This is a genomic window from Frigoribacterium sp. PhB107 (assembly GCF_003751515.1).
In the GTDB taxonomy this organism is placed as follows: Bacteria; Actinomycetota; Actinomycetes; order Actinomycetales; family Microbacteriaceae; genus Frigoribacterium.
The window spans coordinates 679,903-791,568 of record NZ_RJKU01000002.1; the positions used below are offsets into that span (position 1 = coordinate 679,903).

The 111,666-nt window shown below is 72.5% G+C and carries 111 protein-coding genes and 2 tRNA genes (2 of these 113 cut by a window edge); 68 read left to right on the forward strand and 45 right to left on the reverse strand.

The features are described from left to right. The 5 genes from EDF18_RS11425 to EDF18_RS11445 form a co-directional block, all read left to right on the forward strand. Positions 1–120, forward strand: partial view of a C40 family peptidase gene (locus tag EDF18_RS11425; protein WP_148050091.1) — the 3' end only. 891 nt of this gene lie to the left of the window's left edge; the window shows 120 of its 1,011 coding nt (coding positions 892–1,011); its start codon lies off the left edge, out of view; it ends in the stop codon at positions 118–120. Between the two features lie 329 nt (positions 121–449). Continuing rightward, complete coding sequence (locus tag EDF18_RS11430) at positions 450–944, forward strand: HNH endonuclease (protein ID WP_123547910.1); 495 nt, start codon at positions 450–452, stop codon at positions 942–944. Between the two features lie 153 nt (positions 945–1,097). After that, a tRNA-Arg gene (locus EDF18_RS11435) sits at positions 1,098–1,169 on the forward strand. Positions 1,170–1,334: 165 nt separating this feature from the next. Then, the gene (locus EDF18_RS11440) at positions 1,335–2,171 is read left to right on the forward strand and encodes a CPBP family intramembrane glutamic endopeptidase (RefSeq protein WP_123547911.1); all 837 of its coding nucleotides are present in this window, start codon (positions 1,335–1,337) and stop codon (positions 2,169–2,171) included. Between the two features lie 37 nt (positions 2,172–2,208). Then, positions 2,209–2,844: a hypothetical protein gene (locus EDF18_RS11445; RefSeq protein ID WP_123547912.1), complete on the forward strand. Its 636-nt coding sequence runs from the start codon at positions 2,209–2,211 to the stop codon at positions 2,842–2,844. 142 nt (positions 2,845–2,986) lie between these two features. On the opposite strand, the gene EDF18_RS16710 is transcribed toward EDF18_RS11445, so the two are convergent. Further along, entirely contained in the window at positions 2,987–3,115 is a 129-nt protein-coding gene (locus EDF18_RS16710; RefSeq protein ID WP_255416187.1) for a hypothetical protein, read from the reverse strand. On the opposite strand from EDF18_RS16710, the gene EDF18_RS11450 reads away from it, so the two are divergent. Continuing rightward, positions 3,099–4,073, forward strand: a complete 975-nt coding sequence (locus EDF18_RS11450; RefSeq protein WP_148050092.1) for a PrsW family intramembrane metalloprotease — start codon at positions 3,099–3,101, stop codon at positions 4,071–4,073. The genes EDF18_RS16710 and EDF18_RS11450 overlap by 17 nt on opposite strands. A 167-nt stretch (positions 4,074–4,240) precedes the next feature. Beyond that, positions 4,241–5,734, forward strand: coding sequence for an alkaline phosphatase family protein (locus EDF18_RS11455; protein ID WP_199732425.1), 1,494 nt, complete (start codon positions 4,241–4,243; stop codon positions 5,732–5,734). A gap of 914 nt (positions 5,735–6,648) precedes the next feature. Here the strand turns inward: EDF18_RS11455 and EDF18_RS11460 are convergent. Continuing rightward, a complete protein-coding gene (locus tag EDF18_RS11460; protein ID WP_123547915.1) occupies positions 6,649–7,182 on the reverse strand; it encodes a GNAT family N-acetyltransferase in 534 nt (177 codons plus the stop codon). A gap of 67 nt (positions 7,183–7,249) precedes the next feature. Next, the gene (locus EDF18_RS11465) at positions 7,250–8,113 is read right to left on the reverse strand and encodes an alpha/beta fold hydrolase (RefSeq protein ID WP_123547916.1); all 864 of its coding nucleotides are present in this window, start codon (positions 8,111–8,113) and stop codon (positions 7,250–7,252) included. Between the two features lie 86 nt (positions 8,114–8,199). Here EDF18_RS11465 and EDF18_RS11470 point away from each other — a divergent pair, with 86 nt between their 5' ends. From EDF18_RS11470 to EDF18_RS11485, 5 genes are all read left to right on the forward strand, one after another. Continuing rightward, positions 8,200–8,697: a CGNR zinc finger domain-containing protein gene (locus EDF18_RS11470; protein WP_123547917.1), complete on the forward strand. Its 498-nt coding sequence runs from the start codon at positions 8,200–8,202 to the stop codon at positions 8,695–8,697. Positions 8,698–8,836: 139 nt separating this feature from the next. Continuing rightward, positions 8,837–8,971, forward strand: a complete 135-nt coding sequence (locus tag EDF18_RS16715) for a hypothetical protein (RefSeq protein ID WP_255416189.1) — start codon at positions 8,837–8,839, stop codon at positions 8,969–8,971. 135 nt (positions 8,972–9,106) lie between these two features. Continuing rightward, complete coding sequence (locus EDF18_RS11475; RefSeq protein ID WP_123547918.1) at positions 9,107–10,273, forward strand: RtcB family protein; 1,167 nt, start codon at positions 9,107–9,109, stop codon at positions 10,271–10,273. Between the two features lie 206 nt (positions 10,274–10,479). Continuing rightward, positions 10,480–11,409 carry a hypothetical protein gene (locus tag EDF18_RS11480; RefSeq protein WP_123547919.1) on the forward strand — a complete coding sequence of 310 codons (930 nt, stop codon included), beginning with the start codon at positions 10,480–10,482 and terminating at the stop codon, positions 11,407–11,409. A 32-nt stretch (positions 11,410–11,441) separates the two neighbouring features. Beyond that, on the forward strand, positions 11,442–12,290 hold the full coding sequence (locus EDF18_RS11485; protein WP_123547920.1) for a phosphatase PAP2 family protein: 849 nt from the start codon (positions 11,442–11,444) through the stop codon (positions 12,288–12,290). 62 nt (positions 12,291–12,352) lie between these two features. Here EDF18_RS11485 and EDF18_RS11490 read toward each other — a convergent pair whose 3' ends face one another. After that, on the reverse strand, positions 12,353–12,763 hold the full coding sequence (locus EDF18_RS11490) for a RidA family protein (protein ID WP_123547921.1): 411 nt from the start codon (positions 12,761–12,763) through the stop codon (positions 12,353–12,355). A 113-nt stretch (positions 12,764–12,876) separates the two neighbouring features. On the opposite strand from EDF18_RS11490, the gene EDF18_RS11495 reads away from it, so the two are divergent. Beyond that, positions 12,877–13,260, forward strand: a complete 384-nt coding sequence (locus EDF18_RS11495; RefSeq protein WP_123547922.1) for a helix-turn-helix domain-containing protein — start codon at positions 12,877–12,879, stop codon at positions 13,258–13,260. Positions 13,261–13,305: 45 nt separating this feature from the next. Here EDF18_RS11495 and EDF18_RS11500 read toward each other — a convergent pair whose 3' ends face one another. After that, the gene (locus EDF18_RS11500) at positions 13,306–13,737 is read right to left on the reverse strand and encodes a hypothetical protein (RefSeq protein WP_123547923.1); all 432 of its coding nucleotides are present in this window, start codon (positions 13,735–13,737) and stop codon (positions 13,306–13,308) included. Positions 13,738–13,953: 216 nt separating this feature from the next. On the opposite strand from EDF18_RS11500, the gene EDF18_RS11505 reads away from it, so the two are divergent. The 4 genes from EDF18_RS11505 (at position 13,954) to EDF18_RS11520 (ending at position 15,905) form a co-directional block, all read left to right on the forward strand. Further along, entirely contained in the window at positions 13,954–14,451 is a 498-nt protein-coding gene (locus tag EDF18_RS11505; protein ID WP_123547924.1) for a pyridoxamine 5'-phosphate oxidase family protein, read from the forward strand. Between the two features lie 109 nt (positions 14,452–14,560). Continuing rightward, on the forward strand, positions 14,561–15,076 hold the full coding sequence (locus EDF18_RS11510; RefSeq protein ID WP_233569102.1) for a CrcB family protein: 516 nt from the start codon (positions 14,561–14,563) through the stop codon (positions 15,074–15,076). Next, positions 15,076–15,450: a CrcB family protein gene (locus EDF18_RS11515; protein ID WP_123548309.1), complete on the forward strand. Its 375-nt coding sequence runs from the start codon at positions 15,076–15,078 to the stop codon at positions 15,448–15,450. The genes EDF18_RS11510 and EDF18_RS11515 overlap by 1 nt, the downstream gene beginning before the upstream one ends. Positions 15,451–15,503: 53 nt before the next feature. Next, positions 15,504–15,905 carry an arsenate reductase ArsC gene (locus EDF18_RS11520; RefSeq protein ID WP_123547925.1) on the forward strand — a complete coding sequence of 134 codons (402 nt, stop codon included), beginning with the start codon at positions 15,504–15,506 and terminating at the stop codon, positions 15,903–15,905. Between the two features lie 28 nt (positions 15,906–15,933). On the opposite strand, the gene EDF18_RS11525 is transcribed toward EDF18_RS11520, so the two are convergent. The 8 genes from EDF18_RS11525 to EDF18_RS11560 form a co-directional block, all read right to left on the reverse strand. Beyond that, on the reverse strand, positions 15,934–16,335 hold the full coding sequence (locus tag EDF18_RS11525; protein WP_123547926.1) for a hypothetical protein: 402 nt from the start codon (positions 16,333–16,335) through the stop codon (positions 15,934–15,936). Positions 16,336–16,376: 41 nt separating this feature from the next. Next, positions 16,377–17,417, reverse strand: coding sequence for an Asp23/Gls24 family envelope stress response protein (locus EDF18_RS11530; RefSeq protein WP_123547927.1), 1,041 nt, complete (start codon positions 17,415–17,417; stop codon positions 16,377–16,379). Between the two features lie 208 nt (positions 17,418–17,625). Then, positions 17,626–18,231, reverse strand: coding sequence for a hypothetical protein (locus tag EDF18_RS11535; protein WP_123547928.1), 606 nt, complete (start codon positions 18,229–18,231; stop codon positions 17,626–17,628). Continuing rightward, on the reverse strand, positions 18,228–18,809 hold the full coding sequence (locus tag EDF18_RS11540; protein ID WP_123547929.1) for a DUF6286 domain-containing protein: 582 nt from the start codon (positions 18,807–18,809) through the stop codon (positions 18,228–18,230). The genes EDF18_RS11535 and EDF18_RS11540 overlap by 4 nt, the downstream gene beginning before the upstream one ends. Next, on the reverse strand, positions 18,806–19,159 hold the full coding sequence (locus EDF18_RS11545; RefSeq protein WP_123547930.1) for a hypothetical protein: 354 nt from the start codon (positions 19,157–19,159) through the stop codon (positions 18,806–18,808). The genes EDF18_RS11540 and EDF18_RS11545 overlap by 4 nt, the downstream gene beginning before the upstream one ends. Continuing rightward, positions 19,156–19,323, reverse strand: coding sequence for a DUF2273 domain-containing protein (locus EDF18_RS11550; protein ID WP_369878311.1), 168 nt, complete (start codon positions 19,321–19,323; stop codon positions 19,156–19,158). Before EDF18_RS11550 ends, EDF18_RS11545 begins: the two co-directional genes overlap by 4 nt. A 20-nt stretch (positions 19,324–19,343) precedes the next feature. Beyond that, positions 19,344–19,772: an Asp23/Gls24 family envelope stress response protein gene (locus EDF18_RS11555; protein WP_123547932.1), complete on the reverse strand. Its 429-nt coding sequence runs from the start codon at positions 19,770–19,772 to the stop codon at positions 19,344–19,346. 198 nt (positions 19,773–19,970) lie between these two features. Then, complete coding sequence (locus tag EDF18_RS11560) at positions 19,971–21,020, reverse strand: helix-turn-helix domain-containing protein (protein WP_123547933.1); 1,050 nt, start codon at positions 21,018–21,020, stop codon at positions 19,971–19,973. A gap of 243 nt (positions 21,021–21,263) precedes the next feature. Here EDF18_RS11560 and EDF18_RS16635 point away from each other — a divergent pair, with 243 nt between their 5' ends. From EDF18_RS16635 to EDF18_RS11590, 6 genes are all read left to right on the forward strand, one after another. Continuing rightward, positions 21,264–21,929, forward strand: coding sequence for an RNA polymerase sigma factor (locus EDF18_RS16635; RefSeq protein WP_314102081.1), 666 nt, complete (start codon positions 21,264–21,266; stop codon positions 21,927–21,929). Then, positions 21,926–22,552 (forward strand): hypothetical protein, encoded by a 627-nt coding sequence (locus EDF18_RS11570; protein ID WP_123547935.1) that lies wholly within the window; start codon positions 21,926–21,928, stop codon positions 22,550–22,552. The genes EDF18_RS16635 and EDF18_RS11570 overlap by 4 nt, the downstream gene beginning before the upstream one ends. Further along, positions 22,549–22,944, forward strand: coding sequence for a hypothetical protein (locus EDF18_RS11575; RefSeq protein ID WP_123547936.1), 396 nt, complete (start codon positions 22,549–22,551; stop codon positions 22,942–22,944). The genes EDF18_RS11570 and EDF18_RS11575 overlap by 4 nt, the downstream gene beginning before the upstream one ends. A gap of 174 nt (positions 22,945–23,118) precedes the next feature. Further along, on the forward strand, positions 23,119–25,329 hold the full coding sequence (locus tag EDF18_RS11580; RefSeq protein ID WP_123547937.1) for an NADP-dependent isocitrate dehydrogenase: 2,211 nt from the start codon (positions 23,119–23,121) through the stop codon (positions 25,327–25,329). A gap of 213 nt (positions 25,330–25,542) precedes the next feature. Next, positions 25,543–26,760, forward strand: coding sequence for a Gfo/Idh/MocA family protein (locus EDF18_RS11585; protein ID WP_123547938.1), 1,218 nt, complete (start codon positions 25,543–25,545; stop codon positions 26,758–26,760). Further along, positions 26,757–27,530, forward strand: coding sequence for a ThuA domain-containing protein (locus EDF18_RS11590; protein ID WP_123547939.1), 774 nt, complete (start codon positions 26,757–26,759; stop codon positions 27,528–27,530). Before EDF18_RS11585 ends, EDF18_RS11590 begins: the two co-directional genes overlap by 4 nt. Positions 27,531–27,561: 31 nt before the next feature. On the opposite strand, the gene EDF18_RS11595 is transcribed toward EDF18_RS11590, so the two are convergent. Further along, the gene (locus EDF18_RS11595) at positions 27,562–28,080 is read right to left on the reverse strand and encodes a GNAT family N-acetyltransferase (RefSeq protein WP_123547940.1); all 519 of its coding nucleotides are present in this window, start codon (positions 28,078–28,080) and stop codon (positions 27,562–27,564) included. 64 nt (positions 28,081–28,144) lie between these two features. Here EDF18_RS11595 and glsA point away from each other — a divergent pair, with 64 nt between their 5' ends. From glsA to EDF18_RS11610, 3 genes are all read left to right on the forward strand, one after another. Next, positions 28,145–29,140: a glutaminase A gene (gene glsA / locus EDF18_RS11600; protein WP_233569103.1), complete on the forward strand. Its 996-nt coding sequence runs from the start codon at positions 28,145–28,147 to the stop codon at positions 29,138–29,140. A gap of 81 nt (positions 29,141–29,221) precedes the next feature. Further along, entirely contained in the window at positions 29,222–29,794 is a 573-nt protein-coding gene (locus EDF18_RS11605; RefSeq protein WP_123547941.1) for a YdeI family protein, read from the forward strand. A 276-nt stretch (positions 29,795–30,070) separates the two neighbouring features. After that, positions 30,071–31,654, forward strand: coding sequence for an Ig-like domain-containing protein (locus EDF18_RS11610; protein ID WP_123547942.1), 1,584 nt, complete (start codon positions 30,071–30,073; stop codon positions 31,652–31,654). A gap of 217 nt (positions 31,655–31,871) precedes the next feature. Here EDF18_RS11610 and EDF18_RS16640 read toward each other — a convergent pair whose 3' ends face one another. Beyond that, complete coding sequence (locus EDF18_RS16640) at positions 31,872–32,324, reverse strand: class F sortase (protein ID WP_233569104.1); 453 nt, start codon at positions 32,322–32,324, stop codon at positions 31,872–31,874. Positions 32,325–32,581: 257 nt separating this feature from the next. Further along, entirely contained in the window at positions 32,582–33,325 is a 744-nt protein-coding gene (locus EDF18_RS11620; protein ID WP_233569105.1) for a CHRD domain-containing protein, read from the reverse strand. Positions 33,326–33,609: 284 nt separating this feature from the next. Between EDF18_RS11620 and EDF18_RS11625 the strand changes: the two genes are divergently transcribed. The 3 genes from EDF18_RS11625 (at position 33,610) to EDF18_RS11635 (ending at position 36,309) form a co-directional block, all read left to right on the forward strand. Continuing rightward, entirely contained in the window at positions 33,610–34,203 is a 594-nt protein-coding gene (locus tag EDF18_RS11625; protein WP_233569106.1) for an RNA polymerase sigma factor, read from the forward strand. Further along, positions 34,200–35,084: a hypothetical protein gene (locus EDF18_RS11630; RefSeq protein WP_123547945.1), complete on the forward strand. Its 885-nt coding sequence runs from the start codon at positions 34,200–34,202 to the stop codon at positions 35,082–35,084. Before EDF18_RS11625 ends, EDF18_RS11630 begins: the two co-directional genes overlap by 4 nt. A gap of 169 nt (positions 35,085–35,253) precedes the next feature. Then, positions 35,254–36,309: a diacylglycerol kinase family protein gene (locus EDF18_RS11635; RefSeq protein WP_123547946.1), complete on the forward strand. Its 1,056-nt coding sequence runs from the start codon at positions 35,254–35,256 to the stop codon at positions 36,307–36,309. 141 nt (positions 36,310–36,450) lie between these two features. On the opposite strand, the gene EDF18_RS11640 is transcribed toward EDF18_RS11635, so the two are convergent. Together EDF18_RS11640 and EDF18_RS11645 are read right to left on the reverse strand one after the other, a co-directional pair. After that, a complete protein-coding gene (locus EDF18_RS11640; RefSeq protein WP_123547947.1) occupies positions 36,451–37,500 on the reverse strand; it encodes a Gfo/Idh/MocA family protein in 1,050 nt (349 codons plus the stop codon). Continuing rightward, positions 37,497–38,813 (reverse strand): ROK family transcriptional regulator, encoded by a 1,317-nt coding sequence (locus tag EDF18_RS11645; RefSeq protein ID WP_123547948.1) that lies wholly within the window; start codon positions 38,811–38,813, stop codon positions 37,497–37,499. The genes EDF18_RS11640 and EDF18_RS11645 overlap by 4 nt, the downstream gene beginning before the upstream one ends. A gap of 91 nt (positions 38,814–38,904) precedes the next feature. Between EDF18_RS11645 and EDF18_RS11650 the strand changes: the two genes are divergently transcribed. The 9 genes from EDF18_RS11650 (at position 38,905) to EDF18_RS11690 (ending at position 52,563) form a co-directional block, all read left to right on the forward strand. Next, a complete protein-coding gene (locus EDF18_RS11650; protein WP_123547949.1) occupies positions 38,905–41,430 on the forward strand; it encodes a glycoside hydrolase family 2 protein in 2,526 nt (841 codons plus the stop codon). An 89-nt stretch (positions 41,431–41,519) separates the two neighbouring features. Beyond that, positions 41,520–42,398 carry a LacI family DNA-binding transcriptional regulator gene (locus EDF18_RS11655; protein WP_123547950.1) on the forward strand — a complete coding sequence of 293 codons (879 nt, stop codon included), beginning with the start codon at positions 41,520–41,522 and terminating at the stop codon, positions 42,396–42,398. A gap of 295 nt (positions 42,399–42,693) precedes the next feature. Next, positions 42,694–44,397, forward strand: coding sequence for an ABC transporter substrate-binding protein (locus tag EDF18_RS11660; RefSeq protein ID WP_123547951.1), 1,704 nt, complete (start codon positions 42,694–42,696; stop codon positions 44,395–44,397). 46 nt (positions 44,398–44,443) lie between these two features. Further along, positions 44,444–45,433: an ABC transporter permease gene (locus EDF18_RS11665; protein WP_123547952.1), complete on the forward strand. Its 990-nt coding sequence runs from the start codon at positions 44,444–44,446 to the stop codon at positions 45,431–45,433. Positions 45,434–45,467: 34 nt separating this feature from the next. Beyond that, positions 45,468–46,448, forward strand: a complete 981-nt coding sequence (locus EDF18_RS11670) for an ABC transporter permease (RefSeq protein WP_123547953.1) — start codon at positions 45,468–45,470, stop codon at positions 46,446–46,448. Beyond that, positions 46,445–47,398, forward strand: a complete 954-nt coding sequence (locus EDF18_RS11675) for an ABC transporter ATP-binding protein (protein WP_123547954.1) — start codon at positions 46,445–46,447, stop codon at positions 47,396–47,398. The genes EDF18_RS11670 and EDF18_RS11675 overlap by 4 nt, the downstream gene beginning before the upstream one ends. Continuing rightward, positions 47,395–48,318 carry an ABC transporter ATP-binding protein gene (locus EDF18_RS11680; protein ID WP_123547955.1) on the forward strand — a complete coding sequence of 308 codons (924 nt, stop codon included), beginning with the start codon at positions 47,395–47,397 and terminating at the stop codon, positions 48,316–48,318. The genes EDF18_RS11675 and EDF18_RS11680 overlap by 4 nt, the downstream gene beginning before the upstream one ends. Before the next feature lies 1 nt (position 48,319). Next, positions 48,320–50,563, forward strand: coding sequence for a glycoside hydrolase family 36 protein (locus EDF18_RS11685; RefSeq protein ID WP_123547956.1), 2,244 nt, complete (start codon positions 48,320–48,322; stop codon positions 50,561–50,563). After that, positions 50,560–52,563: a beta-galactosidase gene (locus tag EDF18_RS11690; RefSeq protein WP_233569107.1), complete on the forward strand. Its 2,004-nt coding sequence runs from the start codon at positions 50,560–50,562 to the stop codon at positions 52,561–52,563. Before EDF18_RS11685 ends, EDF18_RS11690 begins: the two co-directional genes overlap by 4 nt. A 30-nt stretch (positions 52,564–52,593) precedes the next feature. On the opposite strand, the gene EDF18_RS11695 is transcribed toward EDF18_RS11690, so the two are convergent. Genes EDF18_RS11695 through EDF18_RS11705 form a run of 3 tightly spaced genes read right to left on the reverse strand, consistent with a single transcriptional unit; the run spans position 52,594 to position 55,502 of the window. Next, a complete protein-coding gene (locus EDF18_RS11695; protein WP_233569108.1) occupies positions 52,594–53,367 on the reverse strand; it encodes a response regulator in 774 nt (257 codons plus the stop codon). Then, entirely contained in the window at positions 53,364–55,157 is a 1,794-nt protein-coding gene (locus EDF18_RS11700; protein WP_123547957.1) for an ATP-binding protein, read from the reverse strand. The genes EDF18_RS11695 and EDF18_RS11700 overlap by 4 nt, the downstream gene beginning before the upstream one ends. A gap of 24 nt (positions 55,158–55,181) precedes the next feature. Beyond that, positions 55,182–55,502, reverse strand: a complete 321-nt coding sequence (locus EDF18_RS11705) for a hypothetical protein (RefSeq protein ID WP_123547958.1) — start codon at positions 55,500–55,502, stop codon at positions 55,182–55,184. 153 nt (positions 55,503–55,655) lie between these two features. On the opposite strand from EDF18_RS11705, the gene EDF18_RS11710 reads away from it, so the two are divergent. Beyond that, entirely contained in the window at positions 55,656–57,134 is a 1,479-nt protein-coding gene (locus EDF18_RS11710; RefSeq protein WP_123547959.1) for a cation:dicarboxylate symporter family transporter, read from the forward strand. Between the two features lie 220 nt (positions 57,135–57,354). On the opposite strand, the gene EDF18_RS11715 is transcribed toward EDF18_RS11710, so the two are convergent. Beyond that, positions 57,355–57,849, reverse strand: a complete 495-nt coding sequence (locus tag EDF18_RS11715) for an Hsp20/alpha crystallin family protein (protein WP_233569109.1) — start codon at positions 57,847–57,849, stop codon at positions 57,355–57,357. A 166-nt stretch (positions 57,850–58,015) separates the two neighbouring features. Next, positions 58,016–58,615, reverse strand: a complete 600-nt coding sequence (locus tag EDF18_RS11720; protein WP_123547961.1) for an NAD(P)H-dependent oxidoreductase — start codon at positions 58,613–58,615, stop codon at positions 58,016–58,018. 65 nt (positions 58,616–58,680) lie between these two features. On the opposite strand from EDF18_RS11720, the gene EDF18_RS16485 reads away from it, so the two are divergent. Beyond that, positions 58,681–58,833, forward strand: coding sequence for a hypothetical protein (locus EDF18_RS16485; RefSeq protein WP_199732426.1), 153 nt, complete (start codon positions 58,681–58,683; stop codon positions 58,831–58,833). Positions 58,834–58,851: 18 nt separating this feature from the next. Here the strand turns inward: EDF18_RS16485 and EDF18_RS11725 are convergent, their stop codons facing one another. Together EDF18_RS11725 and EDF18_RS11730 are read right to left on the reverse strand one after the other, a co-directional pair. Beyond that, on the reverse strand, positions 58,852–59,205 hold the full coding sequence (locus EDF18_RS11725) for a DUF2200 domain-containing protein (protein WP_123547962.1): 354 nt from the start codon (positions 59,203–59,205) through the stop codon (positions 58,852–58,854). A 31-nt stretch (positions 59,206–59,236) separates the two neighbouring features. Continuing rightward, the gene (locus EDF18_RS11730; RefSeq protein WP_123547963.1) at positions 59,237–59,824 is read right to left on the reverse strand and encodes a GrpB family protein; all 588 of its coding nucleotides are present in this window, start codon (positions 59,822–59,824) and stop codon (positions 59,237–59,239) included. Between the two features lie 84 nt (positions 59,825–59,908). Between EDF18_RS11730 and EDF18_RS11735 the strand changes: the two genes are divergently transcribed. The 4 genes from EDF18_RS11735 (at position 59,909) to EDF18_RS11750 (ending at position 66,095) form a co-directional block, all read left to right on the forward strand. Beyond that, positions 59,909–62,584, forward strand: a complete 2,676-nt coding sequence (locus EDF18_RS11735) for a phosphoenolpyruvate carboxylase (RefSeq protein ID WP_123547964.1) — start codon at positions 59,909–59,911, stop codon at positions 62,582–62,584. Between the two features lie 191 nt (positions 62,585–62,775). Then, positions 62,776–64,146, forward strand: coding sequence for a histidine kinase (locus EDF18_RS11740; RefSeq protein ID WP_123547965.1), 1,371 nt, complete (start codon positions 62,776–62,778; stop codon positions 64,144–64,146). Next, positions 64,143–64,862 carry a response regulator transcription factor gene (locus tag EDF18_RS11745; protein ID WP_166644785.1) on the forward strand — a complete coding sequence of 240 codons (720 nt, stop codon included), beginning with the start codon at positions 64,143–64,145 and terminating at the stop codon, positions 64,860–64,862. Before EDF18_RS11740 ends, EDF18_RS11745 begins: the two co-directional genes overlap by 4 nt. 132 nt (positions 64,863–64,994) lie before the next feature. Continuing rightward, entirely contained in the window at positions 64,995–66,095 is a 1,101-nt protein-coding gene (locus EDF18_RS11750; protein WP_347876497.1) for a BMP family protein, read from the forward strand. A 64-nt stretch (positions 66,096–66,159) separates the two neighbouring features. Here the strand turns inward: EDF18_RS11750 and EDF18_RS11755 are convergent, their stop codons facing one another. Next, a complete protein-coding gene (locus EDF18_RS11755; RefSeq protein ID WP_123547967.1) occupies positions 66,160–67,464 on the reverse strand; it encodes an amidohydrolase in 1,305 nt (434 codons plus the stop codon). A gap of 47 nt (positions 67,465–67,511) precedes the next feature. Next, a complete protein-coding gene (locus EDF18_RS11760; protein ID WP_123547968.1) occupies positions 67,512–68,414 on the reverse strand; it encodes a carbon-nitrogen hydrolase family protein in 903 nt (300 codons plus the stop codon). Positions 68,415–68,514: 100 nt separating this feature from the next. Between EDF18_RS11760 and EDF18_RS11765 the strand changes: the two genes are divergently transcribed. Beyond that, the gene (locus EDF18_RS11765) at positions 68,515–69,054 is read left to right on the forward strand and encodes a 2-oxo-4-hydroxy-4-carboxy-5-ureidoimidazoline decarboxylase (RefSeq protein WP_123547969.1); all 540 of its coding nucleotides are present in this window, start codon (positions 68,515–68,517) and stop codon (positions 69,052–69,054) included. A gap of 87 nt (positions 69,055–69,141) precedes the next feature. Then, entirely contained in the window at positions 69,142–69,396 is a 255-nt protein-coding gene (locus EDF18_RS11770; protein ID WP_123547970.1) for a glutaredoxin domain-containing protein, read from the forward strand. A 106-nt stretch (positions 69,397–69,502) separates the two neighbouring features. Here the strand turns inward: EDF18_RS11770 and EDF18_RS11775 are convergent, their stop codons facing one another. Together EDF18_RS11775 and EDF18_RS11780 are read right to left on the reverse strand one after the other, a co-directional pair. After that, positions 69,503–70,468: an epimerase gene (locus EDF18_RS11775; RefSeq protein WP_123547971.1), complete on the reverse strand. Its 966-nt coding sequence runs from the start codon at positions 70,466–70,468 to the stop codon at positions 69,503–69,505. Next, positions 70,465–71,118, reverse strand: a complete 654-nt coding sequence (locus EDF18_RS11780; RefSeq protein ID WP_123547972.1) for a DUF4166 domain-containing protein — start codon at positions 71,116–71,118, stop codon at positions 70,465–70,467. Before EDF18_RS11780 ends, EDF18_RS11775 begins: the two co-directional genes overlap by 4 nt. Before the next feature lie 34 nt (positions 71,119–71,152). Between EDF18_RS11780 and EDF18_RS11785 the strand changes: the two genes are divergently transcribed. Then, positions 71,153–72,031 carry a sulfurtransferase gene (locus tag EDF18_RS11785; protein ID WP_123547973.1) on the forward strand — a complete coding sequence of 293 codons (879 nt, stop codon included), beginning with the start codon at positions 71,153–71,155 and terminating at the stop codon, positions 72,029–72,031. A 116-nt stretch (positions 72,032–72,147) separates the two neighbouring features. Here the strand turns inward: EDF18_RS11785 and EDF18_RS11790 are convergent, their stop codons facing one another. Together EDF18_RS11790 and EDF18_RS11795 are read right to left on the reverse strand one after the other, a co-directional pair. Then, complete coding sequence (locus EDF18_RS11790) at positions 72,148–72,354, reverse strand: DUF1508 domain-containing protein (RefSeq protein WP_123547974.1); 207 nt, start codon at positions 72,352–72,354, stop codon at positions 72,148–72,150. Between the two features lie 214 nt (positions 72,355–72,568). Beyond that, positions 72,569–73,015, reverse strand: coding sequence for a hypothetical protein (locus EDF18_RS11795; protein ID WP_123547975.1), 447 nt, complete (start codon positions 73,013–73,015; stop codon positions 72,569–72,571). 414 nt (positions 73,016–73,429) lie between these two features. On the opposite strand from EDF18_RS11795, the gene EDF18_RS11800 reads away from it, so the two are divergent. Both EDF18_RS11800 and EDF18_RS16165 read left to right on the forward strand, forming a co-directional pair. Beyond that, complete coding sequence (locus EDF18_RS11800; protein WP_123547976.1) at positions 73,430–77,197, forward strand: ATP-binding protein; 3,768 nt, start codon at positions 73,430–73,432, stop codon at positions 77,195–77,197. Between the two features lie 14 nt (positions 77,198–77,211). Then, positions 77,212–77,457, forward strand: coding sequence for a hypothetical protein (locus EDF18_RS16165; RefSeq protein ID WP_148050093.1), 246 nt, complete (start codon positions 77,212–77,214; stop codon positions 77,455–77,457). 84 nt (positions 77,458–77,541) lie between these two features. On the opposite strand, the gene mscL is transcribed toward EDF18_RS16165, so the two are convergent. The 3 genes from mscL to EDF18_RS11820 form a co-directional block, all read right to left on the reverse strand. Further along, on the reverse strand, positions 77,542–78,048 hold the full coding sequence (mscL, locus tag EDF18_RS11810; protein WP_123547978.1) for a large conductance mechanosensitive channel protein MscL: 507 nt from the start codon (positions 78,046–78,048) through the stop codon (positions 77,542–77,544). 79 nt (positions 78,049–78,127) lie between these two features. Continuing rightward, entirely contained in the window at positions 78,128–78,481 is a 354-nt protein-coding gene (locus tag EDF18_RS11815) for an FmdB family zinc ribbon protein (protein ID WP_123547979.1), read from the reverse strand. 39 nt (positions 78,482–78,520) lie between these two features. After that, positions 78,521–79,099, reverse strand: coding sequence for a 5-formyltetrahydrofolate cyclo-ligase (locus EDF18_RS11820; protein ID WP_123547980.1), 579 nt, complete (start codon positions 79,097–79,099; stop codon positions 78,521–78,523). A gap of 66 nt (positions 79,100–79,165) precedes the next feature. Between EDF18_RS11820 and galU the strand changes: the two genes are divergently transcribed. From galU to EDF18_RS16650, 6 genes are all read left to right on the forward strand, one after another. Then, positions 79,166–80,059: a UTP--glucose-1-phosphate uridylyltransferase GalU gene (galU, locus tag EDF18_RS11825; protein ID WP_123547981.1), complete on the forward strand. Its 894-nt coding sequence runs from the start codon at positions 79,166–79,168 to the stop codon at positions 80,057–80,059. A gap of 11 nt (positions 80,060–80,070) precedes the next feature. After that, positions 80,071–80,718: a GNAT family N-acetyltransferase gene (locus EDF18_RS11830; protein ID WP_123547982.1), complete on the forward strand. Its 648-nt coding sequence runs from the start codon at positions 80,071–80,073 to the stop codon at positions 80,716–80,718. A gap of 111 nt (positions 80,719–80,829) precedes the next feature. Further along, on the forward strand, positions 80,830–81,873 hold the full coding sequence (locus EDF18_RS11835; protein WP_123547983.1) for a DUF3040 domain-containing protein: 1,044 nt from the start codon (positions 80,830–80,832) through the stop codon (positions 81,871–81,873). A 75-nt stretch (positions 81,874–81,948) separates the two neighbouring features. Beyond that, positions 81,949–82,024 (forward strand) — tRNA-Ala (locus EDF18_RS11840). A gap of 118 nt (positions 82,025–82,142) precedes the next feature. Further along, positions 82,143–82,988 carry a DUF4190 domain-containing protein gene (locus EDF18_RS16645; RefSeq protein WP_123547984.1) on the forward strand — a complete coding sequence of 282 codons (846 nt, stop codon included), beginning with the start codon at positions 82,143–82,145 and terminating at the stop codon, positions 82,986–82,988. Positions 82,989–83,101: 113 nt separating this feature from the next. Continuing rightward, a complete protein-coding gene (locus EDF18_RS16650) occupies positions 83,102–84,670 on the forward strand; it encodes a methyltransferase (RefSeq protein ID WP_123547985.1) in 1,569 nt (522 codons plus the stop codon). Between the two features lie 44 nt (positions 84,671–84,714). Here EDF18_RS16650 and EDF18_RS11855 read toward each other — a convergent pair whose 3' ends face one another. Continuing rightward, the gene (locus tag EDF18_RS11855; protein WP_123548314.1) at positions 84,715–85,656 is read right to left on the reverse strand and encodes an NAD(P)-dependent oxidoreductase; all 942 of its coding nucleotides are present in this window, start codon (positions 85,654–85,656) and stop codon (positions 84,715–84,717) included. A gap of 163 nt (positions 85,657–85,819) precedes the next feature. On the opposite strand from EDF18_RS11855, the gene EDF18_RS11860 reads away from it, so the two are divergent. The 3 genes from EDF18_RS11860 (at position 85,820) to EDF18_RS11870 (ending at position 89,827) form a co-directional block, all read left to right on the forward strand. Continuing rightward, positions 85,820–86,008: a hypothetical protein gene (locus EDF18_RS11860; protein WP_123547986.1), complete on the forward strand. Its 189-nt coding sequence runs from the start codon at positions 85,820–85,822 to the stop codon at positions 86,006–86,008. A gap of 374 nt (positions 86,009–86,382) precedes the next feature. Then, entirely contained in the window at positions 86,383–88,962 is a 2,580-nt protein-coding gene (locus EDF18_RS11865; protein WP_123547987.1) for an RNA helicase, read from the forward strand. 103 nt (positions 88,963–89,065) lie between these two features. Beyond that, positions 89,066–89,827, forward strand: a complete 762-nt coding sequence (locus EDF18_RS11870) for an SDR family oxidoreductase (protein WP_123547988.1) — start codon at positions 89,066–89,068, stop codon at positions 89,825–89,827. An 86-nt stretch (positions 89,828–89,913) separates the two neighbouring features. Here the strand turns inward: EDF18_RS11870 and EDF18_RS11875 are convergent, their stop codons facing one another. The 3 genes from EDF18_RS11875 to EDF18_RS11885 form a co-directional block, all read right to left on the reverse strand. Beyond that, positions 89,914–90,438, reverse strand: coding sequence for a ribonuclease H (locus EDF18_RS11875; protein WP_123547989.1), 525 nt, complete (start codon positions 90,436–90,438; stop codon positions 89,914–89,916). Between the two features lie 259 nt (positions 90,439–90,697). Beyond that, positions 90,698–91,528 (reverse strand): aldo/keto reductase, encoded by an 831-nt coding sequence (locus EDF18_RS11880; RefSeq protein WP_123547990.1) that lies wholly within the window; start codon positions 91,526–91,528, stop codon positions 90,698–90,700. A gap of 95 nt (positions 91,529–91,623) precedes the next feature. After that, entirely contained in the window at positions 91,624–92,832 is a 1,209-nt protein-coding gene (locus EDF18_RS11885; protein WP_123547991.1) for an MFS transporter, read from the reverse strand. 363 nt (positions 92,833–93,195) lie between these two features. Here EDF18_RS11885 and nrdH point away from each other — a divergent pair, with 363 nt between their 5' ends. The 5 genes from nrdH (at position 93,196) to EDF18_RS11910 (ending at position 98,591) form a co-directional block, all read left to right on the forward strand. Beyond that, on the forward strand, positions 93,196–93,429 hold the full coding sequence (nrdH, locus tag EDF18_RS11890) for a glutaredoxin-like protein NrdH (protein WP_123547992.1): 234 nt from the start codon (positions 93,196–93,198) through the stop codon (positions 93,427–93,429). An 87-nt stretch (positions 93,430–93,516) separates the two neighbouring features. After that, positions 93,517–93,933 (forward strand): class Ib ribonucleoside-diphosphate reductase assembly flavoprotein NrdI, encoded by a 417-nt coding sequence (gene nrdI / locus EDF18_RS11895; protein WP_123547993.1) that lies wholly within the window; start codon positions 93,517–93,519, stop codon positions 93,931–93,933. A gap of 26 nt (positions 93,934–93,959) precedes the next feature. Further along, positions 93,960–96,065 (forward strand): class 1b ribonucleoside-diphosphate reductase subunit alpha, encoded by a 2,106-nt coding sequence (gene nrdE / locus EDF18_RS11900; protein ID WP_199732444.1) that lies wholly within the window; start codon positions 93,960–93,962, stop codon positions 96,063–96,065. A 106-nt stretch (positions 96,066–96,171) separates the two neighbouring features. Beyond that, entirely contained in the window at positions 96,172–97,197 is a 1,026-nt protein-coding gene (nrdF, locus tag EDF18_RS11905; RefSeq protein ID WP_228506869.1) for a class 1b ribonucleoside-diphosphate reductase subunit beta, read from the forward strand. 215 nt (positions 97,198–97,412) lie between these two features. After that, the gene (locus tag EDF18_RS11910) at positions 97,413–98,591 is read left to right on the forward strand and encodes a CPBP family intramembrane glutamic endopeptidase (protein ID WP_233569110.1); all 1,179 of its coding nucleotides are present in this window, start codon (positions 97,413–97,415) and stop codon (positions 98,589–98,591) included. Between the two features lie 112 nt (positions 98,592–98,703). Here EDF18_RS11910 and EDF18_RS11915 read toward each other — a convergent pair whose 3' ends face one another. The 4 genes from EDF18_RS11915 to EDF18_RS11930 all read right to left on the reverse strand — a co-directional run bounded on the left by EDF18_RS11915 (position 98,704) and on the right by EDF18_RS11930 (position 104,112). After that, positions 98,704–100,605: a beta-galactosidase family protein gene (locus EDF18_RS11915; protein ID WP_233569111.1), complete on the reverse strand. Its 1,902-nt coding sequence runs from the start codon at positions 100,603–100,605 to the stop codon at positions 98,704–98,706. A gap of 166 nt (positions 100,606–100,771) precedes the next feature. Then, positions 100,772–102,127 carry an ABC transporter substrate-binding protein gene (locus EDF18_RS11920; RefSeq protein ID WP_123547996.1) on the reverse strand — a complete coding sequence of 452 codons (1,356 nt, stop codon included), beginning with the start codon at positions 102,125–102,127 and terminating at the stop codon, positions 100,772–100,774. Positions 102,128–102,223: 96 nt separating this feature from the next. Then, positions 102,224–103,171 carry a carbohydrate ABC transporter permease gene (locus EDF18_RS11925; protein ID WP_123547997.1) on the reverse strand — a complete coding sequence of 316 codons (948 nt, stop codon included), beginning with the start codon at positions 103,169–103,171 and terminating at the stop codon, positions 102,224–102,226. After that, a complete protein-coding gene (locus EDF18_RS11930; protein WP_123548317.1) occupies positions 103,171–104,112 on the reverse strand; it encodes a carbohydrate ABC transporter permease in 942 nt (313 codons plus the stop codon). Before EDF18_RS11930 ends, EDF18_RS11925 begins: the two co-directional genes overlap by 1 nt. An 87-nt stretch (positions 104,113–104,199) precedes the next feature. On the opposite strand from EDF18_RS11930, the gene EDF18_RS11935 reads away from it, so the two are divergent. Then, entirely contained in the window at positions 104,200–105,252 is a 1,053-nt protein-coding gene (locus tag EDF18_RS11935) for a LacI family DNA-binding transcriptional regulator (protein ID WP_123548318.1), read from the forward strand. Positions 105,253–105,282: 30 nt separating this feature from the next. Here the strand turns inward: EDF18_RS11935 and EDF18_RS11940 are convergent, their stop codons facing one another. The 3 genes from EDF18_RS11940 to EDF18_RS11950 all read right to left on the reverse strand — a co-directional run bounded on the left by EDF18_RS11940 (position 105,283) and on the right by EDF18_RS11950 (position 108,466). Next, complete coding sequence (locus tag EDF18_RS11940; RefSeq protein WP_123548319.1) at positions 105,283–106,530, reverse strand: aminotransferase class V-fold PLP-dependent enzyme; 1,248 nt, start codon at positions 106,528–106,530, stop codon at positions 105,283–105,285. 68 nt (positions 106,531–106,598) lie between these two features. Then, positions 106,599–107,669 (reverse strand): amidohydrolase, encoded by a 1,071-nt coding sequence (locus EDF18_RS11945; RefSeq protein ID WP_123547998.1) that lies wholly within the window; start codon positions 107,667–107,669, stop codon positions 106,599–106,601. Positions 107,670–107,692: 23 nt separating this feature from the next. Further along, a complete protein-coding gene (locus EDF18_RS11950) occupies positions 107,693–108,466 on the reverse strand; it encodes a class I SAM-dependent methyltransferase (protein ID WP_123547999.1) in 774 nt (257 codons plus the stop codon). 71 nt (positions 108,467–108,537) lie between these two features. On the opposite strand from EDF18_RS11950, the gene msuE reads away from it, so the two are divergent. The 4 genes from msuE to EDF18_RS11970 all read left to right on the forward strand — a co-directional run. After that, on the forward strand, positions 108,538–109,197 hold the full coding sequence (msuE, locus tag EDF18_RS11955) for an FMN reductase (protein WP_123548000.1): 660 nt from the start codon (positions 108,538–108,540) through the stop codon (positions 109,195–109,197). Between the two features lie 51 nt (positions 109,198–109,248). After that, the gene (locus EDF18_RS11960) at positions 109,249–109,671 is read left to right on the forward strand and encodes a hypothetical protein (protein WP_123548001.1); all 423 of its coding nucleotides are present in this window, start codon (positions 109,249–109,251) and stop codon (positions 109,669–109,671) included. 158 nt (positions 109,672–109,829) lie between these two features. After that, entirely contained in the window at positions 109,830–110,222 is a 393-nt protein-coding gene (locus tag EDF18_RS11965; protein WP_123548002.1) for a lactococcin 972 family bacteriocin, read from the forward strand. 69 nt (positions 110,223–110,291) lie between these two features. Beyond that, a protein-coding gene (locus EDF18_RS11970; RefSeq protein WP_123548003.1) for a hypothetical protein crosses the window boundary here: on the forward strand, positions 110,292–111,666 show its 5' portion. Its footprint extends 626 nt past the window's final position; 1,375 of the gene's 2,001 nt are visible here — the first part of the coding sequence; it begins with the start codon at positions 110,292–110,294; the stop codon falls past the right edge of the window.

The window sequence follows — 111,666 nt, forward strand, 5'->3', positions numbered from 1 at the left end:
TCGCACGACGGCTTCTACGCGGGGAACGGGATGATCCTCGACGCGCCGAAGCCCGGCGGGTACGTGAGCGTGCGCCCGCTCTGGAGCAGCGCGGTGCACTACGTGCGCTACGCCGTCTAGGGGACGGCCGCCCGCCTCCTCGGCTCGGCTGCCGGTCGGGCAGCAGTGAACGAGCAGTGAAGAGCCGCCCCGCCCCTAGGCAGGGCGGCTCTCGCGGGTTAACCTGGCGATCTCGGAGTTCCGCTGAGACCAGGAGCGTCACATGAGCCGTACGACAGCCACCCGCACCATGGGTGCGCTGTCGCACGAGCACATACGACACACCGCCGTTCGATAGAGCACCGTCATCCGTGACGGTGCTTTTTTCGTCCCGTCGGCCTGCTGGCCCCCGCTGCCCCGAGAGCAGTCGAATCCCTGGAAGCCGTCCAGGGTGCTTCGAAAGGGAAAGCATGCGCACTCTCGTCCTCAACGCCGGCTTCGAGCCCCTCGCCGTCGTGTCGTTCCGTCGGGCCCTCGTGCTCGTCATGACCCAGAAGGCGACGGTCGTCTCGGCCGACGCCGACCATCCCGTGCTCGGCGCCGGGTTCGCCTTCGACCGGCCGTCGGTGATCGTGCTGACGCGCTACGTCCGCATCCCGCACGGTCGCACCGTGCCCGTCTCGCGCCGCGGGGTGCTGCGCCGCGACGCGCACCACTGCGCCTACTGCGGCCGGTCGGCGTCGACGATCGACCACGTGCAGCCGCGGTCGCGAGGAGGCGCCGACAGCTGGGAGAACCTGGTCGCGTGCTGCCTCCGCTGCAACAACGTCAAGAGCGACCGGACGCCGGCCGAGATGGGCTGGACCCTGCGCTGGCAGCCGAAGGCGCCGCACGGCGTCGGCTGGGTCGTGCGCGGCACCGACCGGCCGCAGGCGGAGTGGGACGAGTACCTCGCGGCGGCGTGAGCCGCGCTCCGCTGCTGCGGGGTTGCCCTTGCGAACCTCGTTCCGTTCAAAGAACCGCGTTGCAACGCGGTTCCTTGAACGGAACGCGGTTCTTCGGCGTCCCGAGGAGAGGCGGGCAGCAGGAGGTGCGGGTTCGGTAGACTCGTCCGGTCAGCCTCTGTAGCTCAATGGAAGAGCAGTTCCGTCCTAAGGAAAGGGTTGGGGGTTCGAGTCCCTCCAGGGGCACTGGAACACGGTGATCCGTACGCTGATCGGACGTGATGCGCCTGCGTCGTCCGACCATGATCGGCACGCAGGGGAGCGCCGCGGGGACGGATTCTCGCCCGACGACCACACCTTTGATCTCCCTCGACACTGATGGTTGACTGAGCCTCAACCAAGGGGAAGATCATGGAAACTGCTGCACGATCAGGGTGGGCGCGGTTCTGGGAACAGGGTCGATGGTGGAAGGCGCTGATCCTCGCCGTCGGCTACCTCGCGATCTACGAACCCGCGTCGTTCCTCATGGCACCCTTCGTGCCCTTCATCGGCGACGCCGGCTCAGTCAGCTACGTCCTCGTCCTCATCGTCGTCCCGGTCCTCATCGGCAGCCTGATCCTGGTCGGCTTCGGTGCGAGTCTCGGCTGGCTGCGAGGCCTCTTCGCACGGCAGGACGTCCCGGGCCGAGGCTGGATGTGGATCGCTGTCGCCGTCGTGCTGCTCTTCAACGTGCTGCGCTTCGCCAGCATCGACTACGAGGCAGCAGGCTTCGACTGGGTCGCCGCGTGGCTGCTGGCGGGACTCGTCATCGGCTTCTCGGAGGAAGTGCTGACTCGCGGGTACGTCGTCCGCATCATGCGCTCGGCCGGCCGCTCCGAGATCGCCGTCGGGCTCGTCTCCGCCGCGTTGTTCTCGCTGCTGCACGCGACCAACCTCTTGACCGGTCAGGCGCTCGTCCCCACCGTGCTGCAGATGCTCTACACGTTCTTCTTCGGCCTCTGCATGTACCTCGCCCTCCGGGTGACCGGAACGATCATCGCTCCGATCCTGCTGCACGCGAGCACCGACCCGAGCGTCTTCATGCAGGGCACCTACCCCGTGGAGGGCAGCGTGGGTTCCCTAGCGCAGCTCGGCAACATCGTCCTCGTCCTCGTCGGCGTGGTCCTGCTCGTCGTCTTCCTCCTGACCGAGCGCCGTGCGGCACATCATCGGCAGCCTGTGCCGGTCGATCGTGGTCACCTCGCCTGACCCGATGCGAGCGAGACCCACCACGAAGGGATCGGACATGTCGATGACGAACTCGGCCACTGACGGGAGCGTCGACCGCTGGGTGCCGGCCGACCGGCGCTTCGCCGGCATGGACCGGAAGACCCTGCTGCCCGCCGGCATCGTCCTGGCCTCCGCGGCCGTCATGCACTGGGGCATCCCCTGGGTCGACTCCCTGGTGTCCTACGAGGAGACCGTCCCCGCAGGGCAGACGATGACCCTCGGCGCCGGCGTGCAGTTCACGCCCCCGGCTGGCTGGGGCATCAGCCAGGGCGTCCTGACCGACGCGCTGCCCGCCGGAGGCAGCTACCCCGACACGGCGGCGGTGTTCACCGGGTCCACCTCGATCTCGGTCACCGCCGACGACTTCTCGGGCACACCCGAGCAGCTGCTCGAACAGATCCGCAGCATCGACCGGGGCGACAGCGCCATGGCCATCAGCGGCGCGGCGAGCTCGCTGACGACCGCGTCGGGCATCCCGGGCGTGATCAGCGAGTTCCAGGACGTCGGCGCGGACGGCGCGATCGGGGCGTTCACCGTCGACGGGGTCGGCATCGAGGTCGTCGTCCGCACGCCGGCGGACACCCCGACGACTCGAGCAGACCTGATCGGGGCGGCACTGTCGAGCATCCAGGCCGTGGAGGTGCCCACGTGATCCGACTGAACTTCCGGCCACGCCGACGTGCGAACGACGGGTCTCCGGTCGCTGCCGCCGTGTCGAGTGCCGAGCTCAGGCTCCTCCATGACGCACGATCAGACGTCGTCGCACGATCCGGCTGGGGCGAGCGCCTCACGGTCTACCAGCCTCGCAACGCGGCCTTCTGGGTCTTCTGGGTGCTCGCGCTGGGCGGAGCGTGGCACGCGGCCACCGTGTTCGGCAGTGCCGCGCGTCCCTTCGCCTCCACGGTCGTGATCGACGGCTTCATGCTGGCTCTCTACGGCGCGCTCTGCTGGTGGATCACCCACACGATGGACCGTTACTCCACCTTGCCTGCCGCCCTCGCCGTACACGCCGTGGTGTGGGGAGGCCTCGCGGCCACGTTCTTCTTCGCCATCCAGGCCAACGACGCAGTCTTGACGTTGTGGGGCAAGAACTTCGGCCAGACCTTCGCCGCCGACTGGGGCGCCGGGCTGACCGCCCCCGTGACCGAGGAGTTCTCCAAGGGCATCGGGCTCGTCCTCCTGGTCACGCTCGCGTCACGCGTCATCCGCACGACTTTCGACGCGTTCATCCTGGGGGCGTTCATCGGGCTCGGCTTCGAGGTCGTCGAGGATCTGCTCTACGTCACCCAGAGTGCCGGTGCCCAGTTCGGAACGGACCCCTTCCGGTCCGCCTTCTTCGTCCTCGTCCTTCGCCTCGTGACCGGCGTCGCGGGGCACCTCGCCTATTCGGCGATCTTCGCCACCGGTCTGTTCCTCCTGATCGGCAGCCCCGCCCAGCGGCGACGGGTCCTGCCCGGTGTCGGTCTGATGCTGCTCGCGATGCTCTTCCACAGCGCGTGGGACAGCGTCAGCGGGATTCTCGGACCCTTCGTGGACTGGAGCATCGTCCTGGAGCTGGGCATCATGGCTGCCGTCGGTGTCGCCGTCGTCCTGGTCTTCCGTTTCGCGGTGCGGCCGGAGAAGGACGACATGCGGACCGTCCTCGCCCCTGAGGTGGCCACGGGCGTCATCACCCGAGAGGAATCCGACGCCGCGTGCAGCACGCGCCACGCCAGGCGGAGGTTCGTCCGACGCGGTGCCACCCGGCAGGAGAGGCGCGCTCGGGGCGCCCTGCTCCGTGCTGTCGGCGACCTTGCACATGCCGTGCCCGATGCGGACGGGACCCGCGCCGACCGCGTCCGGCGCGACCTGGAGCGCATCCGAGGGGGAGCGGCGAGCTGAGCGCTCCGGGACCGACAGCCCGCTGAGACGGGCGCCGACGTCGGCGGCTCCGATGTTCACGCACTCTTCACCGGTCCTGGCGCCTCCTTCGCTTGAGTTGTGTACCTATGTGGGTCACGGTGGTCTAGCTGTCTACCTCGCTTGATCACCGACTGAGAAGGACCCCCATGAGAACACCCCGCAAGACGACCGTGCTCGCCGCAGGGATCGTCGCTGCCACGCTCGCCGCGACCGCGGTGCCGACCGCGGCCTCCGCCGCCGTCGACACCTCCCGCCACGTCGTCGTCATCGGCGTCGACGGACTCCTGTTCGACAAGATCGCCCCCGTCGCGGCGCCGAACCTCGACGCGATGATCGCCTCCGGGTACTCGAGCAAGACCAGCCTCTACGGCTCGCCCATGTCGAGCACGTTCTCGGGGCCCGGCTGGGCGACGAGCCTCAGCGGCGTGTGGCCCGACAAGCACAAGGTCACCAGCAACAGCTGGTCGGGCAGCAGCATCGCCTCCTACCCCGATTTCCTCTCACGCCTCGAGGCCGCGGACCGTGGGGTGAGCACCTACGCCGCCGTGACCTGGGCGCCGATCGTGGACGGCTCCGCCGGGCCCGCGCTCGTCGGCTCGGCAGTCGACCGGCGCTACGCCTCGACGGGCGACGCCGACACGGCCGCCACTGCCGCCTCCTACCTCGGCAGCACGGGCCCGAACGCGTCGTTCATCCACTTCGACGACGTCGACCACGCCGGCCACGACCACGGAGCCGCGTCGCAGCAGTACCTCGACGCGGTCACCGAGGTCGACGGCCTGATCGGGAAGCTCCGCGCCGCGGTCGCCGCTCGACCGGGAGCCGCCTCCGAGTCGTGGTCGTTCATCGTCACGTCCGACCACGGCCACACCGACTCCGGCGGACACGGCGGGAACAGCGCAGCCGAGCGGGCCTCGTTCATCATCAAGACCGGTCCCGGCATCACCAAGACGACCCCCACGATCGCGCCGAAGAACGTCGACATCGCCGCGGACGTGCTCTCGACCTTCGGCGTGGCCGTGCCGTCCGTCCTCGACGGCCGACCGCTCGCGACCGCGTCGACCGACCCCTTCGACACGCGGGCGGGCAGCCTCCAGGGCAGGGTCGACGAGACGGGCATCCCGGCCGGCACCCTCGGCTGGACGAAGACGTTCCCCTCTGGCTGGACTGTCGACAACTCCGGCATGGGCACGGGAGGCGTCACCGAGTGGCGGGGCTGGTCGCTGACCACCGACCCCTTCTGGACCGCCACCGAGACAGGCCAGCAGCGCGAGACCAACGTCCGTGCCCGTGGCGTCTTCGCCGTCGCCGACAGCGACGAGTGGGCCGACAAGAGCAGGTCGGGCACGTTCACCAGCCTCATGACGTCGCAGGCGTACTCGGTCGCGGGCAAGACGAGCACGACCGTCTCCTTCGGCTCGCACTACCGCAAGGAGGGCGCGGAGACGGCGTCCGTGCTCGTCTCGTTCGACGGTGGCACCTGGCGCAACGTCACGACGTACACGGCCGACCGCATCGCTGCCGTCGATCGTCACGTAGTGAGCGTTCCCGCCGGCGCCTCCTCGATGCGGGTGCGGTTCTCGCTGACGAACGGGGACAACAACTGGTTCTGGGCGGTCGACGACCTGCAGGTCCGCTGACGCCGACGACGAGACGGCGGGGTGCGGCGATGCTGCGCCCCGCTGCGGTGAGCGCGCGCGACCTAGGTCGTCGTCACGCCCGGGCTGCTCTACCCAGCGTTGATCTGCTGACGGCCTGGCGGTCCGCCTCGGGGTCGCTCCTTGCGGCAAGCGCGGCTTCGGCCTCGCTGCGCGCTTCTGGACGACACGACTGCGGTCAGAGGAACTTGCTGTCTGGTCGGCGGTGACACCATGTTGAAGCGAAGCCCACGCTTACCCCACGCAATGCGTGGGACGAGGTGGGACACCAGGGGTCAAGGTGGGTGATGCCCGTGCGGACTCTTCGGCCCCAGACCGGCTCGGTGCCAGGGAATCGGCTGTCTGGCAAGGATCTCGGCTTGGGCCATCCCTAAGGAAAGGGTTGGGGGTTCGAGTCCCTCCAGGGGCACTCCCTCGCTGACGCTCGCGGCGCCCCTTCCGGGACTCGAACCCCCGCGGCCCGATGACGCTGCGCGTCATCCCCGTCCAGGGGCACTCCCTCGCTGACGCTCGCGGCGCCCCTTCCGGGACTCGAACCCCCGCGGCCCGATGACGCTGCGCGTCATCCCCGTCCAGGGGCACTCCCTCGCTGACGCTCGCGGTGNNNNTGAACGCTCGCGGCGCCCCTTCCGGGACTCGAACCCCCGCGGCCCGATGACGCTGCGCGTCATCCCCGTCCAGGGGCACTCCCTCGCTGACGCTCGCGGTGCCCCTTCCGGGACTCGAACCCCCGCGGCCCGATGACCCTGCGCGTCATCCCCGTCCAGGGGCACTCCCTCGCTGACGCTCGCGGTGCCCCTTCCGGGACTCGAACCCCCGCGGCCCGATGACCCTGCGCGTCATCCCCGTCCAGGGGCACTCCCTCGCGGGTGCGTGAACCTGCGGTCGACGGGCGGCTACCGGCTCGGCGAGTCCGGCAGCGTCACGGCGTACTTGAAGCCGACGTGCGAGTCGACGAAGCCGAGCCTCAGGTAGAAGCGGTGAGCATCGGTGCGCGCGGCGTCCGACGTCAGCTGCACCAGGGGCGTGCGGAGCTCGACGGCGGCCCCGTCGACCACCCATCGCATCAGCGCGCTGCCGATGCCGGACGAGCGCTCCGTGCTCGCGACACGGACCGCCTCGACGAGCAACCGGGTGCTGCCCCGTCGGGCCATGCCGGGGACGACCGTCAGCTGCAGCGTCCCGACGACCGCCCCGTCCCGATCCTGGGCGACGACGAGGTCGTTGCTCGGGTCGTCGACGATGCGACCGAGCGCCGACGCGTACGCGTCCACGTCCTCGTCGCCGGCGACGTCGCCTCGGCCTGCGCTGACCGGGTCGTCGGCCAGCAGCCGGATGACGGCGTGGAGGTCGTCCGGCACCGCTCGTCGGACGAGCACGTCGGCGCCACGGGCCGAGACGACGACGGGGAGGCTCAGGCCGCTGATCATGGTCCATTCTCTCTGCACGCGTCCACGGCGGAAGGGAGTCGGTGCGGAGCGCTCAGGTCAGGTGCGCTCAGGCCCGGTCCGCGAGCCAGTCCCTGATCGTGCCGGCGACCTCGTCCAGGTGCGACTCGAGGAGGAAGTGCCCGCCGTCGACGAGCTCCACCCGAGCCTCGGGGGAGTCCTCGAGGAACGCGCTCGCGCCCGCAGCGGCGAAGATCTCGTCGTTGCGTCCCCAGATGGCCAGGACGGGGACGCCGGAGGTGCGGAGCCAGTCGTGGACCGCCGGGTACAGGGCGCGGTTGGTCGCGTAGTCGCGGAAGAGGTCGAGCTGGACGTCGTCCTGTCCGGGGCGGGCGAGGAGCGCGAGGTCGTGCTCCCAGGCGTCGGGGTCGACGGTCGTGGGGTCGGACACGCCGTGGGTGTACTGCCACTCGACGGCCTCCCGCCCGAGCGCGGGGCGGAGCGCGTCCCGGGTCTCGCCGGTCCGCTCGGCGCCGTCGGCCCAGATCCCGTCCCAGAAGCTCGGCACGAAGCCGTCCTCGTAGGCGTTGCCGTTCTGGGTGATGACGCCCGTGACGGCCGCGGGGTCTGCGAGGGCGAGACGCCAGCCGATCGGGGCGCCATAGTCCTGGACGTAGACCGTGTACCGCTCGATCCCGAGCGTGGAGAGGAACCGTCCAGTCACGGCGGCGAGGGCCTCGAAGGTGTAGTCGAACTCGTCGGTCGACGGGGCCGACGAGCGACCGAAGCCGAGGTGGTCGGGTGCCACCACGCGGTACCGGTCGGCCAGCGCCGGGATGAGGTGCCGGAACATGTGGGAGCTCGACGGGTACCCGTGCAGGAGGAGCAGCACGGGGGCGTCGGCGGGCCCGGCCTCCCGGTAGAACACGTCGTGCCCGTCGACGGAGACGGTGCGGTGGTGGACGGCGACCATGAGTAACCTCTTTGAATTGTTTTACCGGTTAGGCGACGGTAGCATGGGTCAGGTCGCGCCGGACGGGTGCGAGGAGACGAGGACCGATGCTGACGGACGAAGAGCTGCTGCTGGCCGTGCTCAACAGCGCCCCGGTGGTGGACGGGCACGCGACGGACGACCTCGAGGGCGACCACGGTCGCGAACTGGCCCGGAGCTGGGGAGGCGTCGGCTCGGTCGACGAGGTCGCTCAGCTCCGCCGGGCTCGCGCGGCCCTCCAGGCCGTGATCCGCGGGGCAGGGCCCGAGGCGGTCGACGAGCTCGCGCGCGTGGTCGAGGGGGCGGTGCGCACGCCTCGCGTCACGCCCGAGGGCGTGGTCTGGGACCTCGCCGCGGCGGACGACGACCGCCTCGCGACCACGGCCGTCCTGGCGTGGTCACACGTCGCCGAGCAGTTCCCGGGTCGCGTCCGCGCCTGCGCGAACGACGAGTGCAACCTGTTCCTCGTCGACCACAGTCGCCCCGGCACCGCGAAGTGGTGCTCCATGGCGACCTGCGGCAACAGGATGAAGGCCCGAGCGCACGCCGGTCGTCTCCGGGCCTGACAGGGGCGCTCGTCTGGTCCGCGACACGCCCGGGATGTAGACAGCGACACGCCCGGGCTGTACTGTCGCCTCTCGTGCCGACAGTCGGCACGCCCGTCGCCTCGTCGACGTCGAGCACCCCGAGAGGGAGGACCGCACCGTGTCGAACCGCACCATGACCGACAGCCGTGCACCGCGCCTCCTCGACGGCCGTGGCCCTGCCTGGTATCTCGCGCAGCACGCACTGCCCGAGCAGCAGCAGACCACCCTGCTCGAACTCGACACCCTCTCGTAGGCCGCCCGCGTCACCCGACGCCCCGCGCCCACGAGGGCCGGGGCGCATCTCTCGCATCCACCGACACTGCAGGGTCGGCGTGCGTCCGTCCGCCCCGGACGACGACACCCCACCCCACAGAGGACCGAGAGGACCATGGAGAAGATCACTGCCCGGCTGTTCAGCTGGGCCAGCCTGCTCGAGGAGAAGACCGAGCAGCAGGCCAGGACGACGTCGACGATGCCGTTCATCTACCCGCACCTCGCGCTGATGCCCGACGCCCACCTGGGCCTCGGCGCCACCGTCGGGTCGGTGATCCCGACGCTCGGCGCCGTGATGCCGGCCGCCGTCGGCGTCGACATCGGCTGCGGCATGATCGCCGTGCGCACGCAGTTCACGGCGGCCGACCTGCCGACCGACCGCAAGCCGCTGCGCGAGCAGATCGAGCGGGCTGTGCCGACCTCGGCCGGCGCCTACAACCGCAAGGTCGTCGCGACCGCCGAGCCGCGCATAGCCGAGCTCGAGGCGCTGGCGGCCGAGGCCGCCTTCGACCCGGCCTCGTACGCCCGCACCTGGCAGCTGCAGCTCGGCACGCTGGGCAGCGGCAACCACTTCATCGAGGTCAGCCTCGACGAGACGGACGCCGTCTGGCTGTTCCTGCACTCGGGCAGCCGGGGCGTCGGCAACAAGATCGCCCAGGCGCACATCAAGGTCGCCCAGGCGGCCATGAAGCGCTGGTGGATCACGCTGCCCGACCCTGACCTCGCCTACCTCGTCGAGGGCACGGCCGAGTTCGACCGGTACATCGCCGAGCTCGGCTGGGCACAGCGCTTCGCCCTGCTCAACCGCGAGGAGATGATGGACAGGGTGGTGCGCCAGTTCGCCGACTGGGTCGGCGCGCCCGTGGAGGAGCAGGAGCGGATCAACTGCCACCACAACTTCACTCAGCGCGAGCGGCACTTCGGCAAGGACGTGTGGCTCAGCCGCAAGGGCGCCATCTCGGCGAGGGCGGGGCAGGCCGGGCTGGTCCCCGGCAGCATGGGCACCGCCTCCTACGTGGTCGAGGGCAAGGGGAACCCCGTCGCCCTCGAGTCGTCGCCGCACGGCGCCGGCCGGGCGTACTCGCGGAGCGCGGCCCGCAAGGCGTTCACGCACGACGAGCTCCGCGCCGCGATGGAGGGGATCGAGTACCGCGACACCGACGCGTTCCTCGACGAGATCCCCGCGGCGTACAAGCCGATCGACCAGGTGATGGCCGACGCGGCGGAGCTCGTCACGATCCGGCACACGCTGCGCCAGATCGTCAACGTGAAGGGCGACTAGCGGGGCACCGAGGAGGTGCGGGCCGGGTCACCGGGACCCGGTCGGCACCTCCCGGGGCCAAGACAGCGACGGTGCTGCGGGGGACCCCTCCCCAGGGCTGACTTCCCTGCCCGTGATCCCCACTGCCCGGTCGGGGGCCTGCGCCGGCGGCGTCGCGCGTGACAGGGTCGTGGTGACCCCGGCCCCGATCTCGAGGAGACCCGCCCATGCCGACCACGTTCCCGTTCGGCCGCGTCAGGCCGATCATGCTCCGGGTGGTGATCGCCTCCCTCGTGGTGGCGGCGGTCGTGGCCATCGTCTCGATCGCCACGGCGAACTTCGGCGACACCTCGTGGCGCCTGATCGGCACAGCCGTGCTCTTCACGGCCTTCGCCCTCTTCTCCTGGTACGACGCAGACGTGTCGTCCCGGCGCAGCTCGGCCTTCGCCGTCGTCAGCTTCAGCGTCTCGATCTACCTGTTCGTCGCGGGCATGGCGAAGATCTGGGCTCCGGCACGGACGCTCGCCGACCCGGACGGCTACGCCCCGTGGTCGCCGTTCGACGGGTTCCTCGGCTGGGTGCTCCTCGCCGTGATCGCGCGGGTGGCGCTGTTGCACGTGCACCTCGTGCTGGCCATCGGGGCTCGCCTCCGGTACCGCGTCATGTCCGTGGTCACGACGGTGACGCTCGTGCTCGTGGGCACGTTGGCCGCGCTGCTCACCCTGCCGGTGCTGTTCACGTGGTTCGACGTCCACGAGACGTACTGGCGCGCGGTCGGCGTCGTGGCCGTGCTCGACGCCCTCGGCACGGTGCTCGTGCCGCTCGGGTACCAGCTGTTCGCCGGGGTGTCGCCGCGGGGTGGGTCCGAGCTTGGCACAGCCCGGGCCGGTGTGACGTCGGTGCCGTCCGAGCAGCAGGCAGGTGCGTGGACGACGGGCGCACCTGGTCCCGAGGCCGAGTCTGCCGCCTCCTCGTCGGGGTTCCGGCCGCCCGCGACGGCGTACGCGCGCCCGGGGCAGCGGTCGCTCCAGTGGCCGCGCTACGACGACGGCACGCTGCTGCCGGTGGGGGCCGACGGCGGCCCGGACTTCCGAGGGGTCGTCGGGTACGACGACTGGGCACAGCAGCAGCAGGGCTCCGGGAGCCGCCCGCTGTGAGGCGAGGACGACCGGGGAGGCAGACTGGTCCCATGACGCGCACCTCTGATGTTGCCGGCACGACGACCCCCAGGACCGGCCCCTTCCGCGGCGGCGGCCCGTCAGCTCGGGCGGACCGGCGGATCGGGCAGCGCGACCTCACCGAGTGGCGCAGCCCGGCGGGGCGGCGGCTCGCGTCGCAGCACCGCGAGATCGCCAAGCGCGTCGGCGCCCGCCGGGCGCTCGTCGGCACGCTCGCCGTGGGCGGGAGCGTCCTCGCCGCGGCGACCGTGGGGGCCGCCTACATCTACGACGGAGTCACCGACCGCGACGGCATCGGCCGCCTCGACCGGCCGGCGCTGGAGAAGGCGAAGGCGCTGCGCTCGCCCGTCGTCAACGGCGCGGCCGCGACCATCGCCCACGTCTTCGGCCCGATCGCCATGCCGCTGCTCACCGTCAGCGCGGCGGTGGCCTTCGGCGTGCGCGACCGGCGGGCCAACCCCGTGACGCTGATCGTGGCCGCGGGAGCCGGGTCGCTCGCCATGACGCTGATCGGCAAGAAGCTGATCGCCCGCAACCGGCCGCCGCAGCACGAGGCCATCCCGCCCTTCGAGAAGTCGCCGTCGTTCCCGTCGGGGCACACGCTCAACACGACGACGATCCTCGGCGTTCTCGCCTACCTCGTGGCCCTGCGGCAGGAGAAGAACGGTCCCCAGGTGGCCGTCATCGGCGGGGCGGCCGCCGCTGCGGTCACCGTCGGCCTCTCGCGGGTGCTGCTCGGAGCGCACTGGTTCACCGACGTCGCCGTCGGCTGGGTGACCGGCACCGGCTGGCTCTCGCTGATCATCACGAGCCACCGGCTCTACCTCAGCGCCCAGGACGACGCGGAGATCGCCGAGTAGCCGAGCCGAGCCGAGCCGAGCCCGGCCCGGCCTCGGCCCGCTGTGGGCGGGTCTCCCTCGTCTCAGTCGAGTATCGCGTACGCCTCGAGCTCGACCAGGACGTCGGGCTCGAAGAGGAAGTCGACGCCGATCGCCGACACCGGGGGCAGGGGAGTCGGCAGGTCGAGCTCGTCGGCGACCAGCGCGATGCCGGCCGTGAAGTCGGCGAACATCTCGGGCGTCGAGCCGGTGAGGAAGAAGCGGAGCCGGACGACGTCCGAGAAATCGGCCCCGGCGGCGGCGAGCCCGCGGTGCGCGTTGCGGAGCACCTGGGCCACCTGCTGCGCGAGGTCGCCGGGGAACAGGCGGCGGCCCTCGCCGTCGCGCGCGATCTGGCCCGCGACGTGCACGTGCCGGGAGCCGGTCGCGATCGAGACGTGGTCGTAGGGGACGGGTTGGAACATGCCCTCGGGGCTCAGGGTCTGGACGGTCATCTCAGGGCTTCCTCTCGTGGCACGACGCGAGGGGCGACGCCGTTCGTCGCGGGTCGTCGTGGTTCCCTCTGTCTACCTGGTGCACGAGAGGCACCTCAACGAGACTAGGTGGCATGGACGACACCGCCTCCCCTGCCGGCCCCGAGCTGCTGCACGTCGACGCCCCGCACCGCGAGCTGCTCGACGAGCTGCTCGACAAGTGGTCGCTGCAGGTGCTCGACCAGCTCTGCGAGCGTCCGCTCCGCTTCAACGAGCTGCGCCGAGTCGTGCCCGCGGTCGGCCAGAAGTCGCTGACGGCCACGCTCCGTCGGCTCGAGCGCAACGGGATGGTCGAGCGCGTCGTGCTGCAGACCAGGCCGATCGCCGTCGAGTACCGCATCGCCCCGATCGGCGACTCGCTCAACGAGCTCGTCGACGCCCTGCTGACCTGGACGAGCCGGAACCTGCCCGAGGTCGAGCGCGCACGCGCCCGCTACGACGCCGAGACGGACGCCTAGGCGCCGGCTGCAGGGGCACCAGGGCTCTCGGGGACGTCGAGTCGCCTAGAAGACAGCAGTCACGGCCAGGGCCAGCACCGCCACCAGGGCGATCGCCGCGACGACCCGCGACGTGCCCATGACGAGTCGGCGCCGGCGCCCGGGGACCCAGTCGTCGTCGTCCGCGTCACGCAGTTCGGGCGGCAGCTCGGCCTCGCGAAGCCGGGCGGCGCGCTCCCGGCGCTGCCGCTCGGCGGCCTCGCGCTCCCGCTGCCGCAGCGCCTCGACCTCGCGGTCGTGCTCGAGGTAGAGCTCGAGCTCGCGGTGCCGCTCCTCCGACCAGGCGTCCAGGTCGGACGCAGGAGGCGCCTCCTGGGCGACCGCGTCGGTCACCGGGCGTTCCCGCCCCGCCTCGCGCGCCTCCTCGGCCGGTCCCGTCGCGGGACCGCCCTCGGGCAGGTCGGCAGGCAGGTCGTCGGGGTGACCGTCGTGTCGCATGGGGGTCCTTCGCGCCGGGGACGTGCGGGGAGCAGCGTGCACGGACAGCGTACGTCGCGGCTGCTCCACACGGGAGACACGCACCCGGCTGGGAACGGTCTCCGAGGTCCTGCGTCGGGAGCCGTGCATCCGGGGTGCCCGGGGGAGCAGTGTGGGCGGAGCACCACCCCCGCTCGACTCGTGTCGGCCCAGGCCGACGGACGGAAGGAGCCACTCGTGGCCGACAGCACCAGCACCACCCATCACGACGACGTCGCCAAGCTCGCGAAGCTGCTCGGCGACTTCGACTTCGCGATGCTCACCACCATCGACGAGAAGGGGGCCCTCGTGGGGCACCCGATGACCCTGCAGGAGACGGAGTTCGACGGCGACCTCTGGTTCATCGTCGGCCTCGGCTCGACGGCCGTCGCGCACCTCCAGCGCAAGGACACCGTCGGCGTCACCCTCAGCGCCCGCGACTCGTGGGTCTCGCTCGCCGGCACCGCAGCCGTCGTCGACGACCACGCGAAGCTCGAGCAGCTCTGGAACAGCCGCGTCGAGGCGTGGTTCCCCGAGGGCCCGTCCGACCCGACCGTGGGACTCGTCAAGTTCTCCGCCGACAGCGCCGAGTACTGGGACAGCCCCGGCGGCAAGGTCGCCTCGGCCCTCTCGTTCGTCAAGTCGAAGGTGACCGGCGACGCGCTGGACGCCGACAACCAGAAGATCGAGCTCTAGGCGCACCGCTCGCTCGTGCAGGGCCCCGGGTCGTCGCCGACCCGGGGCCCTCGTGCGTGGTTGACTGCCGAGGTGCCGCGCCCATCGGCACGGGACCGGGGAGGCGCACGTGACTGCACCGCCGCCGGCCGACCCGGGGGACGCCGACCTGCGAGTCGAGGAGGTGACGGCCCGGCCGGTGCACCTGCGCTGGCGGCCGCTCGGCCTCGTCGTCGTCGGGGGGACCCTCGGCACCGGGGCCCGGGAGGCGCTGGCCCTGACCTTCCCTGCGGCGCCCGGCACGCTGCCCGTCACCATCGCCGTGATCAACGTCGTGGGCTCGTTCGCGCTCGGCCTGCTGCTCGAGTCGCTGCTGCGTCGCGGGCCCGACCGCGGACGCCGCCGGGACCTCCGCCTGTTCGTCGGCACGGGGGTGCTCGGCGGCTTCACGACGTACAGCGCGCTCGCCGTCGACACGGGGCTGCTGCTCGACGGTCACGCCGGCGTCGCCCTCGCGTACGCGCTCGGGTCGGTCGTCGCCGGGGCGCTCGCCGTGGCCGGCGGCATCGTGTCGGGGGCGGCGCTCGCCCGCGGTCCCGGTCGAGACCGCTCCCGTGCGCGCCCGGACCGGCGGCACGACTCGTGATCGCCCCCTGGCTGTTCGTGGCCGTGGCACTCGCCGGCGGCGTCGGCGCCGCGCTGCGGCTCGTCGTCGACGGGGTCGTCCGCGCGGCCGTGTCGACTCGCCTGCCGCTCGCCACACCGGTGATCAACGTGGGGGGCTCGTTCGTGCTCGGCCTGCTCACCGGTCTCGCCGCCTCCTCGGCTCTCGCACCCGGGTGGCTGCTCGTGCTCGGGGGCGGCCTGATGGGCGGCTACACGACCTTCAGCACGGCCAGCGTCGAGACCGTGCGGCTGCTCGCCGAGCGCCGCTGGGGGCCGGGTGTCGTGTACGGGCTCGGCGTGCTCGTGCTGGCCGTCGCGGCCGGCGTGCTCGGCGTCCTGCTCCGCTCGGCCTGAGCGCCGAGACCCGCCCACAGCTTCGGGACCGACGCCTCCGGCAGGATGACCGCATGAGCCCGAAGCCCGTCGTCCTGTTCGTCTGCGTCCACAACGCGGGGAGGTCGCAGATGGCCGCCGGCTTCATGCGGTCGCTCTCGGACGGCACCGTCGAGGTGCGGTCGGGCGGCAGCGAGCCCGGCGAGAGCATCAACCCGGTCGCCGTGCAGGCGATGGCCGAGGTCGGCATCGACATCTCGACGGCGGTGCCGCAGCTGATGACGACCGAGCAGGTCCACGCCTCCGACGCCGTCGTGACGATGGGCTGCGGCGACGTCTGCCCGATCTTCCCCGGCAAGCGCTATGAGGACTGGGAGCTCGCCGACCCGGCCGGCCAGGGCATCGACGCCGTCCGGCCGATCCGTGACGACATCCGCGGCCGCGTGGAGCGGCTGCTCGCCGAGCTGCGGAGCTGACTCCCGCCCGGACGACGTCGAGAGCGGATCAGCTGAAGCGCTGGAGGAGCTCCTGGATGAACGGGCCGACGTCACGTGCCTGGTCGACGCCCGCCAGCGCGGTCGCGAGCAGGGGCCAGAGCGACACGAGCAGCGTCGAGATCACGGCGGCGACGCCGAGCACCCACGCGAGCACCCCGTTGCGGACCACGAGGACCAGCGCCAGCAGCACGACAGCGAGCAGGTAGCCGACCACGGCGGCCGCGGCGATCGAGCCGACCGGCACGTCGAGTGCCCCGGCGGTGCCGCCGTCGGCCGCCCCGATGAGACCGAGGACGGGCACGAAGACGCCCACCACGACCAGGAAGCAGAGCACCGCGGAGGTGACGAGCGCTGCCCAGACGGCACGGGGCCGAGCCCGTCGGGTGGACATGGTGGTGCGTCCGAACATGGTCGTCGCCTCTCGCGGTCAGGTGGTGGAGGTGCTGCGGGTCAGCGGGCGGAGGCGCCCTGGTCGTCCGTGTCGCCGTCGCGGAGAGCGTCGTCCACCGTGTCGACGACGACGGTGGTGTCGCCGTCCTCGACGGTGACCGTCACGGTCGTGCCGTCGGGCACGTCGGTGACGACGTCGTCCGAGGTCGACGAGGAGGCGTCGCCCGCGTTCTCGACACGGTCGCGGTCCTGCTCGTCGCCAGCCCGGTCGGACGCGTCCGACAGGGAGTCGAGGGCGTCGGCGGCGCGGGTGCGGGCGGCGTCCAGCAGGTCGCCGGCGGCGTCCTTCGCGTCGGAGGCAGCGCCTCCTGCGCTCGCTGCGGCGTCGTCGCCGCGACGGCTCGCCTCGTCGCGGAGGTCGCGGGCCTGGTCGCCGAGCTCGTCGGCCTTGCGGCTCGCCTGCTGACCGAGCTCGTCGGCCTTGTCGGACGCGGCCTCGCGGACCTCGTCGGCCTTGTCGGCGACCTGCGCGGCCTTCTCCTGGATCGTGTCCGAGGCCTTGTCGGCCCCCTCCTTCAGGGCGTCGCCCACCTGACCAGCACGGTCGGCGACGGTGTCGCGGACCTGCCCGGCCTTGGCCTTCGCCGAGTCGCGGGCGTCGGCGAGGGCGGCCTTGCGCTTCTCGGCGGCCGCCTGGCGACGCGCCTCGTCGGCCTCGTCGAACGGGCCGTGCACGTCGGTGACGGCCACGTCGACCGTGACGGCCTCGTCGCCGACCTGTCCGACGGCGTGCTGCACGGCGGTGCGGACGTGGTCGGCGACGTCGGTCACCTTCGCGGGGTACTCGGCCACGACCGACACCTCGACCAGCAGGCCGGCGTCGGTGGTGCTCGTGCGGATGCCGGGGGTGGAGGTGGCGCCGACGGCGGTTCGGAGGGCGCCGGCGACGCGGGTGGCCGTGGTGCCCAGCGCGTGGACGCCGGTGGTGCCGAGGGCGGTCACGGCGATCATGCGGTGCAGGGCCTGCTCGGGCGTCTCCGCCTCGGCGGGGCCTGCGTCGTCGAGGTCGATGGGGGTCACGTGGTGCGCGGAGTCGGTCACGAGGGGCCGTCCTTCCTGGAGGGTGCGGATCGGGGGGTCCGGAGTCTGGGGGGAGCGCCGGTGGCGTCTCCCGGGCGTCGAGGTCGACGTGGTGGCCGAGGTCGGCCTGGCGGTCGAGGTCGACGCGGTCGTCCCGGGCGGGACGCGGACGGCCCCCGCCCTCGTGTGAGAGCGAGGGCCGTCCGGGGTGGTGCGGGGTGGTGCGGCGTCAGTCGAGGCGGGTGGCCGACGACATCTGCGTGCGGAGGCCGCCGTTGATCTGCACGACCACCGGCGTGACCGTGCCGAGCAGCTCGTCCCAGCGGACGACGGCCTCGTCGACGGCGCGACGGAGGTCGACTGGCGAGGCGCCGCGGCGGGCGTCCACGGTCACGCGGAGGACGTTCTCGCCCTTGACGCGGAACGCGACGACGTCGGCGGCGAGGACGCCCGGCGTGTTCGACAGGGCCTCCTCGAGCACGTTCGCGGCGACCTTCGCGTCGACGACCACGTGGCCGCCGGTCGGCGAGTGGCTGCCGTCCGACTCGGAGAGGTCGAGCAGCGTGCTCGTGCGGCCGCCGCCCTGACGGACGATGAACGCGACGAGCAGGACGATCAGCACGGCGCAGACCGCGGCCGTGACCCAGAGGATCCAGACCTGGCCGCCCGAGAGGGCGTCGGTCACCGGGCCGGTCGCGTCGGACGCGCCGTCCGAGACCGTCTGCTGGACGTCGGGCCAGAGTGCGCCCACCGCGACGGCAGCGCCGGCGAAGAGGAGCACGAGGCCCACGAGGAACACGACGAAGCGGTTGAGACCGCGGTTGGTGTCGTTCATCGACCGACCTTGCCCTTCTTCTTGGACAGCTTCACGCGGGGGCGGAGCGCCGGGGTGTAGTCGTAGCCGGAGATCTCGTCGCGGACCGCCTCCTCGATGCTGCGGAGGTCGGCGGTGCGTCCCGTGACGGGGTCGATCTCGACCAGCGCGACCCTCTTGCCGACGCTGACGTTCACCCGGTCGGGGTGGACGTCGCCGGCGAAGCTGGCGGTGCGGGCGAGCGAGCGGGCGATGACCCGGTCGTCGACGACGGCTGCGGTGCGGTCGGCACCGGCGGCACGGCGTCCACGGCGACCGGGGGCGAGCGACACGACGATCAGCACGAGGCCGATGATCGCGACGACGACGCCGATCGCGGTGAGGGCGCCGACGGGGGCGCCGGCTGCTCCGAGCACGGCCGAGGCGGCGTCGGCGGGAGCGACCAGGAGGGGCGCGGTGCCGACGGCGGCCAGGACGGACTCGGTGCCGATCCAGGCGAACACCAGGATGAGCAGCACGGCGAGGGTGACGGCGATGCCGGACCTCGACGAGTGCGTCTCCCGGCGGAGGATGCGGCGGTAGGTGGTGCTGGTGCTCATGAGACCCGCCTCCTCTGGCTGAGCTCGGCGCCGGTGATCTGCAGGTCGACGCGTTCTACCTCGGTGCCGGTGAGCTGGCGGACCCGCTCCCGGATGGTGGTCTGGGCCGACGTGAGCCGGTCCAGCAGGGTGCCCGACGCGCGGTTCGGCAGGCCGAGCGGCGTGATGCGCACGGGTGCCTTGGCGACGAGGGTGAGCCCGCCGTCTCGGTCGGTCAGCTCCACGGACACGTCGGACGACTTGGCGTCCAGTGCCTCCGCGGTGACGGCCGACACCACACGGCGCACGGCGCGCGACGTGATCACGGTGCGGCCGTGGGAGGCCTGGTCGGCCGTCACCGCCGCGGTCACGAGGACCGCCGCCCGCGGAGGGCGTCCGCGACACCGCGGACGTCCAGCTTGCCCTCGGTGAAGCGACCGACGAAGTAGCCGATCACGATCGCCAGGGCGACCAGGAGGAGGCCTCCGAAGCCGAACTGCAGGGCCGCCAGCGCGAGGACCGCGCCGACGAGCATGCCTCTATTCGTCGCAGTCATTACTGGACGCGGCTGTCGTCGGAGTCGTTGTCGTCCTCGGAGGGGATGTACACGTCGGAGACGGTGACGTTGACCTCGGTGACCTCCATGCCGACGACCTGCGAGATGGCGTCGGTGACGGACGAGCGGACCTCGTCGGCGACCTGCTGCAGGTCGACGGGGTACTCGGCGACGATGACGATGTCGGCAGCGACCTGCTTCTCGCCGACCTCGACCGAGACGCCCTGGCCGCGGTCCTGCTGGTTGATGGCGTTGCGGATCGCGCCGATGGCACGGGCAGCGCCGTTGCCCAGGTCGTGCACGCCGGGGACCTGGCGGGCGGCGATGCCGGCGACCTTCGAGACGACGCCGTCGGCGATCGTGTTCTTGCCCGCAGCGTCGGAGGTGTGCTTCGCGACGGAGTTGGTGGCGGGGGCGACGTTGGTCATGTGGTGCTCCTCAGTTCGTGGTGTGCGTGGGTTGTTCGTGTGGACGACCTGGTGGTCGTCCGGGGCCCCGGTGTGGGACTCATCATTCAGACGCATCGAGAGCTGGCGGTGTCACGGTCGGTCAGCTTGCTCTCAGCATCCGGGGAGGCGGGGCTCGTTTTCTGGACGAGGGCCGTCGCCTCCTGGCTGGGGGAGGCCCTAGCGGGCCAGGGTGTCGCGGGGGTACTCGCCGAAGCGGGCCAGGTAGGCGGCCGAGAAGCGGCCCAGGTTGCCGAAGCCCCACCGCCGCGCCACCTCGGAGACGAGCGCCTCGCGGGGCGACGCGTCGAGCAGCTCCCGGTGGGCGCGGTCGAGCCGCACCTGCCGGAGGTAGCTGGTCGGCGACATCCCGAGGTGCGTGCTCATGGCCTGCTGCAGCGTCCGCGTGTGCATGCCGACGGCGTTCGCCACGTCCGCCGGCGTGATGGCCTGGTCGGCGTACGCGTGGACGTACTCGGCCGCCTCGCGGAGCCGGGCCGTGCGCGGCGTGCGGATGCTGCGCGGCACGTCGACGGCGCGCCACGGGAACAGGTCGAGCATCGCCCGCGCGAACGTGAGCTGCCCCTCGAGGCGGGTCAGCGGGGGGACGTCCTCGTCGACGACGGCCGCCGTGGCCCCCGAGACGCTGATCCGCCAGGCCGTGAGGGCCTCGGCCGACAGCGTCGGCCCGGGCTGGAAGAGGACGCGCTGCGGCGGACCGCCGTGCCGCTCGGTCGCGACCTGCTCGAGGAACTCCGCCGAGGCGTGCACCAGCGAGTTGCGGTGCGGCGTCAGGGTGAACGAGAACGACGTCTCGGCCGGCAGCAGGAACGGCTCGCCGCCGATGCTCGCGAACGAGCCGCCACGGCTGGCGAGGGTGCCGCTGCCGTGGCGGAACCACGACATGACGTACTCGGTCGACCAGGGCACCTCGCCCTGGAGGTGGCCCGTGATCGTCGAGGTGCGCAGGCTCAGCCGGTCGTCGCCGGCCGACGCGTAGCGCCAGCGGAACGGCTCGGTGCTGGTGCGGACCCGGAACCGGCGACCGCCGTAGAGCTCCTCGAGCCGGGCGGCGGCCTCGCCGAGCTCGTCGCCGCCGTCCTCGGAGCGGACGTGGCGGCGGGGGGAGTCGTCGTGGGCGGCGGTGATCGCCCGGTCGGCGGTCGTGGGGGCGTCGGCGTCGGTGGTGGGTCGCGCCGTGGTGACGGGTCCTGTGCTCGTCGTGGTCATGCGTGGTCCTCTCGGTGCTCTGCCCTGCTGCGCGCGCCTCCTGGTGAGGGGCTCGTGCACCTCTGAGACGTCCGCCGAGGCGAGAACGTCACAGATCCACAGGACATGAAGGATCTTCGGTACTCGTGGCGGGATGGACGGGTCGAGGAGGTGCCCCAGAACGGGGGCAGGACGGCCGCGTCGACAGCGCCTCGCGGCTGTCTGCCGACTCGGTCAGCGGCCAGTGCCGGACAGCTTCTCCTCGTGCGGTGGCATCCTCGGAGGCGCGACGGCCGTGACCTCGGCCGCAGGGCCGAGCCGGAGGAGGACGACATCTCCGGCACCGTGACGCCCGACGAGGCCCCCGGCCCCGAGTCCGTCGTCGACCCGCTCTCGTCCGCGACGGACGCGACCCTCGCGGTCCGCGCCCGCGACGGGGACGTGCACGCGTTCGAGGTCGTCGCCCGCCGGCACGGCCCGCTGATGCGCGTCTACGCCGGCCGTCTGCTCGGCACCGACCTCGAGTCGGACGACGTGGTGCAGGACGCGTTCCTCACCGCCTGGAGGCGCCTGTCCGACCTCGAGGACCCGTCCCGCCTGCGGCCCTGGCTGATGCGCATCGTGAGCAACAAGAGCATCGACCGGCTCCGGGTGCGCCGCGACCACGACGACATCGACGCGCACGACGCTCCCGCGTCCCGCGCCGCCGCCCCGGACCGCGTCGTCGAGTCGCGACTGCAGCTCGACGCGATGTGGACGGCCCTCGACAAGCTGCCGCTCGACCAGCGACGGTGTTGGCTGTTGCGGGAGACCGGCGGCTGGTCGTACGCGGAGATCGCCGAGGCCCTGCAGCTGCCCGTCTCGACCGTCCGCGGGCAGATCGCCCGTGCCCGCAAGTTCCTGCTCCACGAGATGGAGGCCTGGCGATGAGCGACCACGACGACGACGCGCGCGTGCCGGGCGCGCCCCCGCAGCCTGCGGACCAGGACGAGCTCGTGGACGGGCGCACCCTGGACGAGCTCGAGGACTACCTCGACCGCGGTCGCACGCCTCGTGACCCCGGCATCGAGGCGAGCGCCGAGTGCCGCCTGACGCTGCGGGCGCTGGAGCGGGTCCGCGGCCTCTCGCTGTCGGCGCTCGAGGACGAGGCGTCGCGCCTGCCGTCGCGCGACGACACCTGGATCGCCGGGCTGATCGAATCGATCAAGGCCGAGGTGGTGGGCGGACGCGACATCCCCCTCCGGCACCCCGACCCCGGCGTGCGCCTCGGCGTGACCGAGGCCGCGGTGCGCGGGCTGCTGCGGCAGGTCGGCGACGCCGTCGACGGGGTCGTCGTGCGGTCGAGCGAGCTCGACGGCGACGTCACGGAGGCGGACGTCCCGATCGAGGTGACCCTCACGATGACCGCGCGGTACGGCGTGCCGCTGCGCGAGGCGGCCGGCGCCCTGCGCGCGGCGGCGGTCTCCGCGCTCGCGCTGCACACCGAGCTGCGGATCGCTGCCGTGCACGTCGTCGTCGACGACGTGTGGCTGGACGGGGGAGGCGCGTCATGAGCACCGAGGACCGAGCGGGCGACCAGCACCACGCCGCCCACGACGGCGGGGCCGAGGCCGAGCTGCACGACCTCTCGCTCGACCTGACCGACGCCCTGCGCGGCGTCGAGGGCGTCGTCGAGGTGCTCGACGCGCGGCCTGTCGTCGTCGCCGCGATCACCGCCGTGGCGGACGGCATCGACGGCGGCGGCCCCCGCGGCCTCGTGGACGTCATGCGGACCGGGGGAGTGCTGACCGTCGCCGCCTCGGTCGCCACCGACGTCGGCCAGGCCACGCCGGAGACCCTGGCCCGCGTCGCCGCGGTGCTGCGCGACCGGGCCGGGGGCGGCTCGGGCGCCGAGGTGGTCGTGTCGGTGACCTCGCGCGTGATCGAGCCGCCGCTGCCTCGCTGAGCCGGCCCGCGCCTCCTGCGGTCGTCCTCTGCGCCTCCTCGAGGGTCTCGCGTCCCCGTCGCCCGCCCCTCAGCGGACCGTCGGAGAGGGCATGTATCTTGATGTCGAGAGACCCCCGCCGAGTACCGTGGGGGCGACCGCACGCACGCGCGACACCAGAGGAGCACCTGCCGCATGGCCACGATCATCTACACGCTCACCGACGAGGCGCCGATGCTGGCGACCTACTCGTTCCTGCCCATCGTCCAGGCGTACGCCCGCACCGCGGGGGTCGACGTCGAGACCCGCGACATCTCGCTGGCCGGACGCATCATCAGCCAGTTCCCGGAGCGGCTCACCGACGAGCAGCGACAGGGCGACGCGCTCGCCGAGCTGGGGGCCCTGGCGAAGACGCCCGAGGCCAACATCATCAAGCTGCCGAACATCTCGGCGTCGATGCCGCAGCTGAAGGCCGCCGTCCACGAGCTGCAGGGCCAGGGCTACGACCTTCCCGAGTACCCGGACTCGCCCTCGACCGACGAGGAGCGCGACGTCAAGGCCCGCTACGACAAGGTCAAGGGCAGCGCCGTGAACCCGGTGCTCCGCGAGGGCAACAGCGACCGCCGTGCGCCCCTCTCGGTCAAGAACTACGCGCGCAAGCACCCGCACCGCATGGGCGCCTGGACCGCCGAGAGCAAGACGAACGTCGCGACCATGGGCGTCGACGACTTCCGCTCGAACGAGAAGACCGTCGTGCTGCCCGCCGACGACGTGCTGCGCATCGAGCACGTCGGCGCCGACGGGTCGACCACCGTGCTGCGCGAGTCGATCCCCGTGCTCGCCGGCGAGGTCGTCGACGGCACGGTGCTGCACGTCGCCGCGCTGCACGAGTTCCTCGCCGCGCAGATCGCCCGGGCCGAGGCCGAGGGCGTCCTGTTCTCGGTGCACCTCAAGGCCACGATGATGAAGATCAGCGACCCGATCCTCTTCGGCCACGTCATCCGCGCCTTCTTCCCCCAGGTCTTCGAGAAGTACGGCGACGACCTGCGCGCCGCCGGTCTCGACCCCGCCAACGGCCTCAACGGGATCCTGCAGGGCCTCGCGTCGCTGCCGAACGGCGACGAGATCCGCGCGGCCTTCGACCAGGGCATCGCCGACGGGCCCGACCTCGCGATGGTCGACTCCGACAAGGGCACGACCAACCTGCACGTGCCGTCCGACGTGATCGTCGACGCCTCGATGCCCGCGATGATCCGCACCTCGGGCCACATGTGGGGCCCCGACGGCGAGGAGCACGACACGCTCGCGGTCATCCCCGACTCGAGCTACGCCGGCATCTACCAGGCCGTGCTCGACGACTGCCGCGCGAACGGCGCCTTCGACCCCGCGACGATGGGCTCCGTGCCGAACGTCGGCCTCATGGCGCAGGCCGCCGAAGAGTACGGGTCGCACGACAAGACCTTCGAGATCCCCGCCGACGGCACCGTCCGCGTGCTGAACGAGGCCGGCGACGTGCTGATCGAGCACGAGGTCGCCACCGGCGACATCTGGCGCGCCTGTCAGACGAAGGACGTCCCGATCCGCGACTGGGTCAAGCTCGCCGTCACCCGCGCCCGTGCCAGCGGCACGCCCGCCGTCTTCTGGCTCGACGAGACCCGCGCCCACGACGCGACCCTGATCGGGCTCGTGCGCGGCTACCTCGCCGAGCACGACACCGAGGGCCTGCAGATCGAGATCCTGTCGCCCGTCGACGCGATGGCCTTCTCGCTCGAGCGGATCCGCCGCGGCGAGGACACGATCTCCGTCACCGGCAACGTGCTGCGCGACTACCTGACCGACCTGTTCCCGATCATGGAGCTCGGCACCTCGGCCAAGATGCTGTCCGTCGTGCCGCTGATCAACGGCGGCGGCCTCTTCGAGACCGGAGCCGGCGGCTCGGCGCCGAAGCACGTGCAGCAGCTCGTCGACCAGGACTACCTGCGCTGGGACAGCCTCGGCGAGTTCCTCGCCCTCGCGGTCAGCTTCGAGCACCTCGCCACCTCGACCGGCAACGCCCGCGCCCAGGTGCTGGCCGACACCCTCGACCGCGCGACCGGCACGTTCCTCGACGAGAACAAGTCGCCCGGCCGCAAGCTCGGCTCGATCGACAACCGCGGCAGCCACTTCTTCCTCGCGAAGTACTGGGCCGACGAGCTCGCGACGCAGACCGACGACGCCGAGCTGGCGTCGGCGTTCGCGTCGCTCGCGGCGACCCTCGGCGGGCAGGAGGAGACGATCGTCTCCGAGCTGATCGCCCCGCAGGGCACCGCGGTCGAGATCGGCGGGTACTACCACCCGGACGCCGCCGCGACCGAGGCCGTGATGCGGCCGTCGGCGACGCTGAACGCGGCGCTCGCGACGCTGTAGCAGCGCGCGGCCGCGGCTCCTTCCGCACATGCCGACCGTGAGGGTCCGACACGCCACGTGACGAAGAACGTGAGCGGCGTGTCGGCCCCCGCCGGTCGGTATTTGCGGTCCCCGCGGCTGTGTACGGTGGAGGGGATGGCGCTGCGTCGCGTCCGTCGGACGGCCGCCGGACCAGCACGCACCGCGAGCAGCGCCGCACGACGAGAGGGAACGATGACGTCCGACCAGACCAGCCCGACCGACACCGCAGAGCTGCGAGTGGGGGTGATCGGCCTCGGCTTCGCCGGATCGACCCACCTGGAAGCGTTCTCGTCCCTGCCGGGCGCCCGGGTCGTCGCGCTCGCGGGCCAGGAGGAGGCGCGCCTGCACGAGCTCGGCAGCGCCTACGGCGTCGAGCGCCTCGTCGCCGACTGGGAGGACGTCGTCGCCATGGACGACCTGGACGTCATCTCGATCGGCGTCCCCAACGCCCTGCACCACCCGATCGCGATGGCGGCCCTGCGCTCGGGCAAGCACGTCTTCTGCGAGAAGCCCCTCGCGACCACCGGCGACCTCGCCGCCGAGATGGTGCGTGCGGCACGCGACGCCGACCGCGTGCTCGAGGTCGCCTACAACCACCGGCGCCGGGCCGACGTGGCCTTCCTCGCCGACTGGCTGGCCGACGGCCCGATCGGCGACGTCTACCACGCCCGCGCGAGCTGGATGCGGCGGGCCGGCGTGCCCGGCATGGGCTCGTGGTTCACGAACAAGGAGGCGTCCGGCGGCGGCCCGATGATCGACCTCGGATCGCACGTGCTCGACATCGCCCTGCACCTGCTCGGCGAGCCGCGGGTGACGAGCGTGTCCGCCGTCGCCTACGGGGTGCTCGGCGCCGCCGGCCGCGGCGGCCGGGTCTACGGCGTCTCGTCGGCGCCCACCGGGTCCGCCTTCGACGTCGAGGACTTCTCCAGCGCCCTGCTCCGTCTCGACGACGGCGGCAGCCTGCAGCTGCAGGCGTCGTGGGCCTCGTACTCCAAGGTGCACGAGGACATCGAGGTCGAGCTGCTCGGCGCCACCGGCGGCGCGCGCCTGCACGTGGACGACTACGCGACCGACGGCACGCTCACCCTCTACTCCGACGTGCTCGGGCAGCCCGCCGAGACCCGGCCCGCCGTCCACGTGCCGGCCGGGCACCACCGCACCGTGATCGAGGGCTTCATCGCCTCGGTGCGGTCGGGGGCGTCGGCGCAGCCGGGCAGGCAGTCCGCAGGAGGCGCGGCGCCCGCGGGCGGCGAGGCCCAGTACCAGGGCCGGTACGGCGAGTACGCGCTGCACCGCAGTCGTGTCGTCGACGCGATCTACGCCTCGGCCGAGCAGGGCCGCGAGGTCGAGGTGCCGCAGGACGACGTCGACGCGGGCGTGCGCACCGGCTCCGAGGGAGGCGTCCGATGAGCGACGTCACGACCGGCACGACCGGCACGACCGCCCGGACGCGGGTCGTCGTCTGGAACGAGAACGTCCACGAGACCCGGGGTGACGAGACGGTCGCCCGGAACTACCCGCACGGCATCCACGGTGCCGTCGCCGACGGCCTAGTCGAGCTGCTCGGCGACGAGGTCGACGTCTCGACGGCCACCCTCGCCGATCCCGAGCACGGCCTCACGGAGGAGCGTCTCGCCGCCACCGACGTCCTGCTCTGGTGGGGGCACATCGCCCACGACCAGGTCGCCGACGGGGTGGTCGAGCGCGTCGTGCGGCACGTGCAGGCGGGCATGGGGCTGATCGTCCTGCACAGCGGGCACTACTCGAAGCCGTTCACGCGCCTCCTCGGCACCACCTGCTCGCTGCGCTGGCGGAACGAGGCCGAGCGCGAGCTCGTCTGGACGGTGGCGCCGACGCACCCGATCGCCGAGGGCGTGCCCGACCCGCTCGTCATCCCCGAGCAGGAGACCTACGGCGAGTTCTTCGACATCCCGACGCCGGACGAGCTGATCTTCCTGTCGACGTTCACGGGCGGCGAGGTGTTCCGCTCGGGAGCGACCTGGCGGCGCGGGCTCGGCAAGCTGTTCTACTTCTCGCCCGGCGACCAGGAGTACCCGGTGTACCACCAGCCCGAGATCCGGCGGGTGCTGGCGAACGGGGTGCGCTGGGCGCGGCCGACGCAGGCGCGACGCGACCTGACCGCCGACATGCACCCGCGCGGCTGGTTCGAGCAGGGCTGAGGAGGCGCGGGCCGGGGCGGCCGGTACCGGCTCAGTCGCGCTCGGCGAGCGACCGGCCGAGCGACACCGTCTCCGGCTCGTCCGCGTAGTGCCCGTAGGCGGGGATCGGCGCGTAGCCGACCGACTCGTAGAGCCGGATCGCCTCGGCGTGCACCGTGTTCGTCTCGATCACCATGTCGACGACCCCGGCTTTGAGGGCCGACTGCTCGAGCCAGCGCAGCACGAGCCGGGAGAGCCCGCGCCCCCGCTGGTCGGGTCGCACGAACATGCGCTTGAGCTCGGCGCGACCGTCGGGCAGGAGGCGCCAGGCACCCATCGCGACCGGTGTCGGTACGTCGTCGGCCGGGCTCGCGGCAGTGTCGCCCGCCGGGTCGTAGGCGACGGCGAACGTGCCGCGCGGCAGCTCGAACTCGGACCGGTCGATGGGGCTGTCGTCGCGTCCGCCGTACAGCTCGACGTAGAGCTGCTGCAGCCCCTCGACGAGCTGCTGCACGTCGGGGTGGTCGTACGGCAGGGCGCGGATCTCGACGGCGTCGTGCGGGGTGCTCACCTGCCCAGTCTGGCCGATCGCGCTTGGCCGGGCCCGGAGGAGGGCGACGCGGGAGGATGGGCGGGTGACCGATCCCGACCCTTCGACCCGCGCCTCCTCGGCCGCTTCCCCGCGACGAGCCGGCGGAGCGCGCGACGACGACCTGCACGAGAGGCTGGCCGCGCTGCTCGACGGCGTCCGCGACGTGGGCGGCGGCGAGGTCGACGACAGCGTGCCGCAGCTCGCCGAGGCGGACCCGGGCTGGCTGGGCGTCGCGCTGGCGCGGCCCGACGGCTCCGTGACGGCGGCGGGCGACGCGCGGCAGGCGTTCTCGATCCAGTCGGCGGTCAAGCCGTTCCTGTTCGCCCTGGCGCTCGCCGACACCGACGGCGCGGCGATCGACGCGGTCGGCATCGAGCCGACGGGCGAGGCCTTCGACGCGATCAAGCTCGAGGGCGGCACCGGCCGTCCGCCGAACCCCATGGTCAACGCCGGCGCCCTGCTGACCGCCGCGCTCGTCGACGGCGGCGACGCCGACGGCCGTGCCGAGCGGATCCTCCGCGGCCTCGTCGCCTTCGCGGGCCGTGAGCTCGAGGTCGACGACGACGTCGCCGGCTCGGAGATGCTGCTCGGCGACCGCAACCACGCCCTGGCGCACCTGATGCGCTCGGAGGGCACCCTGCACGTCGGGGCCGACGACGCCGTCTCGGCCTACGCCCGGGCCTGCGCGGTGCTCGTCGACGCCGAGGCGCTCGCGGTCATGGGCGCGACGCTCGCCCTCGGCGGACGCAACCCGGTGACGGGCGAGCAGGTCGTCTCGGCCGCGATCGCCCGCGACGTCGTGTCGGTGATGGCCACCTGCGGGGTCTACGACGGCTCCGGCCGGTGGATGCGGGAGGTCGGGGTGCCCGCCAAGTCGAGCGTCTCGGGCGCCCTCGTCCTCTCGGTGCCGGGACGCCTAGGGGCTGCGTCGTACAGCCCGCCGCTCGACCCGCTCGGCACCAGCGTCCGCGGGGCCGCGCTGATGGAGGGGCTCAGCCGCGAGCTCGGGCTGCACTCGTTCGACACCGAGCGTGGCTGAGCCGCTGAGCCGCTGAGCCGCTGAGCCATCGAGCTGCGGCGACCGTCGCGCCCTGTCGGCGGTCGCCGCTACCCTCGCTCCATGGTCCGCGTCTCCGACAAGCCCGTGCTCGACCTCACCGTCGAGCAGTGGCGCGAGTGGCTGGCCGCCACCGACGACGTCGTCGGCGTGCGCCTGAAGCTCCGCAAGAAGACGAGCAGCGCCCCCGGCATGACCTGGTCCGAGGCGCTCGACGTCGCCCTCTGCCACGGCTGGATCGACGGGCAGGGCGCGCGGCTCGACGACGACTACATGCTGACCGCGTTCCAGCCGCGACGACGGAACAGCCCGTGGTCGCAGATCAACCGCGAACACGTCGCGCGCCTGGTCGAGGAGGGGCGGATGCAGCCGGCGGGGCTCGCCGAGGTCGAGCGCGCGAAGGCCGACGGCCGGTGGGACGCCGCGTACCGGCAACGCGACGCGGTCGCGCCCGACGACCTGCAGGCCGCGCTCGCCGCCGACCCGGCCGCGGCCGCGTTCTTCGCCGGCCTGACGAAGACCGAGCGGTTCCGGGTGTTCTTCCGGCTCGCGTCGATCAAGACGCCGGCGGTGCGGGCGGCCCGCGTCCGCGACGTCGTCGAGAAGGCGGCCCGCGGGGAGCAGCACTACCGCTGACGGCGGGGCACGTGCGGGTCGGAGCCGAGCACCCGTGCACCCGGGCACTCATCCGCGCCTCGGCGGCCACCCGCCGCGGGTGGATTCCACGTCGATACGGGTGAGCATCGGACGACAGACGAGCCCGTCCCCCCGTCCGGGGGGTTAGATTTCATCGTCCCGCGGCAGCAGCTGCGCCGAGCCCCACCCGAACGTCTCGTCGGCCACCCACCGGCGTGTCCACGGGCTCGTCGCGCCGCCGCCACACCCGAGCGGGCCCCGACAGAGAGCACCCGAATGCCCAGAACCCGTGGGATCGTCGCCGATCCGCGTCTCCTCCCGAACCCGACCCTCCTGCAGGAGGCGCCCGTCGCCTCCTCGTCCCCGCACCGGCCTCGTCGCCGTGCGGGCCTCGCCGCCGCGATCGCCCTGACGCTCGCCACCGGGGGACTCGCCCTCGGCGTCGTCGCTCCGGCCTCCGCCGCCGAGCCCGTCGCCGCCGCTGCGGCCGTCGCCCCGACGCCGGGCACGAACCTGCCCGGCGCCGTGACCGACATCGCCGTCACGCCGACCGCGCCCGAGCAGGGCGCCCAGGTCACGACGACGCTCGACTTCACCGTGCCGGCCGACGCCGTCGCCGGCGACTCGTTCACGGTGCAGCTCAGCCCTCGCCTCAAGGACCTGCCCGAGACGTTCCCCGTGATCGACCTCGAGAGCGGCGCGGTCGTCGCGGACGCCGTCGTCGTGAAGACGGCGGCCTCGAACGGCGCACCCGCCGGCATCCGTCTCGTGGTGACCTTCACGGACTTCGTGCAGACGCACATGAACGTGAGCGGCTCGGCCTTCATCGAGTCGTCCTTCGACTCGACGACGACGCCCTCGGGAGTCACGTCGCCCTTCACCTCCGTCGTCGACGGCGGCGCGACCTTCACCACCCAGGTCACGCCCGTCGGGCCGGTCGGCAGCCACCTGAACGCCTCGAAGTACGGCGTCTTCACCCGGGCCGACCAGGGGCGCACGAACCCGCTGGGCGCCCTCGAGTACCGCATCGACACGCCCGTCGGCCCGTTCGCCACGGCGACGACGACCGACACCCGTCCGGCCGGCCAGACCTGGACCTTCGCCTGCGGCTCGCTGAGCTTCCAGGACCGCCAGGCCGACGCCCGCGGGCTCTACGTGGCGGGCTCGTCGAAGCCGCTCGCCGTCCCCGCCGCCTCCGTGACGTGCACCCCCGGCCAGGTCACGGTGACGTGGCCCTCGGCGCCGGCCGGGCACTTCTACCGCCTCGTCGCCCCGGTCGACTTCGCCGCCGCCACGGGGACGGGCGCGGCGCAGAGCTTCTCGAACAGCGCCGTGACCGTGCTCGCCCGTACCGAGGGCGCGACCCCCCAGTCGTTCCCGGCCCAGTCGGTCACCCGTCAGGCCAGCGCCGGAGGCGAGGCCGACGGCACCGACCTGCCCCCGGTCGTGACGCCGCCGGTGACCACGCCGCCGGTGACGACGCCGCCGGTGACGACGCCGCCGGTGACGACGCCTCCGGTGACGACGCCGCCGATCCCGACGCTGCCCGCCGGGACGAACCCCACCGTCGAGGTGCCGCCCGTCACGACCACGCCCGTGACGACCACGCCCGTGACGACCACGCCCGCCGCGACCACGCCGGTGACGACAACTCCGGCCGCGACCGCCGTCACCCCGGTGACGCGTGCGACGCCGGCCGCCGCCTCGCCCACGCGCCAGCCGTCGTCGCCGAGCTCGTCCGACTCGTCGCTCGCGTTCACGGGTGACGAGCCCCTCGCGCCCGCCCTGATCGCGCTGCTCTTCGCCGCGGTCGGGACGGCGCTCGTCGTCACGGCGCACCGTCGGGCGCGTCGAGGCTGAGTCCGCAGGAGGTGCCCCTAGAGGGATGCCGGGGGGCCGGGTCGCATGCGCGGTCCGGCCCTCCGCCATCGGTGGGGGCATCGTGCGTCGGCGCCTGTCCCCTGCCGAGGGTGGGTCATCCGCGTCGAGGGCGGGTCCGCGCTGACCTGCCCTCGACGACGATGACCCGCCCTCGACGGTGCCGGAGGCGGCACGGCGCCGCGGGCAGGCGACCCGCTCAGGCGGCGGGCGACGCGAAGACGACGCGGTTCTGGTCGTAGTGGCCCGACCCCGGGTCGAACACGCCGCCGCAGGTGATCAGCCGCAGCTGGTCGGTCGGCTGGGCGCCGAAGACCCGCGCGGTCGGGAACTCCGCCTTGGGCACGTCGACGACCTCGTCCACGACGTAGCGCACCGCGGTGCCCTCGACGGTCGTCACGGTCACCTCGTCGCCCGGCACGAGCTCCGAGAGCCGGAAGAACACCGCCGGCCCCGACGTCGAGTCGACGTGGGCGGCGATGACGGTCGGTCCGCGGCCTCCCGGACGCCCGCCTCCCGTGAACCAGCCGACCTCGTCGGCGTCGTCGGGCACCTCCATGGCGCCGGTCGAGGCGATGCCGAGGCCGATCAGGGGCTCGTCGAGCTCGATGGCCGGAACGGCGACGCGGGCAGGCTCCGCTCCGGTCCCCACGGCGGGCGCGGGTGCGGGCGCGGCCGGCGACGGTGTCGCAGGAGGTGCGGGGGAGGAGGGCGCATCGCTCGCCGCCGCCCCGGGAGGGCTCGACGCCGCGGGGTCGGCCTCGCTCGACGCGCACCCCGTCAGCACGAGGACGGCGGCGAGTCCCAGGCCGACGGCGACTCCGCGGCCGCTCCGGCCCCCGCCGAGGCGCGCCGCACGGGCGGCCCCCCGCAGGGGACCGCCCGTCCGACGCGCACCGGCCCGAGGGGTCATGCGCGTGCGGCGGCCCGACGGCGCAGCACGAGCCCGGTCGCGCCGACGAGCACCAGGCCGCCGACCGCGGCGGCGCCCACGAGCGCGCCGCTGTCCGTGCCGGACGAGGCAGACGTGCCCGCGGCGACGGCCGAGGCCGCTCCGCCGGCGCCCGTGTCGACGCCGCCGACCGGCACCTGGGTCAGCTGGCCGCGGACGACGCCCGCGGCGAAGGAAGCCGTGTGCGAGTCGCCGGTGAAGCCGGCCGGGTTCGCCTCGATCTGCGCGAGCGTGAAGCCGGTGCCGGTGTCGGCCCCCGCGTCGTTCGTCACGCCGGTGGTGAAGGGGCCCTGGAGGCAGCCGCTGGCCTCGCGCACGCCGTCGCCGTCCGCGTCGGTCGGGTTCGGGAACGCGATGCGCGGCGGGCCGGGCTGGCCGGCCGCGGCCTGGTGGATGTGCGTCGCCGTCTTCGCCGGGCTCTGGTAGTCGCCGGTGACGCCGGTCAGGGTGATGTCGTAGCAGATCACCTCGGTGTCCGAGTTGATGCGGAAGTCGAAGGTGCCGGTCGCCCCGGGCTCGCCGGCGACGGCCACGCCGTCGTTGTTGATGACCTGGTCGGGCGTCGCCATGACGGTGAACGCGCTGGTGAACGAGCTGGGCTCGGGCACGGTGGTCTCGGCCGCGGCGGGCGCGGCCACGATCAGGGTGGCGGCGGCCGCGGCCGCGCCTCCGATGGTCAGGTGTCGGACGGAACGCTTCATCGTCATGCTTCCTCTGCCTCTCGTGGACGCCGGCCCGTCGGGGGCGGCGCGTCACGCCGCCCGGTCGGACGACGCCTGTCACGAGGGCCTACGACGACGACCCGTCCGGCGTTCACCGACGACACGAGAAAGATCTGACGAGACCGTGACCGAGCACGACGGGGCGGTCGTGGTCAGCGTCCGCCACACCGCGTCGATGAACGCGCACGGGCTCCACGACGTACTTCCTCTCGAGAGCTCCTGGTGATCCGTCGGGAGCCGCCCCGTAGGCTGAGAGGAGCCGGATGTCGCTCGTCGTCACGCGTCCCGGCACGCAGGAGGGGAGCCCGATGAGCCAGCCGACGCCCGGCCCCTCGGCGCAGACCACCTCTCCGCAGACGCCCTCGACGGGCCTCGACGTGTCGGCCGCCTTCGCCGAGCACGGCTCGGCCCTGCTCGGCTTCGCCGTCAACGCCCTCCGCGACCGCGCCCTCGCCGAGGACTGCGTGCAGGAGACGTTCCTCCGCGCCTGGCGTGCCCGCGCCTCCTTCGACCCGGCCCGCGGCGGCGAGCGCACCTGGTTGTTCGCGATCGAGCGGCGCGTCGTGCTCGACGTGCACCGCGCCCGTCAGCGCGCGCCGCTGCTGGTGCCCGACGAGCACGCGCCCGAGCTGGCGGCCCCCGCGGCCGACCCGCTCGAGCGGCTCGGCATCGTCGAGGGGCTGGCGCGCCTCAGCGACGAGCACCGCGAGGTCGTCGTCGCCGTCCACCTGACCGGGCTCAGCTACCAGGAGTTCTCCGACGTGTCGGGCGTCCCGGTCGCCACCCTCCGCACGCGGTGCTTCTACGCCCTGCGCGCCCTCCGCACCCACCTCGACGACGGGGAGAACCTCTCATGACCGACCCCACGTCCGAACCCGCCGCGAACCCGGCGGGCTCCGAGTCCGACCGCCGCGCCGAGCTGATCGCCGCCGCCCTCGCGTCCGACCTGTCGCCCGCGGAGGCCGTCGAGCTCGACGCCCTGCGCGTCGTCGACCCCACCGTCGACGACGAGATCGCCTCGCTCGGCGGGGTCGTGGCGCGGCTCGGGCCCGTCGGCACCTGGCAGGACGCCCCGGCCGACGCCGCGCTGCGCGACCGGGTCGAGTCGGCTGTCGCCCGGGACGGGTCGTCCGACGCCGCTGAGCGAGCTGAGCCGGCCGCCGCCGGCGCCGCCGCAGCGGACGCCCAGCGAGCCGAGCGAGCCGACCCCTCAGACCGAGCCGAGGAGGCGGCGGTCGCGGCAGGCGCCCCGGCTCCGCTCCCCGGGGACGCGTCGGCCCCGGTGGTCCCCCTGCGCCCCCGCCGGTCGCGCCGCGTCGCCCTCACCGTACTCGGCGCAGCGGCCTGCGTCGCGGTCGGCGTCGGCGGCGGCGTGCTCGCCGCGACGCCCCGCGACGCCCACGTCGCCGGCCCGCCCGGCACCCTCGGCGCCGTCGAGCACGTGGCGTTCGCCGGTGAGCCGTCGGGAGTCGCCGTCGACGGCGACCTCGTGGCGCACACCTGGGGCACCGAGACCGTGCTCACGGTCGACGGCCTGCCGACCGGGCAGGCGTTCTCGGTCGTCGTCGTCGACGACACCGGTGCCGAGCACGAGTCGGGGGCGTTCCTCGGCACGGACGTGACCATCGACTGCCGCATGAACGCGGCGGTGCTGCGCGAGCACGTCGTCGCCGTCGAGGTGCGCGGTGCGGACGGCGTCGAGATCGCGACCGCCTCGGTGCCCTCCGTCGACGCCTGACCCGCGCCTCCTGCTCTCCTCGTCCAGGAACACGGGTCCTGCGTCTGCGCTGCGCAGGACTGGCGGTCCTGAGTCGTGCACGATCCAGGACTCCGCGGTCGCGACTTCCTGGATCGTGCAGCAGGCGCTGGCCCGGCCCGCCGCGCCGTCGCGGTGGCATCATCGACGGGTGACCACTGACACCGACCCGACGCCCCCCGTCACGTCCGGAGCCGACGCCGCCACCGCCTCCTCGACCGACGCGTCGACCGACTCCACGGCGTCCCAGGCGACACGGGTCGCCGCGGTCGTCTACAACCCGATCAAGGTCGACCTCGACGCGGTGAAGGCCGCGGTCGCCCGTGCCGAGGGCGCCGCCGGCTGGGGCACGACGCTCTGGTTCGAGACGAGCGAGGACGACGCCGGCCAGGGCCCCGCCCGCGAGGCCGTCGAGGCCGGGGCGACGATGGTCATCGCGGCCGGCGGAGACGGCACCGTGCGGGCGGTCGCCGAGACGGTCCACGCCTCCGACGCCTCGCTCGCCCTGCTGCCGAGCGGCACGGGCAACCTGCTCGCCCGCAACCTCAAGCTCACCCTCGAGGACCTCGACAACTCCCTCGAGACCGCTTTCTCGGGCGAGGACCGCGACATCGACCTCGGCATGCTCGAGATCCGCCGCGAGGACGGCTCGTCGAGCGAGCACGTCTACGTCGTGATGACCGGCCTCGGCATCGACGCGAAGATGCTCGCCAACACCGACGACGACCTCAAGAAGAAGGTCGGCTGGCTCGCCTACGTGAAGGCGCTCGTCGCCACGCTGCGCGACGAGAACCAGCTCGTGTTCCGCTACAGGATCGACGGCGGCAAGCAGCGCGACATGCACGCGCACACGATCATCGTGGGCAACTGCGGCGCCCTGCCCGCGAACATCGTGCTGCTGCCCGACGCGGCGATCGACGACGGCTTGTTCGACATCCTGCTGCTGCGCCCGAAGGGCGTCCGCGGCTGGGCCCACATCCTGTTCAAGGTGTTCTGGGAGAACGGCGTCGTGCGTCGCCTGCCCTTCGCCGACAAGCTGCCCGGCACCGAGAACGAGGCGCTGCGCTACGTCAAGGCGAAGCAGATCGAGGTCGAGCTCAAGAGCCCGGAGGACATCGAGGTCGACGGCGACGGCTTCGGCGTCGCCACGGGCTTCCGCACCTGGATCGCGCCGGGTGGGCTGACCGTGCGGGTGCCCCGCTCGTAGGGAGCCCGAGGCGCCCGACGGGCCGCCTCCCGGGCCACCGGGACTCCGGGCGGGTTCGTCTCGGGCAGGCCGTCACGGCTGCCCGTTCGGGACGAACTCGCCCGTGCTCCGGTGGGTGTCAGCCAGTGCTGGCCAGCGGCCTCAGACCACCGTCAAGGAGGTGCGGGTCGCCTCGAGCACGGCCGTCACCGACCGCGCGTCGTCGAGCGAGTGCAGCGGCGAGTCCGTGCGCCCCTCGGCGACGAACGCGGCCAGCGCCGTCGCCTCGTACGCGAGCCCGTCCCGGCCCCGCAGCACCGACGGGTCCCGCCACGTCGCCGTGCCGTCGGCGGTGGACACCTCGAAGGAGGCAGGGAAGACCAGGTGCTCGAGCATCCGCACGGTGCCGGTCGAGCCGCTGATCGTGCCGAGGCCCGGCGACGTCGTGAGCAGGCTCGTGACCGCCGTGCCGACGCGGCCCTCGGCGGTGCGGAGCGCGATCGCCGCCTCGAGGTCGACGCCGTCGGCGCGGGTCGTGCCCGTGGCCCGGACGTCGACCGGCCGGCCGATCGCGAACTGGGCGAACCAGACGGCGTAGACGCCGATGTCGAGCAGCGCGCCGCCGCCGAGCGACGGGTCGGCCATGCGCCCGCCCGACGACAGGTCGTTCGCCCAGGCCACGTCGGCCGTAGCGAGCCGGACGTCCCCGATCTCGCCGTCGGCGAGCAGCCGGGCGAGCACGGTGCTGTGCGGCACGTAGCGCGTCCACATGGCCTCCATGGCGAGCACCCCGGCCGCGCGGGCGGCGGCGATCAGCCGGTCCGCCTCCTCCGTCGTCGTCGCGAACGGCTTCTCGACCAGCACGTGCTTGCCGGCGCCGATCGCGAGCAGGGCGTCGGGCACGTGGCTCGTGTGGGGCGTGGCGACGTAGACGACGTCGACCTCGGCCAGGGCGACCAGCGCCTCCTGCCCCTCGACCGCCGTGGCGACGCCGTGGGAGGCGGCGAAGCGCTCGGCCTTGTCGAGCGTGCGCGACGAGACGGCGACGACCCGCTGGTCGGTGTGCGCGTGCAGGGCGTCGGTGAAGTCGCCTGCGATCTCGCCGGTGCCGATCACTCCCCAGCGCAGGGCGGGCCCGCCGCGCAGCGGGGTCGCGGTCGACTCGGGGAACGTGAGGGACGACGAGGACGAGGGTGCGGTCGAGCTGGTCACGGTGCCTCCGGGGGAGTGGGCGGGACGAGGGGCGCGGGCGGGCTGGCGGGCGCGGGCGGTCTGGGGGGAGCGGACGGGCTGGCGGGCGCGGACGGGCTGGTGGGCGCGGCGCCGGCCGAGCGCGTCGTGATCTCACGCTGCAGCACGAGCGCCGCCCCGCCGACGGCCGCCGCGTCGGCGACGTACGCCGACAGCTCGACGCTGACGCCGTGGGCGGCCCGGGCGAAGAAGTCCTCGTCGACGCGCCGCCGGACCGCCTCGAGGTAGAGGGCGCCGGCGATGGCGAGGCTCGGCCCGGCGAGCACGATCGAGTCGAGGTCGAGCACGTTGGCGATCGAGACGACCGCGGCGGCGAGGTGCTCGGCCGAGTCGCGGATGAGCTCGAGGGCGAGCGGGTCGCCGTGGACGGCCGCCGTGGCGACCACGCTGAAGTCGGCGTAGGGGTCGGTCAGGCCGGTGAGGGCGAAGCCGGCCTCGCGCCCGGCGGCCACCGCGGCACGGGCCCGGAGCGCGACGCCGACCGGCCCCGCGAGCTTCTCGACCGTCGTGTTCGCCAGGAACGGCCCGGGCGCGCGGCTCATCACCTGCCCGAGCTCGCCGGCGTTCGAGCTGGCCCCGCGGAACACGACGCCGTCGAGCACGATGCCCGCGCCGATGCCCGCCCCGTAGTAGACGGTGCAGTGCGCCGCCGAGTCGGCGACGGAGCCGCCCCAGAACTCGCCGATGGCCGCCGCGGTGGCGTCGTTGTCGAGGACGACGGGCAGGCCGGTGGCTTCGGTGACGGCGCTCACCAGGGGGAACCCGGCCCACGCCTCCAACGGGGGAGCGCCGTGGATGCTGCCGTGGCGGAGGTCGATCGGCCCCGGGGTCACGAGGCCGAGGCCGGCGACGCGCTCGGCGGGGACGCCCAGCCCGCCGAGGAAGTCGGCGACCACGGCGGCGATGCGCGCGACCGCGGCGTCGGGCGCCTCGCCGTAGACGCCGTGGGTGCGGAGCCGGCCGACCATGGCCCCGCCGAGGTCGGTGAGCACGACCGTGACCGCGTCCGCGCCGAGCTGCACGCCGAGCGCGAAGCGGGCGAGCGGGTCGATGCTGAGCAGGGTGCGCGGCTTGCCGCCGGTCGACTCGCGGCGGCCCGCCTCGACGACGAGCCCGTCGACCATCAGCTGCCGCACGACGTTCGACATCGTGGCCTGCGTCAGGCCGGTGCGCTCCGCGAGCTCGACCCGGCTGATGGGCCCCTGCGAGCGGATCAGGTCGAAGGCGAGCCCGCGGCTCGTCGGGGCGCTCGAGAGCAGGCGCGGGTTGACCATGTGGTACCTCCAACCCGTAGTCTAGGGTCTGAGCGGCTTACTTAGGCTGCTTGACGAAGGGGTCGGAGATCCCTGGACGCAAAGGGACACCATGGCCTTCTCCCCCCTGCACGACGACTGGACCGTCGAGGCCGTCACCGGTCCGGTGCCCGACGCCGTGGCCGGCCGACGAGTCCCGGCGACCGTGCCGGGCCAGGTGCACACCGACCTGCTGGCCTCCGGCCTCATCACCGACCCGTTCGACGGCGACGCCGAGTCGGCCCAGCAGTGGATCGGCGACACCTCGTGGCGCTTCTCGACCACGTTCACCTGGCACGACGACGGGTCCGCCCGCCACGACCTCGTCGCCGAGGGCCTCGACACCGTCGCGGTGGTCGAGCTGAACGGCCGCGTCGTCGCCCGGACCGAGAACCAGCACCGCAGCTACCGCGTCGACGTGAGGGAGGCGCTGGTCGAGGGGCGGAACGCGCTCACCGTCACCTTCGCGGCCCCCGTCGCCGAGGCCGAGGCCCGGGTCGCCCTCCACGGTGCCCTGCCCCACGTCAACCACCACCCGTTCAACATGCTGCGCAAGCAGGCCAGCTCGTTCGGCTGGGACTGGGGCGTCGACGTGGCCGGCGCCGGCATCTGGCGGCCGATCGGGCTCGACTCGTGGTCCGGCGTCCGGATCGCCTCGGTGCGTCCGCTCGTCGGCGTGGACGGGACCGCCGGCACCCTCGACGCCCGCGTCGCGCTCGAGTGGGACGGCGTGACGACCGGCGAGCACCGCGTCGCCGTCGAGGTGACCTCGCCCGAGGGCGACCGCGTGGCCGACGCGAGCGTCGTCGTCGCGGCCGGCACCGCCGACGCCGCGCTCGGGCTCGTCGTCCCCGACGCGCGGCTCTGGTGGCCGCTCGGCCACGGCGACCAGCCGCTGTACGGCGTCCGCGTGACCGCGGCGCCCGCGGACGACGGCGCAGGAGGCGGTGCGCCCGACGCGACGATCGCCTCCTGGGCTTCGCGGATCGGCTTCCGCACCGTGCGCGTCGACACGACGCCGGACGCCGACGGCACGCCCTTCGTGGTGCTCGTGAACGAGCGCGTCGTGCAGGTGCGCGGGGCGAACTGGATCCCCGACCACGCGTTCGTCACCGAGATCGACCGCGACCGCTACCGGCGTCGCGTCGCCGACGCGACCGAGGCGAACATGAACCTGCTGCGCGTCTGGGGCGGCGGCATCTACGAGTCGGACGACTTCTACGACGCCTGCGACGAGGCGGGCGTGCTGGTCTGGCAGGACTTCCTCTTCGCCTGCGCGGCCTACGCCGAGGAGGACTGGCTGGCGGCCGAGGTCGAGGCCGAGGCGCGCGAGGCGATCACGCGGCTCAGCCCGCACCCGTCGCTGGTCATCTGGAACGGGAACAACGAGAACATCTGGGGCTTCGTCGACTGGGGCTGGAAGGCCGAGCTGCAGGGCCGCACCTGGGGCGACGGCTACTACCGCGACCTGCTGCCGCGGCTCGTCGCCGAGCTCGACGGCACCCGCGCCTACTCGCCGGGCAGCCCGTTCTCGTTCGGCGACCCCGGGGCGTCGGACGACGAGGTGCACCCGAACGACCACCGCCACGGCACGATGCACATCTGGGACGTCTGGAACCGCCGCGACTACACGGCCTACCGCGAGTACCCCGCCCGCTTCGTCTCGGAGTTCGGGTTCCAGGGCCCACCGGCCTGGTCGACGCTCGTCGGCTCGGTGCACGACGAGCCGCTCGACCCGTACGGCCACCAGATGCTCGTGCACCAGAAGGCCGAGGAGGGCAACCTCAAGCTCGAGCGCGGCATGCAGGGCCACCTGCCGGCCCCGGCGACCATCGAGGACTGGCACTGGGCCACGCAGCTCAACCAGGCCGCAGCGATCCGGTTCGGCGTCGAGCACTTCCGGTCGCTCGCGCCGCTCAACACCGGCACGATCGTCTGGCAGCTGAACGACGACTGGCCCGTCACGTCGTGGGCCGCGGTCGACTTCGACGAGCACCGCAAGCCGCTCTGGTTCGCCTTGCGCGACTGCTACGCGCCGCGCCTCGCGACGATCCAGCCGCGCGGCGACTCGCTCGCCGTGGTGCTGCTCAACGACGTCGACGACGCGTGGGCGGGCGACGTCGTGCTGCGCCGCACGAGCTTCTCGGGCGACGTGCTCGACGAGGTCGTCGTGCCCGGGGCCGTCGGCTCCCGGGGCAGCGTCGAGCTGGAGGTGCCGTCCCCGCTCGTCGACGCGCTCGACCCCGTCGCCGAGCTGCTCGTCGCCGTGCTGCCCGGCTTCGGCTCGGGCCGGGCGGTCTGGGACGCGGCCGAGGTCGTCGACCAGCGCCTCGACCCTGACCCCGTCGCCACCGAGGTCGTCCGCGACGGCGACGCCTGGCTCGTCACCGTGACGGCGCGCAGCTACGCCCGCGACGTCACCCTGCTGGTCGACGTCCTGGACCCGCGGGCGACGGTCGACCGCGGCCTCGTCACCCTGCTCGCGGGGGAGTCGGCGACGTTCCGCGTCGAGGGGGCCGCGGACGTCGACCCGCACGCGCTCACAGGCCGGGGCGTGCTCCGGCACGCGAACGGCCTGCTGCTGGCGGTGGCGCCCTGACCGAGGTCCTGACCGGCCTCGTGACGCAGGAGGCGCCTCCGCGGCTCCGCAGGTCGACCGTGGTCCCCGCGGTGGGCGATACTGCACTGGTGTCCCCGCCCGTGGGCGCCGGCACGGCCGGCGCGCCTCCCTCCCTCCCGGCCATCGGCTTCGTGCAGCGCCGGGCGCCCTTCAGCCTGGGGATCGACCCGTTCCACACCGCGTTCCTCGCGGGCATGGAGGCGGCGGCGACGCGGGCCGGGGCGACGGTGCTGCTGCAGCTGGTGGCCGACCACGACGACGAGCTCGCCTGCTTCCGCCGCTGGGCCGCCCAGGGCTGGGTGCGCGGCGTCGTGCTCGCCGACCTCGTCGACGACGACCCGCGGCTGCCCGTGCTCGCGGCCCTCGGGCTGCCCACGGTCGTCCTCGGCCAGGAGCCGCAGGGCGGGGGCGTCTCGACCGTCGAGGTCGACGACCGGGGCGCGATGCGCCAGGCCGTCGCGCACCTCGTGGGCCTCGGCCACTCGGTGATCGGGCGGGTCAGCGGGCCCGTGGAGCTCGGCCACACGCGGGCGCGCTCGGAGGCCTTCGACCTCACCGTCGGACGAGGAGGCGCGAGCGGCCTGGTCCTGCCGGGCGACTACTCGGCCGAGAGCGGCGAGGCGCAGACCCGCCGGCTGCTGCGCGGGCCGCGGCGGCCCACGGCGATCGTCTACGACAACGACGCGATGGCGGTGGGCGGCCTGGCCGCGGCGGCCGACCTCGGCGTCTCCGTGCCGGGCGACCTCTCGCTGCTCGCGTGGGACGACTCGCCCCTCTGCCAGCTCGCGACGCCCCCGCTGTCCGTGGTGAGCCGCGACGTGCCGTCGCTGGGGGAATCCGCGACGCGCACCGTGCTCGCGATGCTCGACGGACGACCCGAGATGCTCGTCCGCGCTCCGGACAGCGAGATCGTCGTGCGCGGCACCACGGCGCCGCCCCGCCGCTGACCTGCCCACCCTCCTCATTCAGGAACATCGGTCCTGAGCCTCGCCACGGGGGGAGGCGCCGTCCTGATCCGTGCACGAGTCAGGACCGCAGCCGCCCCCGTTCCTGAATCGCGCCTCCTCGATGGCTACATCGCCCGGCAACGGTCCGGTCACGGTTCCTGAGGCTTGCTCCCACAAACTTGACGGACTTAATTTAGTCGGGTAACAATGACCCGACAGCGCGGCCCAGCCCGCCTGTGACAACGAAGTCGGCGTCGACTGCCCCGAGTGGTCGCGCCCTGGGAAAGGATCAACGATGTTCCTCCGCGCAACCACGGGCCGCAGGCCCGTCCGCAGGGCCTGGGCGATCGGGGCGGCAGCCGCCGCCACCGCTCTGACCCTCGGCCTCACCGGCTGCTCCGCCGGCGGCTCGGGCTCGAGCAGCCCGAGCGACACGCTCGTCGTCTACACCGGCCAGGCCGGCGACTACCAGATCAACTTCAACCCGTACTCGCCGTCGTCCATCGGCGGCATCGGCGCGATCTACGAGTCGCTCTTCTTCGTCACCAACGTGAACACCGAGGACTACGAGCCCCTGCTCGGCAGCGAGTACACCTGGAACGACGAGGGCACGCAGCTCGACGTCACCCTGCGCGACGACGCGACCTGGTCCGACGGCGAGGCCTTCACGGCCGACGACGTCGTCTTCACCTTCGAGATGCTGCTCGACACCCCCTCGATCAACACCAACGGCTTCGACGGCACGGTCACCGCCGCCGACGACACACACGTCACCTTCACCTGGGACCACCCGGCGTTCGTGACCGGCCCGGCCCTGCTCGGCCGCACGCCGATCGTGCCCGAGCACCTCTGGAGCGACATCGACCCCACGACCGACGTCATCGCCGAGCCCGTCGGCACCGGCGCGTACACGATGGACGACTTCAAGGCGCAGGCCTTCACGCTGGCCGCCAACCCGACCTACTGGGGCGGCGAGCCCGCGGTCAAGAAGGTCCGCTACCTCTCGCTGTCCGGCAACACCGCGGGCGCCGACGCGCTCGCGGCGGGCACGATCGACTGGCAGACCGGCCCGGTGCCCGACATCCAGAACGTCTCGAAGAACTACCCCGGCTACGACGCCGTGACGATCCCGCAGAACCAGGTCGCGCTGATGACCTGCTCGAACGCCGAGCTCGGCTGCGAGGGCCCCCAGACGGATCCGGCCGTCCGCCAGGCGATCTACTACGCGCTCAACCGCGACCAGGTGAACTCCCTCGCGTTCCAGGACACCGCCAGCGAGGTGTCGCCCACGTTCGCGCTGACGAGCACGCAGGAGGACCTCATCTCGAGCGCCGTCGCCGAGCCCGTCGCCCCGTCCGCTCCCGACCTCGACAAGGCGTCGTCGCTGCTCGAGGACGCCGGGTACGCCAAGGGCTCCGACGGAATCTACGCCAAGGACGGCCAGGAGCTGAAGCTGACCGTCGAGGTCGTCACCGGCTGGACCGACTACATCACGGCGATCGACACGATGGGCCAGCAGCTCAAGGCCGCCGGCATCTCGCTGACCGCCTCGCAGTCGTCGTGGAACGAGTGGACCGACAAGAAGAGCAAGGGCAACTACCAGCTCGCCATCGACTCGCTCGGCCAGGGCGCCGCGTCCGACCCGTACTACCTCTACGACCAGTACTTCAACACCGCCTACACGGCGGCGGTCGGCGAGGCGGCACCGACGAACATGGCCCGCTTCAGCGACCCCGCGGTCGACGCGGCGCTCGAGACCCTCAAGGCCACGAACCCCGAGGACACGGAGGCGCGCCAGGCGCAGTTCGACGTGATCCAGGCCGCGATCGTCGAGGACATGCCCTACGTGCCCGTCCTCACCGGCGGCACGACGAGCGAGTACCACTCGTCGAAGTTCACCGGCTGGCCCACGATGGACGACCTCTACGCGTTCCCCGCCATCTGGGCCTCGCCGGACAACTCGATCATCTTCAAGTCCCTGAAGCCGGTCGGCGAGTAGCCGTGGCGGAGGAGGAGCTCGTCGTCGTGAGGACCGGTGAGGACACGTGAACTACTTCGTCCGGAAGCTCGGCTTCTACGCGGTCGCCCTGTGGGCCGCGCTGACCATCAACTTCCTGATCCCGCGCCTGCTGCCGGGCAACCCGGTGGACATCCTGCTGGCCAAGCTGCAGCAGCGCGGCGGGATCGTCACCCCTGACACCCGCAAGGCGTACGAGCTCCTCCTCGGAGGCGACTCCTCCGACCCGCTCCCGGTGCAGTACTGGAACTACCTGATCAACATCTTCAAGGGCGACCTCGGCATCTCGGTCGGCTACTTCCCGACCCCGGTGACCGAGGTCATCGGGTCGTCGCTGCCCTGGACGATCGTCCTCGTCGGCCTGGCGACCGTGATCGGCGCAGGGCTCGGCGTCCTGCTCGGCGCGTTCGTCGGCTGGAAGCCGGGCACCTGGCTCGACTCGCTCGTGCCGGCCACCACGCTGCTGGCGGCGGTGCCCTACTTCTGGCTCGCGCTGATCCTCGTGTACGTGCTCGCCACCTCCCTGAGGCTGTTCCCCTCGCAGGGCGGCTACGACGTCGTGCTCGACCCGGGGCTGAACTGGCAGTTCATCTCGTCGGCGGTCGAGTACGGGTTCCTGCCGGCGCTCACCATCGTGATCGCGTCGATCGGCGGCTGGCTGCTCGGCATGCGCAACATGATGGTCTCGACGCTGTCCGAGGACTACGTGCTCACGGCGCAGGCCAAGGGCCTCAGCCAGGGCCGCATCCTCCGCGGCTACGCGGCCCGCAACGCGGTGCTGCCGAGCGTCGCCGGCTTCGCCATCTCGCTCGGGTTCGTCGTCTCCGGCTCGATCGTCACCGAGCAGGTGTTCTCGTACCCGGGCATCGGCGGCAAGCTCCTGTCGGCCGTCACGAACAACGACTACGCGCTGATGCAGGGCATCTTCCTCTTCATCACGCTGGCCGTGCTCGGCGCCAACCTCGTGGTCGACCTCTTCTACGGGATCATCGACCCCCGCACCCGGGCGCGCAGCTGATGGCCCGCCGCACCACCAGCAGGAGGCAGCACCCATGACGAACGTCGCCCCCGACACGACCACCACGGTCGTCGACTCGACCTCGCAGCTCGCCGCCGAGGCCGCCGATCTCGGCAAGCCGAGACGCTCCGCCTGGCGGCTGATGCTGCCGACCATGACCCCGTGGCTCGCCGCCGGGCTCGGCCTGGTCGGCGCCATCGCGCTCTTCGGCATCGTCGGCCCGTTCTTCGTGCAGGACCCGACCGTCATCCGCGACATCGGCCTCACCGGCCCGTCGGCCCAGCACCTCCTCGGCACGACCCAGACCGGGCAGGACGTCTTCGCCCAGCTCGCCTGGGCCACCCGCGGCTCGCTGCAGATCGGCTTGATCGTCGGCATCCTCGCGACGGCCCTCTCGGCCTTCTTCGGCATCCTCGGCGCCTACATCGGCGGGTTCACCGACGAGGCGTTCTCGCTGTTCTCGAACGTGTTCCTCGTGATCCCCGGCCTGCCCCTCGTCATCGTGATCTCGGGCTTCGTGCCCCAGGAGCAGCGCGGGCTCTGGACGATCGGCATCGTGCTGGCGATCACCGGCTGGGCCGCGTCCAGCCGGGTGCTGCGGGCGCAGACCCTGTCGATCCGCAGCCGCGACTACGTGGCCGCGGCCCGCGTCGCCGGCGAGAAGCCGTGGCGCGTCATCTCGGTCGAGATCCTGCCGAACCTGCTGCCGGTGCTCGCGTCGCAGTTCGTCTTCGCGGTGATCGCGGCCATCCTCGGGGAGGCGGGCCTGTCGTTCCTCGGACTGGGCGCCTCCAACTCGTCGACCCTCGGCACGATGCTGTTCTACGCGCAGAACGGCTTCGCCCTGCCGCTCGGCGCCTGGTGGTGGTTCGGCCCTCCCGGTCTCATCATCGCCCTGTTCGGCACCGGCCTCTCGCTGATCAACTTCTCGATCGACGAGATCATCAACCCCAAGCTCAAGAACGTGCGCCTGCACCGCAAGCGCGCCCGTCTCGCGAAGAAGGCCTCCCGATGACCCCCACGCAGGAGGCGCCCACAGCGTCCCGGCCCCGCACCCGTCGCGACGCGGTGCTGACGATCGACGACCTCACCGTCGTCTACGAGGTCGAGAACCCGGTCACGGCGGTCAAGTCGGCGAGCCTGACGCTCGCGCCGGGCGAGATCCTCGGGCTGGCGGGGGAGTCGGGCTGCGGCAAGACGACCCTCGCCTACGCGATCAACCGGCTGCACAAGCCGCCGGCGCGCATCGCGACGGGCTCGATCACGTTCCACGACCGCGACGGCACGGACGTCGACCTCCTCGCCCTCGGCGAGCAGGAGCTGCGGGCGTTCCGCTGGTCGAAGCTGTCGATGGTGTTCCAGGGCGCGATGAACGCCCTCAACCCGGTGACGACGATCCTCACGCAGCTGGACGACGTGCTCGTCACGCACGAGAAGCAGCTGAGCAAGGCGCAGCGGCGTGCGCGGGCGGCCGAGGTGCTCGAGCGCGTCGGGGTCGACCCGGTACGGCTGCGCTCGTACCCGCACGAGCTGTCGGGCGGCATGCGCCAGCGCGTGATGATCGCGATGGCGATGCTGCTCGAGCCGCAGATCATGATCATGGACGAGCCGACCACGGCCCTCGACGTCGTCGTGCAGCGCGACATCCTGCGCGAGATCGTCCGGCTGCGCGACGAGCTCGACTTCGCCGTCGTGTTCATCACGCACGACCTCCCGCTGCTGCTCGAGATCAGCGACCGCATCGCCGTGATGCTGCAGGGCGAGATCGTCGAGCTGAGCACCGCCGAGCAGATCTACGCCGACGCCCAGCACCCCTACACGCGCCGCCTGCTCAGCTCGTTCCCGAGCCTCAGCGGCTCGCGCGGCGCCTTCATCCGCACCGGCGTCGACGAGGGCTCGCCCCTCGAGCAGGACACCCGCACCATCGTGCTGCCCGACCCCGACGACCTGGAGGACCCGCGATGACCAGCATCCACGTCACCGACCTGACCAAGGACTTCTCGGTCCGCAAGGGCATCGGCCGCGAGGCGTTCCGGGCCGTCGACTCGGTGTCGTTCGACCTGCTGCCCGGCCGCACGGTCGCCCTCGTCGGCGAGTCGGGCTCGGGCAAGTCGACCATCGCCCGCATGCTGGCGAAGCTCGAGAAGCCGAGCTCGGGCAAGATCGACGTGACGCTCGACGACGGCACGCCCGTGATGGGCTCGGTCTACCGGCGACACGTGCAGATGGTGTTCCAGGACCCGTTCGCGTCGCTCAACCCGTTCCACTCCATCGAGCACCACATCGCGCGGCCGCTGCGGATCCACCGCCGCACGAGGGGTCGCGCCGAGACGCACGAGCGCGTGCTCGACATGCTCGAGCGCGTCAACCTGCGCCCCGCCGAGGACATGGCGGCTCGTCGTCCGCACGAGCTGTCGGGCGGACAGCGTCAGCGGATCGCGATCGCCCGGGCCCTGGCCCCCGGTGCCCAGGTGCTCATCGCCGACGAGCCGGTCTCGATGCTCGACGTCTCGATCCGCCTCGGCGTCCTCAACCTGATGGGCCGGCTGCAGCGCGAGGACAACCTCGCCGTGCTCTACATCACGCACGACCTCGCCACGGCGCGGCACTTCTCGGACGAGATCCTCGTGCTCTACCGCGGCCGGGTCGTCGAGCGGGGTCCCGCGGACGACGTCATCCTCGACCCGCACCACGACTACACGAAGCTGCTCGCCCTCGCCGCGCCCGACCCCGAGCGTGTCGGCAAGGTCGTCAGCGACGAGTCGGCCCCCGACCGCTCGAGCATCGACAACTCGATCTGCTACGACCACTACGCCGGCGCGTGGGTGCAGGCAGGGTCGGCCCCGGCGGGCGAGGCGCTCGCCGCGAAGGCCGCGGTCCGCTGACGTGCGGCTGCTGCACTGGGGCGCCGACGCCCTGCACCTGACCTTCGCCCTGCCCGACGACGCGCCGGTCGCGCTGGTCGCCATCGAGCCGGGGGCGGTGCCGACCGGCGAGGCCGCGCCGGCGCCGGATCAGGGCGCCGGCCCGGACGCGGCCTCACCCGCGCTCTGGCCGGGCGACGTCGGCGACGTGCCCGACCGCCTCCTGCAGGCCCTGGTCGAGGTGTCGGCGTTCGGGCACGGGCGGTTCCCCGGCAGCCTCCGGCACGTCGACACCGTGCTCGGCGCGGCCCTGCGGCACGTGTCGCACGAGGCCGGCGTCGACGACGACGGCACGGCCCGGCTGCGGATCGAGCAGCGCGACGACGCCTCGGGCCTCGTCGTCACCAGCGTGTTCGAGGCGCAGGAGGCGGTGGCCGCGTTCCGCACGCACACCGAGGTCGGCCTCGCCCCCGGCGCCGTCCCGCTCACCCTCGACGCCGTGTCGACGATCGCGACCGGGGCGTTCCTCGGCCGCGACGACGACGTCGACGCGTTCGCCCTCGCGACGGCGGCGAACGACTGGGTGGCCGAGAGCCGCTGGTCGACGACCCCGCTGCGCGACGCCGGGCTCGCGCGCATCGACCGCGACGTGCAGCACCAGCCGCCGCGCACGCGGCTCGTCGTCGGCGACCGCGGCTCGTGGTCGAGCGGCGAGGCCGTGCCCACCGCCGCGCTGCTCGCCCGCGACGGCTCGGCCGCACTCGCCTGGCAGGTCGAGCACGCCGGGCCCTGGCTGTTCGAGCTCGGCGAGACGCGGCACGGTGCCTACCTGCTGCTGTCCGGACCGACCGACCCCGAGAACCACTGGAGCCTCGTGCTCCGCCCCGGCGAGGTCTTCACGTCGGCGTCGGCCTCGGTCGCCGTCGCGGCAGGCGGCATCGACCAGGTCCTGGCCGCGATGACGGCCCAACGTCGTGCCACGCGCCTCGTGCGCGCGGTCGACCACGACCTGCCCGTCGTCTTCAACGACTACATGAACACGCTGATGGGCGACCCGACCACCGAGAAGCTGCTGCCGCTCGTCGACGCCGCGTCCGAGGTCGGGGCGGACTACTTCTGCATCGACGCCGGCTGGTACGCCGAGGGCCACTGGTGGGACACGGTCGGCGAGTGGCAGCCCGCCGCGAGCCGGTTCCCCGGCGGGATCGACGAGGTGCTCGACCGGATCCGCGACCGCGGGATGGTGCCGGGGCTGTGGCTCGAGCCCGAGGTGATCGGCGTGCGGTCGCCGCTCGCCGCGTCCCTGCCGGACGACGCGTTCTTCAGCCGGGGCGGCGTCCGCGTGGCCGACCACGGCCGGCACCTGCTCGACCTGCGGAGCCCCGCCGCGCGCGCCCACCTCGACGGGGTCGTCGACCGTCTCGTCGGCGACCACGGCGTCGGCTTCTTCAAGATGGACTACAACACGATGACGGGCCCCGGCACGGACGCCGGCGGGCTCGCTCCCGGTGCGGGCCTGCTCGAGCACACGCGGGCGCTGCTCGCCTGGCTGGACGACGTCCAGGAGCGCCACCCGCGCCTCCTCATCGAGAACTGCGCCTCGGGCGCCATGCGGATGGACTGGGCGATGATGTCGCGGCTGCACGTGCAGTCGACCTCCGACCAGCAGGACCCGGTGATGTACGCGACGATCGCGGCCGCCGCACCCGCCGCGCTGCTGCCCGAGCAGGCGGGGCACTGGGCCTACCCGCACGCCGGCATGGAGCCCGAGCTCTTCACGTTCTCGCTCGTGAACGCGGTGCTCGGGCGGATGTACCTGTCGGGGCACCTGAACCGGATGGACGCCGCCCAGCGCGACGTCGTGCGCGCCGCCGTCGCGGCGCACCGGGAGGTGCTCGGCTCGATCGAGCGGGCCGTGCCGTCGTGGCCGCTCGGGCTGCCGGCGTGGGAGGACGCGTGGACGGCCCTGGCGCTGACCGCGGCCGCGGGTGAGGGTGCAGGCGCCCGCACCGGTGCGGGCGTGGGCGTGGGCGTGGGCGCCGTGACGCACCTCAGCGTGTGGCGCTGCTCGGGCGACGACGACCGCGTCGTCCTCCCGCTGCCGGCGCTGCGCGGGCAGGAGGTGCAGGTGCGGCCGTTCTTCCCGGCCGACCCCGCCGGCTGGTCGTGGCGCTGGGACCCGCAGGAGGCGGAGCTCACGCTGACCGTCGACGTCGCGGGACCCACCGCGCGGGTCCTCGAGATCCGATCGGAGGTCGTCGCGTGAGCGCCGTCGTCACGTGGCCGACGGAGGGCATCGCCTTCGGGGGCGACTACAACCCGGAGCAGTGGGACTGGGACGTGCTGCTCGAGGACGTCGAGCTGATGCGCGAGGCCGGAGTCGGCTTCGTCACCGTCGGCGTGTTCTCGTGGATCAAGCACGAGCCGCGTGACGGCGCGTTCGACTTCGACTGGCTCGACCGGGTGCTCGACCTGCTGCACGAGAACGGCATCCGGGTCGACCTCGCCACCCCCACGGCGTCGGTGCCCATGTGGCTGCACCGCCTGCACCCGGAGATCCTGCCCCAGGACGCGCACGGACACCCTCTCGCCCCCGGCGGCCGCCTCGGGTTCTGCCCGTCGTCGACGGTCTTCCGGCGCTACGCGCTGCGCGTCGTCGAGGCGCTCGCCGCGCACGTCGCAGGCCACCCGGCGGTGCGGCTGTGGCACGTGAGCAACGAGCTCGGCGGCGGCAACGCCCGGTGCCACTGCCCTGTCTCGGAGGCGGCCTTCCAGTCGTGGGTCGAGGCCAGGCACGGCACGGTCGAGGCCCTGAACACCGCCTGGGGCACGGCGTTCTGGGGCAACTCGTACTCGTCGTTCGACGAGGTCACGACACCCCGGGGCATCACGGCGCACAACCCGGGTCAGCTGCTCGACTACGAGCGCTTCTCGTCGGACGCGCTGCTCGACTGCTATCGGGCCGAGGCTGCCGTGCTGCGTCGTGTGACGCCCGAGGTGCCGGTGACGACCAACTTCATGGTCGGTCTCGGGCCCGACGTCGTCGACTACCCCCGGTGGGCCGACGAGGTCGACATCGTGGTGAACGACCACTACACCTACGGCCCCGACCCGATGAAGCACCAGGAGCTCGCCTTCGCGGGCGACCGCATGAGGGGCATCTCGGGAGGCGGCCCGTGGCTCCTGATGGAGCACGCGACGGGCGGCTCGACCTGGCACCCGGTCAGCCAGCCCAAGGGGCCCGGCGAGCTGGTGCGGCACGCGCTCGGGCACGTGGCGCGCGGCTCGGACAGCGTCATGTACTTCCAGTGGCGTGCGTCACGATCGGGGACCGAGCAGTTCCACTCGGCGATGCTGCCCCACTCCGGCCCCGAGTCGCGCACGTTCCGGCAGATCGTGGCGCTCGGCGCGGACCTGGCTCGTCTGGCCGAGGTCGCCGGGAGCCGTGTCGTCGGCGCGAGGGTCGCGCTGCTGCACGACGACGAGGCGGGCTGGGCCCTGCGCAGCGGCCACAAGCCCGCCGTACGGCTGGACTACGCCACCACAGCCAGGGCGGTCCATGCGGCGCTGTTCGAGCGGTCGGTCACCGTCGACGTGGTGCCGCCGTGGCACCCCCTCGACGACTACGACCTCGTCGTCGTGCCGGGGCTGTTCCTCGTCGACGACACGACGCCCGCCGCCGTGGCCGCTGCTGCTGAGCGGGGCGCCACGGTGCTCGTGACCTGGTTCTCCGGCATCGTCGACGAGACCAACTCCGTCAGGACCGGTGGTCATCCCGGTGCGTTCCGCGACCTCCTCGGCGTGCGCGGCGACGACTTCTGGCCCCTCGACGAGACCGAGGTCGTCGAGCTCGACACCGGCTGGCGCGCCCGCCGGTGGACGGAGCACGTCACGGCGACGACCGCCGAGGTGGTGGCGTCGTACACGACCGGCGGCGTCTCCGGCGGGGCGGCCGTGACCCGGCGGCCGGTCGGCTCAGGCTCGGCCTGGTACCTCGCCTCCGACCTCGAGGCCGAGGGGCTCGGCGAGCTGGTGGATCGGCTGCTCGACGAGGCCGGGATCAGCCCGGCGGCGGTGACGTCGCCCGGCGTGGAGGCCGTCCGGCGCGCCTCGGACGAGCGGTCGTGGCTGTTCGTGCTCAACCACGCCGAGTCGGAGGGCTGGGCCGAGGTCACCGGCACCGACCTCCTGACCGGCGCGGTGTGCGCAGGGCGCGTCGTGGTGCCCGCCGGCGGGGTCGCGGTCGTGCGTGAGGCATGTCCTTAGCCCCACCCTGAATCGGAGTCGGCCGCCGGCTCAGCGCCAGCGGTACTCGTGCTCGGGACGGCCCGGCGCGCCGTACCGGGGCACCCGGTCGACCTGGCCCGCGTCGGCGAGGTGCTCGAGGTAGCGACGGGCCGTGACGCGGGAGACGGCGACGGCCGCGGCGACCTCGCCGGCCGACAGCGCGCCTCCTCGGGGCTGCCCCTGCTCGTCGTCGAGAGCAGGAGACGCGCGGACCGCCGGGTCCGACGCGGTCCGCAGCGCCTCGACGACGGCGGCGAGCGTCTCCGGGGCGATCCCCTTCGCGAGCGAGGGGGCGGCGGTCGTGCGCAGCGTCGCGAGGCTCGCGTCGACCTCGGTCTGGGTGACCTGCCCCTCGCCCTGGTCGAGCCCGCGGCGGAACGCGAGGTAGCCGGTGAGCCGCTCCGCGAAGGTCGCGAAGCCGAACGGCTTGATCAGGTACTGCACGATCCCGAGCGACACCGCGCTCTTGACGACCGCGACGTCGCGCACCGCTGTGATCGCGACGACGTCGACCGTCGAGCCGGCGGCCCTCAGTGCTCGGCAGAGCTGGATCCCGTGGATGTCGGGCAGGGTCAGGTCGAGCAGCACGAGGTCCACGCCGGGCTGTCGCAGCCTGTCGAGCGCGGACCGGCCGTCGTGCACCACGCCGACCAGCTCGAACCCGTCGAGCCGCGTGACGTACGCGCCGTGAGCCTCGGCCGTGAGCGGCTCGTCGTCGACGACGAGCACGCGCACCGGGGGCGTCGTCGGGGGCAGGGGCCGGGACGAGGAGGCGTCGGTCACGACCGCACCACCGCCTCCTCGTCGTCGGGCAGGTCGACCGTGATCGTGGTCCCGTGCACCGTCGAGCGGGCGTCGACGGTGCCGCCCGCCCGCCGCGCGACCTGGGCCACGAGCGCGAGGCCGATGCCGCGCCCCTCGGCGCCTCCCGGCTTGGTGCTGACGCCGCGCGCGAAGACGTCTCGCCCCTCGGGCAGCCCGGGTCCGCTGTCGGAGACGGCGACCCGCACGACGCCCGGTGCCGGCCGCGCGAGCACGACGCTCACGGTCGCGGGGCGGGATGAACCGCGTTCCGAACCATGAACTGCGTTCTTTCGCGGTTCATGGTTCGGAACGCGGTTCGAGGTGTCCGCCTCCACGTCGGCCTCGGTACCCGCCCCCGCGTCCGCCCAGCGCGGCGCCGCCGCGTCGAGCGCGTTGTCCACGAGGTTGCCGAGCACCGTCACGAGGTCGCGCACGGGCACCCGAGGCGTGCCGAAGTCGGGCGAGACGTGCAGCTCGAGTTCGACGGCTCGCTCCCGCGCCTGGGCGCTCTTGCCGAGCAGCAGCGCCGCGAGCACCGGCTCGTCGACGGCGGCCACGACCTGGTCGGCGAGCACCTGGCCGAGGTCCAGCTCGTCCGAGGCGAAGCGGAGCGCGTCGTCGGCACGGCCCAGCTCGATCAGGGCGACGATCGTGTGCAGCCGGTTCGCGAACTCGTGGGTCTGGGAGCGCAGGGCCGCCGAGAGGGTGCTCATCGTCCGGAGCTCGTCGGTGAGCTGCCGCAGCTCGGTGTGGTCGCGCAGGGTGGTGACCGTCCCGAGGGCACGACCCGCGCCTCCTCGGCCCCCGACTGCTCCCCGCCCCATCGCGCCACGCCCGACCGCGACCCGCCCGCCGCCTGCCCCTGCGGCCGGCGCCGCCGCCACCCGCTGGTTCACGACGAGCACGCGGTCGTCGGCGACGTGCACCTCGTCCTGCGCCTCGTCGCCCCCGGCGAGCAGCGCGGCCAACGACGTCGGCAGCGCGAGCTCGGAGACCGGCACGGGACGCCGTCCGACGTCGTCGACGAGCGACGGCAGCCCGAGCAGGAGCGCCGCGTGGTCGTTCGCGAGCGTGAGCCGCCCCTGGTCGTCGACGAGCACGAGCCCCTCGCCGACCGAGTGCAGCACCGCCTCGTGGTGGTCGCTGACCCGGCCCAGCTCCTCGGCGCCGAGGCCACGGGTGACCCGCCGGAGGTGGCGGCTGAGCAGCCACGCCGCCAGCGCCCCGAGGGCGACGGTCGCGAGGGCCCCGCCGACGAGCAGGGGGAGGCGCTGGCCGAGCGCCGCGGAGACGCTGTCGACCGTCACACCCGCGGCCACGAGGGCGACGACGTCCCCCGCGTCGTCGAGCACGGGCACGACGGCGCGGACCGAGGGCCCGAGGGTGCCCGAGTACGTCTCGGTGAACGACCGCCCGGCGAGCGCGGGGGCGATCGTGCCGATGAACGGCCGCCCGATCTCGGCGGGGTCGGGATGCGTGAGGCGGGTGCGGTCGGGCGTCATCACGGTCACGAAGTCGGTGTCGGTGTCGCGCATCAGGTCGAGCGCGTACGGCTCGAGCACGGCGGACGGGTCGTCCGTGTCGAGGGCCTCGAGCACGAACGGGTTGTCGGCGATCGAGGTCGCGAGGGCGGTGCAGCGGGCAGCGGCCGCGCGCTCGGTGTCGGTGCGCGCGCTCGTCCACTGCCACCCCCCGGCGACGAGGGCGAGCACGACGACGCCGACGACCTGCAGGGCGAACAGGCGGGTGGCGATGCTGGCGCGGCGCATCGGACTGCCGGACGGTCCGGTCGCCTAGAGGACGGGCTCGACCAGCCGCACGTGCGAGACGGCGACGCGCGTCGGCTCCCCGGCGAACGCCGCGGCTCGCGCCTCGGACGCCAGGTACTCGGCCTCGAGCGCGAGGAACGCCTCGGCGTCGCCGGGAGCGCTGACGGCCCAGGTGAACTCGTCGACGTCGCGGTCGGCGTACGCGAACTCGATCGTGAAGCCCGAGGAGGTGCGGGCCGGCACGAGCCGGGAAGTGAACCAGGCGACGAAGTCGTCGAGCACCCCGGGGGCGAGCTCGTAGCGGCGCAGCTGGACGGTCTTCGTGGTGACGTCGTCGTCGGTCATGGCGCCACCCTAGCGACCGCCGCGGACACGTCCGAGTCCGCCGCGAACACTATGAACGCAAGCTCGTGCGGCGAGCGCACCGAGGTCATGCTGGCCCGATCCACCCGCCGACCGGCGACGACGTCGTCCCGGTCACGAGCACGAGGACCACCGATGGCAACGACGCCCTCCCCCCGAGACGACACGATCCACCGTTCGCCCCTCTCGCGCCTCCGGCGGATCGAGAAGTCGCACTGGCTCTACATCGCCGTGATCGTCGCGGTAGGGGCCGGCATCCTCGTCGGCCTGACGGCGCCCGACGTCGCGGTGCAGCTGAAGCCGATCGGCACCGCGTTCGTCTCGCTGATCTCGATGATGATCGCGCCGGTGATCTTCTGCACGATCGTGCTCGGCGTCGGCTCGATCGCGAAGGCGGCGACGGTCGGCAAGGTCGGCGGACTCGCGCTCGGCTACTTCATCGCGATGTCGACCTTCGCCCTGGCGATCGGCCTCGTCGTCGGCAACCTGATCCACCCCGGCGAGGGCCTGATGGTCGGCAGCACCGGCTACGAGGCCCCCGCGAGCGAGGAGGCGGGCGGCACCGCCGGCTTCCTGCTCGGCATCATCCCCGAGACCCTCGTGTCGTCGCTGACCAGCGGCTCGATCCTGCAGACGCTCTTCGTCGCCCTGCTCGTCGGCTTCGCGCTGCAGCGGATGGGCGCGCGCGGCGCGACGATCCTCGAGGGGGTCCGCAACCTGCAGGTGCTGGTGTTCCGCATCCTCGCGATGATCATGTGGGTCGCCCCGATCGGCGCGTTCGGCGCCATCGCGGCCGTCGTCGGAGAGACCGGCGTCGCGGCGATCGTCGCCTTGGCGACCCTGATGGTCGCGTTCTACGTCACCTGCATCGTGTTCGTCGCGGGCGTGCTCGGCACGGTGCTGAAGCTCGTCACGGGCATCAACATCTTCCGGGTGATGCGCTACCTCGGCCGCGAGTACCTGCTGATCGTGTCGACCTCGTCGAGCGAGGTGGCCCTGCCCCGCCTGATCGCGAAGATGGAGCACCTCGGCGTCTCGAAGCCCGTCGTCGGCATCACGGTGCCCACCGGCTACTCGTTCAACCTCGACGGCACCGCGATCTACCTGACGATGGCGTCGCTGTTCATCGCCAACGCGATGGGCACGCCGCTGAGCGTGGGGGAGCAGCTCTCGCTGCTGCTCTTCATGATGATCGCCTCGAAGGGCGCCGCAGGCGTCACCGGCGCCGGCATCGCCACCCTCGCCGGAGGGCTGCAGGCGCACCGGCCCGACCTGGTCGACGGCGTCGGCGTGATCGTCGGCATCGACCGCTTCATGTCGGAGGCCCGCGCCCTGACGAACTTCACCGGCAACGCGGTCGCGACGCTGCTCGTCGGCACCTGGACCCGCGAGGTCGACACGGACCAGGTCGAGCGCGTGCTCGGCGGCCGGTCGCCCTTCGACGAGTCGACGATGAGCGCCGACGGCCACGGCGACGCGGCACACGCGGCCGCCACGGGGGCCGGTGCCGAGGAGGCGGCGGCCGAGACCACGGGACCGGCGCGCGACGACCGCATCTCGACCGACACCGTGCGGACGATCGTCGGCGGCGACGAGCGGGTCCCGCGGCGCTGACCTGCGGCGGCGCGCGCCGTCGCCGTCGCCGCCAGCGCGAAGCACCCCGTAGTGGACGATGCACCCCGGAACGACGGGGTGCACGGTCCACTACGGGGTGCTCGAGGTCGAGGCGCGAGACGGGTCAGTCGTCGTCGTCCGCCGTCGGGTCCCAGTAGGCCCGGTGCTCACCGACGGTCTCGGCGAGCGCCTGCAGCGCGAACGTGCTCACCCGCGCCTCCTACGCACTCGTCGACGCCGCATCGGCATCGGCGCGAGTCGACTCGGACCCGGCCTGCGTCGTGCCGGCGCCGGACCCGGAGCCCGTCTCGACGGCCGTGGCCGGGCTGGTCGTCACCTCGATCCGGCGCGGGGCGGCCTTCTGCGTCACCGGGATGACGATCGAGAGGACGCCGGCGTCGTAGTGGGCCGAGATGCCGCTCGCGTCGACTCCCTCGCCGAGGCTGAACTGACGGAGGTACGAGCCGTGCGGGCGCTCCTTCGCCAGCCACTGCGCGCCGGTGCGGGCGTCGGCCGTCCGCTGGGCCTTGACGGTGAGCACCTGGCCGTCCACGTCGACGTCGACGCTGCCCGGGTCGACGCCCGGCATGTCGGCGGAGAGCACGTAGCGGTCGCCGTCGCGGTACAGGTCGACGGGCATCTGCCGCGGGCCCTGCCGCGTCGCGAGCAGGCTGCCGGCGAGGCGGTCGAGCTCGGTGAAAGGATCGAAGGTCATTGCCATGATGAAGAGTCCCCTTCCGTGACGGATTCACTGTCTCGTGGAGAGTTGAGTCGGTGTGGCTCAACTCGGTGACTCGATGGTAGGACGGCGTCACGGCTCATAGCTCGGAGATCGCTCAGATCAGGCTCGGAGTTCGCTCGGAGGAACGACCGGGGGTGCCTCAGGCGCCCCGGACAGCCGCAGCGACCTGGGCCACCGCCTCCTCGACGGCCTTCCGCCGACCCGCGTCGTCGTCGCGCTCGGAGTCGTGCACCCACGCCGTGGCGCCGCGTCGGGCGCCCACGTAGTCGACGATCCCGTGGCCGACCTGCGTCTCGAGCGCCTGCTCGTAGCCGTGCTTCTCGTAGCTCCCGGCGTCGTCCCCGGCCACGAGGAGGAGGTGGACCGTGAGCCTGCCGAGGTTGCGTCGCATCCCGCCCTCCCCCTCCGGCCCGCCCACGTCGAACGCCCAGCCGTTCACGAACACCCGGTCGATCCAGCCCTTGAGCAGGGCCGGCATCGACCACCACCAGACGGGGAGGACGAGCACGAGGTGGTCGGCGGCGTCGAGACGGCGGTGCTCGGCTGCGACGTCGGCGGGGAACTCGCCCCCCACCCGGTAACTGTGCCTGTCGGCGGCGCCGAACCGCGGGTCGAAGCCCTCGGCGGCGAGATCGGCGATCTCGACCTCGCCGGGCTCCAGCGCCGCCCGCACCAGCTCGGCTATGCCTGCGGTGAGCGACTCGGGGTCAGGGTGGGCGGTGACGATGAGCGTCTTCATGCCGTCCAGTCAACCGGCTCGGGCTGGCCGTCCGCCGCTTCCGGGAGTCCTGCTGACCCGCCAGAGTGGCCGACGAGGGCGAGGAGATCGAGGTGCTCGAGCTGCCCTTCGCCGAGGCGCTGGCCATGGTCGACGACGGCCGCATCGTCGACGGCAAGACGATCATGCTGCTGCAGTGGGCGGCGCTGCGCCGGCTCACGACGGGCGGCCTCGGCTAGGGAGCGCCGCCGGCGACGTCAGCCCTCGCGCAGCACCTTCGACATGGCGCGGCCGCGCGCGACCTCGTCGACGAGCTTGTCGAGCCGCCGGATCTGCTGCATCAGCTCGTCGTCGAGCTCCTCGATGCGGACGCCGCAGATCACGCCGGTCACGAGCGACGCCCGCGGGTTCAGCTCGGCCGCCGCGAAGAAGTCACGGAACGACGTCCGTGCCGCCAGGTGATCGGCGAGCCGCGCGTCGTCGTAGCCGGTCAGCCACGTGATCACCGTGTCGACCTCGGCGCGCGTGTGCCCCTTGCGTTCGGCCTTCGCCACGTAGAGCGGGTAGACGTCGGCGAACGCGGTGTCGTAGATGCGGCCGTTGCGGTCCATGGCGGCAGCGTAGCTGCGGGAGTCGTCCCCGTCAGCCCTCGCGCGCCTCCCTCGCCCGGCCCTTGATCGCCGAGATGACCTCGGTCTTCGCGTCGGCGTAGTCGTTCATGTCGTCCCAGCTGCGGGCGAGCAGGGCGCGCTTCGTCCGTTCGTAGAGCGCACGGTCGTCGTCGTCACGGCGCAGGTGGTCGCGAAGGAGGAGGTACTCGGCCACCGCAGGAGCCCCGCGGTCGTACACGTGCACGTGCACGTCCCGCTCCGGGGTGCGGACCAGCCGGTGCCCCGGCTCCCGCACGCGCAGCACGTAGCCGGCGGCGAGCAGGGGGTCGAGCCAGTCCTCCTCGGCGGTGACGTCGTCGACCGCGACGACGAGGTCGACGATCGGCTTCGCGGCCAGGCCGGGCACGGAGGTCGAGCCGATGTGCTCCACGTCGGCCTGCGTGCCGGTCGTCGCGAGGGCCGCGACGATGCGCCGCTCGTGCTCGCGGTAGAGCTCGGGCCACCGCGGGTCGGGGTCGTGCAGCGTGACGGCGATCGCCTCGGGGCCGCCGACCAGGTCGAGCTCGGTCACGTCGGGGCGGCGACGGGTACGGGTGCGGGGGCGGGGCTCGTCGGTCACCCGGCCATCCTCGCAGCCGTCCGCCTCGCGCTGTCTTCTCGGCACACGGCGTCATCTGCCCCCGAGTTCGTCCATGATGGTCCCGTGACCGACACCGACACCGCGAAGCGACCCGACGGAGCCAGCCGAGACGACGTCCGGGGGGCGGTCGACACCGACCTGCGCGCCGACGTGAGCTTCCTGGGCAGCCTGCTCGGGCGCGTGCTCACCGAGGCCGGCGGCCCCGACCTCCTGGCCGACGTCGAGCGCCTGCGCGCCGCCGTCATCTCTGCCTACGAGGACGCGACCGCGGGCCACGCCGGCAAGACGGACTCCGCCGAGCCGGTCGACCGCGCCGGCGAGATCGTCGCCGAGCTCGACCAGGAGCGCGCCGAGCAGGTCGCCCGGGCCTTCACCGTGTACTTCCACCTCTCCAACCTCGCCGAGGAGCACCACCGGGTGCGCGTGCTGCGCCGACGCCGCGAGCGCGCCGACTCGCTGCCCGCCGCGGTCGAGCGGCTCGTCGACGAGCTGGGGGCCGAGGAGGCGTCGGCACGTCTGCAGGCGCTGCGGTTCCAGCCCGTCTTCACCGCGCACCCCACCGAGGCCCGCCGCCGTGCGGTCGCGAGCACCATCCGCCGCATCAGCGACCTGCTCGACGAGCGCGACGCCGCGCAGAGCACGGCCGACCTGCTCGAGACCGAGCGCCGCCTCCTCGAGGAGATCGACGTGCTGTGGCGCACCTCGCCGCTCCGCACCACGCGCCCGACCCCGCTCGACGAGGTCCGCACCGCGATGAACGTCTTCGACCAGACGCTCTTCGAGGTCGTGCCGCACGTCTACCGCGTGCTCGACGACCGCCTCAACGGCGACGCGGCCGGCCGTCAGCCGGTGGCGGCCCCCGCCTTCATGCGCTTCAGCAGCTGGATCGGCGGCGACCGCGACGGCAACTCGCACGTCACCGCCGAGGTCACCCGCGCCGCCGCCGAGATCGCGTCCGAGCACGTGCTGCTCGGCCTGCACCGCGCGGCCGGCCGCATCGGCGGCACCCTGACCCTCGACGAGGCCGACACCCCGGCCGACGCCGGCGTCCGCGAGCTCGCCGAGCAGCAGCGCGCGCTCGACCCCGACACGGCCTCGCGCATCGGCATCCGCTCGCCCAACGAGACCCACCGCCGAGTGCTCCTGTTCGTCGCCGAGCGGATCGACGCCACGCGCCGCGGCGTCGAGGGCCTCGCCTACGCCGGGCCCGACGACCTGCTCGCCGACCTCCGCACCGTCCAGGCGTCGCTCCGTGCGGCCGGCGCCCACCGCGCGGCCAACGGCGAGCTGCAGAACCTCGTCTGGCAGGTCGAGACCTTCGGCTTCCACCTCGCGGAGCTCGAGGTGCGCCAGCACTCGCAGGTGCACCGCACCGCCCTGGAGGAGGCGCGCGCCGGCGGCGAGCTGAGCGCGCAGACCGTCGAGGTGCTCGACGTGTTCCGCACCGTCGCCTCGCTGCAGCAGCGTTTCGGGCGTCGTGCCGCCTCCCGGTACATCGTGTCGTTCACCCAGTCGTCGGCCGACCTCGCGAACGTCGTCGAGCTGGCCGAGCTCGCCCTCGGCTCGGCCGAGGCGGCGCCCGTGCTCGACGTCATCCCGCTGTTCGAGACGTTCGCCGACCTCGAGGCGTCGACGCGCATCCTCGACGAGGCCCTGCAGACCGACGCGGTGCAGCGTCGTCTCGCCGCGACCGGCCGAAAGCTCGAGGTGATGCTCGGCTACTCCGACTCGTCGAAGGACGTCGGCCCCGTCAGCGCCACCTTCGCGCTCTACGACGCGCAGGCGCGCATCGCCGAGTGGGCACGGAGCAACGACATCGAGCTGACCCTGTTCCACGGCCGCGGCGGCTCGATGGGCCGCGGCGGCGGACCGGCCCACGAGGCCGTCCGAGCCCAGCCGCCCGGGTCGGTCGAGGGCCGGTTCAAGATCACCGAGCAGGGCGAGGTCATCCTCGCGAACTACGGCAACAAGGTGATCGCTGCCCGCCACATCGAGCAGATGGCCGCCGCGACCCTGCACGCGTCGACGCCGTCCACGGCCGCCGCGAACGCCGCCTCCGCCGAGCGCTTCGCCCCGCTGGCCGCGGCCATGGACGCGGCCTCGCGCGACGCCTTCTTCGGCCTGGTCAAGGCCGACGGGTTCGCGACCTGGTTCGCCACGGTCACCCCGATGGAGGAGGTAGGCCTGCTCGCGCTCGGCTCGCGTCCCGCGCGGCGCGGCCTCTCGGTCGAGTCGCTCGAGGATCTTCGGGCGATCCCGTGGGTCTTCGCGTGGACCCAGGCCCGCATCAACCTCGCCGGCTGGTACGGCCTCGGCTCGGCGCTCGCCGCGGTCGGCCACGTGCAGGTGCTGCGCGAGGCCTACGAGGCCTGGCCGCTGTTCCGCACGATGATCAAGAACGTCGAGCTGTCGCTGGCGAAGACCGACGACCACATCGCCCGCCGCTACCTCGGCCTGGCCGAGCGCGACGACCTCGCCGACCGGGTGCTGGCCGAGATGGCGCTGACCCGCGAGTGGGTGCTCGCGACGAGCGGGTCGAGCGACGTGCTCGAGGGGCGACCGGTGCTCAGCCGTTCGGTGCGCCTCCGGAGCCCCTACGTCGACGCGCTGTCGCTGCTGCAGCTGCGGGCGCTGCGGGGCATCCGCCGCTCGGTCGAGAAGGACCCGGCGGACGCCGACCACCGCCTCCTGCTGCTCACCGTCAACGGCATCGCGGCCGGCCTGCAGAACACGGGCTGACCTCTCCTCCCTCATTCAGGAACATCGGTCCTGCGTCTCGCGGCGGGGGACCGATGTTCCTGAGTCGTGCACGATGCAGGAACGCGATCGACGGACTTCCTGCAGGCTGACGCGCCCGGTCTCGTGCCGCCGGGGCCACCTCCGACCTTCGGTCGATCCCCGAGGAGGCGGCCCCTCCGTACCCTCGGAGCATGAGCACCGAGACCGTGACCGACGGCAGACCCCGTGGCTGGGCCCGCGCCTGGGGCGAGACGTGGCGGCTCCTCGTCGCTCTCGTCTTCGGCCTGGTCGTGTCCCTCGCGGTCTGGTTCGGCGACCCGGCCGGTGCCCGCGACGCCGAGCCGCTCTTCGGCCTCTTCGTGTTCCTCGACGTGCTCGTCGGGCTCACCGTGCTCGTGATGCTGCCGCTGCGGCACCGCGCCCCGTTCGTCCTCACCCTGGTGGCGGTCGTGCTCGCGGGCATCTCGCCGTTCGCGTCGTGCGCCGCGTCGCTCATGCTCGTGTCGCTCGCGACCCGTCGGCGTGCGGCCGAGATCATCCCCGTGGCACTGGCCTTCGTCGTCGCGAGCGTGCTCGGCGAGGTGCTGTGGTTCCGTTCCGAGCCGGTCCTCCCGCTCTGGCAGACCCTCCTCGCGGTCGTCGTCGTCACGGCACTGATCGTCGTCGTCGGTCTCTACATCGGCGGTCGTCGTGAGCTGCTGCGCAGCCTGCGCGAGCGTGCCCGCCTCGTCGAGGAGGAGGAGCACCTCCGCCTGGCCCAGGCCCGCGACCACGAGCGCACCCGGATCGCCCGCGAGATGCACGACGTGCTCGCCCACCGGCTCTCGCTCGTCGCCCTGCACGCCGGGGCCCTCGAGTACCGCGACGACCTCGACCCGGCCGAGACGCGGGCCACCGCGGGCGTCATCCGGGAGAACGCGCGGACGGCGCTGACCGAGCTGCGGGACGTGCTCGGGGTGCTCCGCGAGCCCGGTCCCGACGGCGGCACGGTGGCCGCCCCGCCCCAGCCGACCCTGGCCGGGCTGGACGAGCTGCTCGACGAGGCACGGTCCGCGGGCATGGTCGTCCAGCTCGAGTCGTCGCTCCCCGAGACCCTGACCGGCGGCCGCGGCGACCCCGCCGCGGCGGACGGCCCGTCCGAGGAGGCGCCTCCCACGACGACGAGCCGGCACGCGTTCCGCATCGTGCAGGAGTGCCTGACGAACGCCCGCCGGCACGCCCCCGGGCAGCCGGTGACGGTGACGCTCGACGGGCGTCCCGGGGACCAGCTCGTCGTCCGGGTGGAGAACGCCCTCGGGGCTGCGCCCAGGGGGGCCGTCCCCGCGTATCCGTCGAGTCCCGGGGCGCCGTCGCCGGCCCTGTCGGCGGCAGGCTCCCTGCGTGCAGGTGCAGGTGCAGGTGCAGGTGCAGGTGCAGCCGCAGCCACTGGTGCGCGTGTCCTGCGCGGCGGCCACGGCCTCGACGGGCTGGCAGAGCGAGCCCGTCTCGCCGGCGGCACCCTGACCCTCGACTCGTCCGCGGGTCGCCACGTCGTGGAGGCGAGGCTGCCGTGGACCCGGTGACCCGCACCTCCGCCCCGGTCCGCGCCCCCGTGCGTGTCGTCCTCGTCGACGACGAGAGGCTCGTCCGGACCGGACTCCGCCTCATCCTCGGCGGCGAGCCGTCCGTCGAGGTGGTGGGCGAGGCCGGCGACGGCGTCGAGGCCGAGCACGTCATCGCCGAGACCGTCCCCGACGTCGTCCTGATGGACATCCGCATGCCGCGCCGTGACGGGCTCGCCGCGACCGAGCGCGAGCTCGCGCGTCGACCCGACCTCGCCGTCCTCGTGCTCACGACCTTCGACGCGGACGACATGGTGCTCGGGGCGCTGCGCCTGGGCGCCCGTGGCTTCCTGCTCAAGGACACGCCGCCGGCCGAGCTGGTGGCGGCGGTCCTCGCGGCGGCGCAGGGCCGGTCGACCCTGTCGCCGAGCGTGCTCGACCGCGTGATCGGAGCCGCGACGGCGTCCGTCCCCGTGCAGGCCGTCGACGGCAGCGCCGAGGAGGCGGCGGCCGCGGCCGACGAGGCCCGGTCCCGTCTCGCCTCGCTCACCGCCCGCGAGGCCGACGTCGTGCGCGGGGTCGTGCGCGGCCGGTCGAACGCGCAGATCGGAGCCGAGCTGTACGTCAGCGTCGCGACGGTGAAGACCCACCTCGGCCACGCCTACGACAAGCTCGGCGTCGACGGCCGGGTGCAGCTCGCGCTGCTGGCGCGGGCGGCGGGGCTCCCCGAGGACTGACGCCGCTCCTCCCCAGGTCACGATTCGACACCGCCTGTGCCCCCGCACGGCCACGACCCGGTGCCGGCCCGGGCGAGATGCCATGATCATCGGCAGAGCAGCGTCCGCTCGCCGTCCAGGAGGTCATCCGTCGTGTCTGTCCGTGCTGTCGTGCCCGTCCGCGTCGCGTCCCGCCCCGCCCGTCCGCGCCTCCTCGGCGCCGTCGCCGGCCTGGCCGGGCTGGTCCTGCTGTCCGGGTGTGCGTCGGCACCGTCGGGCGACGGGGGCGCCGCGACGGCCTCGACGCACTGCGCCCGGATGGTGACCAACTCCGGCGGCCTCGAGGACCGCTCGTTCAACCAGTCGAGCTGGGCCGGGCTGCAGGCTGCCGAGGCCGACGGCGTCGCCGCCCAGGTGCTCGTCTCGACCTCCGAGACCGACCTGGCGCCGAACGTGACCCAGGCCGTCGAGTCCGGCTGCGGCTTCGTCCTGACCGTCGGCTACGAGCTGGCCGCCGCCACCCAGGAGCAGGCCGCGGCGAACCCCGACGTCGACTTCGCCATCGTCGACGAGACCGTCGAGGGCGACAACGTCAAGCCGATCCTGTTCGACACGGCGCAGGCGTCGTACCTCGCCGGCTACCTCGCGGCCGGGGTCTCGAAGACCGGCGCGGTGGGCACCTTCGGCGGCGGCAACCAGCCGCCCGTGACCCTCTTCATGGACGGCTTCGCGCAGGGCGTCGAGGCCTACAACGCCGCGCACGGCGCCTCCGTGCGCCTGATCGGCTGGGACCCGGTCGCCCGCGACGGCTCGTTCACCGGCGACTTCGAGGACGTCAACAAGGGCAAGCAGGTCGCCCAGGCGCTGATCGACCAGGGTGCCGACGTGATCATGCCCGTCGCCGGCCAGGTCGGCGAGGGCGCCGCCTCCGCCGCGCTCGACGCCGGGGGAGTCAGCGTCATCTGGGTCGACAACGACGGCTACGACACGCTGCCCGAGGCGTACCGCCCGATCCTGCTGACCTCCGTGCTCAAGGACACCGAGCAGGCCGTGCGGGAGATCGCCGTGTCGACGACCGACGACAGCTTCACGAACGAGCCGTACGTCGGCACCCTCGAGAACGAGGGCGTCGGCCTCGCGCCGTTCCACGACCTCGAGTCGAGCGTGCCCGCCGACCTCGCCGCCGAGATCGACGCCCTGCGCGACGAGATCGTCGCGGGGACGGTCACGGTCGACTCGCCCGACGCCCCGTAGGCGCGGGCGGACGCCGGACGCCGGACGCCGTAGCCTCACCCAGCCGCCGGGCGCCCGCCGTGGCCTACGGCCGGCTGGCGCGCCGTCCGCGGGTGCGACCACCACGTCCGGCGGCTGCCGCTGCAGCGACGAACCGCTCCGCCCGCTCGACGGTGCGGCCGCGCCCGGCCGCCGCGTCCCACTCGTACACGGTGACTCCGCCGATCAGCACGTGCTCCGCACGGCTCATCACGTCGAGCGGGTCGCCCGACCAGATGACGACGTCGCCGTCGAGCCCGGGCGTCAGCGCCCCGACGCGGTCGTCGAGCCCGAGCATGCGTGCCGGGTTGATCGTCAGCGCCTCGAGAGCGACGACGGGGTCGAGCCCCTCCTTCACGGCGAACGACGCCTGGTGCACCAGGAAGTTGATGGGCACCACCGGGTGGTCGGTGGTGATGGCGACCGTCACTCCGGCGCGGGCCAGGGCGGCGAGGTTCGAGATCGCCCGGTCGCGCAGCTCGACCTTGGTGCGCGAGGTGAGCATCGGCCCGAAGATCACCGGGACGCCCTTCTCGGCCAGCACGTCGGCCAGCTTGTGGCCCTCGGTGCCGTGGTTGACGACGAGGCGGTAGCCGAACTCCTCCGACAGCCTGATCGCCGTCGCGATGTCGTCGTGCCGGTGCACGTGCTGGTCCCAGACGAGGGTGCCGTCGAGCACGTCGGCGAGCGTCTCGAGCCGCAGGTCGCGTCGGAACGGCTCGCCCCCCACCGCCGCCGCGGCGCGTGACGCCGCGTAGAAGCGGGCGTCCTCGAACGCCTGCCGCAGCACGTACGCGACGCCGAGCCGCGTGGAGGGCAGCACGTCGCGGCTGCCGTAGACCCGCTTCGGGTTCTCGCCGAGCGCGGACTTGACGCTCACGGCCTCCTTGATCACCTGCTCGTCGATCGTGCGGCTGCCCCAGGTCTTGATCGCGACCGTGCGGCCGCCGATCACGTTGCCGCTGCCGGGCTTGACGACGACGCTCGTGACGCCGCCCGAGAGCGCGTCGCGGAAGCCCTCGTCGTCGATGTCGATCGCGTCGATCGCCCGCACCCCGGCGGTGTTCGGGTCGGTCATCTCGTTGGTGTCGTTGCCGACGGGCCCGTTCGCCTCCTCGCTGATGCCGACGTGGCCGTGCGCCTCGACGAAGCCGGGCAGCACCCAGCGGCCCGTGGCGTCGACGACCCGGGCGCCCACGGGCACCTCGACGTCGGAGTCGGCGCCCACCACCTCGACCACGCCGTCGCGGATCAGCACCGTGCCGCCCTCGATCGGCTCGCCCACGACGGGCACCACGCGGCCGCCCGTGATCGCGACGACGACGGACGGGGGCTGCTGCGAACGAGACATGGACCCACCGTAGGCCCGCCCGCCGACACCCCCGAGGAGGTGCGGCGTCAGCCCCGCGGACGGTCCGCGACCGCGAAGCGCTGGTTCGCCAGCACGGGCAGGGTGCGCCGCGCCGCCGCCACCTCGTCCAGGTCGAGGTCGACGACGAGGAGCCCCGGCTCGGCGCCGAGCTCGGCGACCACGGCCCCGAACGGCGAGGCGACGAGGCTGTGCCCGACGCCGGTCGGCGACGCGCTCGCCGCCGCGGCCGTCGCGTCGCGCTCGGTCTCGGCGTCGCCGGAGACCCTGGCCGCCGCCGCGACCGCCGCGGGGTCGGCCTGCCCGACGGCCACGACGAAGGTCGTGCTGTCGGCGGCGCGCGCACGGGTCAGCAGCTGCCACTGGTCGACCTTGCCGGGGCCGTCGCCCCACGACGCGGCGACGACGCTGACCTCGGCGCCCGACGCGGCGTTCGCGAGGAACAGCGCGGGGAACCGCACGTCGTAGCAGGTGGCCAGGCCCACGACGGCACCACGGCCGGCGTCGTCGTCGCCCCCGTCGCCGCTCCCGACGGCCACGGTGACGGCCTCGTCGCCGCCCTCCACCGAGTCGGACTCCGCGTGGCCGAACGCGTCGAAGAGGTGCACCTTGTCGTAGCTCGCGGCCAGCTCGCCGCCCGGGCCGGCCACGAGGAGGGTGTTCCTCACCGTGCCCTCCTGCCCCGGCGTGAACGTGCCGACGACGATCGTGACGCCGAGCCGCCCGGCGAGGCCGAGCACGGCCGAGGCCCAGGGGCCGTCGAGCGGCTCGGCCGACGCGGCGAGGTCGGAGCCGAACGCGGTCATGGCCGCCTCGGGGAACACGACCAGCTCGGCTCCCTCGGCTGCCGCCTCCTCGGCTGCCCGCTCGACCTCACGGAGGTTGCGGGCCGGATCACGGGTGCTCCAGATCTGGGCGAGGGCGATGCGCATGCGCCCAACCTAGCCACGCGCGCCGCCGCGCCGGGGCCGGGCCCTGCCCCGCACCAGCCGCGCGGGGCCGCGCGGGCCTCCGCCGGATACAGTTCACGGCATGATCGACCTCCCCGAAGGCGAGCTGCGCGAGCGGCTGGCCACCGCCCTGTCCGTGCCTCGCTGGGTCGACGAGGTGGCCGGTCAGGCGCCGTTCGACGACGTCGACGCCCTGATCGCCGTCGCACGCCGCGCCGGGTCGCTCACGTCCGACGAGGTCGACCAGGCGCTCGAGCACCACGACCTCGTCGCCGAGCCCGCGACCGGCGACGCGGGCGCCGACGAGTACGGGCGTCGCGAGGAGCGCGCCTCCCACGAGACCGACGACCCGCAGCTCGTCAAGGCCCTGGCCGAGGGAGGCGCGGTGTACGAGGAGCGCTTCGGCCGCGCCTTCGTCATCCGCACGGCCGGCCGCAGCCGCGACGAGGTCGTCGAGGAGCTCGACCGTCGGCTCAAGCTCGACGACGAGGCCGAGAAGCAGGAGGTGGGGGCCCAGCTGGTCGAGATCGCCGTCGTCCGCCTCCGCCAGGTCTTCGCGTCCCGCACGGCCGAGACGGGGCGTGGCGCCGAGACCGCGTCGCCGGCGCGGCCGCTCGCCTGACCTGCTCGCCTGACCCGGGCGGTGGACGCGCGCACGGTGAGGAGCGACTCGGACGGGCCCCGAGGGGGCCGAGCGTACGATGGGCGCATGTCCGACGCAGCCCCCGACCGCATCCTCATGTTCGGCGCCGAGTGGTGCCGTGACTGCCGCCGCTCGAAGGCCCTGCTCGACCGCGAGGGCGTGGCCTACGACTACGTCGACCTCGAGTCGGTCGACGACGGGGCCGACCGCGCGTTCGCGATCAGCGGCCGTACGCAGATCCCCGTGGTCGTGTTCCCCGACGGCAGCCACCTCGTGGAGCCGTCCGACGCCGAGCTCTCCGCGAAGCTCCCGCTCGACTGACGTCGGCGCCAGCGGAGGTTCGGACCGAAAGGGACGAAAGAGCCGTGGGCCCGCGGTTCTGACGTCCCTTCTCCGCTAGGAAGCCCCGGCCCGACCCGGCTGGCCCTCAGCGGCGGCGACGCTCCGCGACGATCTGCTTCACGGTCTCGTCGAGGTGCGGGTGCACGAACTCGTAGCCGCCCTCGACCAGTCGCTCGGGCACGACCCAGCGGCTCTTGAGCACGAGCTCGGTCTCGGTCCGCAGCACGGCGGTGCCGAGCTCGAGCATCCATCGCGTCGCGGGGAGCCCGATCGGCATGCCCACCGCACGGCGCACGATCCCCATCATCGTCCGGTCGTCGCTCGGGTTCGGCGAGGACAGGTTCACGACCCCGTCGACGTCGTCGTGCTCGCGCAGCCAGTCGATCGAGCCGAGCACGTCGTCGACGTGGATCCAGCTGAACTTCTGGCGACCGCCTCCGGCGCCCTGATGGTGGTGGGTGCCGGCCGCGAGCCGCGCCTTCGTCGCCGGCCAGGGCCCGTCGAGCTGCGGCCCGCCGAGGCCGACCCGGGCGAGGCCCATCAGCGGCACCAGGGCGCTGCCGTCGCCGAGCACGATCGCCATCCGCAGGGCGACACGGCGCGTGCCGGGCAGCTCGCCCTCGAAGAACTCGCGCTCCCAGCTCGTGGCGACGTCGACGGAGAAGCCCCGCCCGAGCTCGCCCGTCGACTCCGTCATCGGGCGGTCCTCGGCGTGCCGGTAGATCGTCGCGGTCGACGAGTTCAGCCAGAGCCGAGGAGGCGCGGCGCAGGCGAGCACCGCCTCCCTCAGCTCCCGGGTCGTCTCGACCCGGGACCGCATGATCTCGGCGCGGTTCGCCGGGCCGTAGCGGCAGTTCACGCTCTTGCCCGCGAGGTTGACGAGCAGGTCGGCACCGTCGAGCAGGCGGGTGATCGCGGCCGTGTCGCCCCAGCGGGCGTCGGGGCCGGAGCGGCCGATCTCGCTGACGCGGGCGCCGCGGGCGCGCCAGGCGGCGGCGAGGTGCTGGCCGATGAAGCCGGACGCGCCGGCGATGACGATGTGGTCGGTCACGATGCTGTTCCCCCTGTGTCGTCGGGCTCGACCGAGTAGTCGAAGTGGCCCGTGTACTCGTAGATCCGGCCGACGAGCGGCGCGTCGAGGGTCACCGAGACCCGTTGTCGACCGACGGCCTCGTCGAACTCCTCGCGCAGCGACACCCGGGGCGACACGGCGGCGGGCACCGCGACGGAACGCCGGCCGACGCGCAGGCGCATCGTGCCCGACGTCATCGACAGGGCCCCGTCGCGGGCGTGCGCGACGAGGTCGGCCGACCAGCGCCTCCGGTGCCCCAGGTGGTCGACGAGCCCGGTCGACGTCGCGGTGACGGCGTCGACCATGTGGCACTCGCCCGACGCGAAGCGGAACGTGCGGACCGCCCGGACCACGGGAGCACCCGAGTCGTCGACGTCCGGTCGGTTGGTCACGGTGAAGGGCACGTCGTGCTGCCAGGCGGCGAAGAGCACTCCCTGCCGGCCGAGCACCCACAGCACGGGCCAGAGCCAGCGCCGAGGTGTGCCCGCCCGGGCGAAGACGCCCTGGCCGCGTCCGACGGAACCGGCCGGGATCGCCCGGAAGTACGGCAGGAGGCGCGGGTGCAGCCCCGAGAGCGCCTCGCCCGCGGCGGCCTCCCACGGAGACTGCGGGGCGGGAGCGTCGGGCACGACCCGAGCCTAGGCCCGGGGCTACCCTCGCGGCATGGACACCGCCGACACCGCCGACCGCACCTCCGCGCCGCACCCCCTCGTCTCCGTCGCCGAGCTGGAGCGGTCGCTCCGGGGCGATCGGCCGCCGCGCCTCCTCGACGTGCGCTGGCGGCTGGACCGTCCCGACGGCCGGCCGGCGCACCGCGAGGGCCACCTGCCGGGGGCCGTCTACGTCGACCTCGGCTCCGAGCTCGCCGGGCACGGCCTGGCGGCGACGGAGGGGCGTCACCCCCTGCCCGCGCCCGACGACCTGCAGCGGTCCGCCCGCAGCTGGGGGCTGCGCGAGGGCGAGCCGGTCGTGGTCTACGACGACCTGGGCGGCCAGTCCGCGGCGCGGGCGTGGTGGTTGCTGCGGGCTGCCGGCCTCGCCGACGTGCGGCTGCTCGACGGCGGGCTCGGAGCGTGGACCGCGGCCGGCCTGCCGGTCGAGACCGGGGACGTGCGTCCGGAGCCCGGAGACGTCGTCCTCGGCTCGGGTCGGCTGCCGACGATCGACGCGGAGGAGGCCGCCGCGTTCCCGGCGCACGGCACCCTCGTGGACAGCCGCGCCGGAGAGCGCTACCGCGGCGAGGTCGAGCCCGTCGACCCGCGGGCCGGTCACGTGCCGGGCGCCGTGAGCGTCCCGACCGCGGGCAACCTCGACGCCTCGGGCCTGTTCCTCGATGCGGACGCGCTGCGGGCGAGGTACGAGGAGGCGGGCGTCCGGCCGGGCGAGCCCGTCGCGGTCTACTGCGGCTCGGGCGTCACCGCCGCGCACGCCGCCGTCGCGCTCACGGTCGTCGGCTACGACCCCGTGCTGTTCCCGGGGTCGTGGAGCGCGTGGTCGTCCGACCCCGGCCGCCTCGTCGCGACGGGCGCCGAGCCCGGCTGACTCACGAACTCGCCCGGGTGTCCTCCTGACTCGTGCACGACTCAGGACGCGCACTCCCCCCGCCGCGCAGCTCAGGACTCGTCTTCCTGAACGAAGACGGGGGCAGGAGGCGCGGGTCAGTCGGCGTGCGTCGGCGAGGGCTCCAGGGTGCGGTCGTCGACGATCGCGTCGACCGCGGTCCGGCGCACGGAGTCGATCCCGTTGAGCGCGGACCCCTTCTGCCGGTACCCCTCCGAGGTCGCGATCACCTCGCCGTTCGCGGCGGTGAGCACGAAGCGGTACTCGCCCGACTCGCCCTGCGTGACGATGAACTTGCCGGCCATGGCGTCCTCCTCGCGTCCGGGGAGCGGCGTCTGCGCGCTCCGCGTCGCGTCAGCATAGGCAGCGCGTGTTTCGTCCGTGTCACGGGGCCGCGACATGACGCCGCGCGACGAGCGACGCGCGTCGCGACGTGCACGAGGCCGCGTCGAGCGCAGCAGCAGCCCCCGCTGCCGCCGCGCTCGCCGCGGCCTGGTCACCCGGCTCTGCCGGGGTCGGTCAGTCGCCGACGAGCACGCCGATGGCGGCCTTGAGCGTGTCGCGGTCGCGACGGAGCTTGGCGACCTCGGCCTCGAGCTCCGCGAGGCGATCGGCGGACGCCTGGTCGGCGCCGTCGCCGCCCTTGGCGCTGGCGCCGCTGCCGGGCGGACGACCGCGTCGGGGCGCGGGCGCGGCGGCCGGCTCCTCCTGCGCGTCACCGTCGGTGCGCACGGCCGAGCCGTCGTCGGCGGTGTCGGCCGCCTCCTCGGCGATGACGGACGCCGCGGGGGCGTTCGCCTTCTCCCAGGCGCGGATCCAGCCACGGAGCGACTGCTCGCCGACCTCGAACTGCTCGGCGGTCTCACGGATGATGGCGCGGTTGCCGGGCTCCGCCTCGCGGCGCTCCAGGACGCGGGCGAGCGACTGCTCGCGCGTCTCGTCGGTGTACTTCTGCTCGAAGGGCATGTCGTGTCTCCGGTCGTGAGGAGGGCGGGGGAGCAGCCACGTGGTGACGGCGCATCCGTCGTCACCACAGGACCGTTGACGCCGACGGTACTGCACTCTCACCTCACATGAGTAGATATAGATAGAAATATGTGATGACGAGCACGGTCTCGCTCGTTCCGTGACCACGCGATGCCTGCCGCGCCGTACACATGAGCCGACGCGGACGGCGCGGCACATATGAGGACGTGTCATCATGATGCGCAGCACGCGGCGCACGACGTGGCGCACCACGTCCGATGACATGACCACACGTGTCGCGCGTCGACCGTGTCGACCACGACGGCGACCCGGCGCGCAGGAGGCGGTCGTCCAGTCGCCGCCGACCCGCCCGTCCTGAGGCGGATCACGGCGACGACGGCTTAAGGTGGCCGTGTGTGGCGCGCCGACAGACAGCATGACGACGACGACGACGGGACCAGTCCCGGCGTCGCCCCGACGGGTGCGCCCGGGGGGGCAGCGTCCCCGGGCACGGTCAGCCTCGGCGACCCCGGCCTCGCGGTGGGCAACGTGGCCGAGCCGTCCCGCACCGGGTGGCGCGACCAGCTGAGCGTCGTGGGCGGCACCTCCACCCTGCTGCACTTCGGCGACGAGCAGCGGGCCCGCATCGAGCTCAGCACCACCCACCCCGGCGGCCTCGCCCAGTTCATCACCGGCAAGACGACCCTGCTGTCGAGCCTCATCCGCGACGACCTCGCGCTCCGGACCGCCCGCGTCGCCGCCGGCGAGATCGCCGCGAAGGGCCTCGAGCTGAGCACCGTGCGCGGCATCGACGCCGTCCACCTCGCCATCGGCGTCGCCGCGTGGTCGTTCGCCGGCCGCGACCACCGCGCCCCCGTCCTGCTCCGCCCGCTCGCCATCCGGCGCCACGGCCGCGACTTCGAGGTCAAGCTGCTGGGCGAGCCGTTCCTCAACCCCGCGCTCTCCGACGCGCTGCACGACCAGTTCGACATCTCGCTCGACGCCGACGCGTTCGTCGCGCTCGCCGGCCGCGAGGGCGCGTTCACGCCCAACCCCGTGATCGACCGCCTCCGCGGCCTCACGGCGCACCTCGACTGGTTCACCGTGCAGCCGCGCCTCGTGGTGTCGACCTTCGCCGAGGTCTCGACCGAGATGGCCCTCGACGCCCGCGAGCTCGGCCACCCCGTGCTCGACGCGCTCGGCGGCAACGCCATGGCGATCCGCCAGGTGCAGGAGGGGTACCGCCCGACCACGGCGACCCCCCAGGACGAGCGCAGCCCCGAGACCGACACCCTGCTGCTCGACGCCGACCCCGAGCAGGAGAACGTCGTCGCGCAGATCGCGGCCGGCGCCTCGGTCGTGGTCAAGACGCTGCCGGGCACCGGCGGCACACAGACCATCGTCAACGCGATCGGCCGACTCGTGTCGCAGAACAAGCGGGTGCTCGTCGTCAGCGCTCGCCGCGCCTCCCTGCGAGGCATCACCGCCCGCCTCGCCGACATCGGCCTGCCCGGCGTCGCAGTCTCGCCGACCACGCTGCGCCGCGACGTCATCCGCGCCATCAGCCGCGACGAGAAGGCCACCCACCCGCAGATGGGCGAGGTCGACGACGCGCTCGTGCGCCTCCGCAAGGTGCTCGTCGACTACCGCGGCGCGCTGAGCCGACGTGACGACGGGCTCCGCGTGTCGGTGCTCGACTGCCTCACCGAGCTGTCGCGGCTCGCCCTGCTGCCCGCGCCTCCCGCGACCACCGCGCGCCTCAGCCGCCGCAGCGTCGAGGCGATGGTCGACGGCCGTCGCCGCGTCGCCGAGACGATGGTCAACGCCGCCAACCTCGGCGAGTTCCGCTACGGCCCGGGCGACTCGCCCTGGTACGGCGCGCGCTTCACCGACTCGTTCGGCGCCGGCGACGCCCACCAGCTCGCCAAGAACCTGCACCACCGCGACCTGCCCCGCCTGCTCGAGCGAGCGCAGGAGGTGATCGGCAGCACCCGGATGCGCCCCTTCGAGTCGGTGGCCGAGCTGGGCGTCTACCTGCGCCTCCTCATCGAGATCCGCGACACGCTCGACAAGTTCCAGCCCGTGGTGTTCGACCGCTCCGTCGCCGAGCTCGTCGCGGCGACCGCGCCGAAGCGCGAGGCGCCCGACATGTCGAGCGCCAACCGCCGCCGCCTCAAGAAGCTCGCGAGGGAATACGTGCGGCCCGGGGTGCACATCGCCGACCTGCACAGCGCCCTGCAGCGCATCCAGCAGCAGCGCATCGCCTGGCAGCGCTACGTGGTCGCGGGCACGCCGCCCGAGGTGCCCACGGGGATCGCCGACGCGCACGTGCTGCACCAGCAGGTCAGCCAAGATCTGGAGCGCCTCGACTCGCCCCTCGGCCTCCGCGGCGACGACAGCCTGACCGAGATCGGCGTGGCCGAGCTCGGCCCGAAGCTGCGCGACCTCGCCGCTGAGAGCGACGTGCTGCAGAACCTGCAGGAGCGCACCGAGCTCATGACGACCCTGCGCGACCTCGAGCTGGCGCCGCTCATCACCGACCTCGCGAACCGCCACGTGCCCGAGCAGCAGGTCGCCGCGGAGCTCGAGCTCGCCTGGTGGCGCTCGGCGCTCGAGTCGCTGCTCGAGGCCGACCGTGCGCTGCTCGGGGCCAACACCGCCATGCTCGACCGCCTCGAGGCCGACTTCAGGCTCGTCGACGAGGCGCACGCGGCCGGCAGCGCCCAGCTGCTCGGCTGGCAGCTGGCTGAGAACTGGAAGATCGGTCTCGTCGACTGGCCGGAGGAGGCGTCCGCCCTCAAGGCCCTGCTGCGCCAGCCGCACCTCACCGCCCGCCTGCTGCACGACGCCGCGCCGCACCTCTCGCGCGCCATCGCCCCGGTCTGGCTGGCCTCGCCCTACGAGGTGCACACCATCGCCGACACGGTGCCGTTCGACACGGTCGTGCTCGTCGACGCCGGCGCGACGACCATCGCCGAGAACGTCGGGGCGATCCGCCGGGGCAAGCAGACGGTGGCCTTCGGCGACCCCGTGACGCAGACGCCCTCAGAGTTCGACATCGCCGTGACGCCCGGCAAGCAGCCGCCTCGTTACGACGAGGCGGAGCTCGACGCCCTGCACGCCGACAGCGCCCTCGCCCGCCTGTCCACCCTGCTGCCGACCCTCTCGCTGACCCGCAGCTACCGCGCCGGCGGAGAAGACCTCGCCGAGCTCGTCAACCGCCGCTTCTACGGCGGGCGCATCGAGTCGCTGCCCTGGGCGGGCAGCTTCCTCGGGCACGGCAGCATCGCGCTCGACTACGTCTCCGGCGGCACGGCCGTGCCCGACCCCGAGTCCGGTGCCGTCGAGAGCGTCGACGCCGAGGTCGACCGCGTCGTCTCGCTCGTCGTCGAGCACGCGCGCACCCGACCGGCCGAGTCGCTCATGGTCATCACCGCGAGCGCGAAGCACGCCGTGCGCGTGCAGCAGGCCGTGCTCACGGCGGTGTCCGGCCACAAGGACCTGACGGAGTTCGTCGTCGGCGACCGGGGCGAGCCGTTCATGGTCGCCACGCTCGAGCAGAGCGTCGCCCAGAGCCGCGACCACGTGATCTTCTCGATCGGCTACGGGCGCACCCCGCACGGCCGCGTGCTCAGCGACTTCGGGCCGCTCGGCCAGCCCGGCGGGGAGCGTCTGCTCGCCGTCGCCATGACGCGGGCGCGTCGCTCGATGATCATCGTCACCTGCTTCCAGCCCGACGACATCGACGGCGGACGCATGGGCCACGGCACCGTCGCGCTGTCCGAGATCCTCACCGAGGTCCAGGCGCGCACCAGCGCCGAGCACGTTCCGGACGACTCCGACCCGATGCTCGTCGACCTGGCGCGGCGCCTCGAGGCGAAGGGCATCCCCGTCGCCCTCGGGCACCGCGGCAAGCTCGGGCTGGTCGCCGCCCACGACGGCGTCTGCGTGACCATCGAGACCGACACGACGCTGTCGCGCACGAGCCTCCGCGAGTCGCTGCGGGCCCGGCCGGAGACGCTGCGCCGCCTCGGCTGGCACTACGTCCGGGTGCACGCCTTCCAGCTGTTCACCGATCCCGACTCCGTGGCCGCACGGGTCGCCGAGGTGCTGGGGATCGACGGGACGCGCACGCAGGAGGTCCCGACGCTGTCGGCCCGCCAGCACGTCAACCGGCTCTGACCGCGATGACGGAGGTGACGAGCCCGCGCGACCCCGACTCAGGTCCCGCAGGAGGAGCGGGTCGGCCCGCCGACGACCGCGCGGTCGTCGAGGCGATCGCGTCGGCCCCGCTCGTGGTGCGGCGTCGCGGCGGCGGCCGGCGGGTCTCGACCGACCCGGTGCCCGGCAGCGATCCTGCTCCTGCACCCGAGCCTCCTCGGCACGCGTCGGGGGAGAACGACCGTCAGCTCCGCGACGACGTGCCGCCGCACTGGGGCTGACCCCCGAGCTCCCCGCACGCGACGACGGCCCGCCGCTCCCGGTGAGGGAGTGGCGGGCCGTCGTCGTCGTGCGGAGCCGGGAGCTCAGCGGCTGCCGAGCGGTCCGTTCCCGAGGTTGACGCTGCCGCTCGGGGTCGGGTCGGCGGCGTGGCTGCCGTGACCGGCGACGCCGGAGTCGATGCCCGACTGCGCCCGCAGCAGGTCTCGGATCTCGCTCAGCAGCTCGACGTCGGTCGGCGGCACGTCCGCCGGCGGCACGGTCTCGTCCGACTGCTTCGCGAAGGTGCGCTTCAGCAGGCTGTTCACCGGGAGCACGAGGCAGAAGTACACGACGGCGGCGATGATCAGGAAGTTGATCAGGGCACCGATCACGGCACCGAACTTGAGCTCGGCTTCGGCGCCGCTCACCGTGGGGATGCTCACGATCAGGGCCTTGTCGAGCATCGACGCGTTGAACGCCGCACCGATCAGGGGGTTGAAGATGTTGGTCACGAGCGAGGTGACGATCGCGGTGAACGCGGCTCCGATGACCACGGCGACAGCCAGGTCGATCACGTTGCCGCGCAGGACGAATTCTTTGAAGCCCTTCACAGGTGCGCTCCTTCGGGTCGAGGGGTGGTCGTCGTCGCCGACAACTCAACCACTCCTCGCCCGGTCACGCAGACCGGGGTCAGGAGGAGGAGCCGGAGCTCCCCGACGAGGAGCCGCCCGAGGACGAGCTCGACGACCCGCCCGACCCGGTGGACGACGCGCCGCCTCCTGCGCTCTTCTCCTTCGCGCCCGACGACTTCTTGTCGGACGACGACGACGAGGTCGACGACGAGCTGGTCGAGGAGCTGCCGCTCCCGCTCCGGGAGTCGGTGCGGTAGAAGCCCGACCCGTTGAAGGTGACGCCCACGGGGCTGAACACCTTGCGGAGCACGCCCTGGCAGACGGGGCAGACCGTCAGCGAGTCGTCGGTGAACGACTGGACGACGTCGAAGGCGTTGCCGCACTCGGTGCAGCGGTACGAGTAGGTGGGCACGGGCGTCCTAGCTGTGGGTCGAGGAGGCGGCCTGCGAGCTCAGAACTCGTGGATGCCGCTGGGCGTGACGACGCCGTCGACGGGCTGGTCGTGACGCTCGCGCGGCACCTGCTCCACGTACTCGGAATCGAACACCACAGCATAGACCGGCGGTCGCTTCTCCATCGATCCGAGGGTCTTGTCGAAGTAGCCTCGGCCCCAGCCCATCCGCATCCCCGTGTGGTCGACGGAGGCGGCCGGCACGATGATGAGGTCGACGTCGTTGATCGCCATCGGGCTGAGCACCTCGCCGACCGGCTCGGGCAGGTCGAACAGCCCGAGCGTCTCGGTCTCGCCGTCGCCGACGGCCCAGTCGAGCAGCCCGTCGGGACGGGAGATGGGGAACAGGACGCGGACGTCGTTCTCGTAGGCCCAGTTGAGGAACGGCCGGGTGTTCGGCTCGTCCGCGGTGGAGAGGTAGGCCGACACCGACCGGACGGAGAGCCCGGACGCGAGGTCGACCAGGTGCCTCGTCAGGCCCGCGGTCGCCTGGTCACGAGCGTGGTCGCCCTGGTTGCGGCGCCGCTGTCGCAGCTCCGCCCGGAGTGCGCGCTTGGCGTTGCCGACCTCGTCCGTCATGTCCCCGATGGTACGGGCACGAAATGTGCCCCCCGCGGAACGCCGCGGGTGGATACGCTGAGCGGCATGGGCTTCACGATCAGCAAAGCAGTCATCCCCGCCGCCGGCCTGGGTACCCGATTCCTCCCCGCGACCAAAGCAATGCCGAAGGAGATGCTCCCCGTCGTCGACAAGCCGGCGATCCAGTACGTCGTCGAGGAGGCCGTGAACGCGGGCCTCACCGACGTCCTCATGATCACCGGGCGCAACAAGAACGCCCTCGAGAACCACTTCGACCACGTGTCCGAGCTCGAGGAGACCCTGAAGAAGAAGGGCGACCACGACAAGCTCGCCAAGGTCAACCAGTCGACCGACCTGGCCGACATGCACTACGTCCGCCAGGGCGACCCGCTGGGCCTCGGCCACGCGGTGCTCCGCGCCAAGATGCACGTCGGCCGTGAGCCGTTCGCCGTCCTGCTCGGCGACGACATCATCGACGCCCGCGACCCGCTGCTGACGCGCATGGTCGAGGTGCAGGGGCAGAAGAACGCGACCGTGATCGCCCTGCTCGAGGTCGACCCCTCGCAGACCCACCTCTACGGCATCGCCACGGTCGAGGAGACCGACGAGGACGACGTCGTCAAGGTCACCGGCCTGGTCGAGAAGCCGGCACAGGGCGAATCGCCCTCGAACCTGGCCATCATCGGTCGCTACGTCATCCGTCCCGAGGTCTTCGACGTGCTCGAGAAGCAGGAGCCGGGCAAGGGCGGCGAGATCCAGCTGACCGACGCCCTGATGAAGATGGCCGGCGCAGAGGAGTGGACCGGCGGCGTGTACGGCGTCGTCTTCCGCGGCCGCCGGTACGACACGGGCGACAAGCTCGACTACATCAAGGCCATTGTGCAGCTCGCGAGCGACCGGGAGGACCTCCGCGACGAGCTCCGCCCGTGGCTCAAGGAGTTCACGGCAGGGCTGGAGTAGGCGACCACCACGTGAGCAGCATCCCCACGCTGGCGGAGGGGCGGGTCGTCATCCGGCCCCTCCGCCTGCGTGACACCCGCGACCTCGACCAAGCGCTGGCCGAGAACCGCTCGTGGCTCCGGCACTGGGAGGCCACCAACCCGAACGGGTTCACGAGCCACGACGTCCGCGGCAGCATCCGCTCCCTCCAGGTGAACGCCCGCGCCGGCCTCGGCCTGCCGTTCGCCATCGAGCTCGACGGCCGCTTCGTCGGGCAGCTCAACGTCAGCGGCATCACCTACGGCTCGCTCGGCTCGGCGACGATCGGCTACTGGGTCACGCAGTCGGCAGCCGGGAACGACGCGACCCCGATCGCGGTCGCGCTGGCCACCGACCACTGCTTCCGTGCCCTCGGCCTGCACCGGATGGAGATCTGCATCCGCCCCGAGAACGGTCCGAGCCTCCGCGTGGTCGAGAAGCTCGGCTTCCGCTACGAGGGGCTCCGGCGCCGCTACATCCACATCAACGGCATGTGGCGTGACCACTTCTGCTTCGCGCTGGTGGCCGAGGAGGTGCCCGAGGGCGTCCTGCACCGGTGGCGGTCGGGCACGGTCCCGGTCGGGCAGGGCAGCGTGCCGCCCGACGCGCTGGCGGAGGCCGAGCGGCAGCTGCCGCTCTAGGCGGGTCTGCAGGCGATCTGCCCGGATCTGGCCTGGGTCCGCGCAGAACCGGGCGAGACACACCCCGCGACATGGCCGACGCGCCGTGCCGCCGCTCATACCCTCGTCAGCATGGACATCGGGTCGTGGGGCGGGGGCCTCGTGCTGGCGCTCGTCGCCGTGCTCTGGCTGGTCTACCTCGTGCCCACCTGGCAGCGCCGTCGCGAGTACCTCGCCACCGAGCGCAACGCCGTGCGCCTGCAGCAGACCCTCCGCATCCTCGCCCAGACGGCCGAGCTGCCCGAGGAGGTGCGGATCGAGGCCAACGCTCGTTCCGTCGCCGACGCGCAGCGCATCCTCGCCCGCGAGGAGACGAAGCGTGAGGCCCTCCGCCGGGCCCACGAGGCCGCTCGTCAGCGTGCCGTCACCCGCGAGCTGGCCGCAGCGGCACCCGTGCTCCGTGCCGCCGACCACGATCCCGCCCTGGCCGCCCGCCGCCTCCGTCGTTCGCGTCTCGTCTCGACCGTCGTGCTCGTGCTCGGGGCGGTCGCGATCGTCGCGGGCATCGCGACCTCGTTCTGGGTCGCCTCGATCGCGGGGCTCGCCTTCGGGGCCGGAGCGGTCGCGATGCTCGCCCAGCTGGCCGCGGTGTCACGGGCGCGGGCGCGGCGTCAGGTCGCCTCCGCTCCTCGCGTCGGCCAGCCGCTCAAGGACTTCTCCTCGTCGCTCGCCGACCCCGAGGCAGAGGTCGAGGCCGAGTCGCGGGAGTGGACCCCGGTCCCCGTGCCGACGCCCCTGTACCTGCGCCGCGGACGCCAGCGACCCGCGTCCCGGCCCGCAGCCACGGCGGCGGCGTCGGCTCCCGCCGCGGAGTCGCCCGCAGACGACCTGCGACGTCAGTCGGAACGCTCCGTCCAGGCGCTGAGGGAGTCCCAGCGGGCACAGCACCAGGCGCTGCGCGAGGCCGCTCGGGCCGAGGCGGCCCTCTCCGCGCCCCGGGCGGTGCCGGCGCCCGCGACGTCGAGGGCACCTGCCGCGCAGACGGCGGCTGCCTCCCCGCCGCCGCCGCCGCCTCCCGCCGCCCCCAGCCGCTTCGCGCGCATGGGCATCGTCGACGACCTCGGCGAGCCGAGCTTCCGCCTCGACGAGGCGCTCGAGCGACGCCGCGCGGTCTGAGCCGCTTCGAGTAGGCGGGCGTCGCGTCGATTCGGACCGGCGCCTCCTCGGGTGCTATCGTTGCGGAGCAGGTCTGGGGCTATGGCGCAGTTGGTAGCGCGTCTCGTTCGCAATGAGAAGGTCAGGGGTTCGAATCCCCTTAGCTCCACCAGAAGTTCAGCACCTCGCAGCATCACGAAGGCCCTCCCGGCGGGAGGGCCTTCGTCGTGTCGGGAGTCGCCCCCAACGGGGGCCCATGGGTGTGTCAAATTCACGGCATACTCTTAGAAATGAGCATTCCGCAGCCTCCCTCCGATCCTCAGCAGCCGAACTACCAGCCCGACCCCTCCGCTCCCGGTGCAGGCGCGCCTGCGGCGGGCTACCCGTACCAGGCTCCCGCCTACGGTCCGCCCCCCACCGCACCCCAGAACACCGGGGGCAACGGCCTCGCGATCGCCTCCGTCGTGCTCGGCGGCGTCGGCCTGGTCCTGTCCTGGATCTTCCTCGGCGGCATCCTGGCGCTCGTCGGGCTCGTCCTCGGCGTCGTCGCCCTGGTCAAGAAGCGCGGCTCGCGTCTCCTCGCGATCATCGGCACGGCTGTCTCCGCCCTCGCCCTCGTGATCTCGGTCATCGTCACGATCGTCACGTTCATCGCTGCCGCCTCGGCGATCAGCCAGATCAACGAGTCGCTCGAGTCGACGTCCGTCTCGCAGTCGCCCGCCGCCGAGGCCGAGGACGACGCCGCCGAGACGACGACCGAGAACGTGGCGTTCGGCGAGACGGTCACCTACGACGACGGCCTCGCCGTCACCGTCTCCGCGCCCGAGACCTTCACCCCCGGCGAGTACGCCGCCGGTGCGGACCAGGCCGCGAACGTCGTCTTCACGATCACGATCACCAACGGCACGGACGCGAACTTCGACCCGACCCTGGCGTACCCGTCCGTCGCCTCCAGCGGCGTCGAGGCGTCGAGCGTCTACGACTCCGACCAGTCGCTCGACCAGCCCAGCACCGCGATCCCTGCCGGCCAGTCGGTCACGTGGCGCAGCGCCTTCTCGGTCGCCGACCCCGCGCAGCTGATCCTGGAGCTCAGCCCCGGCCCGTTCGAGTACGACTCGATCGTCTACCAGAGCTGACGACAGCTCTCTGCAGCACCCGTGCCGCTCGCCCTCCGGGGCGGGCGGCACTCCTGTTCCCGGGGCCGCCGAGGGTGCAGGCAGCTCGACCGCGCGTCGGCGAAGATGGAGGCGTGCCCCTCGACTCCCGTGATCCCGACCTGCTCGCGCGCCTCCGGGCCGACCTCGCGTCCTCCGACTTCACGGTCGATCGTCTGACGGGGCCCGACGCCTGGGGAGCGAGCGCCGGTGCGGCGCTCTTCCGGGGAGAGCGCGTCGCGGCCCGTCGTGCGCTCGTGAGGAGCGCCTCCCGCGTGCCGTCGCTCCGTCCGGCGGCGACGCTGGCGTCGCTGTTCATCCTGGGATGGCCGCAGCCGCTCGCCGACGTGGAGGCGGCGCTGCCGACCCTGGGGGCGGCAGGCGCTGCCGCGCTCGGCCTGATCGAGGCCTCCGACGACGAGGTGCGCGCGCTGGTCGACCTGCGGCCGTACGCGTTCGTCGACGCGTCCGGCGAGGCCAGCTGGTGGATCGCCTCCGACCTCGGCGAGCTGGCCCTCGGGGGCGCGCTCCGCGAGGACCACGTGCTGGGGGTCGGCGGGGCGTCGGCGACGCTGGCCGGGCTGATGATCCCGCGCACCGTCGACAGCGCGCTCGACCTCGGCACGGGCTGCGGCATCCAGGCGCTGCACGTCGCCCGGCACGCCCGCCGGGTCGTCGCCACCGACATCTCGCAGCGCGCCCTCGACTTCGCGGCCTTCAACGCCGCCCTCAACCTCGTCGACGGCATCGAGTTCCGGCTCGGCAGCCTCTTCGAGCCCGTCGAGGGCGAGTTCTTCGACCACGTCGTCTCGAACCCGCCGTTCGTCATCACGCCCCGGGCCGAGGGCGTGCCCGAGTACGAGTACCGCGACGGCGGCATGGTCGGCGACGACCTCGTCGCGTCCGTCGTGTCGCAGGTCGGCGCCCACCTCACGCCGGGAGGCGTCGCGCAGCTGCTCGGCAACTGGGAGACAGGAGGGGCGGACGCGGCTGCCGGGAAGCGCGGGGCGTACTCGGTGGCCGACTGGGTCGCCCGCGGCGGCGTCCCGCTGGACGTGTGGGTGGTCGAGCGCGAGCTGCAGGACCCGGCCGCCTACGCCGAGACCTGGATCCGCGACGGCGGCACCCGTGCGGGCACCGCCGACTTCGAGCGGCTCTACGAGGCCTGGCTCGGCGACTTCGAGCAGCGGGGCGTCGTCGAAGTCGGCTTCGGCTACGTGACCCTGAGGCGACCTCTCGACGCGGCGACGGAGCCCGTGGTCCGCACGGAGCGCCTCCTCGGGGGCCTCGGCTCGAACGACGTCGGCCTCGGTCGGCACCTCGGGGCCACGCTCGACGCCGTCGACCTGCTCCGCTCGCTCGACGACGACGCCCTGCTGGGCGCCCGTCTCACGGTCGCCGGCGACGTCACGGAGGAGCGGCACTACTGGCCCGGCAACGACGACCCCACGGTCATCACGCTGAGGCAGGGAGGCGGCTTCGCCCGGTCGGTCGAGTCGGGCACGGCCCTCTCGGCGCTGGTGGGCGCCTGCGACGGCGAGCTCAGCGCCAGCGCGATCGTGGGCGCGCTCGCCCACCTGCTCGAGGCCGACGAGGGCGCGCTCACGGCCGAGCTCCTGCCCCGGGTGCGCGAGCTCGTGACGACGGGGATGCTCCGCGCCTGATCGCCGAGCGGGCAGGGCCGCGGTGCCCGCTCGGCTCCGACGGGCTAGAGGTCGTCGCCCGTCTCGTCGTCGGCCGCCGCTGCCTCCTGCTTGCCGACCCGGTCGCCCCAGGTGCGCCAGCTGTACTCGGGCACGAAGCCGAGCAGGTCGCGGGCCTTGTCGCTGCTGAGCAGGGAGTCCGTGCCCTCGACGGCGGCCCGGCGCTCGACGGTCGGCCAGAACTGGTCGGCGAGCAGGGCGGTGGGCGTGTTCATGACCGTGTCGGTCGCGGCGATGATGAACGCCTCGAAGCCGACGAGGTCGCTCTCGAGCGCCTTCCGCACGGCCTGGGCACCGTCGCGGGCGTCGATGTACGAGAAGAGGTTGAACGTCTTCTTCTCGGGGGTCTCGTCCCAGGGGTACTCGGAGTAGTCGCCGTCGTCCATGACGTTCGAGAATCGGAGGCCGATCATCTTCAGCTGGCGGTCCCAGCGGGTGAAGTGGCGGGCCATCTCCTCGTCGAGGGCCTTGCCGAGCGAGTACGACGACTCGGGCCGCACGGCGTACTCCTCGTCGAGGGGCAGGTAGGGCGGGTCGAGGTCGAACGGGATGCCGAGCAGGGTCTCGCTGGAGGCCCAGACGACGTTGCGGATGTGGGCCGCACGGGCTGCGGCGAACACGTTGTAGCTGCCGGTGACGTTGTTGTGGAAGAGGGTCGCGTTCGGCACGAGCCCGGGCGCCGGGATCGCCCCGAGGTGCACGACGGCGTCGATCGAGTCGTAGCGGTCGTCGACGTGGGTGAGCGCCTGCAGCACCTGGCCGTAGTCGGACAGGTCGACCTGCACGTACGTGACGCCCTCGACCGGGTCGGGGCTCGGCACGCGGTCGAGCAGCACGACCTCCCAGCCGTGGGCGGCGAGGTCGCGGACGACGGCTCGGCCGAGCTTGCCGCTGCCTCCGGTGACGGCGACGCGGAGGGCCGCGGGGGACGGGGTGGATGACGACATCGTCTGCACTCTTCCTGGGGTCGGGGCGGCGCTCGGTGCGCCTGCTCCTGTCTACCGTGTCGGCGCTGGACGTGCGCGACGGAGCCGCGGGTACGGTCGTGCGGGACGGGGCCGTCCGGCCCCCTCCGCCGCCACGGCGACGGACGACACGAGGAGGCGCCCCATGAGCGACACCCAGAGCCACGACCCCGCAGACCACGACGTCGACCCCCGCCACGACTCGGCCGCCGTGCACGGGGACGACCCGGCGCCCGTCGAGGAGCACGCCGGCTCGGCCGCCGACGACGCCGCTCGCGAGGGCGCCGTCGAGCAGGTGGACGACACGCTCGGCGGGCACATCCCGCTGCGCTGAGCCCGTTGGCCGCGGAGCGCAGCTCCGCAGCCCCTCGGTGCCCCCAGTTCTAGTCGGACGCATGAATCACCCGCCGTTCACCCCACCGCGCCGAAGAGGCGCGGGCTACAGTGCAGTGTGCTCACCGGCTGGTTACCGGGGCACATCGCGCCCGTCATCGTCGACGTGCGACCGAGCGTGGTCTCCTGATCCGATCCCGCCCGGCCCCGTCCGAGGGCGCGACCGCACGCCTCCGCCCGAGCCCTGCTCGGCCACGGGGGCGTGTGCTGTCTCGGGACTCGCCGTCTCGCCCCTCCCGCGTGCCCGGACCGGTGCCGACCGCCTCCGGCCCGCCTCGCCTCGCTGTCGCTGGCATGGGGCAGGATCGACACATCATGTCGCCCGCCCCCTCCGCACCGCTGTCCGCCCTGCTGCCCGAGAACCCGGGGCCCGAGTCGTACGACCAGGACACGGCCTACGCCGACTTCGCGGAGTGGGCCGAGAACCGGGGCCTGCCGCTGTACCCGGCGCAGGACGAGGCGATGATGGAGCTCGTCTCCGGCGCCTCGGTCGTGCTCAGCACGCCGACCGGCACCGGCAAGTCGCTGGTCGCCGCAGGCGCGCACTTCGTCGCCCTCTCGCAGGGCAAGCGCACCTACTACACCGCGCCCATCAAGGCCCTGGTCAGCGAGAAGTTCTTCGCCCTGGTCGAGCTGTTCGGGCCGGAGCAGGTGGGCATGGTCACGGGCGACTCGTCGGTCAACGCCGACGCGCCGATCATCTGCTGCACCGCCGAGATCCTCGCGAACCTCGCCCTGCGCCACGGCTCGGACGCCGACGTCGACCAGGTCGTGATGGACGAGTTCCACTTCTACGGCGACCAGTCGCGCGGCTGGGCCTGGCAGGTGCCGCTGCTGCTGCTCGACCGTGCGCAGTTCCTCCTCATGTCGGCGACCCTCGGCGACGTCACGCGCCTCGTCGACGACCTGTCGCGCCGCACCGGGCGCCCGGTCGCCCGGGTGACCGGCGTCGAGCGCCCGGTGCCGCTGCACTACTCGTACGCCCAGACCCCCGTGCAGGAGACGGTCGAAGAACTGCTTTCCACCGGCGAGGCCCCGGTCTACGTCGTGCACTTCTCGCAGGCCGCCGCGCTCGAGCGCGCGCAGGCCCTGTCGAGCATCAAGGTGGCCAGCCGTGAGCAGCGCGACGAGATCGCCGAGCTGATCGGCGGGTTCCGCTTCAGCACCGGCTTCGGCAAGACCCTCAGCCGACTGGTGCGCTCGGGCATCGGCGTGCACCACGCGGGCATGCTGCCCAAGTACCGGCGCCTCGTCGAGCAGCTCGCCCAGCGGGGGCTGCTCCGCGTCATCTGCGGCACCGACACCCTCGGCGTGGGCATCAACGTGCCGATCCGCACCGTCCTGCTCACCGCGCTCACGAAGTTCGACGGCACCCGGATGCGACAGCTGACGGCGCGGGAGTTCCACCAGGTCGCGGGTCGCGCCGGCCGCGCCGGCTACGACACCTCGGGCACCGTCGTGCTGCAGGCGCCGGAGCACGAGATCGACAACCTGAAAGCGATCGAGAAGGCGGGCGACGACCCGAAGAAGAAGCGCAAGATCGTCCGCAAGAAGGCGCCGGAGGGATTCGTCTCGTGGGGCGAGCCCAGCTTCCACAAGCTGATCGCCGCCGAGCCGGAGGCGCTGGTCTCGCACATGCAGATCACCCACGCCATGCTGCTCAACGTCATCGGCCGCGGGGGCGACGTCTTCGCGAACGTGCGCTCGCTCGTGTTCGACAACCACGAACCCCGGTCGGCGCAGTACGCGATGGCGCGCCAGGCCATCTCGATCTACCGCACGCTCCGCACCGCGGAGGTCGTCGTGCAGGAGGCGAGCCACGACGGAGGCGCGCCCACCATCCGCCTGACGGTCGACCTCCAGGCGAACTTCGCCCTGAACCAGCCGCTCTCGCCGTTCGCCCTGGCGACCTTCGACGTGCTCGACCAGGAGTCGCCGAGCTACGCGCTCGACGTCGTCTCCGTCGTGGAGGCGACCCTCGACGACCCGCGCCCGATCCTCTCGCAGCAGCAGTTCAAGGCCCGCGGCGAGGCCGTGGCCGAGATGAAGCGCGAGGGCGTCGAGTACGACCAGCGGATGGAGCTGCTCGAGGGCGTCACCTGGCCGAAGCCCCTCGACGAGCTCCTGACCGCGCTGTTCGAGACGTACGCGGCGTCCCAGCCGTGGATCGGCGACTTCGCGCTGAGCCCCAAGTCGGTCGTGCGCGACCTGTACGAGCGCGCGATGACGTTCGGCGACTACGTGGCCTTCTACGGTCTCGCGCGCTCGGAGGGCCTCGTGCTCCGGTACCTCTCCGACGCGTTCCGGGCCCTGCGCCAGACCGTTCCCGACGAGGCCAAGACCGACGAGCTGGCCGACCTGATCGAGTGGCTCGGCGAGCTGGTGCGCCAGGTCGACTCGTCGCTGCTCGACGAGTGGGAGGAGATGCTCAACCCCCGCGAGGTCGAGGCCCATGACGAGATCGTGCCGCCGGTGCTCCGCCGCTTCACGGCGAACGACCGCGCGTTCCGCATCGCGGTCCGCAACGAGATGTTCCGCCGGGTGCAGCTGATGGCCCGGGACGACGCCGAGGGGCTGGGTCAGCTCGACGCCTCCTCGGGGTGGGACACCGACCGCTGGGGCCAGGCCCTCGACCGCTACTTCGACGAGTACGACACGATCGGCACCGACACCGACGCGCGCGGGCCGCACATGCTGCAGATCGAGCAGCTGCCGACCGTGTGGCGCGTGCGGCAGATCCTGGCCGACCCCGACGGCGACCACGACTTCGGCATCTCGGCCGTCGTCGACCTCGCGTCGAGCGACGAGCGGGGGGAGGCGGTGGTCACGGTCACGGCCGTCGGCCCGGCCTCCGAGCGCGCCGGCGGCAGCGGAGGCAGGGTCGTCGAGGAGTAACGTTGTCGGCGGCCCGGCCGACCACGGCTGCCCGTCACCCCCGGAGCGACCCTCCGGTGCACCGCCCCCGGCGACCCGTCGCCGGGCCCCCCGAGGAGGACCCATGTCTCGCCTGTCCGGCAAAGTCGCGATCGTCACGGGAGCCGCCTCGGGCATCGGCGAGGCCATCGTCCGCCGCTTCGCCGACGAGGGGGCGCAGGTCGTCGCGACCGACATCCTCGACGGATCGGCCGTCGCGGCCGAGGCCGGCGCGGAGTTCATCCAGCACGACGTCGCCAACGGCGGCGACTGGAAGCGCGTGATGGACAGGGTGGCCGACCACTACGGGCACCTCGACGTGCTCGTCAACAACGCGGGCATCGTCTCGGGACAGTCGATCGACGTGACGCAGCTCGAGAGCTGGAACCGCGTCTTCGCCGTCAACGTCACGGGCGTCATGCTCGGCACGCGGTTCGCGATCGAGCAGATGCGCGCCAACCCCGAGCGGTCGGGCGGCTCGATCATCAACCTGGCGCCGGCGACGTCGTTCCTCGGCTTCGGCGACGACGCGGCCTACACCGCCAGCAAGCACGCCCTGGTCGGCCTCACCCGCTCGAGCGCCGCGCACGCCGCCCAGGAGGGCTGGGACATCCGCATCAACTCGCTGCACCCCGGGCCGACCGACACGGCGCTGTTCCGACGTCAGGTCGAGGCCCAGCCCGCCCTGCTCGACGCGTTCCGCACGATGAGCCCCCGCGGGCGGCTGGCCATGCCGGAGGAGGTGGCCGGGCTCGCCCTGCACCTCGCGTCCGACGACTCCGCGTTCTCGACGGGCGCGCAGTTCGTCGTCGACGGCGGGCTGTCGAGCACGCACCCCTCGATGTAGCGCGCCGCGCCGCGGCTCGCCGCACCGCGTCCCGTGCGCTGCGCCGGGTCCAGGCGCGGTGCGGTGCACGAGACCCGGTGCGATGCCTAGAAGAGGGTGGCGGGCGGCTCGGGCGGCGCCGCGACCGGCGACGTCGTCGCGACGGGCGCGCCGGGCCAGCCGGGGCCTGAGGGTACGTCGGTGCGGTTCTGGAACGCGGTGGCGGCACCCCGGGCGCGGACGTCGGCCGCCTCGTTCATCTCGTGCCCGACGTGGCCGCGGACCCACTCGAAGGTGACCTTGCGCCCGGCGAGGGCGTCGTCGAGCTCCTTGAGGATCTCGACGTTCAGCACCGGCTTGCCGTCGGCTTTGCGCCAGCCCTTGCGCTTCCAGCCGGGCATCCACTCGGTGCACGCCTTGATCGTGTACTGGCTGTCGCACAGGATGTGCACCGGCTCGCCGGCGTCGGCCGTGGCCCGCAGCAGCTCGAGCACGGCCGTGAGCTCGCCCTGGTTGTTCGTCGCGCGGGGCCAGCCGCCCGCTGCCCAGCGGTCGTCGTCGACGTACCAGGCCCAGCCGGCGGGGCCGGGGTTGCCGAGGGCGGATCCGTCAGCGGCGGCGACGATCGTCATGGGTGCTCCTTGCTCGTGATGTGCGCCCACCACGGTACGCGAGCGGCGCGCGCCCCTCGACCTGCGCCTCCCCGGTGCTGCCGGGGCAGGCCTCTCTCGTCTCGTCTCGGTCGATGTCGGCGGGTTCCCGCAGCCCGCGGCGGGTCGGCGCCCACCCGCCGGCGGGCACTGCAACCCGCCGCACGTGACAGGAACCCGCTGGGTGTGACGGGAACCCGCCGACTCGAGCGAGAAAGAATGACGAGAGAGAGAGGAGAGGTCAGCCGACCTGGTCGGGGTGCGAGCCGGAGCGCTCGCCGCTGTCGAGCGCGGCGATCGTGGCGAGGTCGTCGTCGTCGAGCTCGAAGCCGAACACGTCGAGGTTCGACGCCAGCCGGCGCGCGTCCACGGTCTTGGGGATCACCACGAGCCCCTGCTGCAGGTGCCAGCGGATGACGGCCTGCGCGGGCTCGACGCCGTGCTTCGCCGCGATCCGGCCGATCGCGGCGTCGTCGAGCACGCGACCGCGGGCGAGCGGCGACCAGGCCTCGACGGCGATGCCCCGGGCCGCGCAGAACTCGCGCAGCTCGTGCTGCTGCAGCCACGGGTGGGCCTCGACCTGGTCGATGACCGGCACGACGCTCGTCTCGCCGAGCAGCCGCTCGAGGTGGTGCACCTGGAAGTTGCTGACGCCGATCGACCGGGCCCGCCCCTCCTCGGCGATCCGCTCGAGCGCACGCCAGGTGTCGACGTACTTGTCCTGCGTGGGGGCCGGCCAGTGGATCAGGTAGAGCTCGACGTGGTCGGTGCCGAGGCGGTCGAGGCTCGCGTCGAAGGCGCGCAGCGTCTCGTCGAAGCCCTGCTCGGTGTTCCACACCTTGGTCGTGACGAAGACCTCGTCCCGCGGCACGTCGGAGGCACGCAGTGCCTGCCCCACGCCGACCTCGTTGCCGTAGAACGACGCCGTGTCGACGTGGCGGTACCCGAGATCGAGGGCGGTGGCGACGACTGTGCGCGCCTCGTCGTCGGCGACCTTGTAGACGCCGAGGCCGAGCTGGGGGATGCGGGCTCCGTCGGAGAGCGCGACGGACGGGACGCTGATGTCGGACATGCCCCGATCCTCCCATCCGCGATCACGGCCGGGCCGAGGAGGTCCGGGCCGGCAGACGAGGAGGCACGGGCCGGGCGACGAGGAGGAGGCGCCGGTCAGCTGGCCTGGACGGGGACCGGCTCCGTGTCGGGCAGCGGGCTCGCGTCGCGCCCCCGGAGGTCGGGCAGCGAGCGGTGGAACACGAGTCCGACGATCACCCCCACGAACGCGAACGCGGCGGCGACCACGAGGCCGCCCTGCCCGCCGATGCGGTCGATCCAGAAGCCGGCGATCGCCGAGCCGAGGGCCGAGCCGATCAGCTGGCCGGTGCCGGCCCAGCCGTAGGCCTCGGCGGTGTCGCTGAACTTGACGCTCGACGAGACGATGGCGAACATCACGGCGAGGGCCGGCGCGATGCCGACCCCGGCGACGAGGAGGGCGCCGCTGATCGGCAGGAGTCCCGTGGCGAAGATCGCGAGCACCATGCCGACGAACACGATCGCGAGGCGGCGGCCGAGCGCCCAGGGGCCGACGGGCACGTGCCCGAGTGCGAGACCGCCGACGAGCGAGCCGGCGGCGAAGACGGCCAGGGCGATGCCCGAGTCGGCGCTGCCCTCGCCGAAGAGCGCCACGACGCCGGCCTCGACCGCGGCGCACGCGCCGATGAGCAGGAAGCCCGCGACGGTGGCGAGCAGCACGGTGGGCCGGGCGAGCACCTTGCCGAACGAGCGCTTGCTGCGCGGGATGCGCACACGGCCGACCTCAGGCGAGGCGATGAACCAGATGCCGCCGCCGACGAGGAAGAGCGCGGCCAGCCAGATCGCCTCGCGGGTGCCCACCTGCGTCCCGACGAAGGTGGTGATGACCGGACCGGCGACCCAGATGATCTCCTGGGCGGAGGCGTCGAGCGAGAAGAGGGGAGTCAGCTGCGACGAGTTGACCATCTTCGGGTAGATCGTGCGGACGGCGGGCTGCACGGGCGGCACGCTGAGGCCGGTGACGAAGCCGAGCGCCATGAAGGCGGGCACCGAGAAGTCGTAGGCGGTGAACGCGAGCATCGTGACGAGGCAGACGCTGAGCGTCAGGAGCAGCACGGGGCGCATGCCCCAGCGGCCCATCCAGCGGCTGGTGAGCGGTCCGGAGATCGCCTGGCCGATGCTCGTCGCGGCGAGCACGAGCCCGGCTGCCGCGTAGGAGTGGTGCACGTGCTCGACGTGCAGCAGGAACGCGAGCGAGAGCATCCCGAAGGGGAACCGCGCGGTCAGCTGGGCCGCGATGATGCGCCCCACGCCGGGGGTCTTCAGGAGGGACGAATAGGTGCTCACGAGAGGTCGAGTCTACGGAGGCGCGGGCGCGTGCGGCAGCCCCGTCCCGACACGCCGCGACACGCCGTGGCCCCGAACTGGGGACGACGCCGTCGCGATGTCGGAGGTGGGGAGGAACATGTGCACAACCGCCAGATCCTGGGGGCAACTCCGCCAGATCTGTGCAGAACTTGGGGGAACTCCTGTGGAGAACTCGCCCGACAGAACTACACGCCTGTAACACCGCATCTAGTTGTGGGCCCGAGTCCGGGCCACAAGATGTAGTATCGAGGAGTTGCCGCAGGCACTACGCCCGCTGCCCCAGACCCGCATCAGAACCACCGCGTCCGACCCCCGCGTCGGCCCGAGAACACAGGGGAAACCATGGCCATCACCGTCTACACCAAGCCGTCCTGCGTCCAGTGCACGGCCACCTACCGCGCCCTCGACAACAAGGGCATCGAGTACGAAGTCCTCGATGTCACCGCCGACGACGCCGCGCTCGAGACCGTCAAGGCGCTCGGCTACCTGCAGGCGCCCGTCGTCATCGCCGACGACGACCACTGGAGCGGCTTCCGCCCCGACAAGATCGCCGGCCTGGCCGCCCGCGTCTCCTGACCCGCGCCTCCTCGTGACGGGTGCGGGCCACAGCCCGTTCCCGTCGCCGGAGGCACAGCACCACGAGCAGAGGAGGCGGTCGTCACCGTGACCCATCTCGTCTACTTCTCCAGCGTCTCGGGCAACACGCACCGGTTCGTCGAGAAGCTCGGGGTGCCGGCTGAGCGCATCCCGCTCTTCCCCTCCGAGCCCCCGCTCCACGCCCGTGACCCCTTTGTCCTCGTCCTGCCGACCTACGGCGGCGGCGAGGGCAGAGGCGCCGTCCCGAAGCAGGTCATCCGGTTCCTCAACGACGAGGGCAACCGCAGCCTCATCCGAGGCGTGGTCGCGGCGGGCAACACCAACTTCGGAGAGGGGTACTGCCTGGCCGGCGACATCGTCGCCGCCAAGTGCGACGTGCCTCTGCTCTACCGGTTCGAGGTCTTCGGCACCCCGGACGACGTCTCAGCAGTACAGAACGGATTGGAAGAATTTTGGACGCAGCAGTCGACGATCTCGAAGTGATCGCAGCACCCGGGCAGGGCATGAGCATGGACTACCACTCGCTCAACGCGATGCTGAACCTGTACGGCCCGTCGGGCGAGATCCAGTTCGACAAGGACAGGGAGGCGGCCAAGCAGTACTTCCTGCAGCACGTCAACCAGAACACGGTCTTCTTCCACAACCTGCGTGAGCGTCTCGACTACCTCGTCGAGAACGAGTACTACGAGCTCGCCACCATCGAGCAGTACGACTTCGCCTTCATCGAGCGCCTGAACGACCTGGCCTACTCGAAGAAGTTCCGGTTCCAGACCTTCCTCGGCGCGTTCAAGTACTACACCTCGTACACGCTCAAGACGTTCGACGGCAAGCGCTACCTCGAGCGCCTCGAAGACCGAGTCGTGATGACCGCCCTCGGCCTGGCCCAGGGCGACGAGCAGCTCGCGATCGACCTCGTCGAGGAGATCATCGGCGGCCGCTTCCAGCCGGCCACCCCCACGTTCCTCAACACCGCGAAGGCCCAGCGAGGCGAGCTCGTCAGCTGCTTCCTGCTGCGCATCGAGGACAACATGGAGTCGATCTCGCGCGGCATCAACTCGTCGCTGCAGCTTTCGAAGCGCGGCGGCGGCGTCGCGCTGTCGCTCTCGAACATCCGCGAGGCCGGCGCCCCGATCAAGCAGATCGAGAACCAGTCGTCGGGCATCATCCCCGTCATGAAGCTCCTCGAGGACAGCTTCAGCTACGCGAACCAGCTGGGTGCCCGCCAGGGCGCCGGTGCCGTGTACCTCAGCGCGCACCACCCCGACATCATGCGGTTCCTCGACACCAAGCGCGAGAACGCCGACGAGAAGATCCGCATCAAGACGCTGTCCCTCGGCGTCGTCGTGCCCGACATCACGTTCGAGCTCGCCAAGAACAACGAGGACATGTACCTCTTCTCGCCGTACGACGTCGAGAAGGTCTACGGCGTCCCCTTCGGCGACGTGGCGATCAGCGAGAAGTACCGCGAGATGGTGGCCGACGGCCGCATCAAGAAGACCAAGATCAAGGCGCGCGACTTCTTCCAGACGATCGCCGAGATCCAGTTCGAGTCGGGCTACCCCTACATCGTCTTCGAGGACACGGTCAACAAGGCGAACCCCATCAAGGGCCGCATCAACATGTCGAACCTGTGCTCGGAGATCCTGCAGGTCAACACCCCGACCACGTTCAACGAAGACCTGTCGTACAACGAGATCGGCAAGGACATCTCGTGCAACCTCGGGTCGATGAACATCGCGCTGTCGATGGACGCCCCCGACTTCGGCAAGACCGTCGAGACCGCGATCCGCGGCCTCAGCGCGGTCAGCGACATGAGCCACATCCAGTCGGTCCGCTCGATCGAGGTCGGGAACGACCAGTCGCACGCCATCGGCCTCGGCCAGATGAACCTGCACGGCTACCTCGCTCGTGAGCGGGTCCACTACGGCAGCGAAGAAGCGATCGACTTCACGAACATCTACTTCTACACGGTGCTGTTCCACGCCCTGCGTGCCTCGAACACGATCGCGATCGAGCGCGGCGTGACCTTCGGCGGCTTCGAGGACTCGAAGTACGCCTCCGGCGAGTTCTTCGACAAGTACACCGAGCAGGAGTGGGTGCCCAGCACCGAGCGCGCGGCCGGCCTCTTCGCCGCGTCGGGCGTCGCCATCCCCACGCAAGAGGATTGGCGTCAGCTCAAGGCCAGCGTCATGCAGCACGGCCTGTACAACCAGAACCTGCAGGCGGTGCCCCCGACCGGCTCGATCTCGTACATCAACCACTCGACCTCGTCGATCCACCCGATCGCGTCGAAGATCGAGATCCGCAAGGAAGGCAAGCTCGGCCGCGTCTACTACCCGGCGCCGTTCATGACGAACGACAACCTGGAGTACTACACCGACGCGTACGAGATCGGCCCCGAGAAGATCATCGACACCTACGCCGCGGCCACGCAGCACGTCGACCAGGGCCTCTCGCTCACCCTGTTCTTCAAGGACACCGCGACGACCCGCGACATCAACAAGGCCCAGATCTACGCATGGCGCGCGGGCATCAAGACGATCTACTACATCCGTCTGCGCCAGCTGGCCCTCGAGGGCACCGAGGTCGACGGCTGCGTCAGCTGCATGTTGTAGGTCGCACGACCCAGGCCTGAGGGCCACCCGGCGGGGGCCGGTCTCGACGACCGGCCCCCGCCTCCTGAACTGAGATCCACGGCATCATCCCGACGGAAGAGACGACATGACCATCACCGACAAGATCAACAGCGTCGCCGGCGACCCGGTGCACGCCACCGGCAAGTCGATCCCGCTGATCAAGTCGGTCAGCGCGATCAACTGGAACCGCATCCAGGACGACAAGGACGTCGAGGTCTGGAACCGCCTCGTCAACAACTTCTGGCTGCCCGAGAAGATCCCGCTGTCGAACGACGTGCAGTCGTGGAACACCCTCACGCCCGAAGAACAGCAGCTCACCATGCGCGTGTTCACGGGCCTGACGCTGCTCGACACGATCCAGGGCACCGTCGGCGCGATCAGCCTGATCCCCGATGCGATCACCCCTCATGAAGAGGCCGTCTACACGAACATCGCGTTCATGGAGTCGGTGCACGCCAAGAGCTACTCGTCGATCTTCTCGACCCTCGCGTCGACGCCCGAGATCGACGACGCCTTCCGCTGGTCGGTCGAGAACCCGAACCTGCAGAAGAAGGCCCAGATCGTCCTCGACTACTACACGGGCGACGACCCCCTGAAGCGCAAGGTCGCCTCGACCCTGCTCGAGTCGTTCCTGTTCTACAGCGGCTTCTACCTGCCGATGTACTGGTCGTCGCGCGCCAAGCTCACCAACACGGCCGACCTGATCCGCCTCATCATCCGTGACGAGGCCGTGCACGGGTACTACATCGGCTACAAGTTCCAGAAGGGCCTCGAGGGCGCCTCGGACGAGCGCAAGCAGGAGATCAAGGACTACACGTTCAACCTGCTCTTCGAGCTCTACGAGAACGAGATCCAGTACACGCAGGATCTCTACGACACCGTCGGCCTGACCGAGGACGTCAAGAAGTTCCTGCACTACAACGCCAACAAGGCTCTGATGAACCTCGGCTACGAGCCGATGTTCCCCAAGGAGACGACCGACGTGAACCCGGCGATCCTGTCTGCGCTCTCGCCGAACGCCGACGAGAACCACGACTTCTTCTCGGGGTCGGGCTCGTCGTACGTCATCGGCAAGGCCGTCAACACCGAGGACGAGGACTGGGACTTCTAGCCCGTCCGGCTCTGCTGCACCACTCAGGAACCCGCGTCCTGATCCTCCACGGATCAGGACGCGGGTTCCTTCGTCGTGCACGGATCAGGAACGCGAGACGAGCTGTTCCTGAGATGTGCGCGCTCGACGGTCGAGCAGGTCGAGCAGGTCGGGCCGAGCGGAGGAGGCGCGGGTCGGCTGGTCGGGGGAGGCGCAGGCCCGCCGCGCACGCGACCATGGAGCAGACCCCTGCCACGAGGCCCGAGCTGACCGACGGAGCAACGATGACGACGAACCCCTCCTCCCGGCCGCCCGCGCACGGATGGACGGCACCTGGCGGCGAGCGGGTCGACGACGTGGATGCCGACGCGTGCGACCTCGACGAGTCGACGACCGCCGAGTGGCAGCCGGTCGCGGCGCACGTGGCTGGTGACCGGTACCTGCCTGCCGACTCGGCCGACGCCTCCACCGGCTCGATCGTCGTGGGGCTGAGGGTCTCGTGGTGGCCGATCGCCGCCTTCGTGCTGATCGCGTTCGGCCTCGCCTGGCTCGTCTGCCTGCCGCTCTGGCTCGGCGACGGCCTCGCCAGCCCGCTGCTGGGCGTCTGCGCGGTCGCGATGATGGCGACGCCCGCGATCGGGGCCCTGCTCGTCAGCCGGTTCGTCGACCGACCGGCCTCCATCCCGGGGGCTCTCGGGCTGTGGCCACTGCGCCCTGTCGGACGACTGCTCGCGTACCTCGGCCTGGGGCTCGTCGTGCCCGTCGCGCTCGTGCTCGTCGCCCTGCCGATCGGTGCCGCACTCGGCTCCTACCCGGCCGACGTCACCGGGTTCTCGGCGTTCCGAGAGCTGACCGAGCAGCAGGTGGCCCAGGCGACCGCGGGCCTCGGCGATCCGGGGCCGCTGCCGCCGATCGGCCTGCTCGTCGCCCTGCAGCTCGTGTCGATCCCGATCGGCGCGTTCGTCAACACCGTGCCCGCGCTGGGGGAGGAGCTCGGCTGGCGGGGCTTCCTGCTGCCGCGCCTCCTGCCCCTCGGCACCGCGCCTGCCGTCCTGCTCAGCGGCGTCGCGTGGGGGCTCTGGCACACGCCGTTGATCCTGCTCGGGTACAACTACGGAGTCCAGACGCCGGGGTGGCTCGGCGTGCTGATGATGACCGGGACGTGCGTGGTGGTCGGGGCCGTCTTCGCCTGGCTGCGGCTGCGGTCGGCCAGCGTCTGGCCGGCCGCCCTGGCGCACGGCGCGTTCAACGCCGCAGCCGGGTCGTACCTGCTCTTCGCTGCGGCGGGCGAGCGGATCGACCTCGTGCAGGGCACGATCCTCGGCTGGTCGGGCTGGATCGTCCCCGTGCTGCTCGTCGCGGTGCTCGCCGCCACGGGCCGGTTCCGTCGACCGGGCGCCTCCCGCCGCCGCTGACGACACGTCGTGCGAAGACGAAACACCCCCGAACCAGCACTGGACCCCCGGTTCTGCGGGTGTAGTGCTGGTTCGGGGGTGTAGCTCGGCAGGACGGGCCCCGCGAGCGGGGCTACTGCTCGGTGTGCCCGAGGTCGGGGTCGGCCACGAACGACACGACCGGGGCCGCCGCGGCACCCGTCTCGAAGATCACGAGGTCGTTCTCGCCCGCACGCAGCTGCTCACCGGGCACGTAGAGCGTGTGCTGTGGCCCGCGCGTCCAGTACCGGCCGAGCGCGAAGCCGTTGACGAACGCGACGCCCTTGCCCCACGACCGTGTGTCGAGGAACAGGTCGGCGGGCTCGTCGAGCGTCACCGTCGCGTGCGCGAACACCGGGCCGTCGAGCGTCGTCACGGCGGAGTCCGACGCCGACCCCGAGGAGGCGCCGGCCGCGCCGCCCGACTGGGTCGCGCCGCCCGACTGGGTCGCGCCGCCCGACTGGGTCGCGCCGCCCGACTGGGTCGCGCCGCCCGACTGGGTCGCGTCGCCGGGCAGGGTCGCGACGACTGCCCCCAGGTCGAGCGGCGTGCTGCGCCAGCCGGTCAGCTCGGCGCCGTCCAGCAGCGCCGGCCCGACGAGGCCCTTCGCCTCGCCGATGCGGACGCCGTAGTTGACGCGTCCCTGGTCCTCGACCAGCACCTCCAGCACGCGGCCCGGCGGCACCGTGATCGCGCGCTCGTGCTGGTCGCGCTGGAGGACGCCCACCCGGCGACCGTCGACGGAGACGACGGCGCGGTCGCGCACACCCGCGAACGACAGCACCCGGGGCTCGTCGCCGGCCGGCAGGTCGACACGGTGCAGGGCGAAGCCGCGGTAGCTGCCGAGCGCGTCCATGGTGGGCACGTCCTCGGTCGCGGTCCAGCCCGAGGCTCCGACGCCGAGATCTCCGTCGACGGCCAGTCGCGTGCCGAGGTCCCCGACGACGTCGCCGAGGCGCACGCTCCGGTCGAACGTCGTCGACAGCACGGGCGACGGCGACCGCCGCGCGGGCACCTCGTCGGGCACCGGCAGATGCCGCGCGATGACCTCGCGGAACGCGAAGAACTTGTCGGTCGGCCAGCCGGCCTCGTCGAGGGGAGCGTCGTAGTCGTACGAGGTCACGTGCGACTGGTACGTGCCCTTGTGGTTGGCGCCGTTCGTGAAGCCGAAGTTCGTGCCGCCGTGGAACATGTAGATGTTGACCGACGCGCCCGCCGTCAGCAGCGCGTCCAGCTCGCGCGCCGCCTCCTCGACCGGGGTCGTGTGGTGGTGCTCGCCCCAGTGGTCGAACCAGCCGTCCCAGAACTCCGAGCACATCAGGGGCCCCGTCGGCTGGTGACGGCGCAGGGTGGCGAGCCTCTCCTCCGCGCGCGACCCGAAGCTCCCGGTCTTGTGCAGCTCGGGCAGGCTGCCCGCCGCGAGCATCCCGTCGGTGGGCTGGTCGACCGTCGTCAGGGGCACCACCACGCCGGAGGCGCGGGTGAGGTCGACGAGGTGCCGCAGGTACCCGGAGTCGTCGCCGTACGCGCCGTACTCGTTCTCGATCTGGACGAGCACGACGGGCCCGCCGTGGTCGATCTGCCGGGGCACGACGACCTCGTAGACGCGCTCGAGGAACTCGTCGACGGCGGCGAGGTAGAGCGGCTCGCTGCGGCGGACGCCGACGGCCGGGTCGTCGAAGAGCCAGCCGGGCAGGCCGCCGCCGTCCCACTCGGCGCAGATGTAGGGGCCGGGGCGCACGATCGCGTGCATGCCCTCGGTGGCGACGAGGTCGAGGAACCGGCCGAGGTCGAGGCCGGCGCTCGTGTCGAAGTCGCCGCGGCGCGGGGAGTGCGCGTTCCAGGCGACGTACGTCTCGATGGTGTTGAGGCCCATCAGCCTGGCCTTGTGGATCCGGTCGGCCCACTGGTCGGGGTGCACCCGGAAGTAGTGCAGGGCGCCGGCGACGACACGGTGGGGGGCGCCGTCGAGCTCGAAGTGGTCGGGGCCGATCACGAAACGGGTGCTCGTGGGGGCGGTGCTGCTGCTGATGGTGTTCCTCCGGTGGGGCGAGGGGACGTGGCGACGGGGAGGCGCGACGTGCGTCGCGCCTCCCCGCTGCGGTGGTCAGGCGGTGCTGCGGTGCTGCTGGTGGTGCTGGTCGTGCGTGTGCTGCGAGGCCCTACTCGGTCTCGACCGTGAAGCCCTGCTGCTCACCGTACGAGGCGGTGGCCTTGGCCCACTCCTCGAGCACCGGGTCGAGCGAGGTGCCGTTGGTGTAGGCCGACGACGCGCTGTCGCTGAAGATGCTGTTCGCGTAGACCTGGAAGGGCAGGTACTGCCAGTCGGGCAGCACGTCCTGCGCGGCCTGGCCGAGCACCTCGTTGATCTTCTGGCCGCCGAAGTACTCGGGTGCCTCGGAGAGGAACTCGGGGTCGGTGAGGTCGGCCGTGGTGGACGGGAAGCCGCCGGCGTCGAACGAGATCTGGCGCCCCTCCTCCTCGGCGGTGGCGAACTTGGCGAACTCGGCGGCGACGAGCTTGTTCTGCGACTGCTCCATCACGGCGATCGACGATCCGCCGTTCTCGGCGGTCGCGGTGTCGCCCTCCTCGTACTGGGGCATCGGGGCGACGCGCCACTGGCCGGAGCCGTCGGCGGCCTGGGCCTCGAGGTTGCCGGGCATCCAGGCGCCGGTGAGCATCGTCGCGATCGAGCCGTCGCCGAGGGCGCGGAACCACTCGTCGGTCCAGCCGGGGGTCTGTGCGAGCGAGCCGTTCTCGACGAGGGTGTTCCAGGTCGAGGTCCACTTCTTGGCGCCCTCGTCCTGCAGGTCGATCGAGACGGTGTCGCCGTCGACCGAGTAGGGGTGCCCGCCGGCCTGCCAGATCATGCTGGTCGTGAAGCCCGCGTCGCCGGTGTCGCCCGCGATGAACTGGTTCGGGTCGGCGGCGTGCATGGTCTCGGCCGCGGCGACGTACTCGTCCCACGTCGTGGGGACGGCGATGCCGTACTTGTCGAAGACGTCCTGGCGGTAGAACATCGCCATGGGGCCGGAGTCCTGGGGCAGGGCGTAGACGGCGTCGCCGTCGGTGACGGAGTTCCACGTCGAGGCGGTGAAGTCGTCCTCGAGGTCGCCGTAGCCGTAGCCGCTCAGGTCGGCGAGCGAGTCGCCGAGCGAGAACTGGGGGACGGCGAAGTACTCGACCTGGGCGACGTCGGGGGCGCCCTTGCCGGCCTTGATCGCGTTCTGCAGCTTCGTGTACTGGTCGGCGCCGGTGCCGACGTTCTGCACGTCGACGGTGATGTCGGGGTGCGCCTTCTCGAAGGCCTCGGCGATGGGCTCGACGGCGGGGGCCCAGGCCCACACCGTGATCGAGGACTTCTCCTCGAGAGCCGCGGCGAGCTCGTCGCTGGTCGCGGTGTCGGCGCTGGCGCCGCCTCCGGAGCCGGAGGAGCAGGCGGCCAGCGAGCCGGCCAGGGCGATGCCGAGACCGAGAGCGACGACGCGCTTCGCGGTGCGGGGGAGGTTACGGGACATGGGTGGTGCCTTTCACTTCATCGTGGAGGTGGGACGGGGGCGTGGCTGTGGTGCGGGAGGGGACGAGGAGGGGCGGGCCGGCAGCGCCGACGCGCGTCAGGCCTTGACGCCGCCGGCCGAGAGGCCGGACTGCCAGTAGCGCTGGAGGAAGAGGAACGCCACGACGATCGGGATGATCGCGAGGAACGATCCCGTGATGACGAGGTTGTAGATCGGGTCGCCGCCGACGGTCGTCGACTGCGCGTTCCACTGGTTCAGGCCGACCGTCAGGGGGTACCAGCGCGAGTCGCTCAGCATGATCAGCGGCAGGAAGTAGTTGTTCCAGGTCGCGACGATCGAGAAGAGCAGCACGGTGATGAGGCCGGGGCTGAGGAGGCGGAGGCTGATGGTGAAGAACGTGCGGACCTCGCTCGAGCCGTCCATGCGCGCGGCCTCGAGGATCTCGGTCGGCACGGAGTCGACGGCGTAGGTCCAGATCAGGTAGAGGCCGAAGGGGCTGATCAGCGAGGGCAGGATGATCGCCCACGGGGTGTTGGTCAGGCCCATCTGGCTGAACATCAGGAAGGTCGGGACGGCGAGGGCGGTGCCGGGGATGGCGACCGCGCCCAGCACGACCGCGAAGACGGCCTTCTTGCCCGGGAAGTCGAACTTGGCCAGGCCGTAGCCGGCCAGCGTGGCCAGCAGGGTCGCGCCTCCTGCGCCCACCACCACGTAGAGCAGGGTGTTGCCGAGCCAGCGGACGAACTCGCCGTCGCCGTAGGTGAAGACGCCCTCGATGTTGTCGACCAGCGCGAAGTCGCCGCTGAACCAGAGGCCGAACGAGCTGAACAGCGCCTCCTGCGTCTTGGTCGAGTTGACGAGCAGCCAGAAGAGCGGCAGCACCGAGTAGACGAGCAGCAGGGCCATCACGACGGTGAGCAGCACGCTGCGCTTGTCGCGGGGGGCGCCGGCGCGGCGCTTCCTGGAGGTGGCTGCACGGCTCGGCGTGACGGTGGGCGTCCCTGCGTCGGGCGCGGCGATCGGGGTTCCGGTGAGGGTCGACATCAGTGGTCCTTCCGGGTGCCGACGAGCTGGACCACGTAGGCGACGACCATCGTCAGGACGCCCATGATGATCGCGATGGCGGCGGAGTAGTTGAACTGCTGGCCCGCGAACGACAGGTTGTAGGCGTACATGTTCGGGGTGAAGAAGGTGCTGATCGCGTTGGGCGCCAGCGTCTGCAGGATGTTCGGTTCGTTGAAGAGCTGGAAGCTGCCGATGATCGAGAAGATGATGCCGATGACGATCGCGCCGCGGATGGCGGGCAGCTTGATGTTCCGCACGATGCGGAACGGGCCGGCGCCGTCGAGCTCGGCGGCCTCGTACAGGTCGGGCGAGATGACGCGCAGGGCGGCGTAGAACAGCAGCATGTTGTAGCCGACGAACTCCCACGTGACGATGTTGCCGATCGACGCGAGCACCCAGCTCTGCGAGAGCAGGTCGGGGAGGTCCCATCCCGTGGCGTCCTCGAGGTTGCCGACGAGGCCGAAGCGGTTGCCGTAGATGAAGCCCCACATCAGGGCCGCGACGACCGCGGGCACGGCGTAGGGCAGGAAGATCGAGATGCGGAAGAACGCCGTGAAGTGCAGCCGGGCCGAGTCGAGGGCGAGGGCGGCAGCCAGGGCGACGACCAGCATGATCGGCACCTGCACCACGAGGAACAGCGCGACGCGGCCGAGCGCGTCCCAGAAGTTCGGGTCGGTGAGCGCGCGGACGTAGTTGTCGGCGCCGACGAACGAGTTGCCGCCGATCATCTGCTCCTGGAACAGGCTCAGGTAGATCGCGTAGACCACGGGGGCCACGAGCACGAGTGCGAAGACGACGAGGAACGGGAGCACGAAGCCCCAGCCGGTCCAGCGTCGCTTGTCTCGACGGATCTGCGAGCTGCTGCGGGGCGACGGTGCGGTCGCCTCCGAGCGGGTCGCGGGTGTCGACGTCGTCGTCATGTCCATCCACTTCATCGGGGTGAGGAGCCGTGAACACGCTGCCCGTGAGGGTGTGTGTTTACGTAAACATCTGGGATGCTCGCAACCATGACACCTCCGCCGTCCGAAATCAAGTCGGCATCTCGACGCGCCCCGCGCACCCGTACGGTATCGATGGCCGACGTCGCCGCACGCGCCGGCGTCTCGTCGCAGACCGTCTCGCGCGTCTCGAACGGCGCGCAGAACGTCGAGGACGGCACCCGCCAGAAGGTGCTCGACGCGATGGCCGCGCTCGACTACCGGCCGAACAGCGCGGCCAGGGCGCTGAAGACGGGTCGTTTCCGCAGCGTCGGCGTGATCATGTTCACGCTGTCGACCCTCGGGAACATGCGCACCCTCGACGCGATCGTGACCGCCGCCTCCGGCGCCGGCTACACGATCACGCTGATGCCCGTCGCCCAGCCCACCGAGGGCGAGGTGGCCGGCGCCTTCAGTCGCCTGCAGGAGGAGGCGGTCGACGGAGTCGTCATCATCATCGAGGCGCACATGCTCGACCGGGCCGACGTGATCATCCCGAGCGGGCTGCCCGTCGTGATCATCGACTCGGACGCGGGCGACCCCTTCGTCGTGGTCGACACCGACCAGGAGCAGGGCACCCGCCTCGCGACCCAGCACCTGATCGACCTCGGGCACACGCGCATCGTGCACGTCGCGGGCCCCGACACCTCGTACTCGGCGACCCGGCGCTCGGCGTCGTGGCACGCGACGATGCGCGACGCAGGCCTCGAGCCGGAGGCGCCGCTCAAGGGGGACTGGACGACCGCCTCCGGCCACCGCCTCGGCCACGCGATCGCCAGCCGCGACGACGTGACGGCGGTCGTCGCCGCGAACGACCAGATGGCCCTGGGCGTCATGCACGCCCTGCACGAGCGCGGACGGTCGATCCCGGGCGAGATCAGCGTGGTCGGCTTCGACGACACCGACGAGTCGGGCTCGTTCTGGCCGCCGCTGACCACCGTGCACCAGGACTTCGGCGAGATCGGCGCCCGCTCGATGCGGGTGCTGCTCGAGCTGCTCGAGGGGCGGCCGGCGTCGGGCGACCGCATCGTGCCGACGCGGCTCGTGGTGCGCGACAGCGCCGGGCCGGCGCCGGCTGGCTGAGCCCCGGGCCGTGAGCGCAGGAGGCGCGGGTCAGCCCTGCTGCAGCGCCTCGCGGATCGCGGCCACCCCGACGCGCACCTCGTCGAAGGTGGTGCTGAGCGGCGAGAGGCCGATGCGCAGGGCGTCGGGGCCGCGGAAGTCCGGCACCACCCCCTCCTGCCAGAGCGTCGCCACGACCTCGCGGAACCGCGGGTGCCGCACCGTCACGTGGCTGCCCCGGCGCTCGTGCTCGCGCGGCGTCGCCGTCGTGACCCCGAGCGGCGCGAGCCAGGCGTCGACGAGGTCGAACGCGTAGTCGGTGAGCGCGAGCGACTTGTCGCGGATGGCCTCGAGCCCGGCCTCCTCGATCGCGTCGAGCATGTCCTGCATCGCGAGCATGCCGACGACGGGCGGGGTGCCGCTGATGAACTTGCGGATGCCGGTGTCGGGCACGTAGCCCTCGGCCATCGCGAACACGTCGGCGGCGCCCATCCAGCCCTGGACCGGCTGCTCGAGCTCCGGCAGCAGGTCGGCGCGGGCGTAGAGGAACGCCGGCGCGCCCGGCCCGCCGTTCAGGTACTTGTAGGTGCAGCCGACGGCGACGTCGACGCCCCACGCGTCGAGCTCGGTCGGCACGACGCCGACGGAGTGGCAGAGGTCGGCGACGAGCAGCGCCCCGGCCTCGTGCACGATCTCGGTGATCGCGGGCAGGTCGGCGAGGAACCCCGACCTGTACGACACGTGGTTGACGAGCACGACGGCGGTGTCGGGCCCGACCACGTCGCGGACCTGCTCGGGCGTCACCCCCCGGGTCTCGTCGACCGCGAGCCAGCGGACGGTCGCGCCGCGCTCGCGGGCGATGCCCTCGACGACGAAGCGGTCGGTCGGGAACTGGTCGTCGTCGATGACGATCTCGTGCCGGCCGGGACGAGCCGCCAAGGAGGCGCGGATCGCCTTGTAGAGCAGCACCGTCGTCGAGTCGGCCACGACGGTCTGCCCCGGGGCCGCTCCGAGGGCGGCGGCGCCGATCCGGTCGCCGAGCTCGGTGGGGAGCTGCATCCAGCGCTCGTCCCACGAGCGGATCAGGCGCGTGCCCCAGTCGCCGCGCACGAACGCGTCGAGACGGGCCGGCGTCGCCGCCATCGGCCGGCCGAGGGAGTTGCCGTCGAGGTACGAGACCACGTCGCCCGCGGGCAGGAACAGGGCCGTGTGGTGCGCGAGCGGGTCGGCCGCGTCGCGCTGCGCACTCGCCAGCGGGTCGTCGAGCTCGGCCGGGTCGACGGGCGGGGCGGCCGGCACGAACGAAGTGGTCGGGGTCGTCGAGGCAGGTGACGCCGAGGCGGCGGCGGGCGAGTCGGAGGCGGTGGTCACGGGAGCAGCTCCTGCAGGGTCGAGGCGGTGAGGACGGAGGCGCGGGCCAGCCACGCGGGATCGTCGCGCTCGTCGTCCGGCGGCGGCTGGGGCACCCACGACGCGCGCGGTGTCCAGTGTGCGCCGTCCTGCCCGGCGTCGAGCGAGTCGTCGCTGCCGAGTGCGGCGAGCAGCGCCTCGCGGCCGAGGCCGACGCGCTGCAGCGCCCGCAGCTCTCGCTCGTTCACCCCGACCGGCAGGTCGCCGTTGCCGAGGTCGGTGCCGTAGAGGACGTGGCCGCCCCGCTCGCGGAACCCGCGCAGGTTCGCGATCGCCACCTCCTGCGCCTCGTCTCCGCGGTGGATGTCGAGCGTGCTGATCCACGTGCCGTCGGCCGCGCGGTCGAGCAGGTCGTCGGGCAGCAGCTCGCTGAACGGGGTGTGCGCGAACCGGAGCAGTCCGGCGTCGAGCGCGCGGCGCACCTGCCCGGCACCCTGCACGTGCGCCACGGTCAGCAGCCCGACCCGATCGGCCGCGACCGCGATCGCCCGCAGCACGTCGTCGTCGAAGACGGGCCCGACGTCGCTGTTGAGGGTCAGCTTGACGACGGAGGCGCCGAGGTCGCGCATCCGCACGACGGCCCGCTCGGCGTCGGCGGCGTCGGCCACGACGACGGACGCGTCGCCCGGCGCCCAGCCCGCCCCCGACGGGTAGCCGCCGGGAGGGCAGAGCAGGCCGCCCGCGACCTGCACCTCGGGCCAGCCGGCGTCGACCCGACCCCGTTCGGGCCAGAGCGCGGCGACGTCGGGGCTCCAGCCGAGGTCGAGCACGCGGCCGACGCCGCCCTGCACGAGCTGCTCGGGGTCGACCAGGCCGAGGTGCACGTGCGAGTCGGTGAAGGGCGAGAACAGCGTGCCGGGCAGGTGCGGCAGCTCCGCGTGCGCTCCGTGCGCGGCGTGCTCGCCGTGGCCGGGGTCGACCGCCCCGACGAGGTGGATCGCGGTCGGCGACACGCGCACGACGCTCGGGCCGTGCCACCTGCCCGACCAGACCCGGTCGACGGTGACGAGTCGCGCCTCCTGCTGCATGCCCCCACCGTAGGGCCGGCGGGTCAGCCCGGCAGCACCGCCCGGCTGGCCCGGGTCACGTACGGCAGGCGGATGAGGTCAGCTCGGCGGGTGTCCGGGTGCGTGTCGAGCAGCTGGCCGACGTCGCGGAGCACCTGGGCGCGGTCGTCCTCGGGCAGCGTGATGACGTAGCTGCGCGACGCGATCATGGCGAGCAGCTCGTCGCGGCCGAGCTCGTGCACCCACGGGAAGTCGCGACGCTCGATCGGGGCGAAGGGCTCGCCGACCGGGGGAGCGTCGGACGACATGTCGCGCTCGGCGGGGGAGTGCATCACCTGCGACAGCTCGGCCAGCCACGGCACGGTCTCGTCGCGGATGTTCCAGAGCAGGCCGAGCGTGCCGCCCGGACGCAGCACCCGGGCGACCTCGGGAACGGCAGCCCGCGGGTCGACCCAGTGCCAGGCCTGGGCCACGAAGACCGCGTCGACCGACGAGTCGTCGAGCGGCATCGACTCCGCCGACCCGGGGAGCGACCGGGCCTCGGGCACGGCCTGTTCGAGCACGGAGCGCATGCCCTCGCTGGGCTCGACGGCGGTGACCTGCTCGGCACGCGGCACGAGGACGCGGGTGAGCTTGCCGGTGCCCGCGCCGAGGTCGACGACGTGCCGTGCGCCCTGCGGCAGCAGCCACTCGACGGCGTCGGCGGGGTAGGAGGGGCGGCCGCGTTCGTAGACGTCCGCCGCCTGGCCGAACGAGGAGGCGAGGGTGCTGAGGGGGTCGGCCGGATCGGGGCCGTGCGCGTGCGTGGTCGGGTTCACGCGACCACTGTCGCATGACTCACGGCGTCACACGGCTTCGTTACGCGCCGCCTCCGGAGCACCATGGCTGCATGACGCAGACACCTCCGCAGCCGCTCCGTGTCGTCGCCGTGTCGGGCACGCTGAGCTCGCCCTCGAAGACGGACGCGCTCGTCGACGCCGTCCTCGACGAGCTCGCCCTCGTGCTGCCGATCGAGCGGCACGTGATCCGGGTGAGCGAGCTCGGGCCGCTCTTCGCCGGCGCGCTGACCCGGGACCAGCTCGACGAACGGGTCGAGCGCGAGCTCCGTGCCGTCGAGGGCGCCGACCTGCTGATCGCGGCCTCGCCGGTCTACCGCGCCTCCTTCACGGGGCTCTTCAAGCACTTCTTCGACTTCGTCGAGCAGTACGCGCTGGTCGACGTCCCGGTGCTGCTCGCGGCGACGGGCGGAAGCGAGCGGCACGCGCTGATCCTCGAGCACTCGCTGCGGCCGCTGTTCGGCTTCTTCCAGGCGCTGACGCTGCCCCTCGGCGTCTACGCGCACGCCAGCGACTTCACCGATCGCCGCGTGACGGCGCCGCTGCTGCAGGAGCGCATCCGGGCCGCCATCGCCCGGGGCCTGCCCCTGATCCGGTCGAGCGTCGACGAGAAGCGACGCCTCGAGCGTGCGGTCAGCGGCGTGGTCGACGGGCTCGACGCACTGCCGACGCCGACCGCTCACGACGCGGCGCCGGTCCGGCTCTACAGCTGACGGCCCGCTCTGGGGGAGGTGGCCCTCGGCATCGTGTGCTTAGGGTGGAGCGTGCCTGACGAGACCCCGACTCCCGAGACCACGCCCCGCGACGTCGCCGTCGCCCTCGCCGAGATCCGCGACGACGAGGCCAAGCGCGTCATCGGCATGCTCGCTGCCGGCGAGCTGCCGAGCCGGGCCGCCCAGTGGGTCGCCGACGGGATCGACGACGACGCGGCACGTGAGCTCGCCGCCGCGACCGGGCGCACCGAGGAGGAGCGGGTCGGCCTCCTGGAGCGCCTCGCCGCCGCCCAGGGCCTCGGCTTCCCGACCACGCGCGAGGCCCGCGCGCACCACGGCCAGAGCGTGATCGCGTCGATGACCGCGTCGTCGGCGGCGGGCGACGCGCTGTCGTTCTCGAACTCGTTCAGCGACACGATCGAGGAGTCGGTGCGCGACTCGATCTCGCGGCTGTTCCCGCGACGCAAGAAGTAGGCCCGGGGGCCGCTCGGGCGACCTCCCCCGATCGTCGCCCCGGGCGATGCTCGTCCGTGCGCCCTGAGGAAGCCACAATTGACATTTCGCATTGTCATTCATAGTGTCGTGGGCGTTCGAGCGACATCGCTCGACGGATCGTGCAAAGGAGCACATCGATGAAGAAGGCCATGACAACTGCCGCGTCCGCGGCCGCCGCGCTGGCGCTCGCCGGAGCACTGCTCGTGCCGACGAGCGCGACCGCGTCGGAGGCTCCCGGCGATCCCGTCGTCCACCAGGTCGAGGGGTACCTGACCGGAGGAGGAGGGCTCATGCCTGCGGGTGAGAACACGCCCCAGTACGTGTCCTACCCCGAGGGCGGTACCTGGTCCCACGGGACCAACGACGGGGTCTACTCGAACTACTACCACCCCAGCAAGCGCCATGGCTCGACGGCCATGAACGGGCGGGGTCTCTCGCACAAGGTGACGGGCATCCCGAGCGGGAGCTGGTCGTACGCGCGCATCGGCAAGACGATGGCGGGGAACTCGGCCTACTGGCACCTCAACTGATCCGAGGGGTGCCCTCCTGCAGCACGCAGGAGGGCACCCCTCCCCGTCGACGCAGATGAGAGGTGGGACATGGCACTCCGAGGCAGCATCGCCCTAGCGGTCCTGATCGTCCTCACGGGCTCGTTCCTGTTCGTCCGGACGAGCGACGAAGCACTTCCGGCAGGAGTCCGGTCTGCGCTCGTCATCTGGGACCACGGCGAGGTCGAGAAGGAGGAGACGATCGCGACCCTGACCCGTGCCGCGGCGGACCACGACGTCAGCCTGGTCAAGGACTCGCTCGGGGCGACCTCGTCGGGGGCCGCTCGTACTCTCTACGTCGTCCACCAGTCAGGGGGGCGCGCCTGGCCCGACGCGTGGGGCCTCTATCCGGACTTCGGCCGAGACGTCGAGACGCGGTGGGCAGACGTCTCGTCCCTCCCGCTCGCGCAGACCAACGGCATGTACGACAGCGACGCCCCGCAGGAGGATCTCGACCTGGTCGCGGCAGATCTCCGCTCACTCGGCATGGAGGTCTCGACGTTGTCGGGCGGGCCCCTCTCGATGATGGGGTGGGCGCTCTACGTGGTGCCCCTGCCTGCGCTGGTCGGGGTGTCACTGCTGGCCGTGGCCACGGGTGTGGTCCACGCGGCGTCGCTCCGTCGCCGGCGAGACGTCGTCCTCGTCGTCAACGGCTCGTCGCGGCGCGCAGTCGCGGTACACGACGTGCGCGAGAGCCTGGTGCTCTCGTCAGGTGCCCTGGTCGCGGGCCTGGTCGTGTCCCTGCCTCTCCTGGCCTGGTACAACGGACTGGCTCAGTGGCCACGCTTCGCCGTTCTCTCGCTCCTGGGCGTGTCGGGCGTGGCCGTGGTCTCGGCGGTCGTCGTGACGGCGGTCGCCGTGCTGCGCGCGCACGGGCCGGTCCTGTCGTCCGTGGACCGTGCCCGGCATCCTCGTCTGCCGTCCGTGGTCCTGGGGGTGGGGCACGTGCTCGTCATCGCGTCGGTCATCTCCGTCACCGCGACCGGTGTCGCCGCGTCGGGGAAGGTCCTCGACAACCGTGCCGACCAGGAGGCGTGGTCGACCGCGGACGACTGGTTCCGCCTGCAGTTCCACTCCGGCCTCGACGAGAGCCTCCAGTCGGACGGGCCCTTCGCTGAACTCGCACGTCACGAGTTCGCGCGGCAGGCGGCGATGGTCGCTGTGCGACCCGCCGGACCCTCTGAAGGCTACGGTCCGTATCACGGCGATTCGCTCACCGTCGATGCCCGTTACCTCGAGGAGCGATCCATCCGAGATGCGGCGGGACGAGAGCTGACGGCGAGCGACGCCGAGCTCACGTCGTTGCTCCTCCTCGTTCCTGATTCGCTCGGGGACGACGTCGCTTCGATCGAGCGCGAATGGGTCCAGTGGCTGGATGAGGAGCTGTCGGACCACGGGGTGGATCCGGCCTACACGGAACGCGTCG

Coding starts and splice junctions, on each gene's coding strand:
- EDF18_RS11650 (WP_123547949.1), top strand. CDS start 38,905: ATGGCCTTCTCCCCCCTGCACGACGACTGGACCGTCGAGGCCGTCACC.
- EDF18_RS11440 (WP_123547911.1), top strand. CDS start 1,335: ATGGAAACTGCTGCACGATCAGGGTGGGCGCGGTTCTGGGAACAGGGT.
- EDF18_RS11610 (WP_123547942.1), top strand. CDS start 30,071: ATGCCCAGAACCCGTGGGATCGTCGCCGATCCGCGTCTCCTCCCGAAC.
- EDF18_RS11875 (WP_123547989.1), bottom strand. CDS start 90,438: ATGACGATCGTCGCCGCCGCTGACGGATCCGCCCTCGGCAACCCCGGC.
- EDF18_RS11965 (WP_123548002.1), top strand. CDS start 109,830: ATGAAGAAGGCCATGACAACTGCCGCGTCCGCGGCCGCCGCGCTGGCG.
- EDF18_RS11490 (WP_123547921.1), bottom strand. CDS start 12,763: ATGACCGTCCAGACCCTGAGCCCCGAGGGCATGTTCCAACCCGTCCCC.
- EDF18_RS11480 (WP_123547919.1), top strand. CDS start 10,480: ATGCCGACCACGTTCCCGTTCGGCCGCGTCAGGCCGATCATGCTCCGG.
- EDF18_RS11570 (WP_123547935.1), top strand. CDS start 21,926: ATGAGCGACCACGACGACGACGCGCGCGTGCCGGGCGCGCCCCCGCAG.
- EDF18_RS11555 (WP_123547932.1), bottom strand. CDS start 19,772: ATGACCAACGTCGCCCCCGCCACCAACTCCGTCGCGAAGCACACCTCC.
- EDF18_RS11670 (WP_123547953.1), top strand. CDS start 45,468: ATGACGAACGTCGCCCCCGACACGACCACCACGGTCGTCGACTCGACC.
- EDF18_RS11740 (WP_123547965.1), top strand. CDS start 62,776: ATGAGCACCGAGACCGTGACCGACGGCAGACCCCGTGGCTGGGCCCGC.
- nrdF (WP_228506869.1), top strand. CDS start 96,172: ATGACCATCACCGACAAGATCAACAGCGTCGCCGGCGACCCGGTGCAC.
- EDF18_RS11705 (WP_123547958.1), bottom strand. CDS start 55,502: ATGACCGACGACGACGTCACCACGAAGACCGTCCAGCTGCGCCGCTAC.
- EDF18_RS11625 (WP_233569106.1), top strand. CDS start 33,610: ATGTCGCTCGTCGTCACGCGTCCCGGCACGCAGGAGGGGAGCCCGATG.
- EDF18_RS11865 (WP_123547987.1), top strand. CDS start 86,383: ATGTCGCCCGCCCCCTCCGCACCGCTGTCCGCCCTGCTGCCCGAGAAC.
- EDF18_RS11500 (WP_123547923.1), bottom strand. CDS start 13,737: ATGCGACACGACGGTCACCCCGACGACCTGCCTGCCGACCTGCCCGAG.
- EDF18_RS11700 (WP_123547957.1), bottom strand. CDS start 55,157: ATGCGCCGCGCCAGCATCGCCACCCGCCTGTTCGCCCTGCAGGTCGTC.
- EDF18_RS11660 (WP_123547951.1), top strand. CDS start 42,694: ATGTTCCTCCGCGCAACCACGGGCCGCAGGCCCGTCCGCAGGGCCTGG.
- EDF18_RS11920 (WP_123547996.1), bottom strand. CDS start 102,127: ATGTCCCGTAACCTCCCCCGCACCGCGAAGCGCGTCGTCGCTCTCGGT.
- EDF18_RS11575 (WP_123547936.1), top strand. CDS start 22,549: ATGAGCACCGAGGACCGAGCGGGCGACCAGCACCACGCCGCCCACGAC.
- EDF18_RS11725 (WP_123547962.1), bottom strand. CDS start 59,205: ATGGACCGCAACGGCCGCATCTACGACACCGCGTTCGCCGACGTCTAC.
- EDF18_RS11755 (WP_123547967.1), bottom strand. CDS start 67,464: ATGTCTCGTTCGCAGCAGCCCCCGTCCGTCGTCGTCGCGATCACGGGC.
- EDF18_RS11645 (WP_123547948.1), bottom strand. CDS start 38,813: ATGGTCAACCCGCGCCTGCTCTCGAGCGCCCCGACGAGCCGCGGGCTC.
- EDF18_RS11605 (WP_123547941.1), top strand. CDS start 29,222: ATGGTCCGCGTCTCCGACAAGCCCGTGCTCGACCTCACCGTCGAGCAG.
- EDF18_RS11860 (WP_123547986.1), top strand. CDS start 85,820: ATGAGCGACACCCAGAGCCACGACCCCGCAGACCACGACGTCGACCCC.
- EDF18_RS11680 (WP_123547955.1), top strand. CDS start 47,395: ATGACCAGCATCCACGTCACCGACCTGACCAAGGACTTCTCGGTCCGC.
- galU (WP_123547981.1), top strand. CDS start 79,166: ATGGGCTTCACGATCAGCAAAGCAGTCATCCCCGCCGCCGGCCTGGGT.
- EDF18_RS11795 (WP_123547975.1), bottom strand. CDS start 73,015: ATGCCCTTCGAGCAGAAGTACACCGACGAGACGCGCGAGCAGTCGCTC.
- EDF18_RS11910 (WP_233569110.1), top strand. CDS start 97,413: ATGGAGCAGACCCCTGCCACGAGGCCCGAGCTGACCGACGGAGCAACG.
- EDF18_RS11620 (WP_233569105.1), bottom strand. CDS start 33,325: ATGAAGCGTTCCGTCCGACACCTGACCATCGGAGGCGCGGCCGCGGCC.
- EDF18_RS11455 (WP_199732425.1), top strand. CDS start 4,241: ATGAGAACACCCCGCAAGACGACCGTGCTCGCCGCAGGGATCGTCGCT.
- EDF18_RS11465 (WP_123547916.1), bottom strand. CDS start 8,113: ATGGTCGCCGTCCACCACCGCACCGTCTCCGTCGACGGGCACGACGTG.
- nrdE (WP_199732444.1), top strand. CDS start 93,960: ATGGACTACCACTCGCTCAACGCGATGCTGAACCTGTACGGCCCGTCG.
- EDF18_RS11870 (WP_123547988.1), top strand. CDS start 89,066: ATGTCTCGCCTGTCCGGCAAAGTCGCGATCGTCACGGGAGCCGCCTCG.
- EDF18_RS11925 (WP_123547997.1), bottom strand. CDS start 103,171: ATGTCGACCCTCACCGGAACCCCGATCGCCGCGCCCGACGCAGGGACG.
- EDF18_RS11475 (WP_123547918.1), top strand. CDS start 9,107: ATGGAGAAGATCACTGCCCGGCTGTTCAGCTGGGCCAGCCTGCTCGAG.
- EDF18_RS11630 (WP_123547945.1), top strand. CDS start 34,200: ATGACCGACCCCACGTCCGAACCCGCCGCGAACCCGGCGGGCTCCGAG.
- EDF18_RS11580 (WP_123547937.1), top strand. CDS start 23,119: ATGGCCACGATCATCTACACGCTCACCGACGAGGCGCCGATGCTGGCG.
- EDF18_RS11550 (WP_369878311.1), bottom strand. CDS start 19,323: ATGCTCGTCGGCGCGGTCCTCGCGCTGGCGGCCCTGCAGTTCGGCTTC.
- EDF18_RS11760 (WP_123547968.1), bottom strand. CDS start 68,414: ATGCGCATCGCCCTCGCCCAGATCTGGAGCACCCGTGATCCGGCCCGC.
- EDF18_RS11715 (WP_233569109.1), bottom strand. CDS start 57,849: ATGACCTTCGATCCTTTCACCGAGCTCGACCGCCTCGCCGGCAGCCTG.
- EDF18_RS11525 (WP_123547926.1), bottom strand. CDS start 16,335: ATGTTCGGACGCACCACCATGTCCACCCGACGGGCTCGGCCCCGTGCC.
- EDF18_RS11935 (WP_123548318.1), top strand. CDS start 104,200: ATGACACCTCCGCCGTCCGAAATCAAGTCGGCATCTCGACGCGCCCCG.
- EDF18_RS11460 (WP_123547915.1), bottom strand. CDS start 7,182: ATGATCAGCGGCCTGAGCCTCCCCGTCGTCGTCTCGGCCCGTGGCGCC.
- EDF18_RS16710 (WP_255416187.1), bottom strand. CDS start 3,115: ATGAAGCCGTCGATCACGACCGTGGAGGCGAAGGGACGCGCGGCACTG.
- EDF18_RS11445 (WP_123547912.1), top strand. CDS start 2,209: ATGTCGATGACGAACTCGGCCACTGACGGGAGCGTCGACCGCTGGGTG.
- EDF18_RS11470 (WP_123547917.1), top strand. CDS start 8,200: ATGCTGACGGACGAAGAGCTGCTGCTGGCCGTGCTCAACAGCGCCCCG.
- EDF18_RS16645 (WP_123547984.1), top strand. CDS start 82,143: ATGAGCATTCCGCAGCCTCCCTCCGATCCTCAGCAGCCGAACTACCAG.
- EDF18_RS11430 (WP_123547910.1), top strand. CDS start 450: ATGCGCACTCTCGTCCTCAACGCCGGCTTCGAGCCCCTCGCCGTCGTG.
- msuE (WP_123548000.1), top strand. CDS start 108,538: ATGACGCAGACACCTCCGCAGCCGCTCCGTGTCGTCGCCGTGTCGGGC.
- EDF18_RS11835 (WP_123547983.1), top strand. CDS start 80,830: ATGGACATCGGGTCGTGGGGCGGGGGCCTCGTGCTGGCGCTCGTCGCC.
- nrdH (WP_123547992.1), top strand. CDS start 93,196: ATGGCCATCACCGTCTACACCAAGCCGTCCTGCGTCCAGTGCACGGCC.
- EDF18_RS11855 (WP_123548314.1), bottom strand. CDS start 85,656: ATGTCGTCATCCACCCCGTCCCCCGCGGCCCTCCGCGTCGCCGTCACC.
- EDF18_RS11720 (WP_123547961.1), bottom strand. CDS start 58,615: ATGAAGACGCTCATCGTCACCGCCCACCCTGACCCCGAGTCGCTCACC.
- EDF18_RS11785 (WP_123547973.1), top strand. CDS start 71,153: ATGGACACCGCCGACACCGCCGACCGCACCTCCGCGCCGCACCCCCTC.
- EDF18_RS11765 (WP_123547969.1), top strand. CDS start 68,515: ATGATCGACCTCCCCGAAGGCGAGCTGCGCGAGCGGCTGGCCACCGCC.
- EDF18_RS11535 (WP_123547928.1), bottom strand. CDS start 18,231: ATGAACGACACCAACCGCGGTCTCAACCGCTTCGTCGTGTTCCTCGTG.
- EDF18_RS11820 (WP_123547980.1), bottom strand. CDS start 79,099: ATGACGGACGAGGTCGGCAACGCCAAGCGCGCACTCCGGGCGGAGCTG.
- EDF18_RS11880 (WP_123547990.1), bottom strand. CDS start 91,528: ATGTCCGACATCAGCGTCCCGTCCGTCGCGCTCTCCGACGGAGCCCGC.
- EDF18_RS11675 (WP_123547954.1), top strand. CDS start 46,445: ATGACCCCCACGCAGGAGGCGCCCACAGCGTCCCGGCCCCGCACCCGT.
- EDF18_RS11485 (WP_123547920.1), top strand. CDS start 11,442: ATGACGCGCACCTCTGATGTTGCCGGCACGACGACCCCCAGGACCGGC.
- EDF18_RS11710 (WP_123547959.1), top strand. CDS start 55,656: ATGGCAACGACGCCCTCCCCCCGAGACGACACGATCCACCGTTCGCCC.
- EDF18_RS11930 (WP_123548317.1), bottom strand. CDS start 104,112: ATGACGACGACGTCGACACCCGCGACCCGCTCGGAGGCGACCGCACCG.
- EDF18_RS11770 (WP_123547970.1), top strand. CDS start 69,142: ATGTCCGACGCAGCCCCCGACCGCATCCTCATGTTCGGCGCCGAGTGG.
- EDF18_RS11560 (WP_123547933.1), bottom strand. CDS start 21,020: ATGACCACGACGAGCACAGGACCCGTCACCACGGCGCGACCCACCACC.
- EDF18_RS11540 (WP_123547929.1), bottom strand. CDS start 18,809: ATGAGCACCAGCACCACCTACCGCCGCATCCTCCGCCGGGAGACGCAC.
- EDF18_RS11520 (WP_123547925.1), top strand. CDS start 15,504: ATGAGCCCGAAGCCCGTCGTCCTGTTCGTCTGCGTCCACAACGCGGGG.
- EDF18_RS11790 (WP_123547974.1), bottom strand. CDS start 72,354: ATGGCCGGCAAGTTCATCGTCACGCAGGGCGAGTCGGGCGAGTACCGC.
- EDF18_RS11495 (WP_123547922.1), top strand. CDS start 12,877: ATGGACGACACCGCCTCCCCTGCCGGCCCCGAGCTGCTGCACGTCGAC.
- EDF18_RS11585 (WP_123547938.1), top strand. CDS start 25,543: ATGACGTCCGACCAGACCAGCCCGACCGACACCGCAGAGCTGCGAGTG.
- EDF18_RS11945 (WP_123547998.1), bottom strand. CDS start 107,669: ATGCAGCAGGAGGCGCGACTCGTCACCGTCGACCGGGTCTGGTCGGGC.
- EDF18_RS11590 (WP_123547939.1), top strand. CDS start 26,757: ATGAGCGACGTCACGACCGGCACGACCGGCACGACCGCCCGGACGCGG.